The sequence below is a fragment of the Sphingopyxis sp. genome, from assembly GCF_965279755.1.
Lineage (GTDB): Bacteria > Pseudomonadota > Alphaproteobacteria > Sphingomonadales > Sphingomonadaceae > Sphingopyxis.
On sequence record NZ_OZ257261.1, the window covers coordinates 1,737,080 to 1,851,664 of the forward strand.

The following is a 114,585-nucleotide window of genomic DNA, read 5'->3' on the forward strand; positions in this document are numbered from 1 at the left end:
AACGCAAGTTCGGGCTGGTCGGCGGCGACATCATGCACGGCAATATGAGCCTCGATCAGCTCTGGTCGGCGCGCCCCGTGCTCGGCAACGGCGCCTATCGCGGGCCGGTCAAGGGCCTCTACATGTGCGGGGCGGGGACGCACCCTGGCGGCGGCGTGACCGGCGCGCCGGGGCACAATGCCGCGCAGGTAATCCTGCGCGACCGCGGCCTGTTCGCCCCGAAGTGGCGTTGAGGCCGGGCTTACCCGAAGCCGACCACCTGCGGCATCGCCGGGCGCGCCGCCCGTTCTTGCCGTAGCCGTTCGACAAGCGCGGCATCGTCGCCGGTGCCGAGGAAGCCGAGCTGGCGTGCGACGACGGCGAAGTCGCCGAGCGTCAACCCGGCGAGCCGGTCGAGCGTAGCCGGCGCGTCGCGACCGAAGAAATGCGTGAACGCTCTCCGTGCGCGCGTCGCGTCGAGCGGGCGCATTTCGACCTTGAAGACGAAGCGCCGCGCCGAGGCGGGATCGAGCTTCGCGGCATGGTTGGTCGCCGCGGCGAAGGGCAGCGGGTGCTCCTCCATCCAGGTCAGCAGCTCGTTGACCTGACTGACTTCCCAGCTCTGCGTCGCCCCCTGCCGGTCGGCGAGCAGCGAATCGACTTCGTCGAAAAAGAGCATAGCCCCCTGACGCCTTGCATCGGTGAAAGCGCGCGCGATCGCCTTTTCGGTCTCGCCAACCCACTTTGACATCAGGTCCGACGCGCGCCTGACGTGCAGCGGTCGCCCCAGCCGGCGCGCGAGTGCCTGCACCGCCTCGGTCTTGCCCGTTCCCGGGGGGCCGGTGAGCAGCAAAGAGAAATCGGCAGGGCTCTCTTCGTGCGTCAGGCTCGCGAATAGCGCCGGCAGATCGATATCGGCGGCGAGCAGCGTCTCATCGAAGGAACGCGGTGCGCGAGGCTGCACCGTCTCGCCCTTCATCGCGCCGAGGACCGAGCCGGCAAAGCGGCTTGCACTTTCGGGATCGCCCGCGAGCGCGGCCGCGCGTGCAGCGACGCGGAACAGCGATGCCGTTTCGGGTGCTCGCGCCGCGAGCGACTGCAAGGCCGGATCGACCGCGACCTTCTCTTCGGCGCTCACGCGTTCGAGCATCGCCGGACTGTATGCGACGCCCGGAAAATCCATGCGGATCGACAGGCTGAACCGGCGCAGGATCGCGGGATCGACATCGGCGATCGAGTTCGACGTCCAGATAACCGGCACGACATTTTCTTCGAGCAGCCGGTTGACGAACAGCTTCGATCCGGAGCGGTTGCGAATGCGGCCATCCTGTTCGACCTGCGCGCCGCCGAGAAGATCCTCCATCTCGTCGAACAGCAACAGGGCGCGTCCGCGCTTTTCGAGCGTGCGCAGCGCCAGCCGCAGCGCGGCGACGCGGTCGAAGCGGCTCGGCTCTTCGCCGTCGCTGTCGGCTTCGCCGACGGCGTGCAGCGGCTCGCCGAGCGCCCCGGCGAGCGTGCGCGCCAGTTCGGTCTTGCCCGTCCCCGGCGGGCCGTGGATCAGGATGTTGATCCCGCGCGCGCCGCCCTCGAGCGCGCCGCGCAACAGCGCGAGCGCCAGATCGGCATCGGCCCGCTGCGCCGGAAAATCGGCGAGTGCGTGGCGTGCCGTCTGCCTTCGGCCGAGCAGGCCGTCGATCAGATTTTCATGCTGCCCGGTCTTGGCGTCGAGCAGCCGTTCGAACGACCAGCAGAGGCCGAATTCGACCTTGCCTTCCTTGCTCGTCCAGCGCCCGACGAGATCGAGCCGGACGACTTCGGCGGTGCGAATGGCGTGCGGCGCAAACCCGGTGAGCGTCCCGACCAGCGTCTCCATATCGAGCGCCTCGGTTTCGACCAGCTTGGCAAGGCTGCGAGTCAGTGGGCCGCGGTCCATCGCGGTGGCGAGCAGCAGCAGCGCACGCTCTTCGGCGGCGAGCTCGAGCGCGTCGGCCAGCCGGCCGGCCTGAAGCAGGCACTCGTCTTCGCGCGCGCCGGGTGTCGGGGTCGGGACCCCGAGCAGATCTGCGCGCGCGATCATCTTCTCCGCGAACCCGAGCGCAGTAGTGCGCGTGCGGGCCCAGCCGAGCAGCGCCCGGCCGGTCCTGGTCTTGCCCGGATGATCCGTGGCGATGGCGCGCGCGAGTGCGCGCGCCCAATGGCTGTCGTGCAACATAAAGTCCTGCCTGCGGCCGGCGGACGCACGGCGCCCGACGGCAGAAGTGATGATAGGCGGGTTGGAAATTGCGGCAGCGCCCGGGCGCACCGCGTCAGGAAAAACGCGCTACGACAGCGGGCGGATGCCGCAGGGCTTCAAACCCTGGATGTTTCGGCGGTCCGACACGTCACGTCTCCAAAAAGGCCCGAATCCGGGCCAACGGGATTGCGCCAATAGGCGATTTCCTGTCCCGGGGCAAGGTTCAGGCGGTTGCGGGCGCCGCGCGCTTCATCGCGAAATAGATCGGCAGGCCGGCGGCGGTCATCGCGAGGCTCCACAGACTCGCTTCGACCCCCGCGCCGTAAAAGGCCCAGCAGCTGTAAAGGAAGCCGAGGATCGTTGCGGCGGCGAAGCCGGTCGAGACCTTGATCGTGCCCTGTCGTTCGAGCACCAGCGCCGACGCCGCGCCGACGATGTAGAGGATGATTGCGGTCGAGGTGGTGACCTTGACCATGAAGGCGAAGAGGTCGGCGAGACCGCGCGAATAATTGGCGTAGACGATCACGCTGGCGAGCCCGCTCGATACGATCTGGGTGATCCAGGGCGACGCGAATTTATTGTCGCGCGCGAAAGCTGAAGGTAGCAGGCGCCGGTGCGCAAGGTCGCGCGGAATATCGCCCTGCAGCAGGACAAAGCCGTTGAGTGCGCCGAGTGCTGCCACGGCGGCGAAGAGCGCGACGACGTCGCCTGCTTCCGGGCTCACCAAGCGTCCGAAGAAGGTTGCATAGGCCGCGTTCGAACCTTGCAACGTCTCTAGCGGTACCATCAGCGTTACCGTCGTGCACGACAGCAGATAGAGCAGCCCGACTGCCGCTGCCGCTATGACCGTCGCGCGCGGAATCGTGCGCTCGGGGTCCTTCACGCGGTCGCTGACGACGCACGCGCTTTCGAAACCGAGCAACGCGAACAAGGTCAGCGTGGCCGCAGAACTGACCCCCGACAGGCTGAGCGGCTCGGTCCCCGTCATGGTGGGAGGGGGCGCGGCGCCCGTGCCGAGCGCCCAGACGCCGACGAGCACCGCGCCGATCACGGGGATCAGCTTCAGGCCCAGCGTCAGTAATTGTGCCCCGCCCGCACGGCGGACGCCGAACAGGTTGACGAGGGTGAAGAACCAGATGCAGCCGATCGCGATCCACGCGGGCAGCGCGCCGGCATCGGCGAGCCATGGCATCAGGATCGACATGTTGCTGATCGCCGCCACCGCAAGCGTCGCAACGACGGTCCAGCAGCTGATCCAGTAGCTCCACGCGACGATGAAGCCGGTGCCGGGGCCAAAGGCGGCGGCGGCATAGGTGAAGGCAGCGCAGCCTTCAGGGAGGCGCCGGGCAAGGCGGGCGAACACGATCGCAAGGCAGAGGGTCCCCGCGATCGAGACGAGCCAGCCGACGATCGCGTTCCACCCGAGCGGCGCCAGGTCGCGCGGCAGCAGGAACACCCCCGACCCGATCATATTGCCCATGCCGAGCGCGATGCACATCAAAAGGCCGAGCTTTTGGCTCGGCCTTTCGCTGTTGGTTGCGGGAACGGTCACCCGGTCAGAATTCCTTGCTGACCTTGAGCCCGATCAGGCGTGGCCGAATCGGGGTGTCATAGAAAACGCCGCCGGTGCTGCTGATCCCGTCGGGGTCGCCGCACGTCGTTTCCAGACACTGGACCCCGGTGTTGATGATCCCGCGGCTGTCGAACAGGTTCGTCGCGAACAGTTCGGCTTTCCAGTCGTCGGCCTTCACCCCGACACTGAAATCGACCGTGGTGTAGGATTTGAGGGTGCCTTTGAGTGTATTTTCGAACGTGCGAAGATCGCTGCGGCGCTTGCCGGTATGGTTGACCGCGAACTGGACGTGTCCGCCGAGATCGCCGACCGGGAATTCGTAGCGCGTCACGACATTGCCCTTGAACTTCGGCGTGACCGGAAGCCCGGTGCCCGCAGGTGCGAGCAGCGAGTTGCCGGCGGTTGTGCAGTCGAAGTCGGCATTGGCGATGCGGCAGAAATCGCGGCGGATTTCGGCGTCGTTATAGCTCATCCCGGCATTGATCGAGAAGCCGTCCTGACGATAGCCGACGTCGAGCTCGACCCCGCGAATGCGCGCGATGCCGGCATTGCGGATTTCGCTGAGCCCGTTGAGGCCGAGGAAGGAGAGCTGGATATTCTTCCAGTCCTCCTGATAGATCGCGCCGTTGAAGCGGAGCGGCCCCCAGCTCGTCTTCCAGCCCACTTCATAGTTGTCGAGCGTGTCGGAGCCATAGGGCGGCAGGCTACCGCGGCGGTTGATGCCGCCGGGGCGATAGCCGCGCGACCAGGTCGCATAGATCAAAGCGTCCTCGGTGAACTTGTAGGTCAGGTTGAGCTTGTGGATGAAGTCGGTGTCCTTCGTCTTCTTGTCGAGGTTGGTGCAGGGCGACCCCGCGACCACCGCCGGTCCCTGACAGGCATAGACGGGGTTCGAGCTGAAGCCTGGATTGTTGTAGCCGAAGAATCCGACGAGGCTGTTGTCGAACTTGTAGATGCGGCCGCCGCCGGTCAGCGTCAGCTTGTCGGTGATGTCGAAGCTGAGTTCGCCGAACGCGGCATAGTCGCGGTCGACGCGCAGCTGTTTGGTCAGCCAGATATTGTCGACGGTACCCGGAACCTGAATCGAGTCCGCAATGTCGTCGACCACATAATGTTGTTCGATATTATGCGCCTGACGCTGCCAGAACAGGCCGCCGATGAACCGGATCGGTGCGTCGGCGGGCGAGGCGACGCGTGCCTCGACGAAGCTCTTCTTGTAGCGGTCGATGCCCAGAATATACTGGTTCGGACTGACGAGATCGCCATTATTGTCATAGAAGGACGCGCCCGAGCCATAGAGTGCGTCATAGAAATAGGCATAATCCGAATAGTCGCTTTGGACGTCGGTCTTGCGGCGGAGATGGCCGCCGGTGACGGTCAGATCCCAGCTGCCGAGCTTGCCCTCGATCGTCAGCGCCGCCTGCAGCCATTTGTCCTTCGACGATTCGGGATTGTACTGGACCGTCTGCAGGCTCTTGGTCACCGCACCCGACCGTTCCTGGGCATAGCTGCCATTGGTCTTCTGGATCTGGCCCATGATCGTCGGACGGATCGTCCAGTCGTCATCGAGCTCGATCCCGAGCGCGAGGCGTGCGCCATAGGTGTCGGCGTTGTTGTAGTTCTTTTCGACCAGCGCAGTGTTGTTCTGCGTGATGCCGCTCGTCGGATAGGTTCGGCTGCCGGCGATATTGTCGATATATCCGCCGTCCTTGCGGTACCAGGCGACAAGGCGCGCGGCGGCGCGGTCGCCGAGCTTCGCATTGAGGAAGCCTTCGGCGACGCCGCCGAAATCGCCATGGGCGACATTGTTGATCTCGACCCCGACCTCGCCATAGGTGCCGCTGGTGTCGGGGCGGTTGGTGACGAGCTTGATCGTGCCGGCCATCGAGCTGGCGCCATAAAGCGTGCCCTGCGGACCGGCGAGTGCCTCGACGCGGGCGAGGTCGTAGGTGTGAATGTCGAGCGCGCCCTGAATCGTCGTCACGGGCATTTCGTCGAGATAGGTGCCGACGGTCGGCAGCGAGGCCGAGTGGTTGGCGTTCTCGCCCGAGGCGACGCCGCGGAAATAGACCTGGGTAAAGCCCGGCGCCGCGGTCTGGATCGTCACCGACGGCAGGAATTTGACGACGTCCTGGAATTCCTTGACCTGCAGCTCGGCGAGCCGCTCGTTGCCGATCGCGCTGATCGCCATCGGCACGTCCTGCAGATTCTGCTCGCGCTTTGATGCCGTGACGACGATGTCGTCGTCATTCCCCGTATTGGCTTGCTGGGCAAGCGCCGTTCCCGATGTGCACAAGATGGTGCTGCCGAGCAGCACCGCGCCGCTTTTGGTCAACACGGCCGATAGTTTCCGCATGGAATCCCCCTCGCATGACAGTCCTGTGACGGAGCATGACGCGGTGCAGCGCAAGCGCAAGCACTGTTCGCGGGGCGTGGGGTGGCGGACAGAAAATGTCGCCTACTGTTGCTCAAAGGCAACGAATTTTCGGCTGCGTCGTCAGTCGAAGCTGGCCGGAACCTCCGGGTAAGCCGTCAGCACCGGGCCGAGCGCCGTCTTCAGCGGATCGAGCCACGCCTCATAGGGGCGCCATTGGTCGACCCCGTCACGATTGATCGGGCGGCGGACCTGTTCGCTCGACGCGGTGCGCACCGCGCGCGCGTTGCGATGGAAATCGAGGCAGCCTTCCTCGAAATCCAGTCCGAGCCAGCCAAGCAGCGCGCGCACTTCGGCCTCGGGATCGTCGAGAAGCGCTTCGTGGATGACGCGGTGGACGCGGCCCGGCTGGACCGCGTCGATATGCGCCATCAGCCGGACATAATCGCGGTAATAGGTGCCGATGTCGGCGAGACCGTAGCTGAAGGCCTGCCCCTTCGCGAAATGCTGGCGGAAATTGGAAAAGCAGCAATCGAGCGGGTGCCGCCGCGCATCGATGATCTTCGCATTCGGCAGCACTAGCCGGATGAAGGGAAGGTAAAGCCAGTTGTTCGGCAGCTTGTCGATGTAGAAGGGCTTCTCCGTCTTCCGCTGCACCGCGGTGCGGCGAAGATAATCGGCGCCAAGGTCTGCGAGCTGCTCCGCTGGCGCCTCGACGAGCGCCTCGACCCAGAGCCGCGCATCGCCCTTGGCCTCCCGGCCGAGCGTCAGCGCGAGCGAAGGAATGTCGGGGAGTTCCATCGTGCCCTCGACTGCCGAATGGCTCGCGAGAATCTGTTCGACGAGGGTCGATCCTGCACGCGGCAGGCCGAGAATGAAGACGGGGTCGGGCGAAGGGTCGCCGTAACCCGAGCGGGCCGCGAAGAGATCGGCGGAAAAGGCCGCGATGGCGCGGTCGGCGGTCGTGCTCGTTTCGGCGGCACTATAGTCGAGCTGGCCGGCACGGATCGCATTGCCCGCAGCATAGTGGCGAAAGGCGGGCTCGGCTTCGCCGGCGTCGTCATAGGCCTTGCCGAGCGCGAAGTGGAGGTGGAGCCGGTCTTCGTCGCGTGCGGGATCGCCGGCGGGGGTCGCTACCAGCGCCTCCTCCATAGCAGCCCGGTCGTTCGCCTCGAACCGTATCGTCTTCAGATTGGCGAGGCTCCACCAGATTTCCCCGAGCCCCGGATCGGCTTCGAGCCCGCGGCGATAGGCGGCGATGCTGTCGTCCTGCCGCCCGACGGTCTTGAGGATATGGCCGTAACTCATCCAGAGCTTCCCCTGCGCCGGAAAGCGCCGGGTCAGTTCCTCGTAGAGCGTGATCGCCTCGTCATAGCCGCCGATACGGCCGAGCGCGGCCGCTTTCAAATTGGCGTGCGCGGGATTGTCGGGGTCGTCGCCGAGCACCGCGTCGAGCGTTTCGGCCGCCTCGGCGAACCGGTTCTGCTTGTAATAGACCGTCGCAAGATTGGCCCGCGCCGCGCCGAAGCCGGGCGCGAGTTCGAGTGCGCGCGACAGCAGTTTCTCGGCATCGCCATAGCGGCCGATCCGTCCCGCGACCTCGGCGAGCATACGGATCGCCGCGACATCGGTCGCATCCTCGCGCAGCCGTCCGCGCAGTGCGGCCTCCGCATCGGGAAGGCGGTTTTCGGAAAGTGCCAGTGCGGCATCGACCATCGCGGGGTCATGGATCGCCGCGCCGACGGCCGCGAGCGAGGCGTCCTGCGCGTCGGTCTCGCGCCCGAGAGCGCGTAGTGCACGGGCAGCGAGCCGATGCGCCTCGGCCGAGGTCGGTACTGCCTCGAGGATCGCCTCGGCCTGCGCCAGCGCGGTGGCGGGTTGGCCGTTCAGGAGCTGGCGTGCGTTGGCGATCGCCGCGTCGAGCGTGACCGTCGCCTCCAAGACTCAGCTCTTTTTCCGGGCCTTGGCGATCGCCTGTTTGAGCGCGTCATAGCCGACCTGACCCTGAAACAGCTGGTCGCCGACGATCCAGGTCGGGGTCGCGTTGAGCTGAAGCTGCGTCGCGAGCGCGAGGTTGGAATCGATCTCGCGCTGGAACAGCGCCTCGTTCGCGGTCGCATCGGCGCTGCCGTCGGTCACGACACCCGCTTTCGCGGCGGCGGCGGCGATCGCCGACGGGTCGAGCGACGAGGCCGCGAACATCGCGTGGTGGAAGGCGTCATATTTACCCTGCCGCGCGGCGGCGAGCGCCATGATCGCGGCGTCGCGGCTTTGCGGTGCGATGATCGGCAGTTCGCGGAACACGACCTTCAGGCGTTTGTCCTCGCGGATCAGCCGGTCGACGTCAGGGACACTGGCGCGGCAGAAGCCGCACGCATAATCGGTGAAGACGACCAAAGTCACGTCGCCGTCGGCATTGCCCGCCCATGCCCCGGCATAAGGCTTTTCGAGCGCGGGGCGCACCGCATCAACGGCCTTCGCCATCTCCTTGCTGCGCTGCGCCTCGAAGGCTTCGGGAATCATTTCGGGATGCGCGCGGATATAGTCGGCGACGATCGTTTCGACCTCGCTCTTGCTCATCCCGCCGCCGAAGCGGCCGCCGAGCCAGAAGGTGGCGGCAAGCAACAGCAGCGCGCCGAGTGCGATTGCCCAAAGCGGGGCGGGCAGTGCCGCCCCCGAAACGGCAGCGCGCGGCGTCCGTGGCGGCTGATGTGGCATGCGATCGTCGGGTTCGGGACCCGAAAGCGAGGGCGGCGGCGTGGCGGCGGCCGCCTTGGCCTTCGCCGGCTTGGCTGCAGGCGGCGCGGCTGCAGCGGGTTCACCGGCAAACAGCGGCAGGTCGGTTGCGCCGGTCGAAGGCTCGGCAGCGCGCGCCTCGGCTTCCTCGCGCGCAAGCAATTGCTCGAGCCCCGAGGGGGGCGGCGGGGCGTCCTCACGCGGTGCGGGACGCAGCTTGGTCGCGGCGTCGCCGATCTGTTCGCGCAGGCTTTCGGTTCCGGCTTTGGCGACCTGACCGATCCCGGCCCTGGTCTTGCCCGCAACCTCGCCAAGCCCGCGCGCGGCGTCGCTCGACAGCTTCTGGGCCTTGTCGCCCAGCGCCATCTTGTCCCATGCCTCGCCGCTGGCCTTCGCGGCGGCGCGGCTCGCCTTGGCCGAACTTCGGCCGACGGCTTTCGCCGCGCGGGCGGTCAGGGCGCCACTCTTCGCCGCGAGCGCGCGCGAGCGACGCGGAATTTCCATCGCCTCGACGCGCGCGGGAATGTCGGCACGCTCGCCGACATCGATCGTCCAGTCGGCAAAGGCTTCGGCGCCGTTGCGGATACGATCCCAGACATTGGCGGCACCCGCCTTGATCGCCTCGGGCCGGACCAGCGGATCGCGCGGCTTCTCCGCCGCCTTGTAGCGCGCGAGGTCGATCCCGACCGGCGGTTGCTCTGTCGGTTTGGCCAGCCCACCGTGGTCGGCAGTGTCGTGCGCGGACGCCGACGCATCGGGCGTCGGGGCCGGGTCGCGCAGCCACGGCTGGTAATAATCGTCTTTCTTATCGGTCACTTGTCGCCCTTGAGCACCGGCGGCGGCGGTGCGTCCCCATCATATGTCGTTTGAATCTAGCGCTTTTTGCGTGTCTGTTCCACCTCGGCGCGCGACACCAGCGCTATATCCTGTGCACGAATCCAGTCGGGCGAGCCTTCGGGCAGGCCCTGCATCGCGGTTTCGGCATTACGCAGCGCGAGCCCCGCCTGTCCACCCTCCAGATTATAGCGTTCGGCCGAAGCGAGCGCGGCGCGCGCCTGATCGCCCTTGTTCGCATAGACGATACCGAGCTGATACCAGGCGAAGGGATTTTGATTGTCGAGCGCGACCGCGGTCTTGAGCACCTTTTCGGCCTCGGCAAAATTGGCGGGATCTTCGGTCGCGATCAGCGCATGACCGAGCGTTGCGGCGATCAGCGGCTGCGATCTGGAATTGGTCACTGCCTCGCGCAGCGGCGGGATCGCATCCTTGGGCCGCCCGGATTCGAGCATCACCTGACCCTCGAGCTCGAGAAAATAAGGGTCGTGCGGATCGGCCTTGAGCAGGCCCTCGACTTCGGCCAGCGCCTTGTCGGGATAGGCGCTCTTGTGCCAGGCATAGGCGCGGGCATAGCGCGCGGGGATGCTGGTGTTGCTCTCGGGAAATTTGCGCAGTGTGCGCTGCGGGTCGGCGATATAGCCTTCGAGCTTGGCCTTCACGCGCTGAAAGCGCGCCTCGATCTTCGGGTCGGCGGGTTTGGCCCATGCGGGGTCGACGATATAGACTTCGCGCAGCGCCTGAATGCGGTCGCCCGACATCGGATGCGTGCGGCCATAGGCCTGATCGTCGTCCTGCTTGATGCCATAGCGGAATTCGAGATTCTGGAGCTTTTTGAAGAAAGCCAGGCTGCCGCGACCGCTGATTCCCGCCTTCGAAAGATATTGGGCGCCGGCGGCGTCGGCGGTCGATTCCTGAACCCGGTTGAAGGCGAGGTATTTTCCGAGTGCCGCCTGCTGGCCCGCCATCAGAATGCCCATGCCGGCGTCGCCGCCGCCCGCCGCAATCGCCGCGGCGCCGAGCAGAAGGCTGAGGATCGAAATGCCGGTCGCCGCCTTTGCGCCTTCGCTGGCGCGGATCGCATGGCCGCCCATGACGTGACCGAGTTCGTGCGCGAGTACGCCTTGGACTTCTTCAGCGCTGTCCGCCGCCTCGATCAGCCCGCTGAAGACATAGATGTCCTGACTGCCGGCAACGAAGGCATTGATGCTGCGGTCGCCGAGCAGGTGAACGCGCACCTGTCCCGGCTGAAGCCCCGCCGCAACCAGAAGCGGGTCCATCATGTCCTGAAACAGCGCCTCGGTCTCGGCATCGCGCAGGATCGATTGCGCCGCCGCCGGGCGCACCGCGATGGCGATCATCGCGAGAAGGGTCAGCAGGACACGGAAAAACGCGGCCGATTGCTGCGCGCTGCGCGCGGGATGCTGCGGGAATGCGGTCATCGCCGCCTGTCTTGCGCCGCGCGCCTGAACCTCGACTGAAGCCATGCGTGCTTATTGGGGCTCATGGTGCGTGGGCGCAAGGTGCGGATGATAATTCCGCGATCAGTCGAGGGCCAATCGGGCGGCAACGGATATGTTGCCGCCCGATTGGCTTGTCCGATCAGTTGCCAAACGTGCGCTGCCACCAGCCGCGACGGGGTTCGCCGTCGGGCCCAATTTCGCCATCGTCGGCTTCGGCCGCAACAGGCTCGCCGTCTGTCGCGGCGGGCTCTGCCACCGTTTCAGGAGCGGGCTCGGCCACCTTCTTGGCGCGGCTGGCACGCTTTTTCGGCGCAGGCTTGGCGACTTCGGCTTCGGCCTCGACCGGCACAGCCTCTTCGACAGCAGGAGCCTCCGCTACCGGTGCCTCGACGGCTGCAGCAGCTTCGGCTTCCGCAGCGGCTGCGGCTTTGGTCTTGCGCGGCGCGCGCTTGCGCTTCGGCTTTTCCTCGGCAGCGGGTGCTTTCTCGGCCGCGGGTTCGGGAGCGGCTTCGGCCGGAGCGGACTCTTCGGCCTCGACGACCACGGCATCCTCGGCCTTCTTACGACCGCGACCGCCACGGCGGCGCGGTTTCTTCTCGGCGATCTCGGCTTCGGCCTCGACCGGCGCGGCCTCTTCGGCAGATGCTTCGGCGTCAGTGTCGCCGTTGGCTTCGCCTTCGACGTCTTCAGTGCCCTCGGCGCCTTCGTCGTCGCGGCGACCGCGGCGGCCACGGCGGCGGCGGCGGCGGCGCTTGCGGCCTTCGCCGTCCTCGCCTTCCTGGCTTTCGGGCCGTTCGCGGCGAGCGGGGCGCTCCTCGGCCTCTTCGGCTTCGGTTTCTTCTTCCTCGTCCTCATCGACGAAGTCGTCATCATCCTCATCCTCGATCGGCGCGATCGGGGCGAAGCTGCGGCGCGCGATCGGCGGCGGGCCGCTGACCTCGACCGCCATGCGTGCGCCTTCGGTCTCGCCGTCGGGCAGGATTTCGACGGTGACGCCGTAAAGCTCCTCGATCTCGCGCAGTTCGCGCCGCTTTTCGTTGAGGAGGTAGAAGGTCGCTTCCTGGCTCGCGCGCAGGGTGATCTTGTTTCCCTTGCCGCGCGCGGCCTCCTCTTCGATGAGGCGCAGCGCGCTGAGGCCCGCCGACGATGCGGTGCGGACGAGGCCGGTGCCTTCGCAATGCGGGCACGGGCGCGTCGAGGCTTCGAGCACGCCGGTGCGCAGACGCTGGCGGCTCATCTCCATCAGGCCGAAGCCCGAAATGCGGCCGACCTGGATGCGCGCGCGGTCGTTCTTCAGCGCATCCTTCATCGCGCGCTCGACCTTGCGGACGTTCGAGCCATGATCCATGTCGATGAAGTCGATCACGACCAGCCCGGCCATGTCGCGCAGGCGGAGCTGGCGGGCGATTTCGGCCGCGGCCTCCAGGTTGGTGCTGAGCGCGGTCTGTTCGATATTATGCTCGCGCGTGGAGCGGCCCGAGTTGATGTCGATCGATACCAAAGCCTCGGTCGGGTTGATCACCAGATAGCCGCCCGATTTCAGCTGGACGACGGGATTGAGCATCCCCGCGAGCTGATCCTCGACGCCGTAGCGCTGATAGAGCGACACCGGATCGGCATATTGCTTCACGCGCCGCGCGTGGCTCGGCATCAGCAGCTTCATGAACTGCTTCGCCGCCTTATAGCCCTCGTCGCCCTCGACGAGCACTTCCTCGATATCCTTGTGATAGATGTCGCGGATAGCGCGCTTGACGAGATCGCTGTCCGAATGGATCAGCGCGGGCGCGCTCGACCCCAGCGTATTCTCGCGAATTTCGTCCCACAGGCGGGCGAGATAGTCGAAGTCACGCTTGATCTCGACCTTGGTGCGGCTCATCCCCGCGGTGCGGACGATGCAGCCCATCGTCGGCGGCAGCGCCAGCTCGTCGATCATCGCCTTCAGCTTGCGGCGATCGGCCCCGTTCGAAATCTTGCGACTGATCCCGCCGCCATGCATCGTGTTCGGCATCAGCACGCAATAGCGGCCGGCGAGTGACAGATAGGTGGTGAGCGCAGCGCCCTTGTTGCCGCGCTCTTCCTTGACGACCTGCACCAGCATCACCTGACGGCGACGGATGACGTCCTGAATCTTGTAGCGGCGGCGCAGTGACATGCGGTTTTCGCTGTCTTCGTCGTCGTTGCGGCGGCTGCGTCCGCGGCCGCCCTTGCGGTTGTTGTTGCCGCGCCCGCGCCCGCGACCCTTGCGGTCGCCACGGTCGTCCCGAGCTCCCTCGCCGCCGTCTTCGGCCGCTTCGTCGCCATTTTCCTCGGCGTCGTCATGCTCTTCGCCCCGATCGTCACCATCGTCTTCGCCGATGGTTTCGGGGGCAGGGGCGTCGCCATTGTCGTCGTCATGATATTCGACGTCGGCGACATCGCCCTCGAGTTCGTCGAGGTCTTCCTCGGCGCGCTGCGCGGCGGCGGCAGCATGTTCGGCCTCTTCGCGCAGCAACGCGTCGCGGTCTTCCTTCGGAATCTGGTAATAGTCGGGGTGGATTTCGCTGAACGCGAGGAAGCCGTGACGATTGCCGCCATATTCGACGAACGCCGCCTGCAGCGACGGTTCGACACGGGTTACCTTGGCCAGATAGATGTTGCCTTTGAGCTGCTTGTGCTCGGCAGACTCGAAATCAAACTCCTCGATTCGGTTTCCCTTGGTGACGGCGACCCGGGTCTCTTCCCGGTGCCGCGCGTCGATCAACATGCGCGTGGTCATTATTATCACTCCAGGCGCGCCGCGGCGCGCCAAACAAAAAGGCCGCGCCCCTCCCGTGGGAAAGGCTGCGGTCGATAGGGTTCAAAGAAAAAATATCGTTATTGCCGTGCGTGGCCCGCGTCCGGTTGCGGACGCGCATGCGGTCTTCGGTCGCGGCGCATACAGGGGCAAAAGCACCTGCGTCGCGATCAGAAGAGGGCATGGCAAGCCTCATGCGGCATCAACCTGTTTCGGGATTGAGCGGAGCGGCGGTGCGTCTTTCGGAGAGAAAGCCGCTCGTGCCGCCCGGTCAACCGGTGGACTGGCGGCGCATGTCTTTCCCCGCGTGCCCGGCACCGGAGCGGCCCTGATCCGCGATTTGCACGGGCCAGGCCTTTCCCCTCAAAAGGCCGGACGGCGCCGGGAAGGACACCGCCAGTGGGGGGGTGCTAGCATCGGCATGCGCCGACGGCAACCTCCGCCACGGAACAAAGATGGGAAGTGTTCCCAGTGTTGCAATAATTCCCCGGCGGGAAATTCATGTTGAATCGCCTGTTAACCGTGCCGGTTGACCCCGATTTGACGCACTGTGGCTAACACATGGTTCATCTTGTTGTGCGGCCGGGGTGCTCATGTTTTCGAATAAGCGCTGGACCATTGATCGGCCGCGGCGGCATAGAAGCGCCATGGGCCTCCTCTTCGTCCTTCTCGCGATGGTCTTTCATCCGGCGACCGCGTTCGCCGGAACGATCCGCGCGGTCGAAATCGGCAACGACGAGGTGACGCTGCGCTTCGACGATCTCGTCGTCGGCGCCTCGACCTTCATCCTCGCCGGTCCGGACCGGATCGCGCTCGACATTTCGGGCGCCGAGGCGGGCGCCGCGCGTGAAGGATCGGGACTTGTTCGCGCGGTTCGCCAAGGGCAGCCGAACGCCGACACGGCACGCGTGGTGCTCGACCTTGTGCAGCCGGTGATCCTGTCCGACGCGCGCTTCGCCGCCGACGGCCGCAGCCTGAGCTTTCGCCTCCGCCCGGTCTCGGCGAGCGAGTTCGAACGCGCCGCGCGTGGTCCGCGCGCCGAATTGCAGCCGCCCGCCCAATTCCGCGCGAAACCGCCGGGCAAACGCTACAGCGTCACCGTGCCGATCGGCAAACCGAAGCCCGCGCTGCCGCTGCCCGCGATTCAGGGGCCGAACAATCCGCGCCTGCCGCTCGTCGTGATCGATGCCGGGCACGGCGGGCACGATCCCGGCGCGATCAGCCCGCACAGCGGCAAGCGCGAAAAGGATATCACACTGGCGCTTGCCCGCGCGATCCGGGACGATCTGGTCGCGAGCGGCCGGGTCCGCGTCGCCCTGACGCGCTCCGACGACCGCTTTCTGGTGCTCGAGGAGCGCTTCGGGATCGCACGGCGGATGAAGGCCGACCTCTTCATCTCGATCCACGCCGACGCGGCCGAGAATGAGCAGGCGAACGGTGCATCGGTCTATACGCTGTCCGAAGTCGCATCCGACCGCGAAGCGGCGCGGCTAGCGGCGCGCGAGAACAAGGCGAACATCATCAATGGCGTCGATCTTGGCGCGCACAGCAGCGAGGTGTCGTCGATCCTGCTCGACCTGACGCAGCGCGAGACGATGAACGTCGCGTCTGACTTTGCCCGCCTGCTCCAGCGCGAGGCCGCAAGCGCGGTCAAATTTCGCACCAGCGCGCACCGCTTCGCCTCGTTCGTGGTGCTGAAGGCGCCCGACACGCCGTCGATCCTGTTCGAGACGGGCTTCATTTCGAACAAGGACGATGCCGAATTTCTCGCGTCGGCGGCCGGGCAGAAGAAGGTCGCACGCGGCGTTCGCGACGCGGTGCAGATCCATTTCGCGCGTCAGATCGCGGCGGTCGCGCGCTAAATCGGCTTGACCAGCCCTTGCGTCGCCGACAGCGTGCCGGTGACGGGAGAGGCGCATGGCGTGGAGCAACTGGTCGGGCAGCGTCACCGCGCCCGCCGATATAGCGAGGCCGCAAAGCGAGGACGAACTCGCGGCGCTGATCCGGAGGGCCGCCAAGGTTCGCGCGACGGGCGCCGGGCACAGTTTCATGCCGCTTTGTCAGTCCGACGAACTGATTATGGGTCTCGACCGGCTGGCAGGCGAAATGGTGATCGCTGCCGATCGGAAGACGGCACGCATTCCTGCGGGCTGGAGCATCAAGAAGCTGACCGCCTCGCTGTGGGCCGAGGGGCTGGCGCTCGCCAATCAGGGCGATGTCAATCCGCAGTCCCTCGCTGGCGCGATGGCGACGGGGACGCATGGCACCGGCGTCGGCCTCGGCTCGCTGTCGACAATGGCGCGCGGTTTTCGGCTGATCGGCGCCGACGGCGACGCGCACTGGTGCAATGAAACGACCGAACCCGATCTTTATCAGGCGCAGCGGCTGTCGCTCGGGATGTTCGGCATTGCGACCGGGATCGAGGTTGCCGTCGTCCCGGCCTTTCACCTGACCGAACGGATCGAGAAGCGCCGCTGGGGCGAGGTGCGCGAAGGCTATGATGAATGGGCCGGGCAGCATCGCCACATCGAATTCTGGCTCTTTCCGCACGCTGATCATGTGATCCTCAAGACGCTCGAACCTTGCGATCCGTGCGACCCGCCGCCATCGACGACCGATATGGAGGAAACGAGTTTTCGCCGGGTTCTAGATGTCGCGGTGCGGCTGCCCTTCTTGACGCCCTGGCTGCAGCGCGCGATGATGAAGACGCGCTTCGACGGCCATCGCCGCGGGCCGGCGCACGCCGTCTTTCCGTCCGACCGCACGATCCGCTTCGAGGAAATGGAATATGAGCTGCCGCGCGCGGCCGGGCTGGACGCGCTTTCGGATGTCGTCGGCTGGATCCGCAAGAAGCGGCTGCCGGTTACTTTTCCGTTCGAATATCGAACCGTCGCCGCCGACGATATCTGGATGAGCCCGATGAACGCCGGTCCCGTCGCCGCGATTTCGATGCACCAATATGCGAGGATGCCGTGGGCCGGCCACTTCGCCGTCGCCGAGGCCATCTTCCGCAGCTTTGGGGGGCGGCCGCACTGGGCGAAGCGCCACACGCTCACCCGCGATGATGTCGATACGCTCTATCCGATGGCCGAGCGCTATCGTAGCGTGCGCCGCGCCGAGGACCCGCAGGGCAAATTTCTCAACCCCCATCTGGAGGCTCTCTTTTCATGAGCGACGATCTGACCCTGCACGCGCATCTGGTCGGCCGGCAGGGCTCGCGCGCCGACCTTAACACGCCGGTGCTGGTGCTCGATCTGGAGGCGCTCGACCGCAATATCGCGGCGATGGCGAATTTGGCTCGGGAGGCCGGCATCGGCCTTCGCCCGCATGCGAAGACCCACAAAAGTGTCGATATCGCCAAGCGCCAGATTGTTGCGGGTGCGCTCGGCGTCTGCTGCGCGAAGATCGGCGAGGCCGAAGCGCTGGCCGATGGCGGGGTCAACGGCATCCTCATCACCTCGCCGGTCGCGGCGCCGCGCGCGATTGAGCGGCTCGCGAGCCTCGCAAAGCGCGCGAAGGGGCTGATGGCGACGATCGATCACTCCGCGGTTGCCGAACGGATCAATGTCGCGCTGGCGGCCGAAGGCGCGACGCTCGACGTCATCATCGATATCGATCCGGGCATCGCGCGCACCGGGGTCGCCTCGGCCGAGGCCGCGGTTGCACTGGCGCAGGCGATTGCGGCGTTGCCCAATCTGACGCTGCGCGGCGTGCAATTCTATTGCGGGTCGCAGCAGCATATCGAGGCTTATGCCGAACGGCGCGCTGCGATCATCGAACGCACCGACTATCTGAAGAGCGTGATCGCGGCGTTGGCGGACACCGGATTCTCGCCCGAAATCGTCACCGGATCGGGCACCGGCACGCACCGGATCGACCTTGATCTCGGCGTTTTCACCGAGCTGCAGGCGGGCTCCTATGTCTTCATGGACAAGCAATATCTCGATTGCGACCTGACGGGCGAGGGCGATGGTCCGTTCGAAACCGCACTGGGTGTCGATGCGCGCGTCGTCAGCGCCAATCATTCGGGGCTGGTGACGATCGACGCGGGGTTCAAGTCGCTCTCGACCGACGGCGGGATTGCCGTCGTCCGGCGCGGTGCCCCCGAAACCGCCTTCTTTGCCTTCATGGGCGACGAGCATTCGGCGTTGATATCGCCCGACATCGGCAAGCAGCTCGCGCCGGGCGATCCGGTGACGCTGACGGTCCCGCACTGTGACCCGACGGTGAACCTCTACGACCATTATCATGTTGTCGAGGGCGATACGCTCGCCGCGATCTGGCCGGTCAGCGCGCGGGGCCGTGCAAGATAGCGCGACCCGCCGCAACCGCGCTTCCCTTTCCGATGCACAGGCTTTAGAGGCTCTTGGCATATGCCTTCCGAGACCATGTCCCACTTCCGCTACCGACTGCGCCGCGACAGCAATGCCGTCATCGCCTGGTTCCGGGAGATGTGGGTGCGGCGCTGGTTTCGCTGGCTCGGCTATCTGGCCGGCGCGGGGGTGCTGGCGCTGATCCTCGGCTGGGCGGTGTTCGCCCGCAATCTGCCGTCGGTCGACCAGCTTCGCGATTACGAGCCGCCGCTGCCGACGATGGTCCGCGATGCCGACGGCAAGCCCGTTCACAGCTATGCGCGCGAACGGCGCGTCCAGCTGGAATATAGCGAATATCCGCCGCTGCTCGTCCGCGCCTATCTGGCGGCGGAAGATCGCACCTTCTTCGAGCATGGCGGGATCGATTATCCGGGTATCGCCAGCGCGATCATCACCAACATGACGAACAGCGGCCGTCCGATCGGCGCCTCGACGATCACGCAGCAGGTCGCGAAGAACCTGCTGCTGACCAACGAGCTCAGCTATACCCGCAAGATTCGCGAGCTGATTCTGGCGAAGCGCATCGAGGGGGCGCTGACCAAGGAACAGATCCTCGAGCTGTATCTCAACGAAATCCCGCTGGGCCGCCGCAGCTTCGGCGTGCAGGCCGCGGCGCGCGCCTATTTCAACAAGGATGTCGATCAGCTCGCGCTCCACGAAATGGCCTTTCTTGCCATCCTGCCCAAGGCGCCCGAAACCTATGGTCGCGCGCGCAATGCTGAAAAGGCGATCGCGCGGCGCAATTTCGTGCTGTCCGAAATGTTCCGCAACGGCTGGATCAGCGCCGCGCAGCGCGACGCCGCGCAGGCGATGCCGCTCGGCCTGTCGGACACGGGGAACAAGGCGGTCGCGCAGGTCGGCGGCTATTATATGGAAGAGGTGCGCCGCCAGCTGATCGACCAGTTCGGCGAGACTCCCGAAGACGGCCCGCTGTCGGTCTATGGTGGGGGGCTGTGGGTCCGCACGTCGTACGACGGCAAGATGCAGGACGCGACGACGAGTGCTCTGCGCAAGGGGCTCCAGCGCTACGACGCCGGCAAGGGCTGGTCGGGCCCGATCGCGACGATCGAGGCCGACGACAAGTGGCAGAGCCGCCTCGCGTCGAGCTTCATCGGCATCGATTATGACAATTGGCGGGTCGCTGCGGTGATCTCGAAATCCGCCGCTGCGGCGCGGATCGGCTTTGCAAATGGCGACACCGGCACGCTTCCTGCGGGCGCGGCCGCGCTCGGCTATCGCAAGACCGGCGGCAGCGCTTTCTCGGCGATGCGCCCCGGCGACCTGATCGCGGTCAAGGCGACCGCACCGGGCACCTACCAGCTCAAAAACATTCCCGAAGTATCGGGCGGCATGGTCGTCCAGAGCCCGCATTCGGGCCGCATCTATGCGATGCAGGGCGGGTTCGACGTCAAGCTGTCGCCGTTCAACCGCGCGACGCAGGCCGAACGCCAGCCGGGTTCGACGATCAAGCCCTTCGTTTATGCGACCGCGCTCGACAACGGCATGACCCCCGCGACGATGATCGTCGACGGGCCTTTCTGCGTCTATCAGGGCGCGCGCTTCGGCAACAAATGCTTCCGCAACTTCGGCGGCGGCGGCGGGTCGGGCGAACATACGATGCGCTGGGGCCTCGAACAGTCGCGCAACCTGATGACGGTGCGTACCGCGAGCCAGATCGGCATGGAACCGATCGTCGACACGATCCAGACGATGGGCATCGGCAAGCACGAACCCTATCTGTCAACCGCGCTCGGCGCCGGATCGACGACGGTCGAGAAGATGACCAACGCCTTCGCAATGCTCGCCAATCATGGCCGCGAGTTGAAGCCGCGTCTGATCGACTATGCGCAGGATCGCCGCGGCAAGGTGATATTCCCCAAGAACTGGCGCGCGTGCGTTGGCTGCAACATGTCGGACTGGGACGGCAAGCCGATGCCGCGCTTCGCGCCCACCGGCAAACAGCTGATGGATCCGATGACCGCCTATCAGGTCGTCCATATGCTTGAGGGCGTGGTCCAGCGCGGCACCGCGGTGCGCCTGCGCGACCTTGGCGTGCCTTTGTTCGGCAAGACGGGGACGACGACCGGCCCGAACGACGTCTGGTTCGTCGGCGGATCGCCCGACGTCGTCGCGGGAGTCTATATCGGCTTCGACAAGCCGCGCAGCATGGGCGGCTATGCGCAGGGCGGCAGCTTTGCGGCACCGATCTTCAAGGATTTCTTCCTTGGTGCCCTGACCGACGCCCCGCCGGTGCCGTTCACCGCGCCGAAGGGCATCCGCATGGTTCGCATCGATCGTCAGTCGGGACGCCGCGTCTATGGCAGCTGGCCGGGCAGTGATCCGAAGGCCTCGATCATCTGGGAGGCCTTCAAGCCCGAAAGCGAACCGCGCCGGACGATTCGCGAAGAGGAAATCAAGCCGATCAAGGCGCCTAAGGCGGCGACCGGTCCGGCCCGGAAGGGTGCCACCGGTCGCAGCGACAGCGACTTCCTCGACGACCGCGGCGGCATCATCTGACGCTTGTCTATGGCGCATCAGTCTTTATGGCCGGTGCCCAACCGAATTTCAGGAGCAATACCATGCGCGCCGAAGCGCAGGATCATGTCGATACGATCAACGCCGCGCTGGCTCTGCTGCGCCGGTTCCTCGATTGGGACCGCGCTGTGCGCCGGCTCGACGAACTGAATGCGAAGGTCGAAGACCCGACGCTGTGGGAGAATCCCAGGGCGGCGCAGGAGGTCATGCGCGAACGCCGCCGCCTCGACGAGGCGATTACCGCGACGCGTTCGATCGAGCGCGAATGCGCCGACACGGCCGAGTTGATCGAACTCGCCGAAATGGAAGGCGACGAGGCGCTGGCCGACGAGGCGGTCGCCTCGCTTGCCACGCTCGCCGCGCGCGCCGAAGAGGACAAGATCAAGGCGCTGCTGGCCGGCGAAGCCGACGCCAACGACGCCTATATCGAAGTTCACGCGGGCGCGGGCGGCACCGAAAGCCAGGACTGGGCCGAAATGCTCCAGCGCATGTACAGCCGCTGGGCCGAAAAACGCGGCTTCAAGGTCGAGCTGGTCGAATATCAGGGCGGCGATCAGGCCGGCATCAAGTCGGCGACGATGCTGGTCAAGGGCGAGAATGCCTATGGTTATGCCAAGACCGAAAGCGGCGTTCACCGCCTCGTCCGCATCTCGCCCTACGACAGCTCGGCGCGGCGCCACACCAGCTTCTCGTCGGTATGGGTCTATCCGGTGATCGACGACAATATCGAGATCGAGATCAACGAGAGCGACCTGAAGATCGACACCTATCGCGCCTCGGGCGCGGGCGGGCAGCACGTCAACACCACCGACTCGGCGGTCCGCATCACGCACATCCCGACCGGGATCGTCGTCGCGAGCCAGAACGACCGGTCGCAGCACAAGAACCGCGCGACCGCGATGGGGATGCTGAAGGCGCGCATGTACGAGGCCGAGCTGCAGAAGCGCGAAGCCGCGGCGTCGGGCGAATATCAGGCCAAGACCGAGATCGGCTGGGGCCATCAGATCCGCTCCTACGTTCTCCAGCCCTATCAGCTGGTGAAGGATCTGCGCACCGGCGTAACCTCGACCGCGCCCGGCGATGTGCTCGACGGCGCGCTCGATCCCTTCATGGCGGCGGCGCTGTCGCAGAAGGTGACGGGCGAAAAGGTCGAGGTGGAGGACATCGATTGATGATGCGCGGCGTCCTTGTGGCGCTGGCCTTCATGCCGCTGCTTGGCGGCTGCGATAGCCCGTGGAGCGAGGACAGCGACCGGCCCGAGACCGCGCGCGAATTTCCGCCCGCCGACCGTCCCGTCGCGCCGATAACCTCGACCAAATGGTCGACCGAGGAAGCGCGCGATCGCGTCAACGAGGCCGAAGACATCATGGATTCGGCCGACGTCCACGCGGGCATGACGGTCGCCGACATCGGCGCGGGCGACGGCTATTACACTGTGCGTCTGGCTCCGCGCGTCGGCACGTCGGGCCGTGTGCTGGCACAGGACATCCAGCCCGAGGTGATCGAGCGGCTCGCCGACCGCGTCGCGCGCGAGCGGCTCGACAATGTTTCGCTGAAGCTTGGCGCGATCGACGATCCGCGGCTTCCCGCGAACAGCTTCGACCGCGTGTTCATGGTCCATATGTATCACGAGATCGGCGAGCCCTACGCCTTCCTGTGGCGGCTCCGTCCGGCGCTCCGCGCAGGCGGGCAGGTGATCGTCGTCGATGGCGACCGCCCGATCGCGCAGCATGGCACGCCCTTCCGTCTGCTCGTCTGCGAGTTCGAAGCGGTCGGCTACAAGCTCGTCTCCTATGACGACAAGGCGCACGCCGGCGGCTATCTCGCGCGCTTCGTGCCCGACGGCAAACGCCCGAAGCCCGAAGCCATTACGGTCTGCAAGAACCCCTAATAGGTGAGGAGTCGGTCGTCGGGGCCGACGTCGGCGAGGAAGCTGACCAGGCCCCCGGCGCGCACCTGCGGCACCAGTTCGTTCGCGGTCATGCCCACGAGCGCCATGCCGGTCTGGCAGACGATCAGTCGCACATCCATCGCCATCGCCTCGGCGATCAATGAGACGAGGTCGGGTTGCCCAGCGGCGCGGCGCGCGGGATCGCCGTCGAACGACACCGGCACGCGGAGCAGCGCCGCCGCTTCGCCTTGCAGGAACAGGCGCGCCGGATGGCTCAGCGCAGCGGCGGCGGCCGCCGCTTCGAGCGCGGCATAGAAGCGCGCGCCGTCGGCCGATGCGACGATGATGCTCAGCCCCGGCATATCGGACACTCCGGATCCTTGGCGACGGCAACCTCGCGCCAGCGGCGATCGAGCATGTCGACGATCGCGAGCTTGCCGGTGAGTGGCTGGCCCCAACCGGTCAGCGCGCGTGTCGCCTCGAGCGCCGCCATCGTACCGATCATCCCCGCGAGCGCGCCTATCACGCCCTGCTCGGCACAGTTGATACCGGGGCGGTCGGGATCGTCGCCGACGAGGCAGGCATAGCAGGGGGCACCCGCGCGCCATCCCTCGTAGAGCGCAACCTGTCCCTCGAACGCCCCGATCGCGGCGGAGAGCAGCGGGATTTTCAACGCGACGGCAGCGCGATTGACCGTAAGCCGCGTTTCGAAATTGTCGCAGCCGTCGAGGATCAGGCTCGCGCCCGCCAGCAGCGCTTCGGCATTGCCGGTGTCGATTCGCTGCGCGACCGTGATCGCCTCGACATGCGGATTGATACGACGCGCGGCGTCGGCGGCGACGCGTGCCTTTGGCGCCCCGATGTCGGCGTCGGTGAACAGCGGCTGGCGCTGCAGGTTCGACAGCTCGACGACATCACCGTCGATGATCGTCAGTCTGCCGACACCCGCAGCGGCGAGATAGGTGATCGCCGGGCACCCGATCCCGCCCGCGCCGATAATCGCGACATGCGCAGCCCTCAGCTTCGCTTGCCCCGCGCCGCCAAAGGCGGGCAGAATGATCTGGCGCGCGTAGCGGTCGAGTTCGGCGTCGCTGAGCAAGGGCTATTCGCCCGGCTGGCGGATCTTCATCGCCGACAGCGAGCCGACATTCTCGGGGATGTTGTCGTCTTCGATTTCCTCTTCGCTGCCGGCGCTTGCGATCCCGGTCGAACCGAAGCCGCCCGCGCCGCGCGCGGTTTCGTTGAGCGTCTCGACCTCGGCGAAGGTGGCGCGCTGGACGGGGGCGGGGACGATCTGGGCGATGCGGTCGCCGCGTGCGATCTCGAAATTATCCTCGGACAGGTTGGCGAGAATGACCTTCACCTCGCCGCGATAGTCGCTGTCGATCGTGCCGGGCGTGTTGAGGCAGGTGATGCCATGCTTCAGCGCGAGGCCCGAGCGCGGGCGGACCTGCACCTCATATCCAGGCGGGATCGCCATCGCGAAGCCGGTCGCGACGGCGTGCCGCGCGCCGGGCCGCAGGGTCAGCGTCTCGGCCGCGACGACGTCCATCCCCGCCGCGCCGTCGCTCGCATAGGCGGGCAGGGGCAGGCCGCCGCCGTTTGGCAGGCGCTGGATCGCGATTTCAATCGGGGTGCCGGGATCATTTTTGGACGGGTGCACGGATTTCGAGCTCATCGGCGATCTTTTCCATCAATTTGCGGGCAACGGCGCTTTTGGGTAGCCGGTCCCAGCTGTCTACGCCCGCTTTGCTAACGATATGCACGCGGTTCGTCTCGCCGCCCATCGGGTCGGCGGACACGTCGTTGGCGACGATCCAGTCGCATCCCTTTCGCGCAAGCTTCGCTTCGGCATGCGCGATGATGTCGTTGGTCTCGGCGGCGAAGCCGATCAGCAGCGGAGGACGCTGCGGGCTCTTCGCGACGCTGGCAAGGATGTCGGGGTTCTCGGCAAGCGCGAGCGGCGGGACCGCCCCGCTGCCGTCCTTCTTGATCTTCTGCGTCGCCGTATCGGCGGCACGCCAGTCGGCAACGGCGGCGACCATGATCGCGGCATCGACCGGCAGGCCGGCTTCGACCTCGGCCGCCATCTCGCGCGCGGTTTCGACATCGACCCGGATCACGCCCGGCGGCGTGGGCAGCGGTACGGGGCCGGCGACGAGCAGCACCTCGGCCCCCGCTTCGGCAGCGGCGGCGGCGATCGCAAAGCCCTGTTTGCCGCTCGACCGGTTGGCGATGTAGCGCACCGGATCGATCGGCTCGTGCGTCGGGCCCGCGGTGATCAGGATGCGGCGGCCGAAGAGCGGGCGGTGGTTTGCGGGTGCGAAATCTGGCTGGCCCGTCAGCGGGAGCGGCGCGGGCGCATTCGCGAGCGCCCTGTCGATTGCGTCCTTGATCGCCGCGGGTTCGGGCAGGCGGCCCGGACCATATTCGCCGCACGCCATCTCGCCTTCGTCGGGCTCCATTACGGTGACGCCGTCGCCGCGCAGCGTGGCGACGTTGCGCTGCGTCGCCGCGTGGAGCCACATGCGGACGTTCATCGCCGGCGCCGCGAGCACGGGCTTGTCGGTCGCGAGCAAAAGCGTCGTCGCCATGTCATCCGCGATGCCCGCCGCCATCTTCGCGAGCAGGTCAGCGGTCGCCGGCGCGACGACGACCAGGTCGGCCTCGCGGCTCAGCTGGATATGGCCCATTTCGACCTCGTCCTTCAGGTCGAAAAGATTTGTATATACTTTATTTTCGCTGAGCGCGGCGAGCGTCAGCGGGGTCACGAACTGCTCGCCCGAGCGCGTCAGGACACAACGCACGACATAGCCCGCCTTGCGGAGCAGGCGGACGAGCTCGATGCTCTTGTAGGCGGCAATTCCGCCGCCGATGATGAGCAGGATGCGGGGTGCGGTCATAGGGCTAACCTAGCCATTGCAAGACCGCGGCGCCAGCCGCTGCGCCAATCAGCGCCGTCAGGGCATAGCGCCACCAGATTCGCCTCTCGCCCTTTTCCCACATCAGCGAGATCTCTGGCAGCGGCGGTGCGGGCGGGGCGGCGCCTTTCTTCGGCAATTGCGCGTCGAGGCGGCGGATGATGTCGGGGACCAACGCGAGCGTCTTGCCCTGTTCGCGCAGACCATCGGCGAGCGCAGCCTCGGGGCCGAGTTCGTCGCGGATCCATTCGCTGACGAACGGGCCCGACACGTCCCACATATTGATCTTCGGATCGAGCATCGTCGCAACGCCCTCGACCATCACCATCGTTTTCTGGAGAAGGAGGAGGTGCGGCTGCGTCTGCATGTCGAAATCGCGCGTGATCGCGAACAGCCCGTCGAGCATCTGACCGACGCTGAGCTCGCTCACCGGCTTGCCGCGCATCGGCTCGCCGACCGCGCGGAGCGCCGTCGCGAATTCCTCGACACTGTGATAGTCGGGGACATATTGCGCCTCGAAATGAATTTCGGCGACGCGGCGGTAATTGCCGGTGGTCAGGCCGTAGAGGATCTCGGCGAGCCAGTAGCGCGCCTGCCGGTTGATGCGGCCCATGATCCCGAAATCGACCGCGGCGATCGTCCCGTCGGCCTTCACGAACAAATTGCCCTGATGCATGTCGGCGTGGAAGAATCCCTCGGCGATTGCCTGCCGCAGGAAGGCGTTGACGAGGTTCGCCGACAAGGTCTCCATGTCGTGCCCGGCGGCGATCAGCTGGTCGCGTCGCGAAATCTTGATCCCGTCGATCCAGTCGAGCGTCATCACGCGGTTCGCGGTGCGGTCCCAGTCGATCGCCGGGACTTCATAGGTCGGAACGCCGACCATCGCGTCGCGCAGTTCGGATGCCGAGGCCGCCTCGCGGCGAAGGTCGAGTTCGCGCAAGGTCCAGCGGCGGAAATTGGCAATGACTTCGCGCGGGCGCAACCGTGTCGCTTCGCCGCCGAATGCCTCGAGATGCGCCGCCGCCCACTCATAGGTGTCGATATCGCGCGCGAACTGCTTGTCGATGCCGGGGCGGCGGACTTTGACCGCGACCTGGCGGCCGTCGGTCGTGACCGCGCGGTGGACCTGCGCGATCGATGCCGAGCCGACGGGTTCGGGGTCGAATTCGCTGTAAAGGCTTTCGAGCGGAACCTCGAAGGTTGCCTCGATCTCTTGCCGGATCCGCTCGAACGGCACTGGTGCCAGCGCATCCTGCAACGTCAGCAGGTTGCGCGCGGCGTCCTCGCCGACAAGGTCGGGGCGCGTCGCGAGCGTCTGGCCGAGCTTCACCGCGGCTGGGCCGATAGCCTGAAAGGCGGCGGCATAGTCCGGCACCTTCGGCTGGATCGTGCCGAGCCGTGCGATGCGGCAAAGGCGCTTCACCCCCGGCGGCGTTTGCGGCGCCGTCTCGATCCCGCGCAGCGCCCCGTGGCGCGCGAGGATACGGCCCCATTTCAGCAGGCGGGCAATATGGGTGACGGGTCGGGTCAAGCTTTCCACCCGCTGTGGATCGCGACGAGGCCGCCCATGATCGGTTCGACCTTCACCGCGGTGAAGCCGGCCTCGCGGATCATCTGCGCGAATTTGGGCATCGGCGGGAAACGGCGGATCGATTCGATGAGGTAGCGATAGCTGTCCTCATCATCGGCGATCAGCTTGCCAAGCTTGGGGACGAGGCGGTGCGAATAGGCGTCATAGACCTGCGCGAAACCCGGCCATTCATTGGTCGAGAATTCGAGGCAGAAGAAACGCCCGCCATAGCGCAGCACGCGGTGCGCTTCCTTCAGCGCGGCGGGGATGTCGGTGACGTTGCGGATGCCGAAGGCGATCGTATAGGCATCGAAAAACTGGTCGGGAAAGCTCAGCGTCTCGGCATTCTGCTCGGACCAGACGAGGCTGTCGATCCCGCGTTCCGCCGCGCGTTCGACACCGACCCCCAGCATGTCGGGGTTGATGTCGGCGACGGTGATGCGCGCGCCGCTCTTCTCCATGCGAAAGGCTATGTCGCCGGTGCCGCCCGCCATGTCGAGGATCGCCTCGCCCTCGCGCGGCTTCACGCGGCGGACGAAGCGGTCTTTCCAGAGGCGGTGCATGCCGCCCGACATCGCGTCGTTCATGATGTCATATTTGCGCGCGACGCGGCTGAACACTTCGCCGACCATCGCGGTCTTCTCGCCAGTCGGAACCTGTTCGTAACCGAAGCTGACGGTGTCGGGAGTGGCCATGGAGCGCGCGCCTTTTGCGGGGGAGAAGGTGTGTTGCGTCGGCCTTTAGCCGGGCCTTGCCGTGCAGGCAAATGGCGCGTAGCCCGACAGGCGATATGCCCGAATTGCCCGAAGTCGAAACCACCGTTCGCGGCCTTGCCCCTTTCCTCGAAGGGCAAAGGCTGATGGCGGTCACCACATTTCGTCCCGATCTGCGGCGGCCCTTCCCGGCCGATCTTGCCCAGCGGCTGACCGGCGCGACGGTCATAGGTCTTTCGCGCCGTGCCAAATATGGTGTCATCTCGACCGACCGCGACGATCATATGATCTTTCACCTCGGGATGTCGGGGCGCTGGCGCACCGAGGGCGGCGAGGCGGGCAAGCACGACCATCTGCTTCTCGAAACCGGGGCGGGGCACCGGTTGTTCCTCCACGATCCGCGGCGATTCGGATCGGTCGATCTGGTGAGCGGCGATCCGCTGGCGCTGTTCCCGGCGTTCGTGACGCTTGGCCCGGAGCCGCTGTCGGACGAATTCGACGCCGCGTATCTGTCCAAGGCGCTCGCCGGGCGGCGCGCGCCGATCAAGGCCATGCTGCTCGACCAGACCGTCGTCGCGGGCCTCGGCAACATCTATGTCTGCGAGGCGCTCAACATGGCCAAGATCTCGCCGCTGAAGCCCGCTGCCGATGTATCCAGGGCGAAACTCGCGGCGCTCGTCCCGGCGATCAAGGAGGTCCTGATCGCGGCGATCGCGGTCGGAGGCTCGACCCTGCGCGATTTCCTGAGCCCCGAAGGCGACCTTGGCTATTTCGCGAAAGACTGGCGCGTCTATGGCCGCGAGGGCGAGCGTTGCGAATGCGGCGGGACGATCGTGCGCGTGGTACAGAGCGGCCGTTCGACCTTTTACTGCCCGAAATGCCAGCGTTAGGGGCGGTTTCCTGGTTGACCGGAGGCATCAATCTGGCTATGCGCGCACCCTTCGAGCAGGGTCCGGGCGTCCGGAACCGGCCACATCCGGACATTGATTCGCTGCTTTGAGCGCGATTCGGCTGCTCCGTTGAGGCTGTGCTCCGACCATGTAGACCGTTTGAAAGACTAGAGGAATTTATGGCCAATACGCCGCAGGCAAAGAAGCGCATCCGCCGCAACACCGCGCGCACCGTCGTGAACAAGAATCGCGTTTCGCGCATTCGCACGCTGGTGAAGAAGGTCGAGAACGCCGTCGCCGCTGGCGACAAGGACGCGGCCGCGACCGCGCTGAAGGCAGCGCAGCCCGAAATGGCACGCGGCGTTGCCAAGGGCGTGCTCCACAAGAACACCGTGGCCCGCAAATTCTCGCGCCTGACCAAGAGCGTGAACGCGATCGCCTGATCTGTCCTGAAAGGACACAAAAAAGACCCGCTGGCGCGCCGCCAGCGGGTCTTTTTTTGCGTCCTAGATTGTGACGAGCCGATGGCAATAGTGTTGCAGCGCGGTAAGTGACGGAATTAGCACGATTCGCTGCCGTCACAAATGACGTCACAAATAAGATATTGAAATATATAGGAAAATACCGGTTTTGACGCGATTCCGTCACGCTCTGCGAGTCAAGATTTTTATTTCAGTATTTTTACATGCGCCGGTCTTGATCGACTCGGCGCCCCCTGCCTAGACAGGGGTGTCGTCGGCCTTCGCCGTCGGCCGCCACATCGACATGATTCGCACTTTTTCGGACTGTTGTCCGGGACAGGATGCTTGTGCCTATGCGCAGGCTCGACGGGTCGGCGTGTGAGCTGGCTGCGCGAAGGATCCGGCGGTGGGGGCTTCAGGGGGCGACACGGCGTGATGCAAAGCGGGGATCGGCATGATTTGGATGCAAGGAACAGGGTTGTGAGTGGCGATGCCGCTGCGCTCTGGCCGCGCGTCGCCGAAGGGCTCCGTCGCGACCTTGGCGCGCGCACCTTCGACCATTGGCTGAAGCCCGTCCGCTTTGCCGATTATTGCGCGCTGTCGGGCGTCGTGACGCTCGAGACCGCGAGCCGTTTTTCTGCGAACTGGATCAACGAGCGCTTCGGTGATCGGCTCGAGCTCGCCTGGCGCCAGCATCTGCCCGCAATCCGCAGCGTGACCGTGCGTGGCGGTGCCGCGGCGACCGACCGCGCATCGGCACTGTCGGCGCAGCCGCTGCCGGTGTTCGAAGCGCCGGCGGCGCCCGCTGCCAATCCTGCGCTGCTCGGTTTCGATCCGCGTCTGTCGTTCGAGCGTTTCGTCGTCGCGCGCAGCAACATCCTTGCCGCCAACGCCGCGCGCCGCATGGCGATGGTCGAGGCGCCGCAGTTCAACCCGCTCTACCTCTGCTCGGGCACCGGGCAGGGCAAGACGCACCTGCTGCAGGCGATCGCGCAGGATTATGCAAAGGCGCACCCGACCGCGAATATCATCCTGATGTCGGCCGAAAAATTCATGCTCGAGTTCGTCGGCGCAATGCGCGGCGGCGACATGATGGCGTTCAAGGCGCGTCTGCGCGCTGCCGACCTGCTGCTGCTCGACGATCTGCAGTTCGTGATCGGCAAGAATTCGACGCAGGAAGAACTGCTCCACACGATCGACGACCTGATGACCGCGGGCAAGCGCCTCGTCGTCACCGCCGACCGTCCGCCGGCGATGCTCGACGGGGTCGAGGCACGGCTGCTGTCGCGCCTGTCAGGCGGGCTTGTCGCCGATATCGAGGCACCCGAGGATGATCTGCGCGAACGCATCATCCGCCAGCGGCTTGCCGCGATGCCGATGGTCGAGGTGCCCGACAATGTGGTCGCCTATCTGGTCAAGCATTTCACGCGCAACATCCGCGAGCTCGAAGGCGCGCTCAACAAGCTGCTCGCCTATGCCGCGCTCACCGGGACGACGGTCGACCTCGCGCTGGCCGAGGACCGGCTGGCCGAAAATGTCCGCAGTGCGCGTCCGCGGATCACGATCGACGAAATCCAGCGTGCGGTCTGTGCTCACTATCGCCTCGACAAGTCGGAGATGGCGTCGAAGCGCCGGGTTCGCGCAGTTGCCCGCCCGCGGCAGGTCGCGATGTATCTCGCCAAGGAACTGACACCGCGCTCCTATCCAGAGATCGGCCGCCGCTTTGGCGGGCGTGACCATTCGACGGTGATTCATGCGGTGAGGACGGTCGAGGCGCTGCGCGTCAACGACAGCGAACTCGACGCCGAAATCGCGGCGATCCGGCGGAGCCTCAACGGCTGATCCACAGGTTTTGCCGGGCTTGTCCCGGTTCTGTCCCCGGACTTGCCCACAGCGGGGCGCCGGACACAAAAAGGCCCGCCCTCCTTAGCCGGAGGGCGGGCCTTTTGTTTGCGTCTGCGAAACGGATCAGCTCTTTGGCGGCGGTGCCACCGTGATGCGGACGCGCTCGCCCGAGTTGCCGGGGAAGCCGGTGAACATCGCTTCGACCAGATTCGGCACGATCGCCTGCAGATTATTGTCGCGCGACTGCGCCTCGGCATGGCCTTCGAACAGGCGATAGCCGTCGGCGGCGCGATTGATCTGGAGGTTCAGGCCGCTGGTATAGACGGTGTAGCTCGACACGTCGTTATAACCCCAGCCCGGACCGAAGCCGCCCCACATGAAGGGATCACGATAGCCATAGACATAGCGGCGTCCGCTGCGGCCGGTGACGATCACCGGACGATAATAGGACGGACCGAAGCCGCCGAACCAGGGATCGCGGAAACCGGGGCTCGACTCGACGCGCTCGCGCCCCTTGTCGATGCCATAGTCCATGCGGACGACCAGATCGGGGCGCTCGCCGTTCGCGGCGGGACGATAGCCATATTGCGTGAGCTCGCCGGCGACGAGGTTCGCATATTGGCCGAATTCAATGCCGCCCTGCAGCGCGGGGTCGCTGGCCTCGATCGCAAAGCTCTGTCCCTGCGGTGCGGGAAGCTGCGTCTGGAAACGCGCGACATTCGCCTTGAACGGGGTCGCACAGCCGGCGAGTGCCAAGGCGGCGCCGGCGATTGCGGCGAGACCCAGGCGGCGGGAAATAATCTTGCTCATACCCATGCTCCGTGATTCGGACAGGCGCGCAGCGCGCACCTCCGATAACATGACTACGCCGCCGCGACTTAACCTTGGTTGAACTCGCTTCAACGCATGATGGCACCGACCCCCAATATGGGGGCTCCGCAACAGGAAACAAGAATTTTCCTTTGTCTGTCGCCGCCTAGCGGCAGAGCCCCAGCGCGGCATAGGCGGCGTCCAGCGTCGGCCGTGCCAGTTCCGAGGCTCGCGCCGCGCCGGCTTCGAGCGCGGCGTCGATCGCGGCCGGATCGGCCTTGAGCTCCGACAGCCGCGTCGCGATCGGACGCAACGTCTCGACGAGCAGTTCGCCGAGCGCCGGCTTGAACGCACCGAATCCCTGTCCGGCAAAGCGCGCAAGCACCGCGTCGACGCTCTCGTCGGCCATCGCGGCATAGATCGATACCAGATTCTTCGCCTCGGCGCGCCCTTCGAGAGCGGCGGCTTCCGACGGCAGCGGTTCGGCATCGGTCTTCGCCTTGCGGATCTTCGCCATGATCGTGTCGGGGTCGTCGACCAGATTGATGCGACTCATGTCGCTGGGGTCTGACTTCGACATTTTCGCGCTGCCGTCGCGCAGGCTCATGATGCGTGCGGCGGTCGGCGGGATCGTCGGCTCGGGCAGGGTGAAGGTCTCGGTCCCTGTGTCGAGGTTGAACTTGGTCGCGATGTCGCGCGCTAGCTCCAGATGCTGTTTCTGATCGTCCCCGACCGGGACGTGCGTCGTCTGATAGAGCAGCACGTCGGCCGCCTGCAGCACGGGATAGGCGTAAAGTCCGACGCTGGCGCCCTCGCGGTTCTTGCCCGACTTTTCCTTGAACTGCGTCATGCGGTTCAGCCAGCCGATGCGCGCTGTGCAGAACAGCAGCCAGGCAAGCTCGGCATGCGCGGGGACGCGCGCCTGATTGAACAGAACCGCCTTTGCGGGGTCGATCCCCGCCGCCATCAACGCCGCCGCCATCTCGCGCGTGTTCGCGGTGAGTTCGGCGGGGTCGTTGTGAACGGTGATCGCGTGAAGGTCGGCGAGGAAATAGAGCTTTTCGCCGGGCATGTCATCCTGCATGCGTACCCAGTTGCGGATCGCGCCCAGATAATTGCCGAGGTGCAAATTTCCGGTGGGCTGAATGCCCGATAGCGTCCGCATGTCTTACTCCTGAGTTTCGGCAGCTTTGCCGCGCCGCCGCGTGAGCATGCGAACCAGATCCTTGTCAAGCGCACCCACGACGAAGGCGGTGGTAAAGAAGACCGCACCGCCAGCGCTGCAGAGGATGGCGAGCGACCAGATCCGCTCGAACGCGCTGCCGCTGTAATAGGGCTCCATCAGCGGCATCATATACCAGAGCAGGGCCGCCATCGCGGCGACCGCGATCAGCTGGCGCGCGATCTTGCTCGCGAGCTTTGCGGTGAAATGGAACCAGCCACGGCGGTGCAGCACGATGTAGAGCAGCAGGCAGTTGATCGAGGCGGATACTGCGGTCGCCGCCGCCAGCCCGACGATCCCGTAGCGTTCGACGACATAGAGATTGATCGCGATGTTGACGGTCAGCGAGGCGAGCGCGGTCCACACCGGGGTCTTCGTATCCTCGCGCGCGAAGAAGCCCGGGTTCAGGATCTTGACGATGACATAAGCGGGCAGGCCGCAGATCAGCGCCACGACGATCTGCGCCATGATCACCCCATCGCCTTCGGTAAACTTGCCGCCGACGAAAAAGGCGGTGACGAAGGCGGGCGCGCATATCGCGAGCGCGGCTGCGGCGGGCAGGGTCAGCAGGGTCGCGATCTCGAAGGCATTGCCCTGCAGCCGCTGGGCCTCGGCGGCATCGCCGCTGTGGATATGGCGCGACAGCATCGGCAGGATCGCGGTGCCGAGCGCGATGCCGACGATACCGAGCGGGAGCTGGTTCAGCCGGTCGGCGAGCTTGAGCAGCGTCAGCGAGCCTTGCGGCAGCGAGGTGGCGAAGAAGGTGTCGACGAACTGACTGATCTGATAGATGCCGGCGCCGAAGGTCGCGGGCAGGATCAGCATGCCGAGCCTTTTCACCTCGGGGGTGACTTTCGGCAGATGCCAATGAAGCTTCAGCCCCGCGCGGCGCACCGCCCACCACATATAAACAAGCTGGAAGACGCCCGCGACGCTGACCGCGACGGCAAGTGCCTCGGCAACGATCCGGTCGTCGCCGCCGGGGCCGCGCAACCACCAGCCGGCGATAATGCCGCTGATCAGCACGATATTGAGCAGCACGGGCGCAAAGGCCCCCGGCGCAAAGCGCGACCGCGCGTTGAGCAGCCCCGACAGCATCGCGACGAGACTGACGAGCGCCAGATAGGGAAAGGTCACGCGGCTCAGGAAGACCGCGAAGTCGAACTTGCCCGGTACGGCTTGAAAGTCGCGCGCGAGGATCCAGACGATTCCCGGCATCGCGATCATCATCACGCCCGAAAAGGCGAGCAGCACCCAGAGGAAGACCGACAGCACGTCGTCGGCAAATTTCGCCGCGGCTTCCTCGCCGCCCCCAAGGTCATCGGCACCATGCAGCGCGCGGCTGTACATGGGGACGAAGGCCACCGAGAAGGCCCCTTCGGCGAACAGGCGGCGAAAGGTGTTGGGCAGGGTGAAGGCGAGCTGGAAGGCATCGGCCGCCAGCCCCGCACCGAGGACGCGCGCGAGCAGCATGTCGCGCGCGAAGCCGAAGATGCGGCTGACCATCGTCAGCCCGCCAATCGTCCCGACGCTCTTGACGAGGCTGGTCAAATCGCCGCCCCGCCGCCGGCTTTACGCGTTACCGAGGGGCGCGCCTTCGGCGGCCAGTTCGTCCTGCGCCTGCGCCTGCTGCATGAACAGGCCGTGGAAATCGATCGGTTCGAGCAGCAGCGGCGGGAAGCCGCCGTCGCGGACGACATCGGCAACGACGCGGCGCGCGAAGGGGAAGAGGATGCGCGGCGCTTCAGCGAGGAAGAAGGGCTGCAGCTGGTCGTCGGGGACGTTGCGGACGCCGAACAGGCCGGCATATTTCAGGTCGACGACGAACATCGTGCCTTCGTCGGCCTTCGAGCTGATGTCGATCTTCAGCGAGACCTCATAGAGATTCTCGCCGACATTGTCCGCGCCGATGTTGAACTGGACGTCGATCTGCGGAGCCGACTGCCACTGATAGGCGGCGGGCGCGTTCGGGTTTTCGAACGACAGATCCTTCACATATTGCGAAATCAGACCGATTGCGGGCGCCGTATCTTCGCCATTCGCCTGCGGGGCGGGGTTGAGGTCGATGCCGGTTTCATCAGCCATGATGTTAACGCTTTCACTGCAAGATAAAGGGAAGGTCCGTCGCGGGACGGACGGTTGCGGCGGCGCTTAGCAGCGGCGAAGGGCGAGCACAATGGCCCGCGCGCGGCGCGCGCGAGCCCCGAATCGTTGACCTGCCGCGTGGCCGGGGGCATGGTGATTTGAAACATGGCTGCGGATCGCCTATGTATCGACGACTGTTTTTCCTGTTCCAAGACGGATTTTGCCTGTGACCGCTTTCTCGATCGTCCTGCTCGCCATGATCGCTGCCTTCCTGGGCATGCGACTCTATTCGGTGCTCGGCAAACGGACCGGGCACGAGCAGGAACCCGTGCTGCCGCGCCGCGACGAGCGTCCGGCTCCCGCGGCGGCTCCGGTCCGCCTCGATGAAGGCGATGGCGCCTCGACCTTGCCGGCTGGTCTCCCTGGCGGTTCGGGCTTCGTCTATGAGCCTTCGGCCGAAGCGGGGCTGCGCCAGCTGCTCGCCGCCGACCGTAACTTCGACGCCGGCCGTTTCATGGAGGGCGCCGAGGCGGCGTATCGCATGATCCTGGAGGCGTTCTGGTCGGGCGACCGCGATACCCTTCGCGATCTGTGCGACGACGACAGCTATGAAGGCTTCGTCGCGGCGATCGAAGCACGCGATGCGCGCGGCGAAACGCTCGACAATCGTCTGATGGGTGTGGATTCGGCCAAGATCACTGCGGTCGAGGTCAATCGCCGCGAGGCGCGGATCACCGTACGCTATCAGGCCGACATCAGCGCCGTCACGCGCGACGCCGACGGCAAGATGATCGCCGGATCGATGAGCGACGCGTCGCAGACCGACGATCTCTGGACCTTCCGCCGTCAGATCGGCAGCAGCGATCCCAACTGGCTGCTCGACGAAGTCGAAGCCGCCTGATCGCATGCGGGGGGGCACGACGCGCCGCGCGGCGAGCGCGCGGGGTTTCGGATTCGCAGCCCTCGCTGCTCTTCCGTTGATTTCTGCCTGTTCGTCGGTCATCCCCGATACTGGCGGCCCGCGTCCCGGCACTACGCCGCCGGTGAGCAAGCCTTCGCCGACGCCCACGCCGACCCCTATCGGCACGCCGCGCCCCTATACGCCGCGTCCGTCCGAAAGCGGCAGCGTCGTCGCGGCGAAACCGATCCCCGCGACGCCCAATCCGCCGCTTGCCGCGCCCGCGCCGCCCGCCACCGCGACGACCGCAGCCGAAGCCGGGGTGATCGCCGGCCCCGAATATAACGAGCTCGGCGTCACCGCAGAGCAGGCTACCGCCGCGCTCAAGGCGTTCCGGCTGAGCTGTCCGTCGGTTGTTCGCCGCGCCGATGCCAGCGGGCTCACACAGAACGCCGAGTGGACCGAAAGCTGCAACGCGGCTAAGGGCTGGGCCGACCGCGACGCGAGCAATTTCTTCAGCCGCTATTTCGGGACGGTGCAGATCGGCGCGGGCACAGCCTTCGTCACCGGCTATTACGAACCCGAGATTGCGGCCTCGCGCGACAAGCGGCCGGGCTATGACGTGCCGATCTATCGCCGTCCCGGCGATTTGGTCGACGTCGATCTCGGCACCTTCTCGAAGGATCTCCAGGGCAAGAAGATTCGCGGCCGCGTCGAGGGCAGCAATTTCATCCCCTATTACGACCGCGCCGCGATCGAGAGCGGCGCGCTCGCGAACCGCGGCCTCGAAATCGCATGGGCGGCCGACGCGGCTGAATTCTTCTTCCTGCAGGTGCAGGGTTCGGGCCGCCTCCGCCTTCCCGACGGCAACATCATGCGCATCGGCTACGAGACGCAGAACGGCCGCGATTATGTCGGCATCGGCAAGCTGCTGCTCGATCGCGGCGAGCTCAAGACCGGCCAGGCGTCGATGCAGGGCATCCTCGACTATCTGCGCGCCGATCCGGTGCGCGGCGCGGCGGTGATGAACGAGAATCCGAGCTGGGTCTTTTTTCGCGAACTCACCGGTGCGGGGCCACTCGGCGCGCTCGGTGTCCCGGTGACCGGCCGCGCGAGCGTCGCTGCCGATCCCAAATATGTGCCGCTCGGCGCTCCTGTCTTCCTGTCGCTCGACCGCGCCGAGCCCAATGGTTTGTGGGTTGCGCAGGATACGGGCGGGGCGATCAAGGGCGCGAACCGGTTCGACAGCTTCTGGGGCGCGGGCGAACAGGCTCGCGCGATCGCCGGCGGCATGTCGGGGCGCGGATCGGCGCTGTTGCTGCTGCCGCGCGCGAGCGTCGCGCGGCTCACCATCCGCCGCTGATATCCGATGGCACGCCGGCTCGCCCCCGAGGAAACGGCGCTCTGGAAAAAGGTGGCGGCGACGGTCGCGCCCATCGCCAAGCGTCCGGCACCTGACCTCGAGCCCAAAAGCCAGCCCACGGTCAAGCCGCCGAGGGTGACGCCGCGTAGCAGCGCGGCTCCCGCCGCAACGCCGCGACCGCCCGCCGCGCTCCCGCCGCCGCGCCGCACTTGGGCCAGCTCGACGCTCGACGGCCATTGGGACCGGCGACTGCGCAAGGGGCTTGTCCGCCCCGACATGAGTATCGACCTGCATGGTCACAGCCTCGCCTCGGCGCAGGCGCTGCTCGACGATGCCATCGGACGCGCGCTGTTACGCGGTGCGCGGGTGCTGCTCGTCGTGGCGGGGCGCCTGCGTCCGGGCGCCGACCGGCTGCCGCTGATGCACGGGGATCCGCGTCCGCGCGGCGCTATCCGCGCGTCGCTTCCCGATTGGTTGTCGGTCTCGCCTTATGCCGACCAGATCGTTGCGCTACGCCCCGCGCATATCAGCCATGGAGGCGGCGGTGCAGTCTATGTGATCCTGCGTAGGGCGCGCGAGGACTAAAGAAACGCGCGCATCAATATGCCGCGATAGATGGCGGTGAGGGTGCGCAAATCCTCGACCGCGACCGCCTCATCCAGCTTGTGCATCGTAGCGTTGATCAGGCCGAATTCGACCACGGGACAGAGCGCGTGCAGGAAACGCGCGTCGGACGTGCCGCCCGTCGTCGACATTTCGGGCTGGAGATCTGTCTCGGCATGGATCGCCTCGGCGACCAGCCCCGACAACTCGCCGGGCGGGGTGAGGAACGCCTCGCCCGAAATCTTGCCGAGTATTTTCGCTTGCGGTTCGACGTCGTGCGCAAGCCGCTCGACCATCGCGACCAGATCGGCACCGCGATGCTGGTCGTTGAAGCGGATCGACAGCCGCGCGCGCGCCGACGCCGGGATAACGTTCGTCGCGCCGTTGCCGACCTCGATATCGGTGAATTCGATGTTCGACGGCTGGAACCAGTCGGTCCCGGCGTCGAGGCTGACCGCATCGATCGCAGCCATGATCCTGACCAGCTTGGGGATCGGATTGTCGGCGAGGTGCGGATAGGCGACATGGCCTTGCGTGCCGGGCACGTCGATCCAGATGTTGACCGAACCGCGCCGGCCGATCTTCACCATGTCGCCGAGCCGGTTCACCGAGGTGGGCTCGCCGACGAGGATCATGTCGGGGCGGACGCCCCGCCCCTCCATATGCTCCATCAGCGCGCGGGTACCGAAGATCGCGGGGCCTTCCTCGTCGCCGGTGATGATCAGGCTGATGGTGCCCGCCTCGACGGGGGTCGCCGCGGCGGCCGCGACGAAGGAGGCGATCGCCCCCTTCATGTCGACCGCACCGCGTCCATAGAGGAGGTCGCCGCGGACTTCGGGCGCGAAGGCATCGCTCGTCCAGCCGACACCCGGCGGCACGACGTCGAGATGGCCGGCAAAACCGAAATGCTTCGGCCCCTTGCCTTCGCGCACCGCGAGCAGATTCTCGACCGGCCCGTCGGGCTCGATCCCGTCGATGAAGCGCTCGACGGTGAAGCCGAGCGGGATCAGCGCCGCCTCGAGCACGTCGAACACCGAACCGGTGGCGGGAGAAATGCTCGGCGCAGCCATCAGCGCCTGCGCGAGGTCTACGGGGTCGATGCTGTGCGTCATGCCGTACCCTTACCCCTTCGCGCGGCGCGAAGTCGAGGCTTTGCATCGCGGCGACTTTGTGAGAAACAAAGGAAGAACAAATAGAAGGGACTGGCGATGCCGAAGCTTGATCTGGAGACGATCCCGCAAACCAACACGACCGGCTATCCCGCGCCCTATGACGCGCCGGTGCAGGGGCGCTGGTATCGCCGCCTTGCGCCACCGACCGGGATCAGCGATTTCGCTGCGAGCCACGTCGTGCTGAAGCCCGGCGCCTGGTCGTCGCAGCGCCACTGGCATGACGGCGAGGACGAAATGCTGGTGATGATATCGGGTGAGGCGGTGCTGATCGAGGACGACGGCCGCTGGCCGATGCGTCCCGGCGACATCGCGGTGTGGCCGAAAGGCAGCACCAACGGTCACCATCTTGTCAATGAATCGGACACCGACTGCATCTTCGTCGCGCTGGGCGGGGGCAAGAAATACGACATCGGTGGCGGCTATTCGGACATCGACATGCTGTTCGGGCCCGACGGCTATTTCCACAAGGACGGGACACCCTATCCGACGAAGCGGATCCCGTGAGGGAGAGGACGGGGTCAGCTTTGGGGTGGTTTCCCGACGGTCAGCTCTGCCGCGTACCGTTTGGAAAACGGCCGTTTTTCGCCTATCCAGTTAGCGCCTTCCCCTACCCGTTGGGCCAAGTGTAATAAGGCGGTGTGCTGGGGTGCCTTTCTGCCCACATTTTTAGGAGTTTCAGCACCGACACGCGGTTGTTGATGTCAAAATCTTCATCCCGAAAGGAACTGCTCCAACGTGTGTCGTGCTTCTGAATAAGCCGGAGAGCTATATTCCGAAAGTCATACAGTGGCTTGCATAAGTCCTGACGCCGCTCGGGATCGTTTGTCGTCGTCTTCACAATCTGAGAATATGTCGGCCATCCGTGCTCATACATTATCTGGAAGCCGATACGCTCAAATTCATGGAAAGATTCATAGGCAAGCTCGGAGCAAACTGACCTATCCGTGGGGGTGGCCAATTCACCGCGCCCCGCAACATCTTCGGCATCATACGTTGCCAGCGCACTTCGCGCTTCCGGGTTGTTCACATATTGATGCAGCATCTTGTAAAATTCATCAAATGCGAATCTTGGTGGTGTCAGCGTCGCTTCTTCGCTCATGCAATCAACCTTTCGCGGATGATCATTAGCGATCAATCGTTAAGGTTGCCCGTCCAAGAAACGCTGGTTTCCTCGACACATGCTACGAACAGGCCGTAAAACGGAGCGCTGCCCCACTCCAAGTCTCAAAACTCACCCCAAAGTCTATGTCTGGAAATGGGGTATCCATCCTGCAGATCCAATGGCGCGAACCGGTCGTTTCCGGTCATTTCTCCCGGACCGAATCCTACCAGCGAAACGGGGTGGAAGTCGGCAACAACTGGTGGCAACTTGATTTCTCAGAATGGAGATCGGTATGTGGTGGAAGCTCACAGGTGTGGTCGCCCTGACGGCGGCGCTCATCTTCAGCGTGATACCGATCCGAACGCATGCAGTTCTTCACGATCCGGTGAATGACCCGCCTCCCAGTTGGGCCTCCTTGGGTGACCTGCTTGGGAGCATGTACATCACCACCGGCACGGCAGTGCTCATAGCGGGCATTTTAGCCGTGGCAGGTTACGTCGCTTTCAAGGTCGCCCGCGGACACTGGTGAATGCCCGCAATCGGTCGGTAGCGGACGGTCGCCTAATCCTGTCCCGCCATCTCGAACTTCTCGATCACCCAGTCCTCGGCCTGCGCGCCGCCGATCCATTCCTGCATGTGCGGGTGGCGGATGACCGCCTGACAATAAGGAATGGCGAAGCGCGGTAGCGGGATCGAATAAGTGATCAAGCGCGTGACGACCGGTGCGAACATCATGTCGGCCGCCGACCAGTCGCCGAACAGATAATCCCCCTCGCCGCCGAACCGCGCGCGGGCCTCGGCCCAGATCTGCATGATCCGGATGACATCGGCCTGTACGTCGGGCTCGAGATCGGCCGCCGGATAGATGCGGCGGATGTTCATGCTGTGATTGCGGCGCAACGCGGCGAAGCTCGAGTGCATTTCAGCGGCCATCGACCGCGCCATCGCGCGCGCGGCCATATCCTCGGGCCAGTAGCCCTTCGTGCCGCCGGTCTTTTCGTTGAGATAATCGATGATCGCGAGGCTGTCCCAGACGACGATATCGTCGCCGTCCCACAGAATCGGAACCTTGCCGCCCGACGGCGCGAACTCGTCGCCCTCGCGCCGGTTCGACCAGTCCTCGTCATAGAGAGGGACGGTGACTTCCTCGAACGGCAGGCCGCTGTGTCTGGTCGCCAGCCAACCGCGGAGGCTCCAGCTGGAATAGGCCTTGTTACCGATGAACAGTTTCATGTTGTCTCCCTGACCCCGACTTTCGTGGGGCGGGCGGCAAAGGTCAACTCTCGACCGCCTCCAGCACCGCGGCGCGCAGTTCGGCGATGCCCATGCCCTTTTCGCTGCTCGTCGCGATCACCTCGGGGTGGGCGGCGGGGTGCTTGCGGGCCTCCGCCTCGGTCGCGGCCTGCACCGCGGCGAGGTCGGTCGCCTTGATCTTGTCGGTCTTGGTGAGAACGAGGCGGTAGCTGACCGCCGCGACGTCGAGCATCTCGAGCACCTCGCGGTCGACATCCTTGATGCCGTGGCGGCTGTCGATCAGCACCAGCGTGCGCTTCAGCACCTGCCGCCCGCGGAGGTAGTCGTTGACCAGGAAGCGCCACTTCCTGACGACATCCTTCGGCGCCTTGGCGAAACCATAGCCGGGCATGTCGACGAGGCGGAACACCAGCGGATTGCCGACGTCGAAATAGTTGAGTTCCTGCGTGCGTCCCGGGGTGACCGACGTGCGCGCGAGCCCATTGCGGTTCGTCAGTGCGTTGAGCAGCGACGATTTGCCGACGTTCGAGCGCCCCGCGAAGGCGATCTCGGGCGCGCTGGGCGGCGGGAGGTGCTGGAGGGCGGGCGCCGATTTCAGGAAGGCGATCGGGCCCGCAAACAGCTTGCGCGCCCGTTCGCTTCTGTCTTCCGCGCCCGGATCGATCTCGCTCACTTGACCGGCGCTGCCTTCAACTGCGGGAACTTGCGATACATGAACTGCTGCTGCGCGATCGACAGGCAGTTGTTCGTGATCCAGTAAAGCAGCAGACCCGCCGCGAACGGCGCCATGATGAACATGAACATCCACGGCATGATCTTGAACACCTGTTGCTGCACCGGATCGGTCGCCTGCGGGTTCAAACGGAACTGCAGGAACATGGTGATGCCGAGCACCAGCGCGAGCGGCCCGATCGCGAGCAGCGACGGCGGGGTGAAGGGCAGGGCGCCGAACAGGTTCAGGAAGTGCAGCGGATCGGGCGCCGAGAGATCCTTGATCCACAGCGCAAAGGGCTGGTGACGCATTTCGATCGTCAGCATCAGCACCTTGTAGAGGGCGTAGAAGATCGGGATCTGCAGCACGATCGGCAGACAGCCGGCGAGCGGATTGATCTTCTCGTCCTTATAGAGCTTCATCAATTCCTGTTGCTGGCGCTGCTTGTCGTCCTTGTAGCGTTCCTGGAGCGCCTTCATCTTCGGCTGGACGAGGCGCATCTGCGCCATCGAATGGAACTGGCGCTGCGCGACGGGGAACATCAGCGCGCGGATGATCACGGTCAGCAGCATGATAGCGACGCCGAAATTGCCGATCTGCTTGAACAGCCAGTCGAGCAGCTTGAAGATCGGCACTTCGAAGAATTCGAACCAGCCCCAGTCGATCGCGTTCGACAGGCGCGTGATGCCCTGGTCGTTCTCATAGCCCTGGAGCGTGTAGACCTCCTTGGCGCCGGCAAAGATGCGGCTGGAGGTGCTGACCTGCGTGCCAGGCGCGATCTGCGTGAAAGCGCGGGCGAAGAGGGCCTGATAATTGTCCGCGGCCGGCGTGGTGATCGAGGCAGTGACGCGCTCGCCCTTTGCCGGGATGATCGCCGCGAGCCAATATTTGTCGGTGAAGCCCAGCCAGCCGGCCGAGCCATACTTGAACGCCTCGCCCTTATCGAGATCCTTGTAGTCGACGTCGAATTCCGACTTGCCGTCGACATAGCCCGTCGGACCGATGTGGTTGGTCCAGCTGGTCTGCTCGTGCGGATCGGTCGGCTTGCCGAGACGGTTGATCAGCGCAAAGCTGCTGACGCTGACCGGCGCGGTGCCAGTGTTGGCGATCGTCTGCTTCGCGGTGATCAGATAATTGGCGTCGATGCTATATTCGATGCGGAAGGTCTGGCCGGTCGTATTCGCCCAGTTCAGCGTCACCGGCGTCGTCGGGGTCAGCTTGCTTCCCGATGCGGTCCAGACGGTGGCCGGACCGGGAACCTGAATGCCCTGCGCGCCCCAGCCGATGCTGGCGTAATAGGCCGCCTTGGTGTTGCCGGGTGCAAACAGGCGGACGGGCGGCGAATTCTTCTCGATTGTCTGGCGATATTTGTTGAGCGTGATGTCGTCGATGCGCGCGCCGACGAGGTTGATCGAGCCCGACAGCGCGGGGGTTTCGATCGGCACGCGGTTGCCCGAGCCGAGCGCGGCTTCAACCGGAACGATCGTTTGTGCGGCGGGGGCCGTCGCACCGGGCGCCGCAGGCGTACCGGGCTGCGCGGGTGCCGCCGGGGTCGCCGCATCTTTCGCGCCCGCGACGGTCTTGGTGACGTCGGGCTTCGGCGGGGTCGGAAAGAATTTCTGCGACACGAAGTTCCAGCCCAGCAGGATGGCTGCCGACAGCAAGATTGCGGTGATCCAGTTACGCTTGTCGTCCACGCTCTTCGGTCTCTCTTCGTCTCAAGATGTCGGGAAATGCCGCACTAGGGTACGGGATCGTAGCCATGTCCGCCCCAAGGATGGCAGCGCAATAGCCGCTTTGTCGCCAACCAGCCACCCTTGATCGCACCATGGCGTTTCAGCGCGACGATCGCATATTCGCTGCACGACGGGGCATAGCGGCAGGTCGGCGGCAGGACGCGCGACGGGCCGAGTTGCCAGCCGCGCGCGATCAGGATGAGCAGCTTCGCGATCATGGCGCTTTGGCCGCCAGCTTCTTCGCCGCGCGCTTCAGGGCCGAATCGAGATGTTCGCCAAGCTCCGCAAAGGCGATGTCGTTGCCGCCGGGGCGGCCGATCAGCACATGGTCGGCGCCGGCAATTCCCGATTCGGGGAGTGCGGCGCGTGCCAGTTCGCGCAGGCGGCGCTTCATCCGGTTGCGGGCAACCGAATTGCCGACCTTCTTGCTGACGGTATAGCCGATGCCCGATCCATCATCGTCGTCACCACGCGGGCGGACGAGCAAAACGAAGCCGGGCATGGGAAAGCGAAGGCCGCGGTTGGCGGCCAGAAATTCGCTACGTTTTGAAAGCGTTCGCACCAGCCCAGATCCTGCCAGGCTTGGCGGCGAAGCGTCGGCGATCAGGCCGACAGCTTCTTGCGGCCCTGGGCGCGGCGGTTGGCGAGAATCTTGCGGCCGCCAACCGTCGCCTTGCGGGCGCGGAAACCGTGGCGTCGGGCGCGCACGAGGTTGCTCGGTTGAAAGGTACGCTTCATCGCGGTTGTCCCTAAATCTCGTCAAATACTGTAACAGAAAAGGGCCGCCAAACGTGGGCGGCCACTGTTGGGGGCGCGGATAAGCAAGAGTCGGTGGAAAGTCAATCTCCATCGCGGCCTTTTCCGTGGCTATCGGCCGCCAGCGCCTCGCGCTCACGCTTTCGGGCGGCACTGACTCGTCGCATCAGGCGGTCCATCCAGCCAGCGTACCGCGGATGGCGACGCTTGAAGCGGACATAGACGCGTTTCGCCCAGGCGCTGTTCTGCAACGCCAGCATCAATCCGGCGGGAAACAGGATGATGAAACCGGGGCCGGGCAGCGGGCCCAGCAGAGGCGCGGCGACCATCAGCAGCAGACCGAGCAGGAACAGCGCGAGGCGGACCTGCGCGTTCGATCGCAATCGCTGGTAAAGGCTGCGCTTTGCCATGCGGCCCGATCTGGGTACGCGGCAAGCGTGTTACAAGGCTAAATCAGTGATTGCCTCAGTCGAGCGTGACGAAGCGCGCCATGTCGTCGCGCGTCAGATAGCGGACGTCGTCGAACGGCGTTGCGTTGGTCAGCGCATAAAAGGCGCGCGCCTTGGCGGCGTCCATGCCCATTTCGCGGTAATAGCTCAGATACTCGGCGTGGACGGGGTCGTTTGCCGGATAGTCGTTCGCCTCGCGGCCATATTCGTCGGCCCAGCTGTGGACGCCGAATTCGGCGTCGGGAGCGGCGCGGCGGGTGCTTCCGGCGAGCCAGAGCTCGACCGCACCCGACCGCACCGAGCCGCCGCTCGGGACGACGGTTTCCATGCCGGCCCGGCGGATCGCGCGGGCGAGGATCAGATTCGCTTCCTCGTCGAGGCTGCCGGGGCAATCGATCATTTCGAGGCGCCTCAGCGTCGGAAAGGCGGCGAGCATCGCGGCGAACTGGCGCGGGGCGTTCGATGTGACATCGCCCGCCATGCGGACGGTGTTCGCATCGACCACCGCGAAGGGACCGAAGCGCGCCTTCGCCTGCCCCAGCGTCGCGAGTGTGGCCGACGGGGCATAGCGGCGGGTGGCGCCGAGGTCGGCATCTTCGGCAAGACCTTCGTCGTCCAGAAGCGCGGCGTCTTCATCGACATAATTCGCGCCATCGTCCGCGACGGTCTCTTCGCCCGCATCCTCATAGGTCCAGGTCACCGTCGTGGTGACGGTCACGACCTGCTGCGCGTGCGCCGGCGCGAACGCAAGGATCGCCGCGAAAGCGGCGACGATGAGCGTGCGAACGAAAGCGGATGGCGAAACCATGTGGCCGCTTTCGCGCGTGCGCGATAACCAAATGGCAAAGCGGCAATGTCAGCAGGGCGTTAACCGCATTTCGGGACGGGTCAGCCGGCCTCGCAAAGCGCCTTCAACTGCTCGGCCACAGCACCCCAGCCGGGGGTGAATCCCATCTCTTCATGCTGCTTCAGCGCTTCGTCGGTCCAGTGGCGCGCCCAGGCGGTGTAGTGCGTGCCTTCACCCTCGGGCGCGATTTCCCAGCCGCCGATCATGAACGGACCCGTCGGCGTCATGCGTCCGTCGGGTCCGATCATCACCGCATCGGTCGACACGAAACGGACGCCGGGCACGACCTCGAGGAAAATGCCGTCGCTCGGATGTGCTTCGCCGTTGGGGCCGTGCATCGTCATCGCGGCGCGGCCGCCGCTGCGCCAGTCCTGTTCGATGATTTCGGTGGTCCAGGGCTTCGGGCACCACCATTCGGTGATCCGGTTCGTCATCACGTCCCACACCTTGTCGGGCGCGGCGTTGATATAGATGTCCACGGACAATTCGCGGGGGTCGGTCATCATGGTCTCCTGAGGGGAAAGGTCAGTCGCGGTCGGGGGCACCGAGCGGAAAATAGGCGCGATACGGCCGAGCTTCCTCGACGCAGCGCGCTACGCTCGGATGCGCGAGCAGGCGGGCGCGATAGGCGCGCAGATTCTCGTACGTCTCGGGAATCTGGTGGACCCAATCGGCATAGAAGAGCGACGGCGCCGCGGCGCAATCGGCGAGGGTGAAGCCATAGGGCGTCGCCCAGCCGCGGCCCGCGAGTTCCTTGTCGAGCCATGCGTAGATAGTATCCAGCCGCGCGTGCGTCTGTTCGATAATGACCGGCAGATGGTTCTCGGGGCCGCGGAGGGCGTCGTTCACCACCTCCTGCATCCGGTTCATCACATGATGGTCGAAGATGCGGTCGAACAGCCGGACCTTCAGCGCCGCGTCGAATTCCTGCGGGATCAGGCGCGGTTCGGGGACCAGATGGTCGAGATATTCGATGATGATCGACGATTCGAAATACGGCGTTCCGTCATGGACGAGCAGCGGGAATTGCCCGACCGGCCAGTAAGACTTGAGCTCGGGCATATGATCGGGAAACGCCGGATCGACCGAGCGATAGTCGAATTCGATTCCCTTCTCGTAGAGCGCGATCAGCGCCTTCCATGTGTAGGAGGAGAAAGGGTGGCCGTAGAAAATCAGCATCAAACGGAATCCTTGCGGGTCAGCCATGCCAGCGGCAGGCCGACGAAGAAGATGTGCGGGAACAACGCGACCGCGCCCTTGACGAGATCGCGCGGCGGGAAGGCTAATTCGAAGCGCAGCGGCAACACGACCCCGTTCATGATGACATAGAGCAGCAGCCCGTAAAGCGTGCCCGTCAGCCACCACGGCCATGCAGTCAGTGCGGTCCAGCGCCGCGCGACGAAGAACCATGTTGCGACCATTGCGCCCATGATCGCGTAGTGGGTCGCAAGCCCTGCGATATCGCCCGCAATACCCCACGTCCGGGCACCGTCGCCGAACGGCCCGCTTGCGACCGCGTGGAGCATTGACGAGACAGTATCGCCCTGCACCACGCTCGACACCGCCGCATAGACAATGTCGAGCGTGCCGCAGAGCGCCCATGCGAAGAGGAGCGGGCTACGCCGCGCCAACCGCTTCGCCCCGGATCGCGGCCTCGATCGCCGCGACGTCGATCTTCTTCATCGCCATCATCGCCTCGAACGCGCGTTTGGCTGCCGCCTGATCGCCGCTCGTCATCACGTCGGTCAGCGCGCGCGGGGTGATCTGCCACGATATGCCCCATTTATCCTTGCACCAGCCGCACATGCTTTCCTGTCCGCCATTGCCGACGATCGCGTTCCACAGACGGTCGGTCTCTTCCTGCGTGTCGGTGTGCACCTGGAAGGAAAAGGCCTCGCTATGCTTGAAGGTCGAGCCGCCGTTGAGGCCGATGCATGGATAGCCGAGCACGGTGAAGTCGACGGTCAGCACATCGCCTTCCTTGCCGCTGGGGTTGTCGCCGGGGGCGCGGTGGATGCCGCCCACCGCGCTGTCGGGGAACGTCGCGGCATAGAAGTTCGCGGCTTCCTCGGCGTCCTTGTCGTACCAGAGGCACAGGGTTGCTTTGTTCGACATCATTTCTCTCCTTTGATCGGCCCGCCGATCGACCAGAGATGGCCGAACGGATCTTTCACCTGGGCGTAACGGTCCCCCCAGAAAGCATCGTGCGGTTCGAGCGTCGACGACGCGCCCGCATCCATCGCGCGCTGGTACCAGCTGTCGGTGTCGTCGACGTAGAGGTGCAGCGTCACGCCGGTCGGCGCGGCCATCGCGTGGCCGGTATATTCGGGGAAATCGTCGTGCATCATCAGCGAGGTGCCGTTGACGGTCAGATGCGCGTGCATCAGCCGCACGCCATCCTCGGCGGGCATCCGCATATTCTCGGTCGCGCCGAACGCCTTGGCGTAGAAGTCGATCGCTTCGCTGCCGCGCTTGTCGGGAATCGCGATATGCGGGGTTAGGCCGGTGGCCGGCGTCTGGGCGGGGTTCGTCATTGCTCTTCTCCCTATTTCTTCGGCCCGACAAGGCCGAACGCGGCGCCCTGCGGGTCGATGCCGTTCATCGCATATTCGCCGCCGGGGATTTCCATTGGACCGTTGGTCACCGTGCCGCCGTTCGCGGTCACCGCGGCCTGCGCCCGGTCGATATCGTCGACGCCGATGTAGAAGGTCCACAGGCTAGCGGGCATGCCCGGCATCAGCGGCATCACCGCGCCGAGCCCCACGTCGCCGCGCTGGATGAACCGGTACGCGCCCATGTCGCCCATATCCATCGCGCCTTCCTGGCCCCAGCCGAAGTGGCGGGTGTAGAAGGCGATCGCGCCGTCGGGATCGCTCGTCGCGAGCTCGTTCCAGCGGATGCGCTGGGCTTCGGTAACCGAGAAGACGTCGCTTTCCTGTCCCTCGGCGCCCGGCGGCGGGGCGGGGTCCATGATATAGAAGGGCGCGCCCTGCGGGTCGGTGACCATCGCGATGCGGCCGACGGGGATGTCCATCGCGGGCATCTGGACGCTGCCGCCATCGGCCTTGATCGCCTCGATCTCGGCATCGACGTCGTTCGTGTGAATATAGCCGATCCACAAGGGCCGCGCGCCGCCCGCGATCATGTCGGCATTCAGCGCCAGAACGCCGCCGGCGTTGCCGCCGTTGCTACGCCCGATCATGCGATAGTCCATGTCGCCCGCAGCGGGGTCACGCTCCGACGCGATCGTCCAGCCGACGACCGCGCCATAGAAGCGCGCCGCGCCCGCCGGGTCGGGGGTCATCAGTTCGTACCAGATGAAATTGGACGCTTGGCTCATCTCTTTCCTCCTTCGACGGTCGGAAAATAATCCCCGCGACCTTCGGGGGTCATGTCGAGCAGGCCCCACAGCGAATCGACGAGATCGCCGGCGCGGTGGTGCTGGCCGGGGTCCGAGGGCGCGAACGCCATCTCGCTGCCCCAGTGGTGGCGGATACTATCACCGTCCTTGCGGAAGACGTTGAAGATCGTCTCGTCCCATTCCTCGCCGGGTTCGAGCTTGCGGTCCGCGCGCATCGCGGGCGGAAATTTGCGCGTGTCGCCGAAATAGTCGGCCGAATAGCGCGTGGTGACGTCGGACAGGAAGTTCATGTGCGGCCAGCCGCGCACCCGCGCCCATTCGGTGAGCCGCGCGATCGGCGACTTGGCGACGATATAAAGCGGTGCGCGGTCGTCGATGTAGCGCGCGCCGCCGTCGACCGAATCGAGCATATGCGTGCAGCCGGGGCAGGGCGTGTCGCGCTCGGCGTTCCACATGAAGCTGTAGAGGATGATCGTCGGCTTGCCCGCGAACAGCTCCGACAGCTTGACCGTCTCGGGCCGCTGATACGCGCCGATGCGTTCGAAGACATAGTCCTCGGCGATAGCGCCGCCGGGCGGCAGCGCGCGGCGTTTCGCGGCAACGAGCTCGATCTGGCGGCGGAGCGCGATCTCGTCGTCGAGCAGCGCATTGCGCGCGGCGCGATAGTCGGTGCTCTCGTTAGGGTAGGCGATGTGGTTCATGGGATTCTCCACTCGGCTGTGATTTCCGTTCCGTCATCCCGGCGAAGGCCGGGATCTCAACCTTGGGACATGGCGCACCGGTGAGATCCCGGCCTTCGCCGGGATGACGACAGGAAATTTACGCCATCACGATCGGTTCGAAACCGCCATAGATCATGCGCTTGCCGTCGAAGGTCTGGTCGTTCGGATCATGCTGCATCCGTTCGTCCTTCATGAACTGTTCCCATCCCTTGGTGCGCGTTTCCTTGTCGGGCCACTCGACCCAGCTGAAGACGACGGTTTCGCCGTCCTGCTTGTGCGCGGCGCGGTTGAAATCGGTGACCTTGCCGTCGGACACATCGTCGCCCCACGCCTCGACGACGCGCGTCGCGCCATGGTCGCGGAACACTTCGGACGCCTTGATCGCCATTGCGCGATAAGCCTCCTTGTTGCCGTCGGGGACCGGCACGATATAGCCGTCGGCATAGCCGAAACCGCCATCCGCGCTGTCGTCGACGATCGAGTCGAAGCCGCCGATGATCATCCGCTTGCCGTCGAACGGCATCTCGCCGCCCATCGCCGCCATGCGCGGATCGTTCATCATCTTTGTCGTCGCGGCGTCGCGCGTCGCCTTGTCGGGATATTCGAACCAGCTGAACACGACGGTCTCGTCGGGCGTGGCCTGCACCGCGCCCTTGAAGTCGTTGACCTTGCCGTCGGGGACGTCATCGCCCCAGCATTCGACCATGCGCGCGACGCCGAATTCCTTGAACAGCGGCGCGGCATCGGCCGCGTGCTTGCGATAGGCTTCCTTGTTGGCGGTCGGCACCGCGACCACAAATCCTTCTACATAGGTCATCTTGTCTCTCCTGAGGGGGTGGGGAGGGGGATTAGGCGGCGGGTGGACCCGCTTCTTCGCTGAAGGCGGCAAGCTGCGCGTCCATCGCGCGCTGGAAGGCGGGGCGGGCGAGGCAGCGATCGAGATAAGCCTGCAGCCGTGGCTGTTCGGCGATCAGCCCCGCTTCGACTGCTTCGCGCAGCACGGTCGCCATTGCGATGTCGGCAACGGTGAAGTCGCCGGTCAGATACGGCTTGTCGCCGATCGCGTCGTTCAGGCGGCCGAGGCGACCCTGGATGAACTCGATCAGGCTCGGGCGGCGGAGCTTCGCCCATTCCTCTTCCTTCGCGAACAGGTCGACATTGCCGAGTTCGAACAGCATCGGCTCGACGCTGTTATAGGCGGCGAACAGCCAGGCGAGCGTGTTGGCGCGCTGCTGCGGATCGCGGGGCATCAGCCGTGCATCCTTTTCGGCGAGGTGGAGCAGGATCGCGCCGCTTTCGAACAGGCGGATGCCGCCGTCGTTGAGCACCGGCACCTGTCCCCATGGCTGGAACAGGAAATGGTCGGCGGGGCGGTTGATCGCGCTGATCAGATGCTCGGCATAGTCGAGGCCGATTTCCTCGCATGCCCAGCGCGGGCGCAGATCGCGGACAAAGCCGCGCGCAAAGTCGGGTACCCAGTCGAAGGCGGTGACTTCCAGCTTGCTGTCGGGATTCACGGGCATGGCTGTATCTCCTGTTCAGGCCGGCAGCGGGGCGGCGACCGCGCAGTCGGCGAGGTGCGCCGCCATGGCGCTTTGAAAGGCCGGACGCGCTGTGCCGCGCGCGACATAGGCGGCGAGATTGGGATGCGGCGCCAGCAACTGCGGGCTGGCGTTGCGCAGCACATCGATCATCACGATGTCGCCGATCGAGAAATGCTCTTCGAGCCAGTCGCGGTTACCGAGCGCCTGCGACAATCGGGCGAGCCGCTGCTCGGCAAAGGGTTTCGCGGCGTCCATTGCGCCGGCGAGCCAGTCGGTGCCCTGTCCCTTGACGGTCAGCGCGACCAAAGTCTGGATCATCGGCTCGACGCTGTTTAGCGCGGCGATCATCCAGCTGATCGCGCGTCCGCGGCCCATTGCGTCGCTCGGCAGCAGGCGCGCGTCGGTATCGCCGATGTGGATCAGGATCGACCCGCTTTCGAACAGGATCAGGTCACCCTGCCTGTATACCGGAACCTGTCCGAAGGGCTGGTCGGCCAGATAGGCCGGCGCCTTGTCCTCGAAGATGCCGCCGATCAGCCGCGTGCGATAGGGTTGGCCGATTTCTTCGAGCGCCCAGCGGATGCGGATGTCCTTGATACGGCCGTAGGCGAACTCGGGAACCGAGCGGTAGGCGGTGATTTCGGGCAGGGCATGGGATTTGGTGGCCATGATCAGCTCCTCTTCCCTTTGATCCAGGCGACGATCGACATCGCGTGGCCGTGGCCAAGGTCGAAGTCGCTCTTCAGCCAGTCGACGATCGCGGTGGCCTTGACCCCGGGGGCGAGGCCGTTGGCGTCGGCCAGCCCCTTTCCGATGGCGATCGCTTGTAGATCTTCGGCCGATTTGCCGGTCTTTGCCTCGACATTGTCGAGATAGGCCTGGAAGCTCATGCTGCCGATCCTTTCACAAACGGGATCAGCGCGCGGACGCGCGGATCGCGCAGCCACAGCCCGCCCCACAGCATCACGCCGAGGTAGACGCCGAACAATATGTGGCTGAACAGCGGGCTGTGGATGCGGACATGGGTGGCGACCGCGCCGCCGAGGTAGGCGGTGATCAGGATCGCGCCGAGGATCGCCGTGCGCGGCCAAATAGTGAGCAGAGTCGGGATCAGCAGCAGGATGCCCAACATCGTCATTGTCGGGACGTTGAGCGGCCAGCCGAGGCCCGGCGGGCTATATTTGATCGCGGTTTCGGGCGATACCAGCTTGAGCCCGGCGTCGAAGAGGAGGAAGAGGATCACGAGGCCGCTCAATATGTGACCCGCGATCCGTTGACCCTTTCCGGGGACTGCATCGGTCATGTCTCTTCCTCCTCCCTTTGGCTTTTTTATGCGGCGGCTTCGGCAGGTTCGCCGGCCGGGATCGCGGTCGGATCCATCCACATCACTTCCCAGATATGGCCGTCGGGATCCTCGAAGCTGCGGCCGTACATGAAGCCGAAGTCCTGCGTCGGAGTAGGGTCGGCCTTGCCGCCCGCGGCGACCGCCTTGTCGACCTGTCCGTCGACCGCGTCGCGACTGTCGGCCGAGACGCAGAGCAGCACTTGCGCGGTCGTATGCGCGTCGGGGATCGCCTTCGACGTGAAGGTCGCCCATTTTTCATGCGTCAGCAGCATGACGTGGATCGATCCTTCCTCGACCACCATGCAGGCGGCGGTGTCGTCGGTGAAAGCGGGATTGTTCGACGCACCGACGGCTTCGTAGAAAGCCTTCGATTTGGACAAATCGGCAACCGGCAGGTTGATGAAGATCATTTGGGGCATTTCTCTCTCCTTGGGGATTGTTGCTGGTATCAGGCAGCGACTTCGGGGACCGGCGCCTCGCCATTGGCGACCGCGGGGTCCATCCAGAAGGGGCCCCAGACATGACCGTCGGGGTCGAGGATATCGCGGCCGTACATGAAGCCATGATCCTGCACCGGGTTGATGTCGGCGGTGCCGCCGGCATTGGCCGCGGCCTCCGCCATCGCATCGACAGCTTCCTTGCTGCCGAGTGCGAGTGCGAGCGACACCTCGCTCGACCCGCGGTCGGCGATCGGGCGGTCGGTGAAGCCCTTCCACTTCTCATGCGTCAGGATCATCACGAAGATCGTGTCCGACCACACCATCGCAGCAGCGGTCTCGTCGCTGAAGCGCGGTTCGTTCGTAAAGCCGAGTGCTTCGTAAAAGGCTTTCGACGTCGCAAGGTCGGCGACCGGCAGGTTCACGAAGATCATCCGGGGGGTATCGGTCGTGTCGGACATGGGGGCACTCCTCTCGTTGAAATCGCTATCAAATTTGTCTGAACAGCATCCGGACATAACGCTTCAGATGCATGACGGTCCCGCGCGCAATCGCCGGGTCGTTCGTGGTTTTCGCCAAGACGAAGGCGCCCTGCAGCACCGACTGGACATGCTGGGCGAGACCGATCGCGGTGACGTCGTCGGGCGCGCCATAGGCGTCCATCGCGGCCTGAATATCGGGGGCCAGCGCCTCGCAATAGGCGTTGATGCTCGCTTCACATGCCGCGCGGATGCGGTCGCTCGTCGCATAGGCCTCCTGCACCATCGTGCCGACGAAACAGGTATAATCCTCGGTCGGCCCGTCGAGCATCGACAGGCGGAAATCGATATGCCCGAGAAGGCGGTCTAGCGGATCATCCAGCCGGTTGTGCGGCGCGAGTTCGAACATCGGCCGCGCGCGTTCGGTCCAGCCCTCGGCCGCGGCAACGCCCAGCGCTTCCTTCGATTCGAAGTGATGGAAGAAGGCGCCCTTGGTCACGCCCGCGACCGCGCAAATCTCGTCGACGCTGGTCGCGGCATAGCCCTGCTTGCGGACAGTCGCATGCGCGGCGGCGATCAGGGCGGCGCGGGCGCTGCCACGCGGGGCGCGGGTCTTTGGGGCGGAGGCAGGGCGAGTCGTGTTCATGCGACTCGACATACCGACCAGTTGGTATGTTGTCAAACACCGTCCGGTGAACCGCGCCAGAGCGGCGGTAAAAAGACTCGACGTTGCCGGAGCTTGCCCTAAGAAGGGGTGGGAACAAAGGGGGATCATGGTCGCGATTGTGTCAACCGTCGCCTATCTCGGGCTCGAAGCGCGCGGGGTGGAAGTGCAGTGCCAGATCGCGGCCGGGATGCCGGCTTTCGCGGTCGTCGGCCTGCCCGACAAGGCGGTTGCCGAAAGCCGCGAGCGGGTGCGCGCCGCGCTGTCGGCGATCGGCCTCGCGCTGCCGCCCAAGCGCATCACGGTGAATCTGTCGCCTGCCGACCTGCCGAAGGAGGGGTCGCATTACGATCTCCCGATCGCACTGGCACTGCTGGGTGCGATGGGGGTGATCGATCCCGAAACGCTCGGGGCCTATGTTGTCGTCGGCGAACTCGGGCTCGACGGGCGCGTCGCGCCGTCTCCCGGCGTCCTGCTCGCGGCGCTGCATGCGGGGAGTGTCGAGCGCGGTCTCGTCTGCCCCGCGAGCCAGGGCCCCGAAGCGGCATGGGCGGGTAATGTCGAGGTTCTCGGCGCGCCCGACCTTTTGTCGCTGCTAGGCCATTTCAAGGGCAGCGCGCTGCTCGCGCCGCCGGTTCCGGGCGAAGTCGTCGCGCCTGTCCGCACCGCCGACCTCGCGCAGGTGAAGGGGCAGGAAACCGCCAAACGCGCGCTCGAGATCGCGGCGGCAGGTGGGCATAATCTGCTGATGTCGGGTCCCCCGGGTTCGGGCAAGTCGCTGATGGCGGCGTGCCTGCCCGGCATATTGCCCGAACTGACACCCGCCGAAGCGCTCGAGGTATCGATGATCGCTTCGGTCGCGGGCAATCTGGAGGGCGGACGGCTCGTCCGCGCGCGGCCGTTCCGCAGCCCGCATCATTCGGCGTCGATGCCCGCGCTCGTCGGTGGCGGGCTGCGGGTACGTCCGGGCGAGGTCAGCCTCGCGCACCTCGGTATATTGTTCCTCGACGAGCTGCCCGAGTTCCAGCGTGGGGTTCTCGACAGCCTCCGCCAGCCGCTCGAAACGGGCGAGGTCAGCGTCGCGCGTGCCAATGCGCATGTGACCTTTCCGGCGCGCGTGCAGTTAGTGGCGGCGATGAACCCCTGTCGCTGCGGCCATCTCGGCGATCCCGCGCTCGCGTGCAGCCGCGCGCCGCGCTGTGCCGCCGATTATCAGGCGAAGCTGTCGGGGCCGCTGCTCGACCGTATCGACCTGCATGTTGAGGTCGAGGCGGTGAGTGCCGCCGACCTTGTCCTGCCGCCGCCGGCCGAGGGCAGCGCCGAGGTCGCGGCGCGCGTTGCGGGCGCGCGGGCGATCCAGACCGAACGCTATGCGGCGCACAAGGCGCGCACCAATGCCGAAATCGACGGCGAACTGCTCGAAGCGGTCGCGACCCCCGATGAACCCGGCCGACAATTGCTCGCGCAGGCGGCCGAGGCGATGCGGTTATCGGCGCGCGGCTATACGCGGATGCTCCGTGTTGCGCGGACGATTGCCGACCTTGCGGGTGCCGATACGATCGGCCGTATCCATATCGCCGAGGCGCTGAGCTATCGGCGGCAGGCGCCGCGGAACTGACGATGGACGAGATCGCTTTCGAAGCCGAGGTGATCGAATGGCGCGGTCCAGCGCCCTTTCTGTTTGCGGTCGTGCCGGATGAGTATGTCGCCGACATTCGCTACGCCGCCTTGTCCGAAAGCTATGGCTGGGGCGTCGTGCCGGTGATGGTGAGCGTGGGGTCGAGCGATTTCACGACATCGCTCTTCCCGCGCGACGGCGGTTATCTGCTACCCGTCAAGGTCGCGGTGCAGCGCGCCGAAGGGGTCGGCCGCGGCGACCGCATCGGCGTGACGATGCGGGTCGGGCGGCCGCGCGGGGAGACGCGGTAAAGATTTTCGAAGATGTTGGTGCAATAGGGGGCGGATGACTGCGGGGGGCAATCTGTTGGCGATGCTGCGCGGCCGGTTGATGCGGGGCCTGATCCTGCTCGCCTGCGCGCTGGCGGCGGCGCCCGCGCGCGCCGAAACGCTGAAGCTCGACCGCACGCTCTGCCATGCGGAAAGCGCCCTTGGCGTTCCTGATACCAGCCTCTCGACCCTTCGCTTTTCGTGCAGCGGAAAACCCGCCGGCTATCACAAGGGCAGCCTATGGCTGCACACCGATGCCACGCGGCTGAAGGATTGGCGAGGCGATGTCGCGCTGATGGTACACCAGTCGCGGTTCGACCGGCTGGCGGTCGCCTTCATCTATGCCGACGGGGAGGTTCGCTGGCAGCAAGTGCGGCAGGGCGATTACGGATCGCACTGGCGCGCCGGTGGGCAGGTGATGTTCGAGGCGCCCGAGCGGTCGGTGCCGCTGGCGGCGGTGACGATGCGGTTCGATCGTCTCGCGAGCGTCGACCTGCTCCGGGCGCGCCTGATTCCGAAGGCCGATGCCGTCGTCCAGTCGACCGGGATGGCGGTGGCGATCGGCGCCGCGCTGACCCTGCTGCTCGTCAGCGGTATCTACAGCCTGTCGCTCGCGGTCGCAGTGCGGCGGCAATATCTGGCGTGGCAGGCGGGCTGGTCGGCGACGATGCTGCTGTGGGGCGCGATCTGGTCGCAGGCGCATCTCGGCCTCGTGCCGGGGCTCGCGGGAACGGCGTCGGCGCAAATCGCGACCTTCCTTTCGTGCCTTGCGATCGCGATCGCTACCGCGAGTGCGGTGCTGGCGATCGACGCGCGGCTCGTGTCGCGCCATCTGCGCATCGCCGCGCTGGTGCTCGGCGGTATCGTCGGCGTCGTAGGCGTGCCGCTGGCGCTGATCCGCAGCGAGAATCTGGCGCAGTGGGGCGACCTGCTCGGGCTTGTCGTGCTGGCCGATCTGGTCGCCGTCGCCGCCTATCTGGGCCTTGCATGGCGGCGTGGATCGGTCGAGGCGCGCGATTTCCTCGCAGCCTGGTGCCTGCCGATGGCGGTGCTCGCTTTCATCCACATCGTCGACGTTGACGACAGCCTGTGGGGCGGCGGGTCGAAGATCATGGTGCTGCTCGCCGCGACCTGGCAGGCGTTATGGCTGTCGGCCTCGGCAACCCGGCGGCTCGCCCAGCTGCGCATCGAGCGCGACAGCGCACGCGCGGCGGAGGCTTTTGCCCAGCAACTGGCGCGCAGCGATCCGCTCACCGGCCTGCCGAACCGGCGCGGCTTTGTCGAAAGCGTGACGCCGCTTCTCGACCGGGCACATGCGGGCGACCTGACCGCGGCCTTGCTGCTCGTCGATATCGACCGCTTCAAATCGATCAACGACGTTCACGGCCATGATGCGGGCGACGCGGTGCTGTGCGAAGTCGCGCGCCGCATCGAACGGTGGGAGGGCCCGATGTGCTCGGTCTCGCGGCTCGGCGGCGAGGAATTCGGCCTGCTGACGATCGGCATGGAGGGCATGGCCCTCGCGCGCTTTGCCGAAAGCGTTCGCCGCGGCATCGCCGCCTGCGACCATAGTGTGGTGATCGGCGAGGGCAGCGTCACCGCGAGCGTCGGCGTCGCCGAGGTGCGGCCGGCGAGCGATTTCCAGCAGCTCTACCGGCTGGCCGACGAGGCGCTTTACGACGCCAAGCGCGCCGGGCGCGATTGCGTCGTCGTCCAGCGCTGCTTCAACGGACCGTCGGACGATGCCGCGGGGCGCGAGGCCGCACTGTCCCGCTGAGGTTCAGAGGCCGACCGACTTGTTCTCGACGACTTCGAGCGGCGGCGGTGCCTTGGCCGCGCCGGCACGGCGGTGGCTGAGCTTGCCTTCGACCTTGCCGCCATTTTCGATCGTGATGTTTTCATAGACCACATCGCCGGTGATCCGCGCGGTGGCGTGGACGATCAGCGTCTTCGCCTCGATCGACCCGTCAAGCAGGCCGGCGATCTTGGCGGTGTCGGCGACAACCGCACCCTTGATCTCGCTCGCTTCGCCCTGGACCAGGTTCGCGCATTTCAGGTCGCCGTCGATCTTGCCGTCGACATGCAGATCGACGGTCGCCGCGACATTGCCGGTGATGACGACATCCGAGCCGAGGATCGAAAAGGTCGTGTGACGTGCGCCGGTCGCCATCTTAGCGGGCACCGCGGTTGGCAGCGAGGGCGCCGACTCGCTGTCGGGCGTCGTCTTTGACTTCGAGAACATCGGCTTTGGCCTCCAGGAAACGGCGCGGATTGACCGCGACACCGTTCAAACGAACTTCGAAATGCAGATGGCTGCCGGTCGAACGGCCGGTCGAGCCCATCTTGGCGATCTGTTGGCCGGCGGTGACTTGCGTGCCGACCTGCGTGGTGAAACCCGACAAATGTGCATAGCGGGTCAGGATGCCCTGACCATGATCGACCTCGACGACATTGCCATAGCCCGACTTCTGCCCGACGAAGACGACGCGGCCGGGGGCGGCTGCGAGGATCGGGGTGCCGAGCGGCCCGGGGAAATCGAGCCCCGCGTGCATCGCGCCGGCGCCGGTGAAGGGATCGCTGCGATAGCCATAGCTCGACGAGAGCATCAGGACATGCGCGGGCTGGCCCGACGGAATAGCGACGAGCGTGCGTTCGAGCACCTCCATGCGAAACAGGGCGCCTTCGAGCGCGGCGAAGCTCTTGCCGAGCGCACCGGCCTGACCCTTGCGGCCGCGGAAGGGAATGAAGGGACCGCCGCGGCCGGTGGCAGCATTGCGAACCAGCGACGAGGGATCGAGCCCGAGCTGGGCGACGGCCGTTTCCGCTTTGGCGGCGCGCGCGGTGACGGCAGCGAGCAGGCGCGCCGAAAAGGCTTCCTGCCGCGCTTCGAGTCGTGCGAGCGTCTGCGCTTCGGGGGGAAGGCGCGGATCGATCGCGCTGGTTTCGAGCGGCTTGGCGGCAGGCTTGGCGCCCGCTTCAGCGTTGGCGTCTGACGGTGCGGCAGCCGGCAGGGCTTCCTTGCCGAAATAGTCCTTCTGCCATTCCTCGAGCTGCGCCTGTCGCTCGTCGAGGTCGGCGGCGATTTCGCCGACGCGATCGCGATAGTGTGCGATGCGCGCCTCGGCGGCCGCGGCGGCCGCCTGCTTGGCGGCGACTTCGGCGCGCTCGCCCGAGGTCAGCAGTTGGTTGACGAAGACCGCCAGCGTGATCCCTGCCCAGACGAGCAGGACGCTGCCGGCGATCAACGCGACGCGCTTTTGCCAGACCGCGCTGATGCGAAGGAAACGCACATGACCGTGCGTGCGAATAAAGATTTCATGGTCCTGAAACAGCGCCGAAAAGCGCTGGCGCCAATGGCGCAGACCCGATGATTGCGAAGACAAGCTACGACCCCGTCTTGTTGTTTTTGTGGAGCCCTTCGCCCCGACTTGGTGGCGCCTGTAACAGGGTGCATGGGCAGGCGCGAATCTTTGGAAGGCGACTCGCGCCGAGTCGAAAGTGACTCGCGGTGAACGGTGTCAGCGGACCGGAATAGTGCCAAAACGGGAGGGATTTGCACCGCGACTCGGTCCATAATATTGACGGCTTGCTTACCATTTTTCCTTAAAGACGCGCTGTGACCGACATGCCGAAAATTACCAGATCCGCAGTCGCGCCGGCGGCCGAAACCATAAGCCCGACCTCTGCTTCGAGGCCGCGCTCGGCGGTGAGTGCGGGCGTCGGCATCGTCGGCCTTATCGGCCTGATGACCTATCTTCTCCTCGCGCGCCACGCGCCCGAAATTGCGGTCTGGCTCGGTATCGACTGGGGACAGCGCGGACGGATGGACGGCCCGAACTCGGCGATCGCCAGCGTCCTTGCCTGCGGTATTCCGATGGTGCTGTGGTCGGTCTTCGTCGACAAGGTACATCGCAGTCCCTCGACCGGGATCGACTGGACGCAGCGCCGGCCGTGGCGCGAAACGCTCGATATCAGCCTGACCAAGCTGGCCGGTCTGTGGGCGACCTGGGCGTTGATCGCGGGCTTCTATGTCACGATGCGCTATTATTGGGAGGGCAACTACGCCTTTTCGATGGATCTGCTCGAACGCGTTGCGCCGTGGCTGCTGCTGATTTCGGTGCCGTATATGCTGTGGCTCGACCGGCGGATGATCGAACCGCGCGACGGCTGTTACCAGTTCGGGCGCTGGATGATATCGCCCGGCCAGCCCGTCGACGGCCGCGCGATCGCGCATCATTTCCGGGCGTGGGCGGTGAAGGGCTTTTTCACCGCCTTCATGTTGTCGATCGTACCGGGGAATTTCGCCTCGCTGGTGACGGTCGAGATGAGCGAGATACGCGCCAATCCCTATATGACCGGCATCTGGACGCTCAACCTGCTCTATCTGGTCGACGTCCATATCGCGACCGTCGGCTATATCCTGACGATGAAGCCGCTCGATTCGCACATCCGGACGGCGAACCCCTATTTTATGGGCTGGGTCGCGGCGCTCGCCTGCTACCCGCCCTTCATCCTCATGAACGGCGGACCGCTCGACTATCAGGTGAACAGTGCCGACTGGGGCTATTGGCTGCAGGGCCACGACACGCTGATGGCGATCTGGGCGGTCGTGCTGGTCGGGCTGGTCGCCATCTATGCATGGGCGACGATGGCCTTCGGAATCCGCTTTTCGAATCTGACGCATCGCGGCGTCATCACGCACGGCCCGTATAAATTCACCCGCCACCCCGCCTATGTGTCGAAGAATTTGAGCTGGTGGGTCGCGGGTCTGCCGTTTCTGGTGACCGCCGGCGGCCCGATCGAGGCGGTGCGCAACACGCTGCTGATCGCGGCGGTCAGCGGCATCTATTACTGGCGCGCGAAGACCGAGGAGAAGCATCTCCTCGCCGACCCCGCCTATGTCGCTTACTGGAACTGGGCGCAGGAGCATGCGCTGGTGCCGCGGCTGTTCGCGAAGCTGTCGGGACGCACACGCCCGCTGATCCGCCTCGAACCCGATCCGCGCGTCGGGCCGGTCGCCTGATCCGCGCGGGGAGATCCCCGCGCGGATGGCTTTATCCTAGAATTTGAAGCCGGCCTCGACACCCCAGATGCGGGGTTCGTTGACGTAGCTGGTCAGGTTGTTGAAATCGATGCCGCCGGTCGGCGACGCGTCGTTCGTGATGTTGCGGACGAAGCCTGCGACATCGAAGCGGTCGGTACGATAGCCGACACGCAGGCCGCCCTCGATCATCTTGTCGTCCGAGAATTCGACCGAGCGATAGAGGAAGAACTGGATCTTCGAGCGATAATACCAGTCGGTGAAGGCATAGACGGCGCCATTGCCGACGGGGATTTCATAGCCCGCGGTCCAGTTCAGCGTCCACTTCGGCGACTGCGGCAGCTGGTTGCCGTCGATCGAATAAATGCCGGGGCTGCCCGGACGAACCGGGTCGAGTACGGTGCACGGCGTTGCCGAGCCGCAGCCTGCGACGAACGCGTTGGCATCGTCGATCTTCGCCACGTTCCACGCACCGCCGACCGAGAAGGTCAGGCCCTTGGCGGGGGCCGCCTGCAATTCAGCCTCGATCCCGTGGCCCTTGGCATCGACGTTGAGCAGGCTGGCGACGTTCGAGGTGCCGCCGACCGCAGTGAGCTGCAGATCCTTGGTGTCGAAGAAATAGCCCGTCAGGTTGAAGCGGACGCGGTTATCGAGGAAGCTCGTCTTGATGCCGGCTTCATACGACATCGTCTCTTCCTGATCGGCGGTCGAAATCGCGCGCGAGAAGGTCAGGCGGCCCTGCACCGAGGGCGCGCGATAGCCGCGCGCGACACGGGCGTAGATATTGAAGCCATCGGTCGCTTCCCAGGTCGCGCTGGCGTCCCAGGTCAGCAGCTTGCCCTTCACCTTGGCTGCCTGCGGCGGCACCGGGGTGTTCGGATTGACGACGAAGATCGGCCGCGTTTCGACCGGACGCGAGGCGACGAAATCGCGCGTGTCATGGTTGTAGCGCGCGCCGGCCTGCAGCTTCAGGCCGTTGTCGAAGGCGTAGTTGACCGAGCCGAAGATGCCATAGGCCTCGCTGTCCTGCCGCTGGATCGCGATCGCCGACGGGGTCGCATCGGTCGGGGCGCCGAATTCGAAGCTCGAGATGTCGAGCTTTTCGTCGAAGTAGAAGGCACCGAACTGATAGCCGAGCCCGCCGCTGTTGTTCGACGCGATGCGGATTTCCTGCGTGAACTGGTCGAGGCTGGGGACATTGTCCTGGCTCTGCGCCTGGAAGGGGATCAGGCCCGGACCCGACACCGGCAGGAAGGAGGCGCCGAAGCCGCCGTCGATGTCGCCGCGGCTGCGGAAATTGCCGTTCCAGTACGAGCTGATCGAATAGAGCGTCACCGCGCCGAGATCATATTCGAGGTTCAGCCCGACATTATAGGTGTTGAGCTTCTGGAAGTTCAGCCCGTCCTGATAGACCTTGTCGCGCTCGAACTCGGTGCCCGCGCCGCCGAGACCGACGAGGTGGTTGCTGCCCGGAACCTGCGTGTTGGCGCGGAAGATGATCGCCGAGCCGTCATAGACGCGGACCTGGCCGATCAGGCGGCCGGTGAACGGACCGCTTTCATACTGGAGCTGCAGGCGCGCGGCGATGTCGTCATAGCCGCCGAGGTCCTTGCCCTTGGTCGTCGCGACATTGTCGATCCAGTCGTCGCGGTGCTGGAACAGCGTCGAGAGGCGGACCGAGAAGCCGTTGTCGTCGGCCGCGCCTGCCGCGACCTCGACCTGGCTGGTGCCATAGCGGCCATAGCTGACGCGGGCATAGCCGCCGGTCTTGCCGGGCTTGACGGTGTCGAACTTGACGATGCCCGCGGGCGTGTTGCGGCCGAACAGCGTGCCCTGCGGCCCGCGGAGGACTTCGACGCGGTCGAGGTCGAAGATCGGGAAGCCCTTCAGGATCGGGTTTTCGAGGACGACGTCGTCATAGACGAGGCTGACCGGCTGCGAGGCGTTGAGGTCGAAGTCGGTGTTGCCGAGGCCGCGGATGTAGAAGCGCGGAAAGGTGCGGCCGAACGAGCTTTCGATATTCAGGCTGGGAACGCGGCCGGCGAGCGCGCGGACGTCGGAACCGGTCGAGGTGATCGCGCCGAGTGCATCGCCCGACAGGACGCTGACCGAGACCGGCACGTCCTGCAGGCTTTCCTCGCGGCGTTGCGCGGTGACGACGATATCGCCAAGGCCGCCGGTTTCGGCGGCGGGGGCTTCAGCGGCATCCTGTGCGGCGGCGGGGGCGGCCCAGGCGGCAGCGGCGAGAACAAAAGCTATAGCGGTAGCGGAAGGAAAGTGGCGCATGGCAAGCTTCCTGAAACAGAGTGACGATGGGAGAACGGAAAAACCGATCGTCCTTTGGCGCTCCGCCCGCGCGCGATCAATCGCGGAAGCGTTTCGCGCGCGCGTTCATGTCAGCACTGTTGCGAAATAGCTTCACTTTTGCGGCGCGCGGCGCCTCAGAAGCTCAATTCCCTGTAGATCTGGGACAGGTCGTGGTTCCACGGCCCTTCGTAGCGGTCCATCAGATCATGCGCCGGCGATTTGCCGCTCGCGGCGATGCGGCGCAGCGGTTCGAGGAAGCCGACCTCGTTGTCGCCCATCGAATTGACCTCGCCGCGCGCGGCAAGTCCCGCCGCCGCGATGTCGAGGACGCGGTGCGCGAGTTCGCCGACGGTGCCGCCGCCGGGCGCCGGCGCATCGAGGCCTTCGCTGGGGACCGCATCGCGCAGCGTCTGCTGTTCCTCGATGCTCCAGCCCTTGACCAGATCCCAGGCGGCGTCGAGTGCGCCCTGATCATAGAGCAACCCGACCCAGAGCGCGGGGAGCGCGCAGATGCGGTTCCACGGGCCGCCGTCGGCACCGCGCATCTCGAGGAAGCTTTTCAGGCGCACTTCGGGGAAGGCGGTCGAGAGATGATCGTTCCAGTCGGAGAGGCGCGGCAGTTCGCCCGGCAGGACCGACAGCTCGCCCTTCATGAAATCGCGGAAGCTGAGGCCCGCGGCATCGATATATTTGCCGTCGCGGAAGACGAAATACATCGGCACGTCGAGCATATAGTCGACATAGCGTTCGTAGCCGAAGCCCTGCTCGAACACGAAGGGCAGCATGCCGGTGCGTGCAGGATCTGTGTCGGTCCAGATATGGCTGCGATACGACATGAAGCCGTTGGGCTTGCCCTCGGTAAAGGGCGACGAAGCGAAGAGCGCGGTCGCGAGCGGCTGGAGCGCGAGCGAAACACGGAACTTCTGCACCATGTCGGCCTCGCTCGAATAGTCGAGGTTGGTCTGGATCGTGCAGGTGCGCAGCATCATGTCGAGGCCCATCGTGCCGACGCGCGGCATATGGTCGAGCATGATCTTGTAGCGGCCCTTGGGCATGACGGGCAGTTCGGCGCGGGTCTTGTCGGGCCACATGCCGACCCCGAGGAAGCCGAGGCCGAGCTCGGCGCCGACTTCCTTCACCTGCTTCAGGTGCCGACCGGTCTCGGCACAAGTCTGGTGGAGATTTTCGAGCGGCGCGCCCGACAGCTCGAGCTGGCCTGCGGGTTCGAGGCTGACGGTGCCGTCGCTGCCCGCGAGCGCGATCACATTCCCGCCCTCGATCACCGGCTCCCAGCCGAAGCGGGTCAGCGCCATCAAAAGGTCGCGGATGCCGCCGGGTTCGTCATAGGAGGGCGCACGGTGGTCGGCCGTGCGATAAACGAATTTCTCGTGCTCGGTGCCGATGCGCCAGCGGTCCTTGGGCTTTTCGCCCTTGATCATGGGGGCCGCGAGCTGGTCGCGGTTTTCGACGATGGGATCGTTGCTGTCCGAGGCGGTGCGCGTGCTCATTTCGCGCCATCTAGACTATTCGGTATAGAATGCAATCGGGGCCGTGCAGGGCCTATTTGACTTGCGCGCGCAGGTTGATCGTGAAGCTTGAACTCGGTGCCATGCTGCCTTTCGGGTTGATCCGGATATGCGTGACATTGGTGTCGACGCCGTTGGCATCGGGGGTCGGGACATAGGTCCAGGTCGTGCCGCCGTTGTTCGAGAAAGAGAGGTCGTCGCTGGTGCTCGCGAGGCTGGTAAAGCTGTAGGTCAGGCCGCTGGATCCGGCACCGAAGGCGACCGGGCCCGGGCCCGGCGAATAGGTGCCGACGAACAGCGCCAGATTGGACGGAAGGATGTCGGTGACGATCACGCTGTTGCTGGTCGGCGCGGTGCCCGCAGGCGCGCTGACCGTGAGCGTATAGGTCGCGAAGCCGCCGGGGATCAGCTTGGGATTCGTGGTGCCGTTCACGGGGTCGCTGTACGCGGCCGACGTTTTGGCAATCGCCAGCGGCAGCACATAGGCATTGGTATAGGTGCAGGTCGTTGCGGTCGCGCTGCCCTGAACCGTCAGCGTCCGGCCGGTGGCGCCGCTGGCGAGCGGACTGCCGCCGGTGCATTCGACGGTCGCATTGTAGAGCGCCGCCGCCGCCCCGCCGCCCCAGGTTTCGGCGGGCAGGGCCAGGACGTCGCCCGCGCGGACTGTGACATAGGTTCCGGTAGTCGCGGTCGGCGCGGTCGAACTGAAGGCCGGGTTGGCGGTGCCGCCCGTCGTCGTCGCGCTGGCCGTATGGCCGCTCGTTGCACCGCTCCACACCTTGGCGAGGCGGATCTGCTGCGCGATGCGGCTGTTGGTGAAGGTGCAGACGATCGCCGTATCGGCGGCGTTCACGGTCAGCACATTGCCCGCCAATGCAGTTGTGTTGCCGGTGCAGGCAAGCGCCGGGGTGTAGTTGGCGGCGCTGCCGACCGAGAAGCTTTCGGCCAGCGTCGCGGCCTCGGCGGCATAGACGGTGACCGCGGCGTTGGTATCGGTCTCCGTCACCGAATTGGCGACCGACAGCAGGCTGGCGTTGTTGGCGAGGCCCGTCGTCGCCACCGTCACCGCATCGGCGACGAGGGCGTTGACCCAGCTCTTGCGGACGACGAGCGTCGCCGACTTGCGACTGTTGGTCCAGGTGCAAGTGAGCGCGCTGCCCGATGGCATGGTCACCGTGCGGCTGAGCCCTGTCCCCGACGTCGTAACGACCGCATTGTCGCTGTTGCGGCGGCATTCGAGACTGGCGTTGTAATTGGCGGCGCTGCCCGTGGAGAAATTTTCGGTCAGCGTCAGCGTCGTGCCAGCGGTCGCGATGCTCGTTGCGTTGGTCGCACTGCCGCCGACGGTCGAGCTGCCCGCGACCGGCAGCAACCCGCCCGAGATCGACAGACCGACCGCATCGCCGGCGATGCCGTTCGTCCAGGTCTTGGCGAGCACGACTGGCGAATCATTGTCGGTGATCGTGTAGGTCGAGGTAGTCACCGGCGTGCCGCCGCAACCCGACGTGCTCGACACGGTGTAGCCGGTGCCGGTGTTCAGCGCGATCTGGATCGTCTCGCTGCTTTCGGTCGCGGTGTCGTCGACGACCGTGATGCCGAGCGGGACAAGGCTGTTATTATAGGTGCCCGCCGGCAGCGTGACGGTGAAATTCGCGGTGCCCGTCGGCGTCGTATAGTCGCTGCCGAGGGTTGCGGTGCCGCCTGTGATACGCACGTTGACGGTGCGCGCGGCGAACAGCGTGCCGTTGACGCGCAGTTGCGGCAGGTTCGCGGTCGCGATCGATTCAACCCCCGAGGCCGAGGCGGTCGACAGCTCGACGAAGGGGTTCAGCGTGATGCGGATATCGTCGAGGAAATTGCCGATGCTGCCCGCGTCGGTGGTGATGAACTGGACGCGCTGGACGCCCGATGCGCCGGCATAGGTCGCGGTGCCGCTGTTGACGTTCCACACCTGGTTCGCGGTGGTGGATGTCTGCGTCGCGAGCGCCTGGATTGCGGTGCCCGAACTGTTCGCGATCTGGAACCGCGCCGTCTGCGTCGCGGGGCCACCCGAACGCGCGCGATGCGCGAAGGTCCAGCCGATCGTCTCGCCATTGACCATGCAGATATTCTGGTAGAGCGCCCCCGGAACGTTCGCGTTCATTTCGGCGAACACATTGCCGTCATAGGCGGGGACGCCCTGAAAGCCGGTGTCCCAGAGCTCGATCTCGCCCGAAGCCGAATCCCAGCCGACGACCGAACCGTTCGAATAGATTTCGTAATTGGCGGCGCCCGGACCCTGCGGATCGTTCGATTCGAACGAGGGATTGACGATCACGCGCTGCGCCAGTGCGGGCGTGACAGCGCCGATCGCTGCAAGGGTAGCAACGGCGGGAACGAGCGCGCTCCGGACAAGCGTGGTCATCGCTCGCCAAGGCTGCGTCCACTGGCCCCCACGCCAGCGAAATCGGCTCTGGTCCCGCCGTTGCATGCCAGCCCTCTGCAGGCGACATCCCTAATTTGGGGTTAATAACTTCCAGATTGGCAGTAATTTTGTCCCAATTAGGGACAGTTAGCGCCAGTCGCCATGGAGGCCCATCCACAGGCCGATTGACGTGATCGCCGCGGTTTCGGCGCGCAGGATGCGCGGGCCGAGGGCGACGCGGCGGACGGCCGCATGCGCCAGGAGAAGCGCGCGCTCATTCGGCGTGAAGCCGCCTTCGGGCCCTGTCAGGATCGCTGCGGGCGGTGCGGCGGCGATCGTTGCGAAGGGCGCCCCTCCATCCTCGTCGGCGAAGAGCAGCGCACGGTCGGCGGGCCAAGCCTTGAGCAGGTGCGGCAATTTTACGGGTTCGGCGAGCTCGGGCAGCGCGGTGCGGCCGCATTGTTCGCACGCTTCGATGATCTGCGCCTCGAGCCGTTCGCCCTTCACCCGGTCGACGATCGTGCGCTCGGTGATGACGGGCTGTAGCCGCGCGACGCCGAGTTCGGTTGCCTTTTCGATGATCCAGTCGAGCCGCGCCTTCTTCACCGGCGCGAAACACAGCCACAGGTCGGGCACAGCTTCTCGCGCGCGAGTCTGCTTCTCGATGCGGACGGTCAGCGAGCGTTTGCCGGCGTCGGCGATCGTGCCCAGCCATTCGCCGCTGCGGTTGTCGAACAGCAAGAGCGGAGCGCCGACGCGCTGGCGCATGACGTTTAGCAGATAATGGGCGGCCGGGCCGTCGATGACCGGTGCGGCATCGGGGCCCAGAAGCTGGTCGACGAACAGGCGGGGCGTGCTGGCGGGCGGCCAGGCGGGAGTTGCGGGCATGGCGCCGCGATAGCAGACCGCTGCGTCTTGCGCACGGTTTCCCTAGCCGCAGCCCGTCCAGATCCGATGGCGACATGTATCGCCATCGGATCCTGGAGCGACATGACTTCCTCAGCCGATCCTTATTGGACCAGTCGAGCGGTCTGCAGCGCTGTAGAGAAAAGCTGCTGAAGCGCCGTGGTTATATTGTCGTTGGCCGTCACGGTCTGCACAAGCGGCGAGCCGTTGGTGCCAAGGGACGCGCAACTTTGCAGCTTCTCCAGAACCTTGTCGGAACTTCCCGCATTGCCATTCGGATAAGGAGAGGGCGGAGCGGGCAGGAACGGAGCGATGTTCGTCTGGGACCAGGAGTCCCCGACAAGCGATTCCGGCAGATATTGCGTATAGAGGATCGCGATCTTGATCCCCTTGGCCTTGATGGCCGTGCATTTCGCGATCTCGGAATTGGTGCCGGTCCGCATCGGTCCGAAATAGCGGCCGCTCCCGTTCGGTTGATCGAGCATGCCATCGGTGATGATGAACAGAATCTTCTGGGGCGTCGCGCCTGGCGCACCCGATCCCGCGGCGGGAATGGTGTTTTGCATCACCGTGAGCATTCCGCCCACATCCGTCGCCTTGTCATCGTTGCTATTGCCCTTGGTCGGCTCCGAATTCTTCCACCAGTAATCATCGGCCGGGAATATGGAGGCCGCCGAAAAACCGCCGCCGTAAGAGCTGACGTTCGTCAGGCTATTGAGCTGCCTGACGGGCGACGTGCCGCCGGGTCGCGTCCAGTCGAACGAAAACATCTGCGCTTGATAGGTGACATGATATTGCGCCGCCTGATTCGAAGCGAAGGGAATCAACTGCGTCGCCGCCGAAACCACATCGTCCTTGCGGAGGACGATTTTCGAAGGGCTGCCATAGATCAGGCCATAATTGTGGGTCAACCAATAGCCATCGGCCCAATATCCGGTGTCGTGGGTGGTGGTGTCTGTCACGACAGTGCCCTGGGAGGTCGTCGTTTTATTTACGGACCCGTTGGACTTGTAAGTGGTCGTGTAGGTGGTCGGCGTTGTGGTTACGACCTTGTTGATCGTGACCGGACCATTATTGTTATCGTTCGTGATCGTGTATTTGGTGGCCGTCACGGTGTCGGTGCGCGTGTCGACTCGTTTGTCTCCGGTCTTTCCGTTCGTCGTCGTTGTCCCGGTCGCCGTCGATGACGAGTTCATGGTCGTTCCGGTGCTATCGAAAAGCTCGACCGGCGATGAGGTCTTGTAACGGTACCAGACATTCTGCTTGCCCGAGCCGGCGGTATAATATCCGGTCGAGAGCAAAATATCGCGAGCGCTTGTATCCCTGACGTAAATACCGTCGCTTTTGGGCACCATCGCATGACAGGCAAAGGCGCAGCCGCTAGGCTTCGAGGTCGATTTGGTCGCCGCGATGATCTTGGCGATGCCGTCCGAAGTCGAGGGCAGCAGCATCGAGGGCGAATTGTCCATCGCCAGGTAGAAATCGACATTTGGTGGCTGCGCTGCACTGGCCGTAGAGGTTCCGCGAACGGTCAGCGTGTCGGCCCCCAGAATGCCGCCGAACATGTTTATCGACTTGGCCGAATAGCTCACAGTGGCCTTGCGCAAAAATCCCAACGCGCCGTTGCTTCCAGGCGTGCCGTCCGTAACGACGGGCGTCACTTTCAAATCGCGATATCCGGTCTCCAGCGAGGCCTGGGCATTGAACATGTTGGTGGCGGCGGATTTGGATTGGCCGTTCGACTGCAGAATCATCTGTGGCGCGACGGCGGCCAACGCCGCAGCATCGGCCGCGGCGTTCAGCTTTGTCTGCAGGCTCATGGCGCGCGCGTAGTCGATCCCGAAACCGAGAATGAAGGTCAACGGAATGATCGCAAACCCCAGGATTATGTAGACGCCACCCTTTTGATCGGATTTCAGCCGCGTCATAAACCGGGCGGCTGCAGCCGCAGGCCTGAACTTAGGGAATATCTTGGTCATAATATTTCCACCTAGTAGAGCCGGGGAACCATGTAGATCGTATCGCTCAAGGTTCTGTCAGCGAGCGGGAGGTAGCTGATAAACGGCGAGTATTTATAAGTGATCGTGCCCATGAACAGCCAGCCGCCGGCCGTACCGACCTGAGTCTTGGTGCTCGTTCCCGGCGCCAGATTTCCGCACACGTTCGAGCCGTCCGGCGAAACCGGAATCATCTCGGCGGTGACCATATTGCTTGGGATCGTCACGACGTTGTTGACCGATTGCGCCACGTTCGCAGGGAGTGTGCCTGCCGTATGCGTTGAGGTCTTGACGGTTACGGTGCTGCCATTGGCATTTTGTGTCTGCGCCTTGGTCCAGACAACATAGGCTCGGGTCGCGTCGCAGACTCGGACGAGCGAAATCTGCTCGGTCGCCTTGTCGAGCTTATAAGGTGACAAGACAACCGCGCTGGCGCTGAGATGTGATGTCGCGTCGGCACTTGCCGGGTCGTTGTAAATGATGGTCGGAGACATCGTCCGGCTGACGAGATCGACCAGCGATCGCGTCGCAACGGTAACCTTGCGGCTGCAGCCGACGAGATCCGACAGAAAAACACCGCCAGAATACATGAGTACAAGGATCGGCAAGCAGAACGCGAATTCCACTATCACCGCCCCGCGCGTGTTCTGTCTGAAGCGTCTCAGCATGAAGACTGCGATGCGTCGCATGTATAGTCCTCCGTAGTGAACACAGACGTTGCCACGAGTTTGCGATTGGCGTTGGGTTCGTCGATCAGGTTCAGGCCGAGCGGACCTTTTCCGGTCGGCCACAGGTAGATCAGCTGCAGGACGATGATGCGGTTTTTACCGCTGCCGCCCGATTGGTAATTATAGCCCGTGCCGGTCGAGACCAGGACACCCTTGCTGTCATAGACGAATGTCGGGGAAGCGCCGCTGGCCACATTGTAACTGGTCGCGGTGGTCACATTCACCGTGAGCCGAGAGCAGGAGAGCAGCGGTGGCAAAAGCGCGGGCGTGCTAACAGCTTCGCCGTTGGGATTGGTGCCGGAAAGGCCATTGCAAATGGCATTCTTGAAGTCGCTGGCCGACAGGCCGACGGTCCCGTTGGGTGCTTTTGTTGTTTGCACGAAGCCGGTCAGGACCAGACGTCCCGCACCCTCTGCTGCCGTCTCCAGCATCTGCTGTGCAAGGTAGATGAGCATCGTGTACATGATCGCGAGCAGGAGCGCGATGAAGGCTGGGCCGACAATCGCGAACTCCATCACGGCGGTGCCCGCACGGTTTTTCCACAGATTCCTACCCAGCGGGCCAATTGCCTTGCGGGCACGAATGATACTGCGCAAAATCGCCATGTGGGGCCCTCCTCATAGCTATTTTCCACAATCAGCGTTCATATTTGGTAAATGCTCCGATTTGGGACTCGCGCGGTCGGCCCAATTTGGGGCGAACGGCCCAATCAACCATTTATCGCGCGCGCGGCGCCTGCTAACTGCTGCACATTGATGACTGCCAGCCCTCTCCCCGATAGCCAGCTTCGCGGTTTCGTTGCCCTGCTACCGTCCGCAGTGCGCCCCTATGCGTTGCTGGCGCGCTTCGACCGGCCGATCGGCTGGTGGCTGCTTTACTGGCCGTGCGCCTTCGGGCTCGCGCTCGGCGGCGGTGCGGTCAGCCACTGGCCGCTATTCTTGTGGATGCTGCTCGGCGCGATCGCGATGCGTGGGGCGGGCTGCGTCTATAACGATATCGTCGACCGCAACCTTGACGCCAAGGTTGCCCGCACTGCGTCGCGGCCGGTCGCGAGCGGCGCCGTGTCGGTGCGTAATGCCCTGCTCTGGACCCTGCTGCTGTCGCTCGTCGGGCTGGCGGTGCTGCTGCAACTGCCGCGTGCGGCGCAGATCGTCGCGCTCGGCAGCCTCGCCTTGGTGGCCGCCTATCCCTTCATGAAGCGGATCACCTGGTGGCCGCAGGCGTGGCTGGGGCTGGTGTTCAGCTGGGGGGCGCTGGTCGGCTGGATCGCGGTCGGTGGCGGCGATGGCCTCGGCCTGCCCCTGCTCTATGCGGGCTGCATCGCGTGGGTGATCGGTTATGACACCATTTATGCGCTGCAGGATATCGAGGATGATGCGCTCGTCGGCGTGAAGTCGAGCGCGCGCGCGATGGGCGACCATGTCCGCGGCGGGGTCGCGGTCTGTTATGCGATGGCGCTTGCCTGCTGGGGCGGGGCCTTGTGGGCGGTGCGGCCCGATCCGCTTGTGCTCGTCGCGCTCGTTCCCGCGGCGCTGCATCTGACCGGGCAGGTCGTGACGCTCGACCCCGCGAATGGCGCCGACGCGCTCGCCAAATTCCGCAGCAACCGCTTTGCGGGCCTGCTGATCTTTGCCGCGATGCTGGTGGTCGGCAGCGCGCCCTAGGGCTGCGCTCTATTCGGCGGCGAGCAACTCCTCGGCGCCGCCGAGGTCGACCGAGACGAGACGGCTGACGCCCTTTTCGATCATCGTCACCCCGAACAGACGGTGCATGCGCGCCATCGTCACCGCATTGTGGGTGACGATCAGATAGCGGGTGCTGGTCTCGCGCGTCATACGGTCGAGAAGGTCGCAGAAGCGCTCGATATTTGCATCGTCGAGTGGCGCATCGACTTCGTCGAGAACGCAGATCGGCGCGGGATTGGTGAGGAACAGGCCAAAGATCAGCGCGACTGCGGTCAGCGCCTGCTCGCCGCCCGAGAGCAAGGTGAGCGTCCCGAGCCGTTTGCCCGGCGGCTGCGCCATGATTTCGAGCCCGGCTTCGAGTGGATCGTCCGAGTCGACGAGTTCGAGATGCGCCTGCCCGCCGTTGAACAAGGTGGTGAACAGCCGCTGGAAATGCTCGTTCACCGTCTCGAACGCTGCGAGCAGACGGACGCGACCTTCGCGATTGAGATTGCCGATCGAACCGCGGAGGCGGTTCACCGCCTGCGTCAGCTCCTCGATTTCGGCGGCGCTCTTCTCGCGTTCGATGTCGAGTTCGGCGAGTTCGTCGGCGGCGACCAGATTGACCGGGCCGAGCCGCTCGCGCTCGGCAATCAGCCGGTCGTGATCGGCCGATTCGCGCGCTGCATCGCCGACGCTCCCTTCCTCGAAGCCAGCCTTTTTGGGCAGCAGCGGGGGCGGGCATTCGAAGCGTTCGCCCGACAGGCGGCCCATTTCGATGCGGCGGAGTTCGGCATTTTCGGAACGGGCGACCGCCCCGGCGCGGGTTTCGCGCGCGCCCGCGACGCGTTCGCGGATCGCGGTGAGCGCGGTTTCGGCCTCGCGAAGCGCCGCTTCGGCTTCGCGCTCGCGCGTTTCGGCAGCAGCGACCTGTTCGCGAAGGGTCGCTTGCTGCGCCTCGGCAGCGCTGCGTTCGGCGGCGAGCCTTTCGGGGACGTCGGCAAGCTTGGCGGTTTCGGCGGCGAGCGCGTCGGCGCGCTTGTCCATTTCGGTGACGCGGCGCGCAGCCTCGCCGGCGCGGGCTTTCCAGCTCTTGATCTCGGCGGTGACGACCGCCTGACGCTCGCTGAGCGATGCCAGCGCCCGGTCATGCGCGGCGAGCGCGTCGCGCGCTTCGCCGGCGTCGGTGCGGGCGCGGTCGGTGGCGGCTTCTTCGGCATCGAGCGCGGCGCGGGCGATACTGTCGTCGGGGAGCGCGGCCAGTGCGGCCTCGTGCGCGGCCAGCGCCTCGGCGGCCTCCTTGGCCGCGTCGGCGATTTCGGCGAGGCGGCGGTCGAAAAGCGCGGCGGCGTCGCGGTGACGGTCGAGCGCCGCCTGCGCCTGATCGGCGGCGCGGAGTGCGGTGCGGCGGGCTTCGTCGGCCGCAGAGAGAGCCTTGCGCGCGGCAGCGGCGGCTTGAGTCAGTTCGCCGGCCCTCGCGGCGGCGGCGTCCCGGCGGTCGCGCAGCTCCTGCACCCCCAGCTCGACCTGCGGGCGCTGTGCGGCAAGCTCTTCGAGGCGATTCTGGCGTTGCAGTCGCTCGGTCGCGGTTGCGCCGTCGCCGCGGGTGACGAAGCCGTCCCAGCGCCGCATCACGCCGTCGGTGGTGACGAGCCGCTGGCCGACCGCTAGCCGCTGACCCGTGTCGGTTTCGGCGACCGCGACCTGCGCGAGGCGCCGCGCAAGCGATGCGGGAGCGGTCACGAAGTTGGCAAGCGGCCGGGTTCCCGCCGGAATCGCGGGGTCGGCCGTGCCCTTGTCGGCGCCGCCCCAACTGCGTGCAGCGGCTTTGTCGGTCCCAGCGTCGAGGTCATCGCCGAGCGCGGCGGCGAGCGCGGCTTCGTGGCCGGGGGTGACGCGAAGCTGGTCGAGTATGCGGTCATCGCCGCTCTTCGCTGCGGCCAGCGCGCGTTCGAGTGTCGCCGCCTCGCCATCGAGCGCGGCCAATGCGGCGCGCGCTTCGGCCAAGCCGGCTTCGATGCCCGCAAGATCGGCGGCGGTAGCTTCGCGGTCGGCTTCGGCGTCCTGCAACGCGGTTTCGGCCGTCGCAATCGCAGCTTCGGCGTCAACGGCGGCTTTGGCGCTTTCCGTCTGCGTTGCCGCGAGCGCGGCGCTGTCGCCGAGCGCGGCAACCTCGGCCTCGACGCGCGTCTTGTCGTGGGCAACACGGCGCACGGCGGCTTCGGCGGTATCGCGCGCCGAGACGGCGATGCGGCGGTCGGCGGCTTCGCTTGCAGCCTTGGCGCGTGCCTGTGCGAGCGCGACCTCGGTATCGCGCAGACGGGCTTGCGCGGCCTGAGTGGCTTCGACGAGCGCCGCCTTGTTCGCCTCGTGCGACGCAATGTCCCGGGCCAGCGTCTTGCTTTCGGTATCGAGCCCGGTCAGCGCCGCATGCGCCTCGCGCGCGAACTCGCCCTCGCGGGCCCGGTCATCGGCAAGGCGGGCCTGCTGCGCCGCCAGATCCTCGAGCCGCTGGCGCGCTGCGCGTTCTTCGCCCTGCAGGCGGACGAGCGTCGCGGTAGCCTCGGCGAGCGAATCGCGCCGCGCCTGCGCTTCGGCGCGCGCGGCGCCGACGCGGGTCGCAACCTCGACCTGCGCCTCCGAGACGGTTTCGAGCTCGGCCTGCGCGGTCTTCACCGCAGCCTCGGCGGCATCGGCATCGCGTCGTGCCTGATCGGCGGCGGCTGCGGCATCGCGCCAGCGCGCGTAGATCAGCCGTCCCTCGGCGATGCGGATGTCGTCGCTCAGCTTCTTGTATTTCTCCGCCGCGCGGGCCTGCCGGCGGAGCGCGTTGGCGCGCACCTCCATGTCGGCGACGATTTCGGAGAGGCGCGTGAGATTGGTTTCGGTCGCCCGCAGCTTTTGCTCGGCGTCCTTGCGGCGGACGTGAAGCCCGGCGATGCCCGCGGCTTCCTCCAACATCGCGCGGCGGTCGGTCGGCTTGGCGGCTATGACGTTGGCGATCTTGCCCTGGCTGACCAGCGCGGGGCTGTGCGCGCCGGTCGCGGCGTCGGCGAAGATCAGTGCGACGTCTTTCGCGCGCACATCGCGGCCGTTGGCGCGATAGGCACTCCCCGCGCCGCGCTCGATCCGGCGGATGATTTCGAGGTCGCGGCCCTCGCTCGCGTCGGACAGGCCCGCCACCACGCCGCCCTCGGTGTCGCAGTGGATCGCGACTTCGGCGAAATCGCGCGGTGGGCGCTGCGAGGTGCCCGCAAAGATGACATCCTCCATCCCGCCGCCGCGCATCGACTTGGGGCTGGATTCGCCCATGACCCAGCGGATCGCCTCAAGCAGGTTCGATTTGCCGCAGCCATTGGGGCCGACGACGCCGGTCAGCCCGGGTTCGATTCTGAGTTCGGTGGGTTCGACGAAGGATTTGAAACCGGTAAGGCGCAGCCGCTTTATCTGCACGAAGCTACCTCATGCAGTCTGGCGAATCGGAGCTGGTGCAACCTTGGTGTCACATATCCCCCTGGCACCGTCATGACGCGCCGCAGGGGGAGTCGCAAGGGGGTAGGGCGGACCTACCCCCAAGCGTGCAAAGGCGTCAGCGCGCGCCCATGGTGCGCAGGTGATCGCGCAGCGGACCCCAGGCAGCGATCCCCTCGGCGACCTGGCCGTTGATGACGAAGGTCGGAGTGCCCTGGATCTTGAACTTCTCGACCGCGGCGTTGGTGCCCTGCTCCAGCTTCGTGATGTTATCGACGTTGCTGAGGCAGGCGTTGATCTGGTCGCCGGTGACGCCGCGCGACTGGAAGAACTGGTCGAGCTTCAGCGCCTTGGCGAGCGCCGGGAAGCGCTGGGCCGGGGGCAGCTTCATCGCAGCTTCGCCGGCGGCTTCGTTGCCCTTCACGTTCGCGAACAGCTCTTCCTGCGACGCGAAGACATTTTCCTGCAGCGGGAAATAGCGGTCGACGGGCGCGCAGCGAATGATCGCGGCAGCGGTGGCGTCTAGCGGGTCGCGGATGAAGTTGCGCACTTCCAGGCTCACGCGGCCGGTGTCGATGAAGTCGCGCTTGATCTCGTCATGGCTCTCGGTCGAAAAAGCCGCGCAGTGCGAACAGGTGATCGACGCGAATTCGACGATCTTGATCGGCGCGTCGGGGTTGCCCATCACATAGCCGCCGTCGGGCGTCTGGGCGACGGTCTGCGACCAGGTCTTGCCGGCAGGAGCCGCGACCTTGGCGATGACATCCTGTTCCTTGGACTGGTCGGTCTTGGTTTCTCCGCAACCGGCAAGCGCAACGGCGCCGAGCGAGGCGAGAAGGAGGATGCGCAGGGGGGACTTCGTCATGGTCGGGTCTTCTCCAGAAAAATGGGTAGAGAAATCGTATCGAATGATTGCATGACCGGGCTTTTACGAGCCCTTCAGCGCGGCGTCGAGTTTCGTTTTGAGCGCCGCCCACACGGTGACCTGAACGTCACGGCCGTTGAGGAAGAAGGTCGGCGTGCCGCGCACGCGGTCGGCGGCGAGGCCGATGTTCGTCATGCCGGTAACCTCGGCCTGCGCGACCTCGCTGTCGAGGCAGGCGTTCACCTGCGCGAGTGAATAGCCGCGCTTCTGCATCAGCGCGGCAAGGCCGGTATCGGCCGCGATCTTGCGCGCGCGCGTGCCGGTGTCGCCCTGATACCAGCTGGTCTTCTGGGCATCGGTCGCTTTGACGACCTTGGTCAGCCAGACCGGCTGCGCCAGAAAGATCGCCTGATGATTGCCCTCGAACGCGCTCACCGGGCCGCAGCGCGCGAGGAGCGCGGCGGTCATGTCGACCGGATCGCGGACGAGATTGCGATATTCGAAGAGGACGAGGCCCTTGGCGATATATTGGCTCTTGAGCGGCGCCGAGCCGAGCTTGGCGAAATCGGCACAATGGCTGCAGGTATAGCTGAAATATTCGACCAGCTTCACCTTCGCGTCGGGATTGCCGACGAGGTGCGCCCCGACCGGCGTGATGCTGATGTTCGACGCCCAGGGCGTCACCGGCTTTGCGGGCGTTGCAGCGACAAACAGCGCGAGCGCGCTGCCTGCAAGCGCGGCGACCGCGAGGCGGCGGAACGGGAATGCAGCGCGAACGGGCATGGGACCGTCTTTCTCCTAACGTATCTTGGGAATGTTCGGCGCCGACCCGAGTCCTGCCGCCATGCGCTCTAGCACGGTGCGAAGTTCCGGGTCGCCGATGTCGCGCAGGCTATCCCCCAGTTCGGTCGGTACGGGCTTCAGCATTGCCGGCTGCTGAACGGGGGCGGCCGGGGTCACCTGACCGTGCGTCATGCGTACGGTCGCGATGGCTGCATAGCCAAAGAAGCGATTGACCGACGCGATGATGTCGGGCGCGACATGCTGCAGCATCGGGGCGTGCGCGCCGCTGATCGTCAGGTGCAGGGTGCCGCCGGCTTTTTGCCCGGCGGGAAAGCGGATCATCGCGGGCTGGGTCACGTCGGCGAGCCGGTCGCCGACGATTTCGCGCCAGCGGCTCACGACCGATGACTGAACGAAGCCGAATTTGCGAAAGGCGGTGCGGCCAATTTCGGGCACCAGATCGGCGATCGTGCGTGCTTCGCCGCCGCGCGGCCGCTCATAGCTGCGCACTTCGGGCTTTTTCGCCGCTTTCTTCTTGGGCTTTTCGCCCTCGGGAGTGTCCGCTTTCGCCATTGCCGCCGCCATGCCATAGGCAGGGGGTGAGCGTCCAGAGTCCCCCGAATTTCGCCGCACGCCTGCTCGGCTGGTACGACCGGTCGGCGCGCGATCTGCCATGGCGTTATCCGCCGGGCAGGGAGGCGATACCCGACCCCTATCGCGTGTGGATGGCCGAGATCATGCTGCAGCAGACGACCGTCGCGGCGGTCGCAGGCTATTTTCGGCGCTTTCTGGAACGCTGGCCGACGGTTGCGGATCTGGCTGCGGCCGATGATGCCGACGTCATGGCAGCATGGGCGGGGCTGGGGTATTATGCGCGGGCGCGCAATCTTCTGGCCTGCGCGCGCACGGTCGTGGCCGAGCATGGCGGCGTCTTTCCCGATACCGAGGCGGAGCTTCACGCCTTGCCGGGGGTCGGCGACTATACCGCCGCCGCGGTCGCGGCGATTGCCTTCGGCCGCCCGTCGATCGTCGTCGACGCCAATATCGAACGGGTGATCGCGCGGCACCGCCTCATCGAAACCCCGCTTCCCGCTGCGAAGCGCGAGATCAAGACCGCGCTCGCGCCTTTGGTGCCGCAGGATCGCCCCGGCGATTTCGCGCAGGCGCTGATGGACCTCGGTGCCACCATCTGCACGCCGCGGTCGCCGGCTTGCAGTATCTGTCCCGTCATGGCCGATTGCGCCGCGCGCGGTCGTGCCGATATCGAGCGCCTGCCGGTCAAGCCGCCGAAAAAGGCGAAACCGCAGCGCTATGGTATCGCCTGGTGGATCGAGCGCGACGATGCGATCTGGCTCGTCCGACGTCCCGACAAGGGTATGCTCGGCGGAATGCGCGCGCTGCCGGGCGATGCGTGGAGCGATGAGGCGCCGTCCGAGTCCGGGATCGTCCATGTCGACCATGGCTTCACGCATTTCGACCTCCGCCTGACATTGGTTGCCCGCGAAAGCGAGCATGCCGCAGGGGAAGGCGAATGGTGGCCGCTTTCGGCGCTTGACGCGGCCGGATTGCCGACGCTCTATCGAAAACTGACCGACAAGATGCGGGAGAGGATTGCATGAACATGATGGTTTCGCGCCGGACGCTGCTGGGCGGCATGGCGCTTGGCGGCGCGGGCGCGCTGCTTCCGGGCGCGGCCTTTGCGTTGAAGGCCGACGGCGCCGCGCTCTATCCCTCGACCGCCGCTTTCATCAAAGGCTTCGTCGACCGGCGCGAGCTCGCCGGCACCCTCGCCGCGATCGGCAAGGGACAGGATCTGCCCGACATCTTCGGCGCCGGTACACAGGCGATGGATTCGACGAAGGCGGTCGACGGCGACACGATCTGGCGTCTCTATTCGATGACCAAGCCGGTCACCGGTATCGCCGCGATGATCCTGATCGAGGAAGGCAAGCTGAAGCTCGACCAGCCGATTGCCGACATCCTGCCTGCCTTTGCCAGGATGAAGGTGCAGAACACTCCCGACGGATCGCTCAGCGACGTGCGTGACGCGAAGACGCCGATCACCGTGCGCCACCTGCTCACGCATACCGCGGGTCTCGGTTACGGTATCGTCCAGAAGGGGCCGCTGCGCGACGCCTATAACGAGCAGGGGATTCTCGGTGGGCAGGTCAGCCGGCTGCCGATCCCCGGTTTCCCGCCCGCGACGCCCGCACCCAGCCTCGCCGCCTTCGCCGACCGCCTCGCGAAACTGCCGCTCGTCTACGAGCCGGGCACGCGATGGAGCTATTCGGTCGGGCTCGACCTGCTCGGCCGGGTGATCGAGGTCGTGTCGGGTCAACCGTTCGATCTGTTCCTGAAGGCGCGCATCTTCGATCCGCTCGGCATGAAGAGCACGGGGTTTCAGGTCGCTGCGGCCGATGTCGGCCGCTTCTCGACCAACTATGCGCCGTTCAGCGGGGCGCTGCTGCCGATCGATCCCGCGACCAGCTCGATCTATCTCGACAAGCCCCCGATTCCCTACGGCGGCGGCGGCCTTGTCTCGAGCGCGCGCGATTACGACCGCTTCCTCGCGATGCTGCTCGGTGAGGGTGAGACCGGCGGTGTCCGCATCCTGAAGCCCGAGACCGCGAAGCTCGCGATGTCGAACCTGCTTCCGGCGGGAACCGACACCAGGGGCACGTTCGTCGATGGCGAAGGTTTTGGCGCGGGCGGGCGCGTCTCGCTGCCGACCTCGATCACCGGCGAGGGGATTTACGGCTGGGGCGGTGCGGCGGGAACGATCGCTTTCGTCGATCGCAAGCGCGGCTACCGCGTCGGAGGCTATGCCCAATATATGCCGTCCGAAGCGCTCCCCTTCCAGAGCGGTTTCGGTAAGGCCTTCTTCGCCGACGCCATGGCGCGCTGATGCCCTTGCCACTCGGGTTCACGGGCGCGCGGCTCGACCGCGCCGACCAGCTTCGCACCGATCCGGACGCCTTCGCGGCGACGATGGCCGATCCGCGCGCGACCTGCCTTGCAATGGACGGGATCGATTTCGTACCGGGCGAGCGTGGCGGTCTGCTCTGGGAGCCGCTCGATCCGGCCGACGAGCGGCCGCTGCTGCTGCTCGGGATCGACGATGCGGGCGCGCCGCGGTTCGTTCGCGGTCCGGCGCCGGGCGCGCGGATCGACGCGCGCTCGCGCACCGTGATGCGGCTGCTGCCGCTGCTGTCGCCCGAGGAGGCGGCGCTTTATGGCGGCGCGCGCAGCCTTGTCGACTGGCACGCGCGGCATGGCTTTTGCGCCGTCTGCTCGGCGCCGACCGCCGTATTCCGTGGCGGCTGGGGCCGGAAATGCGGTCAGTGCGGCTCGGAACATTTCCCGCGCGTCGATCCCGTTGTCATCATGCTCGCCGAATATGAAGGCCGTGTGCTCGTCGGCCGCCAGCCGGGCTTTCCGCCCGGATTCTTCTCGGCGCTTGCAGGCTTCGTCGAGCCGGGCGAATCGCTCGAGGAAGCGGTGGCGCGCGAATTGTTCGAAGAAGCGGGCATTCAGGTCGCCGACGTCAGCTATGTGGCGAGCCAGCCTTGGCCCTTCCCATCATCGCTGATGATCGGTTGCCGCGCCCGCGCGCTCGATCCCGCGCTGACGCTCGACACGACCGAACTCGAAGCGGCGATGTGGGTCGACCGCGCCGAAGTGCTGGCCGCGCTCGGCGGCGATATGGGGGCAAGCTTCATGGCACCGCCGCCGCTGGCGATCGCGCGCTATCTGCTGGAAGATTGGGTAAAATAATTCCTCCCTGTGGCGAAGCCATGGGGAGGTGGCAGCGCGGAGCGCTGACGGAGGGGCTTTAACATCGCCCCTCCACCACCCGCTTCGCGGGCGGTTCCCCTCCCCATCGCTGCGCGACAGGAAGGATCATCAGGCTCAGAACTTCTTGCCGGTGATCCGGCCGATTTCCTTGGCCACCATCGCCTCGACCATGCCGGGCAGGTTGGTGTCGAGCCAGTCCTTGAGCATCGGGCGCAGCGCGTCGAGCACGACCTCTTCCATCGTCCGCGTTCCGGTAGCCGCGGGTGCCGGTGCGGGCGCGGGATTTACTGCGGCGGTGAGCGCTTCGAGCGACTGGCGCGCGGCGTCGGCGCTTGCGGCCGAGACCAGCTCTTCCTCGGTCGGAATTACCGGCGCGGGGACGGCATCGTCTTCTTCGTCGTGAAGGTCGAGGACATCCTCATTCGCGGCGGGCGCACGCTGGGTGCGGGCGCTGGGGGCCTCGTCACGTGCAATAACGCGCCGAATCGACGACAATATATCTTCCATCGACGGCTCTCGCGACAAATCGCCCATTACTGCCCCCTTATGCCCCACGAACGGAGGGTCGCCCCGATCGGGCGGTTAACCATCATCCTACCGGGGGGAGGCGGGCTTTGCCAAGCCCTATTGTCGCCAGCCCTATTGTGGCAGGGCGGTGTCGACCGATGCGGGGACGTTCGCGGTTGCCGCGGGGACGCCCTTGGTGTCGGTCGCGACCTGCTGCGGCTTCGGATCGTCGGCCCAGTCCCAGATCTGGCCCTTCACGCGGCGATAATTGACCTCGGGGTCATAGAGCGTGCCGCCCGAATCGATGCCAAGGTCGCGGGCTTCGGCCTTGCCCATCGCGGCGAGGACCGAGAAAGCGGCGACATAGGAGTTGCGGCGGGCCGAGACGAGCTGGACCTGCGTATTCAAATATTCCTGCTCGGCATTGAGGATGTCGAGGATGGAGCGGGTGCCGACGCTGTTTTCGGCGCGGACGCCCTCCAGGGACAGGCCGTTCGCGCTCACCGCCTGCTCGGTCGCGGCGATGATTCGCTCGTTCGCCTGCCACGCGGCATAGGCGCCGCGTGTCTGGGCGATCACGTCGCGTTCGACCCCGACATAATTTTCGATCGCCTGGCTGGTACGCGATTGGGCCTGACGGACCTGGGCCGAGGGGCGTCCGCCCTGAAAGATCGGCAGCGTCAATGTGACGCCCGCGGTGGAGCTTTTGGTCGTCTGCGCGAAGCGATTGCCGTTCTGGTCGACACCGCGGAGCGACCCCAGATAATCGCTATAGCCGCCGCCGAGAGTCGCCGACACTTTTGGCATGCGAGCAGCGCGCGCGACGCCAATGTCGGCGCGGCCCGCGTTGATGAGTTCATTCGCCGACGCGATATCGGGATTGTTGTCGAGCGCGATCGCAACCGCCTCCTCGGCGGTCGTCGGCAGATTCGGAAGCGCCGGGGGCGCCTGCAGATCGACCGGCGCATCGCCGACCAGCTTGATATAGGATTCGCGGCTGCGGATCAGATTCGCCTCGGCGGTGCGCAGGTCGCCCTCGGCCAGCGAAAGCCGCGCCTGCGACTGGGCGACGTCGGTGCGGGTCAGGTCGCCGATCTCGAACCGGTCGCTCGTCGCCTGCAAATTGGTCTTGAGAACCGAGACATTCTTCTGGTTGAGCTGGACGATCGCGATGTCGCGGATCACATCCATATAGGCGCCGACGACCTGCGAGAAGATGCTCGCTTCGGTCGCACGAAGGTCGGCCTGCCCCGCCTCGACGCGATATTTGGCGGCCTTCACCGCATTGCGTACTGCGCCGCCTTGATAGATGGGCACCGACAGCTGGGCGTTGACGCCCAGGATGCGGCTCGGCGAAGTGAAACTGTTGCCCGGAATGACCAGATATTCCTGATATTCGGCCTGCGTTCCGACATTGGGCAGTCCCGACGCCTTCTGGATAGGGACATTCTCGTCGTTCGCGCGCTGGCCGGCGCGGGCGCCGGTGAGCGTCGGGTTGTTCTCATAGGCTTTGGCGAGTGCGCCCTGCAGCGTTTCGGCCTGCACCGGCGATGCCACGGCGAGCGCGCCGATCGCCAATCCGGCGAGCCAGCGCGTGCGGCGACCGGTCTTGATAATATCTCTGTCGTGCATCGTGATGTTCAGCCTGAAACGGGGAGGGAGACGCCAGCTCAGAATTGGAAGCCCTTGGGCGTATCGAAGCCGGGCAGCGGTGCGACGTCCATATCGGCGAAGGCGCGGATTGCGATCGTGCCGCCGGTCTTCACGCCCTGGACAAGGCGCGTGACATTACCCTCGCGCCGGGCCGCGACCAGACGGCCGCCCTCGGCGAGCTGTGCGGCGAGGGCATCGGGCAGCGTTTCGATTGCGCCGTCGATGATGATGCGGTCGAACGGACCGGACTTCGGTGCGCCCTTGGCCAGCGGGCCATCGATCCAGTGGATGGTATCGCCGGTCGTCGCGGCCTGCGCAGCGGCGAGCAGGTCGGCCTGTTCCTCGACCGCGTGGACTTCGGCGCCCAGCCTTGCGAGCAGCGTCGCCGTATAGCCGGTTCCCGCGCCGATCAGCAGCACGCGGGCGCCGGGACGGATGTCGGCGGCGACCAGCAGGCGGCCGGTGACGAGCGGCGCGTTGAGCATGCGGCCGCCGCCAAGGTCGATCGCACGGTCCATATAGGCAACGCTCGAAAGCGCGGCGGGCACATGCGCCTCACGCGCGACGACGCCCATCGCGGCGATCACCGCAGGATCGATGACATCGCTCGTCCGCAGCTGGCTGTCGATCATCGCCGCGCGCATCTCGGCGGCCCCAATCTCGCTCAATTTCGTGGCCATTCTTCTGTTTCCGCTTCCCTGGGATTCAAAGCCTTGTGGACACTCCTAGCCTAAGCTGGGCTGTGTTGCAATGATAATACAGCAATGCTGCGTCTCGCGCCGCGCATAGCCGGTGGCGGCTGGGCCGCCAAGTATGCTTCGCGCGCGCCGGGATGCGATCGCACAAAATTGCCGAACAAGCGCATTGCCAGTGCGGGGCGAAATCGCTAGGGGCGCTCTCTCCACGCAATCTGCATCTGAGGCCCGATGGCGGAGTGGTGACGCAGAGGACTGCAAATCCTTGCACGCCGGTTCGATTCCGGCTCGGGCCTCCACTCCTTTCAGCAAGCGAAAAACGCCTGTGCGGATGCATTGCATTCGTAATCGATGCGCGCCATGCAGGGCATGCTCTGGCCAATATGGCCGGCGCGCGTGTTCCAATAAAATATCGTGTTTTCAGTATTTTGATGGAGTATTCTCCTTCTCCCGGCGCGCGCCTGTCGTGGGGATGCAACGATAATTCGGTCGCCTCGGCCCGCATGCGGGCGCGTTGACAAAGAGAACGTTATCATTTAGGTGAACGTTCACATTGAAATGCCGTCAACAGAGCGGCGTAAATTGGGAGGGTTACGGGATGCAGGCTCCGCAGAAGCTTTGGCTCGCCAGATTGCTGGTCAGTACGTCGGCATTGTCGCTGATGGGCGCCGCACAGACGGCAATGGCGCAGGAGGCGCCCGCCGATGGCGTGAGCAGCGGCGACGAGATCGTCGTCACCGGCATCCGGGCCAGCCTTGAGTCGGCAACCGCGATCAAGCGCGACGCGATCGGCGTCGTCGATGCGATTTCGTCCGAAGATATCGGCAAATTCCCCGACACCAACCTCGCCGAATCGCTGCAGCGCATAACCGGCGTTTCGATCGACCGCTCGAACGGCGAAGGTTCGACCGTCACCGTCCGCGGCTTCGGCCCCGAATTCAACCTCGTCACGCTCAACGGTCGTCAGATGCCGACTGCGATCATCGGCGATGGCGGCAGCGCGCCGTCGTCGCGCTCGTTCGACTTCGCGAACCTCGCGTCCGAAGGCATTGCGGCGGTAGAGGTCTATAAGAGCGGCCGCGCGACCATTGAGTCCGGTGGCATCGGCTCAACGATCAACATCCGCACCCCGCGCCCGCTCGACAAGCCGGGCATGTACGGCAGCCTGTCGGTCAAGGGCGTCTATGACAGCTCGCGCAACGAAGGCCATCCGGTCACCCCGGAAATCTCCGGCATCTTCAGCACAACCTTTGCCGACGACACGATCGGTATCCTGATCACGGGCTCGTACCAGAAGCGCAAGTCGAGCGAGAACAAGGCCAATGTTGGCTGGCGCGACGGCTATCTGGGCAGCGAAAACAATTGGGGGTCGCTGGCGCAGCCAGGCGATCCGCGCTTCCCCAACATCACCAACCGTCCCGATGCGACCGATGTCTATCAGGTGCCGCAGAACGCGTCCTATGACCTCAACGATATCAACCGCGAGCGCATCAACGGCCAGGCGGTGCTGCAGTTCCGCCCGACCGACCAGCTGACCGCGACGCTCGACTACACCTATTCGCGCAACACGGTGCAGACGCGCAACAGCAACGTCGGCATCTGGTTCAACCATGAGGATACGTCGAGCGCGTGGACCGACGGTCCGGTCGCCGGCCCGATCTTCTACACCGAACGTTTCGGTGCGCCGCCGGCGCCGCCGAGCCAGACCGCGCTCAACGGCGGCAAGGATCTGTCGTACAGCGGCGGCCTCTCGGACAATCGCGCCGAGAACCGGTCGATCGGCTTCAATCTCGCCTGGAAGGGCGACGACGGCATCTCGATCAACCTCGACGCGCATCATTCGACCGCGACGGTCAAGCCGGTAAACCGCTTCGGGTCGAGCATGTCGGTCGGTAATGCGATCTTCGGCGTCCAGAACCAGACGATCAATTTCGAGAACGACCTGCCGGTCATTTCCTATCAGATGTATCCGGGGATCGACCCGCTCAACGCGTCGCTGATCCAGCCGACGGGCAACGCCTTTCGTGCTGCCTATTTCCGCGACGCCATCAATCAGGTGCAATTGAGTGGCCGCTACGATCATGAGGGCGGTTTCCTCGACAGCATCGATTTCGGTGTCTCCTATGTCGAGAACAAGGTCCGCTCGGCCTTCGGTACGATCCAGAACGACACCTGGGGCGGTGCGGGCCCGGCGTCGGACATTCCCGACGACATCTTCACCCTGCAGACGCTGCCCGACAAATTCCCGGGCCTTGCGCAGCCGGGGATGATCCAGAGCTTCTATAAGTTCGATTTCGAGCGAATGGCCGACCTGATCGAAGATCTTTACGGAACGTGCAGCAATCCGCAGACGGGATCGCAGGCGATCCCGGGAACCTGTATCGCGACCTACAACACCGACCGGCGGATCAGCGAGAAGACGCTGGCACCCTATCTGCAGGTGGCGACCAAATTCGACCTGTTCAGAAATCCCGCGCATTTCGTCGCCGGGGTCCGGTACGAGACGACCGACATTTCGTCAGCGGCGCTGGTCCCGGTGCCGACGGGAACGCGCTGGGTCGGCGACAATGAATTCAACATCATCTTCTCCGGCGACAGCGACTTCACGCGCTTCAAGGGATCGTACGAGAACTGGCTGCCCGCGTTCGACCTCGACGTCTCACCGATGGAGAACATCAAACTGCGGGCATCGTACAGCCATACGATCACCCGCGCCGACTATGCCAATATGCAAGGCGGGCGGACGCTCGACACGCTGTTCCGCGTCGGCGGCGGCACCGGGGCGCAGGGCAATCCGGGCCTGATCCCCTACAAGTCGAAGAATATCGATCTGTCGGCCGAATGGTATTATGCGCCCGGCAGCTATCTGTCGGTCGGCTATTTCCACAAGGATGTCAGCAACTTCATATCGACCACCCGCGTCGATACCGAAGCGTTCGGGCTCAAGACCCCGGTCGGCGGCCCGCGCTGGAACGCGGCGCTGGCAGCGCTTGGGCAGAACGCGACGGTTACGCAAATCCGGCAGTATATCTTTGCCAATTATCCGGGTTCGGTGAACATCACCGGGGGCGGGCCCGGCACCTATGTCGGAACGATCAATACGCTTCCCGAGGATCCGGCGCTCAATTTCCAGATCACGCAGCCGATCAACAGCGACCAGACCGCATCGCTGAACGGCTGGGAATTCGCGCTCCAGCACAGCTTCTGGGACACGGGTTTCGGTGTCCTGCTGAACTATACGATCGTCAATGGCGACGCCGTCTATGACAACAGCCAGCCGGCATCGGTGCCGCAGTTCGCGCTCACCGGTCTCAGCGACAGCGCCAACGCCGTTGCCTATTATGACAAGGGTGGTCTGCAGGCGCGCGTTGCGTGGAACTGGCGCGACAAGTTCCTGCAGGCGACCGGGCCGAACCCGACCTATGTCGAGGCCTATTGGCAGATCGACGCGAGCGCGAGCTACGAGTTCATCCCGGGCTTCACCGCCTTTGTCGAGGCGATCAACCTGACCGGCGAAGGGCGGCGCGCGCATATGCGCGACAAGAATAATGTGACCTTCGTGTCGCCCGGCTTCGCCCGCTACGCCGCGGGTGTCCGGTTCAGCTTCTAAACGCGGCGTCCCCCGTCCGCCGTTGGCGAGAGAGCCGCGCCTCCGTTCGAGGTGCGGCTCTTTTGCGTGACGGACGGCAACGAGGGGTTTAGGAACGTTCCCAATGACGAAAATGGTCGAGAGGGTGGTCATCGTAGGCGGCGGCACCGCGGGCTGGCTCGCGGCGTCGCTGATCGCCTGTTCGCGCCGGGCCAAGGCCGCGCCGCTGTCGATCACGCTGGTCGAGGCGCCCGACGTTCCGATCGTCGGGGTCGGCGAGGGAACCTGGCCCACGATGCGGACGACGCTGGCGACGATCGGGCTCGACGAGGGCGATTTCCTTGCCGCCTGCGACGGCGCGTTCAAACAGGCCTCGCGCTTCGACGGCTGGGTCGATGGCTCGGCGGGCGACTCCTATCTCCACCCCTTCACGACGCCGCCGGCGGTGCCGACCGGTGAGTTGCTCGCCGCGTGGCAGCAGGCGTCGCCCGATCAACCTTTCGCTGCGGCGATGAGCGCGCAGGCCGCGGTCTGCGACCTCCACCTCGCGCCGCGCCAGCGCACAATGCCCGGCTATCAGGGCGCGACCAACTATGCCTATCATTTCGCGACCGAGAAATTCGGCGCGATGCTGGCCGCGCATTCGAAATCGAACCCGCTGATCACTCATATCCTCGACCATGTGACCGGCGTCCGGCACGCGGGCAATGGCGATATCGAGGCGCTGACCACGCGCAGCGGCCGCGAGATCGAGGGCGACCTCTTCATCGACTGCAGCGGCTTCAGGGGCCTGCTGATCGACGGCGCGCTCGGCGTCGAGTGGATCGACCGCAGCGCTCATGCCTTCAACGACCGCGCGATCGCCTCGCAGGTGCCGGTGCCGCCGGGCAGCCCGATCGCATCGCAGACGATCGCGACGGCGCACGAAGCGGGGTGGATCTGGGACATCGGCCTGCCGTCGCGGCGCGGCATCGGCTGCGTCTATTCCAGCCGCTTCATGGATGCCGAACGCGCCGAGCAAATCCTGCGCGACTATATCGCGCGCGAACTTCCCGGCGTCGAGCCCGAGAGCAAGGTGTTCGGCGTGCCGTTCCGGCATATCAGCTTCAAGACCGGTCACCGCGCACGCTTCTGGGAGAGAAACTGTCTGTCGATCGGGCTCGCGGCGGGCTTCGTCGAGCCGCTCGAGGCATCGGCGATCGTACTGATCGAGCTGTCGCTGCGCGCGCTCACCGACAATTTTCCCGCCGATCGCGCCGCGATGGACATCCACGCCGACCGCTTCAACGCGCTGTTCCGCTATCGCTGGGATCGCATCATCGAGTTTCTGAAGCTCCATTATGTGCTCAGCCGTCGCGATGAACCCTATTGGTGCGCGCACCGCGATCCCGATCATATCCCCCCGCACCTCGCCGAGATGCTCGAACTGTGGCGGAGCCAGCCGCCGTCTTCTTGGGACTTTCCCTATGTCGACGAGATTTTCTCGGCCGAGAGCCACCAATATATCCTCTATGGCATGGGCTTTCCCCCGGCGGTCGGCTGGCCCGCGAGCGATCGTGCGCTGGCTGCGCTTGCCGAAATGAAGCAGCGCGTGCGCACGCTTGCCGCGGGCCTGCCGACCAACCGTGTCTATCTCGACGCGCTCGCCGCCGATCGCCTCGCTGCCGCCGAATAGGAAGACGAACTGAATGACCAGCCACGCCATCCTCGACAGCAATACCCACCGCGAACTGCGCGTGCGCGCCGAGATGGGCGCGGATCTGGGCGACGGGGTGATGGCGACGCTGACCGTGCCGTCCGAATTCCGCCGCGTGCAGGGCCATTTCCCGATCCTGTTCCGGCGCGAGGCGGGACAGGAGCACTATTTCGCGGTCGCGCTGCTCGGTTTCCAAAGCGGCGAGAATCTGTTTCTCGACGGAGCGCGCTGGGACGCGGGGTATCGCCCGCTGTCGCTTGCGATCCAGCCCTTCCTCGTCGGCCGCGCCGCCGACAGCGATGCGCCGGCGCAGGTGCATGTCGACCTTGCGCACCCGCGCCTAGCCGAGGGCGGCGAGGGCGTGCGGCTGTTCGATGCGGGCGGCCTGCCGACGCCGTTTCTGGAGGATATCGCCGACAAGCTCGGCGATCTCGACGAGGGTTACCGGCAAAGCGCGGCTTTCTTCGCGGCGCTCGCCGAGCATGACCTGCTCGAACCCTTCACGCTCGAGGTGACGCTCGACGACGGGTCGCTCAATTCGCTCGTCGGCTTCCACATCATCGACGAGGCTCGGCTGCGCGCGCTCGACGCTGCCGCGCTCGGCGCGCTGCATGCAGCCGGGCACCTGATGCCGATTTTCATGGCGGTGGCGTCGTTGGCGCAGGTGAAGGCGCTCGTCGATCGCAAGAACCGCGGGCTCCGCGATGGCTGAGCGCGACAGCCCGATCTACGACCGTCTGGCGCGCGTGCCCGAACGCGACTGGCGCGGTGCAGGCGGGATCGATGCGGTGTCGGACGGCGCGCATGAGCCGTTCGTTCTGCGCGGGCTGGTCGAGGACTGGCCGCTCGTGGCGGCAGGCCGGCGGTCGGCGCAAGCAGCCCGCCGCTATCTGCTCGATCATGCACGCGACCGCGCCTTCACGGTGTCGATCGGTCCGCCGGGGCACGACGGCCGGCTCTTCTACGACGCCGACATGGCAATGAATTTCCGCAGCGGTACGGGCAAGCTCGGCGATATCTTTGCGGGGATCGACAAGGGCGAGGAGCTTGGCGACATCCGCACCGTCTATCTCGCCTCGATCGACATTCCGGCGCATTTCGAGGGTCTCGATGAGGCGAACCCGGTGGACCTCGGCACCCGAGATCCCTTGAAGAGTATCTGGATCGGGACACGGACACGGATCGCAGCGCATAATGATTATCCCGACAATCTTGCCTGCTGTGCCGTCGGGCGTCGCCGCTTCACGCTGTTTCCGCCCGACCAGTTCCGCAACCTCTATCTGGGGCCGATCGACAATACGCCGGCGGGTCGCGCGGTGAGCATGGTCGATTTTGCCGCGCCCGACCTTGCGGCGTATCCGCGTTTCGTCGATGCGATGGCCCACGCGCAGACGGTGGAACTCGACCCTGGCGATGCGATCTTCATCCCGTCGATGTGGTGGCACCATGTCGAGGGGCTCGCGGACTTCAACATATTGGTCAATTACTGGTGGCGGCGTACGCCGGCCTGGCTCGGCCAGCCGCAGGAGGCGCTCAATCACGCGATCCTCGCGATCCGCGACCTGCCGGAGGAAGATCGCGCGATCTGGCGCGACCTGTTCGAGCATTATGTCTTCGGCGCCGACGAGAGCGTCACCGATCATATTCCCGAGGCCGCGCGCAGCATCCTTGCCCCACTTACCCCCGAAAGCGCGGGGCGACTGCGCGCCTTTCTGTTGAGGACATTGAGCCGATGAGTGAAACCAGACCAAAGCGCCGGGTCGTGATCGCGGGCGGCGGTACCGCGGGCTGGATGATGGCGGCCGCGATCGCACGCACGATGGGATCGACGGTCGACCTGACGCTGGTGGAATCGGAGGCGATCGGGACGATCGGCGTCGGCGAGTCGACCATCCCGCCGCTCGTCAATTTCAACCGCATCCTCGGCATTCCCGAACCCGACTTCATGCGCGCCGCGCAGGCGACCTTCAAACTCGGCATCCTGTTCGACAACTGGAAATATGACGGGCACAGCTATTTCCACAGCTTCGGCCTGTCGGGGAAGGATCACTGGTCGGCGGGCTTTCAGCATTTCTGGCTCGCCGCGCGCGCCAAGGGCCATCCGCATAGCTATGACGATTATTGCCTCGAGCTGGTCGCGGGGCTGCAGGGCAAGTTCGCGCATCTGCCCGAAGACCGGATGAACTACGCCTATCATGTCGACGCGACGCTTTATGGCCGCTTTCTCCGCAAGCTCGCCGAGGCCGACGGCGCCAAACGCGTCGAGGGCAGGATCCAGAAGGTCGAGCTCGATGGCGAGAGCGGCAACATCGCCGCGCTGCTGCTCGACGGGGATCGTCGCATCGAGGGCGACATGTTCGTCGACTGCACCGGCTTTCGCGGGCTGCTGATCGACGGCGCGCTGCATGCGGGGTTTGAGGACTGGTCGCACTGGCTGCCCAACGACAGTGCGATCGCGGTGCAGTCGGACCACCTCGGGCCGCCGATGCCCTATACGCAGGCGATCGCGCACGATGCCGGCTGGCAATGGCGCATTCCGCTCCAGCACCGCATGGGCGCGGGAATCGTCTATTCGAGCGGCTATCTGTCGCGCGACGCGGCCTATGAGCGGCTGATGTCGAGCGTCGGCACGCCGCGGATCGAGCCGTTCGACATCAAGTTCAAGGGCGGCGTGCGGCGCAAGCAATGGTTCCGCAATTGCGTGGCGGTCGGGCTTGCCGGCGGTTTCGTCGAGCCGCTCGAGGCGACGACGGTGCATCTGATCCAGCGCGCGGTGCTGCGCTTCATACGCCTGATGCCCAACGGCCGCGTCAGCGAACGCGACGCGATCGAGTTCAACGAGCAGCAGCGGCAGGATATCGAGCAGATCCGCGACTTCGTGATCCTGCACTATAAGGCGACCGAACGCCGCGACAGCCCCTTCTGGCGCCATGTCGCGGCCATGCCCGTGCCCGACAGCCTGCAGCAGAAGATCGAACTGTTCCGCGAGACCGGCCGCACCTTCCGCAAGAATGAGGAATTGTTCGCCGAGAATAGCTGGGTGCAGGTGATGATGGGGCAGGGGGTCGATCCGCAGAGCTGGCACCCGATCGCCGAGAAATTGTCCGACGAGGAACTCGACCGCTTCATGGCGGGTCTTCGCGAAACGGTCGCACGCACGGCGGCGACCCTTCCCGAGCATCAGGCCTATGTCGCGCGCTATTGCGGCGCGCAGGAACCGCAGGCGGCGTGACGATGCGGAAAAAGATGGAAATTGATCGGGTTCGCGGCTGGCAATCGCGCCGTGACACCGCTAGCAGAGCCGGGCGTAAGCTTGTGGGGAACGGAGCGGACTGATGGGGCGCCGGCGGCAATCGGTGACGATCAAGCATGTGGCGGCCGACGCGGGGGTTTCGCTGCAGACGGTGAGCCGCGTCATCAACAATGAGCCCAATGTTCGCCCCGAAATGAAGGAGCGCGTCCAGGCGTCGATCGACAAGCTGGGCTATGTCCCTTCGATCGCCGCGCAGCGGATGAGCGGATCGCGCTCCTATCTGATTCTCGCGATCAACGACCGTGAACGCACGATCGCCGATTGGAAAGCGCGGCAAGGCACCGACTGGGTCGACCAGATGTTGTTCGGCGGCATGCTGAAATGCGCCGAATTCGGTTACCGGATGATCTTCGAGCTGGTCGATACGCACAGCGACCATGTCGAGCGCGAGCTGCGCGCGACGATCGCGGCGCTCCAGCCCGACGGGGTGATCCTGACCCCGCCGCATTCGGACAATCCACTGATCGTCAATCTGCTACACCAGCAGAAAATTCCGTTCGCGCGTATCGGTTCGCACGGCGGCGAGGCGGGAATCGCGCTGACGATGGACGACGAAGGGTCGGCAGCGCTTGCGACGCGGCACCTGATCGGACTGGGCCACCGGCGCATCGGCTTCATCTCGGGCTCAGTCGAATATGACCTCAGCCATTGGCGCATCGACGGCTGGAAAGCCGGGATGGTGGCGGCCGGGCTGCCGGTCGACGGACTGCTCGCCGAGGGCGATTTCAGCTATGCCTCGGGCGAGGCGGCCGCGCGCGCGCTGCTTGGCGGGGCAAACCCGCCGACCGCGATAATCGCGAGCAACGATCAGATGTCGCTCGCCACGCTGGAGGTCGCGCGCGAACTGGGGCTCGACGTGCCGCGCCAATTGTCGCTCGTCTGTTTCGACAACACGCCGGTCGTGCGTTTCAGCCAGCCGCCGCTCACCGCGGTCGATCAGCCGGTTGCCGAAACCGCCTCGCGCGCGGTCGAACTGATCATCGCAGCACAGCGCGGGGCGCCGCGTCCGACCGAGCCGGCCGTGGTCAGCGGCACTCTGGTCGAACGAGGCTCGACGGCGCCGCCGGGTGGCTGAGGGCGGCGCGCTGCATCGCCAGTCGATGCGGTTCCTGCTGCTCTATGCGCTCGCTGCGGCGGGAGGCGCCATCGCCTATGTTCCATTCCTGACCTTGCTGCTTCCTGCGCGCGTGGCCGAGCTTGGCGGTGCGAGAGATATCGAGTGGCTCGGCTATCTGACCTTTTGCGGCGCGGTTGCCGCAAGCATGGGCGGCGTTGTCTTCGGCTGGCTTAGCGACCGGACGCAAAGCCGGCGGGCGTGGGTCTTTGCCGGGCTGGTGTCGAGCAGCGCGCTGCTGCTTGTCATGCCAAGCGCCCACAATATTTCGGCGCTGATCCTGATCGTCATTGGCTGGCAGCTCTCGCTCAACATGATGTTGGGTCCCTTGGCGGCATGGGCGGGCGATGTCGTGCCCGATGCGCAAAAGGGGCTGCTCGGGGGGCTGCTCGCCTTCTCGCCCGCGCTCGGGGCCTGGTCGGGGGCGCTAGTCACGATGCCGGGCCTCGTTGCCTTCGACGAGCGGTTGATGGCGATCGTGATGCTTGTCGCGGCGGCGGTCCTGCCCGCGCTGTTGTTTGCCCGGCCGCGCATCTTTCCGGAACTCGCAGATATAAGTCCTGCCGAGCCATCGGCCGCGACGCGCCCGGGGCAACCTGCGATCCGCATGTGGCTGGCGCGCCTGCTCGTTCAGATCGCCGAGGCGGCGCTCTTTGCCTATCTCTATTTCTGGTTCCGCTCGATCGATCCCGCGATGGGCGACCGTGAGAAGGCAGGGCTGTTCAGCCTTGCCCTGACCGTAGCGGTACCGGTGGCGCTGCTCGCCGGTCGCTGGGCCGATCGCAACGATCGCCCGTTCGTACCACTTGCCATTGCCGCAACGATCACGACCGTCGGCCTGCTCGGCATGGCGCTGGCCACCGGCCCGGGATCGGCGAAGGCAGCCTATCTGGTCTTCGGCGTCGCGACGACCGCATTCCTGTCGCTGCACGCCGGCCAGACGCTTCGCGTCCTGCCGCGCGCCGATCATCGCGGCCGCGACTTGGGCATCTTCAATCTCACCAATACGATCCCGTCGCTCGTGATGCCTTGGCTCACCATTTCGCTCGTCCCGGGGTTCGGTTTCGACGCCCTTTTCCTGTTGCTCGCGGCGCTTGCCGCGGGCGCGGTGCTGCTTCTCGCCACGATGCCGGACGCTCCGCGCTCTTCCTGAATCCTGGCGTCCAACAGGGTGCTTGATTTCGCATCGACGCTGTGCGAGAGAGAAATTGATAACGTTCACATATGTGGCGACAGATATTCGAGGATGGGAGAGACGATGCGGAAGGCGATGGCCATGGCGACGGCGCTGCTGCTGGCGGGAACCGCCGGCGCGGCGATGGCGGATAGCCCTGCAACGGCTCCTGCATCGGCGGAGGTCCACCCCGCGCTCTGGCCTGCCGCAAAAAGCCCGGCGGCGATCACTGACGCCGCGACGGAGGCGCGCATCGCCGCGCTGATCGCGAAGATGACGATCGAGCAGAAGGTCGGACAGCTCGTGCAGGCCGACATCAGCACGATCACCCCCAAGGATCTCGAAACCTATCCGCTCGGCTCGATCCTCGCGGGCGGCAACAGCGGCCCCAACGGCAATGAGCGGTCGAGCGCGGCAGACTGGGCGAAGCTGGTCGGCGAATTCCGCGCGGTGTCGCTGCGCCCGCAGGCCAATGGCTTGGCGATCCCGATCATCTTCGGCGTCGATGCCGTCCACGGCCACAATAATATCCCGGGCGCGACGCTGTTTCCGCACAATATCGGGCTCGGCGCCGCCCGCGAACCCGAGCTGATCCAGCGTATCGGACAGGTGACCGCAGCGGAGATCGCCGGCAGCGGGATCGAATGGACCTTCGCGCCGACCTTGGCGGTGCCGCAGGATCTGCGCTGGGGCCGCAGCTATGAAGGCTATGCCGCCGATCCGAAGCTGGTCGCCGACTATGCGAAGGCAATGGTGCTGGGGCTGCAGGGGCCGCTCGTTGCGGGCCGTTCGGTCGATGGCACCCATGTTGCAGCAACCGCCAAACATTTCCTTGCCGACGGCGGCACCTTCGAGGGCCGCGATCAGGGCGATGCAAAGATCGGCGAGGACGAGCTGGTCGCAAAACATGCGCAGGGTTATCCTGCGGCGATCGACGCCGGCTCGCTGACTGTAATGGCCAGCTTCTCGAGCTGGAACGGAATCAAGAACCACGGCAACAAGGGGCTGCTGACCGACGCGCTCAAGGGCAAGATGGGCTTTGAGGGGTTTGTTGTCGGTGACTGGAACGGCCACGGTCAGGTCGCGGGGTGCAGCGTCACCGATTGCGCGCAGTCGATCAATGCCGGGCTCGACATGTTCATGGCGCCTGACAGCTGGAAGGGGCTGTACGAAACCACGGTCAAACAAGCGAAGGACGGGACGATTTCCGCCGCGCGCCTCGACGATGCGGTGCGGCGTATCCTGCGCGTCAAATACAAGCTCGGCCTGTTTGACGTCGAGCATGTCGACCGCGGAGATTTTGCCGCTATCGGTGCGCCCGGGCATCTGGCGATTGCGCGCGAAGCGGTCGCGAAATCGCTTGTCCTGCTCAAGAACAATGGCGGCGTCCTCCCGATCAAGGCCGGCGCGCGCGTGCTGGTCACCGGACCCGGTGCGAACAGCATGGCGATGCAGTCGGGCGGCTGGACGATCAGTTGGCAGGGCACCGACGTGACGCACGCCGATTTCCCGAACGGTCAGACGATCTGGGAAGCGATGGAAACGGCGGTGCGCGACGCCGGCGGCATTGCAACGCTGTCTGACGATGGCGTCTATAAGGAAAAGCCCGATGTCGCAGTCGTCGTGTTCGGCGAGCATCCCTATGCCGAATTTCAGGGCGACGTCCCGACGCTCGACTATCAGCCGGCCGATGCGAAGGATCTGGCCACGCTGAAGGCGCTGAAAGCGGCGGGCATTCCGGTCGTCGCGGTCTTCCTCTCGGGCCGGCCGATGTTCACCAATCCCGAGATCAACGCCGCCGACGCCTTTGTCGCGGCATGGCTACCAGGGTCGCAGGGCAATGGCGTCGCCGACGTGCTCGTCGCGGGCAAGGACGGCAGGACCGCGCGCGGCTTCACCGGCAAGCTGCCCTTCGCGTGGCCGGCCGATGCGCGCTCGCCGGTCGAAAAGCCGCAGTTCGAGGCCGGCTACGGCCTGACCTATGCCGACCGCAGCAAGGTGCCGCTGCTGTCCGAAAAGCCCGGCATCGACGTCGCGAGCATGCTGAATGTCGAGAATTTCTTCTCGGGCGGCCGCGCGCGCGCGCCGTGGACGCTGTCGATCATCGACGCAGGCGGATCGCGTCAGGTCGAATCGGGGCCGCTCGACAGCAGCTATGGTCTCTTGAAGACGCGTTCGGTCGACGTCGCGGCGCAGGAGGATGGCAAGAGCTTCGTCTGGACCGGCCCGGCTTCGTTCCGCCTGTCGGGACCGAACGCCGATCTGACGCGGCAGCTCAACAACAGCTTCGCGCTGCGGATCGACTGGCGCGTCGATAGTGCGGTGCCCGCAACGCTGACGTTCGGCGGTGCGAACATCGACCTCGGCGCGCTGATTGCGGCAGCGCCCGCAGGCAAGGTCGCGACGATCAAGATCCCGCTACGCTGTTTCGCGACCGCTGGCGCCGACCTGACGCGCGTCGATGCGCCGGTAACGATCAGCGGCGACAAGGGACTGGCGCTGACGCTGGTGAATACGAATGTCGAAGCGGTCGGCGAAAATCTCGCTTGTCCGCCAGCGGCAAAATGACCAGACCCGTAAACGGGCTGGCATAGAACAGAAAAAGGGGAGAGATACGATGGCCTTGGCGCCGAATATCGTGACGAGCGCGGAGCCGGACCAAGGGCCGGGCCGGGGCGGCGGCAGCACGCGCGTGGTGTTGATCCTCGCCTTTGCCGTGTTCTTTCTGCTCGGCGGCGTGACGAACATCAACGACTTGCTGGTCGGCAAGTTCAAGCCGATGTTCCATCTGACGCATGCCGAGGCGAATCTGGTGCAGATGGCGTTTTTCATCGCCTATGGCGCTTTTTCGATCCCCGCCGGCATCATCATGTCGAAGCTCGGTTATATCCGCACCTTCGTGCTCGGATTCATCATCGTGGCTGCGGCCGCCTTTCTGTTCATTCCGGCCTCGGCGGCGGCATCCTATCCGGGTTTCCTCGCCGCGCTCTTCTGTATCGGAGCAGGGATTACGGTCCTTCAGGTTGCGATGAACCCCGTGATCACGACCTTGGGGCCGATCGAAACCTCGCACAGCCGATTGACCTTCGCGCAATCGTTCAATTCGATCGGCGTGACGCTGATGGTTTACGGCGGTGCATCTTTCCTGCTCGGCGATTCAAAGCCGATCGATCCCGAGACCGCGACAGAAGCGCAGATCCAGGCCTATCGCGTCGCCGAGGGAGCGTCGATCGGCACCGCTTATATGTGGCTGGGCGTGCTGATGCTGGCGATCGCGGCGGTGTTCTGGATGTACCGGTCTACGCTCGACCATGCCAAGGCCGAGGATGTGAAGCTTGAGGGGACCTGGGATCTCCTGACCCATAATCGCCGCGTTCAGCTCGGGGCGCTTTGTCTCTTCCTCTATGTTGGGGCCGAGGTAGCGATCGGCTCGAACCTGATTGCCTATCTCGGCGACAAGAGCGTGATGGGGTTGGGGCTTCAGGCCGCTGGCAAGCTGGTCGCGATCTATTGGCTGGGATCGCTGGTCGGCCGGTTGCTCGGGGCTTTCATCCTGCGACTGGCCAAGCCGGGGCGCGTGCTCGCGGGTTTTGCGGCGGGTGCGATTTCATTGATCATTCTGTCGGCGGTGACGACGGGGGCGCTGTCGGGCTGGGCCCTGATTTTTGTCGGCTTTTGCAATTCGCTCATGTTCCCGACGATTTTCAGCCTCGGCACCGAGGGATTGGGCGAACGGACGCCGCAGGGATCGGGCATTCTGTGTACCGCGATTATCGGTGGGGCGATCGTCCCTTATCTGTTCGGATTGATGACCGACATGAGCGGCGACATCCGGGTTGCGCTGGCGGTTCCGTTGGTCTGCTACGCGACCATTGCTGGTTTCGGCCTGTGGGCGTCGCGGCGCGCGACCGCCTGATCGAGCCATATTGACCGGATAAGGGGGCCGTCCGTCGCACCAAGCGGCGGGCGGTTTTTTTCCACTTGAGCGCTGCCGTACTTCTGTCACGTTCGGCCGGGCAAGGAGATCATCGATGGCGCATGGCACCGCCCGCATCGGCCGGGATAAATATCGCACCGAAATCAGTGTTGGCGGGCGCGACCTTGTCGCCGACGAGCCGCCGGCACTCGGCGGGCAGGGCGCGGGCTTTGCGCCCTATGACCTGCTGCTCGCCAGCCTGGGTGCCTGTACCGCGATCACCCTGCGCATGTATGCCGACCGCAAGGACTGGCCGCTGGAGTCGCTCGAGGTCGGCTTGCGGCTGCACGGGGCCGAGGAGCGTCGGATCGACCGCACGCTGACGATCACCGGGCTCGACGACGAGCAGAGGGCGCGGCTCGCCGATATTGCCGAACGCACGCCGGTGACGCTGACGCTGAAGAACGGCCTGCCGATCGATACGCGACTGACATAAGCCGCGATCGGCGGGCGTGGCTCGTTCGAGGCGTCGTTAATAGGCCGAGACGGAAACGGTAAGCGTGTCCGAATAGATCCCCGCCCGCTTTCCTTCGGTGCCGTTGACGAAGAAGGACAGCGGCAGCCGGTCGAGCGTCGATTTCGGACGCGACGCGGTGTAGGAATAGGGCTGGGATAACGGAATCGACTGGCCATCGATCGCCATGCCATAATCGACCGTCCAGTCGGTCCCTTCGAGGCGCAATTTCCCTTGGTTCCGCGACTCGAAGTCGAGCTTGTATCCGCGTGTGCTCTGCACCTGCAGTTGCAGCGGCAGCGACACCGGGCCGTCGCGCAGGACACCCAGGTCAACGAGCGCGCGCCCGTTGCTGCGGCGGAACGCGCCGGCCAGCGACATGCGCGCCGCCGGCAGGATGTCGAGGCCCAGCGTCAACTGCCGCGCGCCGATCACCATGTCGGTTGGGCTCCACGCTTCCAGATGGACATTCTGCGAAAACAGGCCATCGCCGACGATGCTGTTGTCGGTGACACTGAGCAGGAAGCGATTGAGAATCTGACTGCGCGGCGGAACCGCGATCTGGCCGCGCGAGCCGCGCTGCAGCGATTGTCCCGAAATCGGCGTGACGTTCACGTCGCGCGAAATGTCGAGCAGCGTATAGGGAATGCGCGGTGCCGTACTGTTCGACAGGCCAAAGCTCTCGCCGTCGAGGACGAAATTGGGCTGAAAGACGCAAGCGCGGTCGCCGTCGTTGCGGAACGTAACCTCGAAGGTCGCCGCGGGCAGCGTCTGGCCGAACGGGTCGAAGCCGCGGATGATCCAGCTCGGCGACGAGGTTTCCATCCGTAGCACGCATTCGGGCTGCCGCTGCGGCTGCGCGGACGCCGCGCTGCTCCAGCACATCGCCAGCAGGGCTGGCACGATCAGAAGCTGCCTTGGCATCATGGTTTCCCTATCGACTCTGGCGCAATCGACCTCGACCCGAGATCGACCAGCCCTGTTGTATCAGGCGGAACATCGAATTCGAAAGTCCCCGCCCCGAGATTGAGTTCCACGCGATAACGCACGCCGGGACGAAGATTCATCACCGCAAAGCGCCCGGCCGAGTTGGTGAAGAAGGGCACCGGCTCCTTGTCGAGACCATCGAGGGCGATGGCTCGCCCGGCGACCAGCGTCGATGGCGCGCCGTCGGGTTTCAGCAGCGTTCCGGTGGCGCTGGCGAAGGCATCGGTGCCGACGCGAATCTTGTATCCGCTGCGATAGGGCGGCGTAACCCGTACCGTCCCCGGTCCGATGTCGTAGCCGAGCGGCGGATTCTCGATATCATACTGGATCGTCTGATTGACGTAGGAGCTCAGGAAGCCGTTGACGGCCCCGCCCAGCGGGCCGCTCTTCCCGAGATAATCATTCTGCGCCAACGACTGGCCCGCCACGACGCGACGTCCTTTCAAATTCTTGTGCGGGTAAAGCACAGCAAAGCTGTCGTTGATCCGGCGCCCTATACCGAGTGCACCGTCGGCAAAGGCGATCGTCGTGCCGATACGGGCGGTCGTAACCTGCGTATCGGTGATCGAGTTGAAGCCGTCACCGGCGGTGGTGTGCGAGACCGAAACGTCGAAACGGTTCGCGGTATAGTCGGCGAAGCCCTGTGCGATCGTCGTGCCCGATTGCTCGCCCACGATTGCGCCATAGCCGAGGCTGCCGATCCGCCCGTCGGTCGACCGCGTATAGGACACGGTCGACGTATCTGTGCTGCTGTCGTGCCGCGCCTCGGCGCGGGAGCGATAATTGGGCTGGTACACCAGCGACACGCTGAAACCGAACCCGCCGTTGCGCAGCGGGCTGCCGCCCAGGACAGGGCCGCCAAATTTCGAATAGTCGACACCGGCGCGCACGCTCCACTTCGGGTCGAAGCGATAGGACGCAAGCGCGCTGATCCGGTAGCGGTCCGAATCGTTCCGGCGGCTTTTGAAGTAATTGGCGTCGAGCAGCATCGTCAGCTTTTGGCTGAGCGCCCGCGTATAGGCGGCGCCGAAGCTGTACGAGCCCTGGTTGTCGGGGAGATCGGTGCCCAGTGGTGCGAACCGGCGCGACGTATAGTCGGCGCGCAGTGTCAGCGAGTCGATCAGGCCGGCGCGGTCGAAAATCTGTTCGTAGGTCGTCGCCGCGATATAGCCTGTTCCGCCAACCTTCGCGTTGCTGATCCCGGCATCAAATTGCAGACGGCCGCCATTCCACAGCACGAACTGCGTCTGCCCGGTGAGCGTCTGCGTTTTCTGGCTGAGCTGCAGCCCGACGCCGATTGCCGGCTTGTCGAGGAAGGCCTTGCGAAAGAAACCCGAGAAGGCGATGTCGTTGCCGTATTTCGGGGTGCCGCCAAAGCGTTTGCTGAGCGCGCCGATATAGGCCGAATATTCATAGTCGCCGGGGGCAAGGTCGATCGGGTCAAGATAGGCGCGATAGGCGATATTCTCGACGCGGCCGCTGTCGTCGCGAATCTGGATCTCGACGTCGTTGCTGCCGGTCAGCAAGGGCAGGGAGCTGACGTCGTAAGATCCGGGTTCAAGGCGGAATTCGCGGATCGGAATGCCGTTGCGCAGCACAGCCACCGTCGCGTCGCGCTGAAGCACGAATTGGCGGTTTCCTTGCAGAACTGATGAGCGGTAGGGGTCGAAGCGGCGGCGCTGGCGCGTTACGCCGATGCCGCCCATCTGGGCATAGCCCTGTTGGCCGCGCACCTCGGGGTTGAGGTCGCCAAGCTGCCAGCGCCGGTATTTTTCAGGCTCGTCATAGACAAGGCGGGCGAAGTTGCGGCGGAATTCATAGTCGCTCGACCCCGTGAAACCCTGCTCCGAAAATTCGACATCGGCTTCCGCTACGATCTGCCCCCAACGCGCCGCGCCGCTGAGAAAAACCGACGGCGCCCGGGTGCTTTCGCCCCACACTTTGGTCTGGGCGAGATTGAGGTTCAGATAGGCCGAAAAATCAGCGGGCTGGATGTCCGGCGTATCATCGTCGTCGCGGGCCGTGTCGAAAAGCGATTCGAGCGCGCGGTTCGAGGGATCGATGCTGAGCACCACGACCGACAGAGTGCCGGGGTCATATTCCAGTTTGATGCCGATCTCGCCAAGGTCGGGCGAGGTAAAGCTGTCGCGCCCGGCGAGCTGTGTCTTGATTTGTTCCTGAGCCGCAGCATTCAGCAACGGCAGCACGAGATCGAGAAAACCCTTGGTATCGACGATGAAGCGGTCATCGCGTGTCAAAATGATCGGCACATCGCCCAGCGGCCGGTTGCGATAGGTCAACGGGACGGTGAGTTCGATGTCGCGGTCATAGGGATTTATGTCCACGCGAACATCGGGAAGCCGCGTCGGCGTCGAAACCGTTGCCGGCGTCGAGTCCAATATCGTCGGCGTAGGCGGCGGCGCGGGAGTGGGCCGGGGCCGCGGCAACGGCACGGTCACCTGCGCATGTGCAACGCCGCCAAGCACGGCAAACAGCATCGCTCCAGTAATGAAGCGAGCGCCCCTCATTTGCTGAACCGTACCTTGATAGGCGCGTTGGCAAAGGCTTTTCCGGTCGGCACCTTGAAGGTGCGGTCACCCTTTAGCGCGGCCAGATAGCCGACACCGATGTCACGGTTGAGATCGTCCTTCGACACCTCGACGACCTGCGGCTTGCCGTCGAGGCCGGTGCCCTGGATCGTCCAGTTCGGACCCGCCATGAAGGCATGGCGCGTGCCGGTATTCCGCACACGTATTTCGACCCCGGGAACGGTATCGCCGCCGGTGCCGTCAGCCGCTTTCGGCGTCTCTAGAGTGGTCGGCACTGCCGATACCACCTCGACCTTCGGTTCGGCGCCTTGCGGCGCGACCGCGATCAGCGCCTTCATATTATAGACGATCTGCACCTGGGCGCCCGTTTCGGAGCCGGCGAGCGGATCGAGTTGCACGGGCAATTGCTTGACGGTTAGATAATAGCCCTGCGACGCCTGAAGCGGCGAGCCCACCCATTGCACGCGGATGACCTGCCGCGCCTTCGGTGGCAGATTGCCTTGCGGCGGAAAAACCAGAAAATCGGCATCGGCCGGGACTTCGACCAGATTGCCTGCATCGTCATAATCGAGTCGCGTGATTCGCGTTTCGAATGGCAGATTGGCGGTGTTGATATTCTCGACCTCCACCCGGGCCACTGCGCCCGAACCGCGGTCCAGTATTTCGACGACCATCGGCGATACGCGCATCGCATGGGCGGCGGAAAGCGGAACGGCGATCAATGCTGCGGCAGCAACCCACGACAGGGCGCGTCCGCGCGATATGGAGCCAATCATCCCAAAAAGCCTCTCGATTCGTCCGGAAGTTGAAAAAGGGGGGAAGGAGCCAATGGTCCTACCCCCCCAATTCTTTAGGCTTCCCTATCAGAAGGCAGCCAGGGTCACCGTCAGCGTGTCGCTGTAGGTGCCGGCCACCAGGCCGAGGTTCGGCGTGCCGATGGTCACCAGCATGTTGAACGACGAGCGCCATGCACCGCCGTCACGATCGTCCGAGGCTTCGTTGTCGCCAACCGTAAGCGACTTGCCCGTGCCCGGGCCGACTTGGCCGACATTGACGCCGGTCCAGTTGGCGTTGACGGTGTAGGGCAGGTTGTCGGTGAACTGGTTGCTGTCGAACCCAGCCGCGGCAGCGGCGGTGTTCGTCATGCCGTCGACACCGTTCAGCTTGGTGATCGTCACCTTGTTGCGGGTGTTGCAGCCGGCGGTGCCCGAGTTGATGTTCACGACGGCCGGAGCGCGCATTTCGAACGCGTCGCCAACGTTTTCACCGCTGCCGGTGCGGACACCGATGGTGCCGAAGTTGATGTTGCGCGCAGCCGCATTGTTGCCGGCATAGAACGAGCAATCCGGGTTGACGTTGCCGGTCAGCGTGAACGCGGTCGGCAGCGACGGGGTTGCGGTTTCGGTGTCACCGAGCGAGAGGCCGGTCACGTTGTACGAGGTGCCGACGCCGAAGAGGCCGCCAAGGCCGGTGATCTGCGTGGTGCTGATCGGATCGGCGTGTGCAACGCCGGGCATCGCAACCATGGCAGCAGCCATAAGGGCCAGATTAAGCTTTTTCATCATTCGCTCCTCAGATTTGCCTACCCCGACGGAGTGCCGGGATTCAGGCGATTAAAGTCGCACCGAACGGGGTGCGGAGTTGGTGCGACCCAACTTCTTGATTTTTTTGTTATTTCAGATGGGAGAGATCGTAATCTCGATAACCTCCCGATAGCGCCCGGCAAGCAGGCCTGCGTCGGACGACGGCTGCCCCAGCGCTACATCGACCGCGATGCCGTCGGACGCGATGCCGCCAGCGCTCGAAAATTGCTGTCCGCCCCGCAGGTCTGCGCTCTGGTAGGTGCGCGACACCACACCCGACTGCGGCCGACGCACGGCAACCTGCAAACCGATCGAATAGGGAAGCACGCCGGCATAGGGGCCTTCGCCCTGCGGCTGCTCGACATGTGCCAGCCCGCCGAAACGCGACTGCACCTTTACCTCGAACGGTACATTGCAATTGAACGGGATGCGCGCCGATGCACGCTTGCCCCGTTTGGTGAGATCACCGAAATCCATGCCTTCGATGCGGCCGATCGAGCATTGTTCGGCAACCCGGCCCTGGACCTGCATGGCCAGCGACCGGACATTCTCAATCTCTTCCGCCGATGCCGGAGCGGTCGTTGCGCATAGCGCCAACGCCACTGCTCCCTTGCGGAAATGTCCGCTTAGCATCCTACCCATTTTCTTCTGCCCCCCGCAGGCTTTCGAGAAACTTTCGTAATTTATTAACAAGGTATAAGCCCTGCTAAACAGATTGTAAACTAAGGGGGGTGGTTAATGGGGTTGTTATAAACTATTGAAAATAATCAGTTTTATAGAAAAAATCGACTTTGGATCTGTGCCAAAAAGGGAGCTTCTCGCTTTGGCGGCCTTTGTTAACTAACAAAATGTTAAGTGATTCGACTCGCTGGGGCCGTGCTCGTTTACGAAGGTTTTTGCGCTGTTAACCACGGCTGCGTACCGCGGCTTCATCTCTTGCTGCCAGAACATGCCCATCAACAAGCATGTAGGCGTAACGACGATGAAAGCGAAACTTGCTGTACTCTCCGCCGCCTGTGGCCTCGCACTGACTGCGGGCGGAGCAAATGCCGAATCGATCGGCTATAATCTTCAGGCGATCGTGCCGGTGGCATGTTCGCTCCGGTTCGAATCCTCGCCGAGCATCTTTGCCGACGGCAGTGCGCGCCTGGGGATGCTGCGCGAATATTGCAACGCGCCGAACGGGTATCAGATCGTTCTCAACTACAGCACGGGAAGCTTGCGCGGCGCGGTGGTCAACGTTGGCGCGGCAAGTGTGGTGCTCGACGGGTCGGGCCAGGCAATCGTTCCGGGGGCCTTTGGTCCCAAAATCCAGACGCGCGATCTGGCAATCACGCCCGGCGCCAATGGATTCGATGCCGATAGCTTTAATCTGGCGGTTCAGGTCAGCTGATCCGGCGTCCCGGCGACACGTCGCGCGGGTCCAATTATATCGCTCCGGCGGGAGGGGAAACTCTCCCGCCTTTTCTCGTTCCGTGCACGAGCGCGCATCGCGGAGGCCTTTGGCCCTCTGGCGATGCACCCGGCGGCTCCTTCCTCCGCCCACGGCGGCCCGCCATCGTTTACGCCGCCTTTACCACTCCTGGTGCATGACATCGGCCAATGCTTGCGACTGGGGACATGTGATGGACAGCTTGCGCGGACTGCTTTCGGGCAGCCACGACCAGGACGACGGCGCGATCGACGCGCCCCCGGCGGTCGGCGTCGACGAACGGCGGATGCAGGTCCGGGCCTATAATTACTGGGCCTCGCTGCTGGCCGATCGCGCCTATCCCTCGGTCGAGGATCTCGACCTTGAGCGTGCCGACTTCGGGGCTTATTCGGTCCTGCTCGACTTTACCGCCGGGATCGAGAATCCGGGCCTTTCGTATATCGGCGACCGGCTGCGCGAGGAATCGCAGGTCGACGACGATGTCCACTATATCAATCAGATTCCGGGCCGTTCGCTGCTATCGCGCCTGACCGACCATTATCTCCAGATCATCGCCAACCGCGCGCCGATCGGCTTCGAGGCCGAGTTCGTGAACGATCGCGGCGTGACGATCATGTACCGCGGCATCCTGCTGCCCTTTTCGTCCGACGACGACACGATCGATTTTATCATGGGTGTCATCAACTGGAAAGAAGCGGCCCCCGCCGACGAGGCCGAAGAGCTTCAGCTTTCGGTGGAACAGGCGCTGCGCAGCGCCGCGCCGTTGACCGCGCCGGTGCCGGTGTGGGCCGACGGCCCCGATTCGGAGCATATCGACGAGGAAGCCGTTCCAGGCTTCGCCGCGTTCGACGCGGGCGAGGTTGCGGGGGAGGCACCGTTCGATGCGGCCGCCGACGAGGCTGCGCCGCTCTCGGACTACCCTGGCGCCGATGCCGAACTGGCCGACTGGCTCGCCCTCGCGCGTGAAACCGCCGACCGGGCGCTTGCTGCCGACACCCGCAGCCGCACTGCACTCTATCAGGCTGTCGGCAAGGCGTGGGATTTTGCACTCGCTGCCGAAGCGCAGCCCGAAGCCTTTGCGGAACTTCTCGCGGACGCCGGGCTGCAGGCGCAGGATCGCGCGCCGATGACTCCCGTCGTCAAGCTCGTTTTCGGGGCCGGTTATGACAAGACGCGCCTTGCCGAATATGCCTGTGTGCTGGGTCATGCCCGGGAAGAGGGTGTCGGGCGCGGCGACCTTGCGGCCTATCTCGACCGCTATCCGGGCGGCCTCAAGGGTGTCGTCAAGGACGCGCGCGCGCGTCGCAAGCCCGATGGGGCCGTTGCGGACGCAGGGGACGACAAGCTCGACGCGCTGCGCCGCGCTCACCCCGCGTTGATCCTCGAACATGACGCTGGCGATGCCGAGTTCGTCGTGCTGATCGCGCGCGCGATGCCCGGCGGGCATATCGGTATCGTCGCGAAGGCCGCAGACGATGCGGCGCTGGTCGCGAAGCTTGCGAAAAAAGCGGTTCCGATTACCGGCGTCTGAGACGGCCACGTAACAGACAAACCCAAAATTGAAATTATTTTGCGTGAAGCGTGCGCGGGGGTTGAGCCGCGCGCGCGGCAGGCGCATAGAAGCGGTTAGCGAAAGGGTCACGGCCTCCCCCGGCAGCGACCCGCCTCTTTTCGTCGGGATGCTGCAACCCTATGCCTTCAAATCTTACCGATACCGTTGACGCCGAAACCGCTTCGGCGCCGCAAGCCCCTGTTAAAATCGCCAAGGCCTTCGCGGCCGCGTTGCACGGCAGCGCGCTGCCGGGTGAAGGCGACGATCTCGACGCCAAGGCGCTCGCCGCGGCGGGTGATTTCGCCGGGCGCGCCGCGCTCGATCGTTTGCCAGGCAAGCCCTCGCTGCTGCTCGAGCCGATTGCCGCTGACGGCACCGACCGCCGGATGCGCCTTGCGGTCGTCAACGACGACATGCCCTTCCTCGTCGATTCGGTCTCGCAGATCGTCGGCGCGCAGGGTCTTGTCATCCACCGCATCTTGCACCCCGTCGTCTCGGCCGATCGCGATACGAAGGGCAAGCTGACCGGCGTTGACGCCGGCAAGGCTGGCGGCGCACGCGAATCGGTCATCTATATGGAGCTCGAACGCGGCGACGCGCGGGCCCGCCGCCGTCTGCTCGACGCGCTTGAAGCCGCACTTGCCGACGTACGCTCGGCCGTCGCCGACTGGAAGGCGATGCGCGCCGCGATGCTCGCCGACGCCGCGATGCGTGCCGACGGCGAAGCCGCCGAACTGCTGCGCTGGTTCGAAGGCGGCGCGATGACGCAGCTTGGCCACGAATGGCGCTCGCGCGACGGTGCGGTGCACGATCCGCTCGGCATTTCGGCGAGCGGCACCGGGCAGCTCCTGTCGCCCGCGGCGCTCGAAGCGGCGTTTGATTATTTCGACAAGGGCGGCGCATCTCCGCTGCTGATCAAGTCCAACCGGCTGTCGTCGGTGCATCGCCGCGTGCTGCTCGATCTGGTGATCGTCCCCGAGCTCAAGGGCAAGGGCGTCGAACGGCTGTCGATCCATGCGGGCCTGTGGACGAGCGCCGCGCTGTCGGCGCCGCCCGCGAAGGTGCCGGTGTTGCGCGCGCAGCTCGAGGCGCTGATGGCGAAATTCGGGTTCGACCCTGCCGGACATGCCGGCAAGGCGCTGGCGCACGCGCTCACCGCGCTGCCGCATGACCTGCTGATCGCGTTCGACACCGCCTCGCTCGAAGAGCTGGTGCTTACCTCGATGTCGATCACCGACCGGCCACGGCCGAAGATCGTGATGGTGCAGAGCGCGCTCGGCCGGCATCTGTTTGCTTTTGCTTGGCTGCCGCGCGACGAGGTGTCGACGGGTCGTCGTCAGGCGGTCGAGACCATGCTCGTGCGTGCGGCGAAGGCCGGCGTCATCAACTGGACGATGGCGCTGGAAGACGGCGGCGCGGCGCTGCTGCGCTTTACGCTCGACCTGCGTGACGGGGGCGTCGTGCCCGACGCCGCTGCGCTCAACGGGCAGCTCGAGCAGATGGTGCGCGGCTGGCAGCCGCAGATCGAGACCGCGCTCGCGCGGCACGGCGATGCGGGCCGCGCGGCCGCGCTCGCGGCGCGCTTTGCGCCTCTGTTTCCGGCGAATTATCGCAACAGCTATAGCGCCGACGAAGCGGCGGTCGACATCTTGCAGCTGCGCGAACTCGACGCCGAGCGCCCGCGCGGCGTCCATCTGGTTCGCCAGACCCTCGACGGTGACAACGAGCTGCGGCTGAAGGTTTACAGCGCGGCCGGCCCGCTGGCGCTGTCTGACGTCGTCCCCGCGCTCGAACATTTCGGATTCGAGGTTCTCGAGGAAATTCCGACCGAAGTCGCGCGCGCGCATGGCGAAGGCGAGGAGGGGCAATCGGCCTTTATCCACGATTTCTCGCTGCGCCTGCCGTCGTCGGTCGACGAACTTGGGCTGATTCCCTATGCCGGGACGATCGAGGGCGCGATCGCTGCCGTGCTTGACGGCCGTGCAGAAAATGACGCGTTCAACCAGCTCGTTCTGATCAGCCAGACCGATCCGCAGGCGATCGTCTGGCTGCGTGCATGGTTCCGCTATATGCGGCAGGGCGGCTCGGCCTATGGCATGGACACGGTGGTTGCGGCGCTGCGCAACGCGCCGACGTTGACTGCCGCGCTCGTCGATCGCTTCCGCGCCTTGCACGATCCCAAGACGAAAGACGCGGCGCGCGCCGAGGCGCTCGACGCACAGATTCTTGCGGGCTTTGCCGATATCGCGTCGATCGACGACGATCGCATCCTGCGCCTTTTCCACGCGGTGATCGGCGCAACGCTGCGCACCAACGCCTTCGCGCCGGCCGCGGCCGAGGCGCTGGCGTTCAAGATCGACAGCGCGCTCGTTCCCGGCCTGCCCAAGCCGCTCCCGTGGCGCGAAATCTGGGTCTACAGCCCACGCGTCGAGGGCGTCCATCTGCGCGCCGGCCCGGTGGCGCGCGGCGGCCTTCGCTGGTCCGATCGCCGCGACGACTTCCGCACCGAAATCCTCGGGCTGATGAAAGCGCAGCGCGTGAAGAACGCCGTCATCGTGCCGACCGGTGCGAAGGGCGGCTTCTATCCGAAGGCCCTGCCCAATCCGGCCGAAGACCGCGATGCCTGGTTCGCCGAAGGCACCGAATGCTATCGCATCTTCATCCGCACGCTTCTGTCGGTCACCGACAACCTCGTCGGCGGCAAGGTTGTGCACCCGAAGGGCGTCGTGATCCACGACGGCGACGATCCCTATTTCGTGGTCGCCGCCGACAAGGGCACTGCGACCTTCTCCGACGTCGCGAACGCGCTCGCGATGGAGCGCGACTTCTGGCTGGGCGACGCGTTCGCCAGCGGCGGGTCGAAGGGCTATGACCACAAGGCGATGGGCATCACCGCCAAGGGCGCATGGGTTTCGGTCCAGCGCCACTTCGCCGAAATGGGCATCGACGTGCAAACCGACCCGATCCAGGTCGTCGGCTGCGGCGACATGTCGGGCGACGTGTTCGGCAACGGCATGCTGCTGTCGAAATCGATCCAGCTCGTCGCGGCCTTCGACCATCGTCATATCTTCCTCGATCCCGATCCCGATCCGGCGAAAAGCTGGAACGAGCGCGCGCGCATGTTCGCGCTGCCGCGGTCGAGCTGGGCGGATTATGACGCAAAGCTGATCTCGAAGGGCGGCGGCATCTTCCCGCGCAGCCAGAAGAGCATTCCGCTGACGCCCGAGGTGCAGGCCGTGCTCGGTCTGTCGCAGGCGGAGATCGAACCCGGCGCGCTGATCTCGGCGATTCTGAAAGCACCCGCCGACCTGCTGTGGTTCGGCGGTATCGGCACCTATGTGAAGGCCGCGAGCCAGAACAATGCCGAGGTCGGCGATCCCGCGAACGACGCGCTGCGCGTTGATGCCGAGGATCTGCGCGTCCGCGCGGTGGGCGAAGGCGCGAATCTGGGCGTCACGCAGGCCGCGCGCATCGCCTTTTCGGCAAAGGGCGGGCGGATCAACGCCGACTTCGTCGACAACAGCGCCGGGGTCGATTGCTCGGATAACGAGGTCAATATCAAGATCGCGCTCAACCGCGAGATGGCCGAAGGGCGATTGTCGCAGGACGAGCGCGATGCGCTGCTCGTGCGGATGACCGACGATGTCGCCGCGCTGGTGCTCGAAGACAACCGGCTTCAGGCGCTCGCGCTGTCGATCGCCGAGAAGGGCGGATCGGCCGCGGTGCCGTCGCTGGTGCGGATCATGGAGACGTTCGAGGCGTCGGGGCGGCTCGACCGCAAGGTCGAAGGACTCGCCGCGAACGACGAATTGCTCCGCCGTGCGCAGGAGGGCCGCGGGCTCACGCGCCCCGAGCTTGCGGTGCTGTTGTCGACCGCAAAGCTCGCGCTGCAGGATGCGATCGAGGACAGCGAGCTGCCCAACGATCCGGCGCTGGCAAGCGACCTTGCTGCCGCCTTCCCGACCGAGATGCAGCGCGATTTCGCATCGGCGATCGCCGATCATCAGCTGCGCCGCGAGATCATCGCGACGAAGCTTGCGAACCGCATCATCAACCGCATGGGCGTCGTCCATCCCTTCGAACTCGTCGAAGAGGAAGGCTGTTCGCTCGGTGAGGTCGCCGCGGCGTTCGTCGCGGTCGAGCGGCTGCTCGACATGAAGGATACCTGGTCGGCGCTCGACACGGCGAAGATCGACGAGAGCATTCGCCTGTCGCTGTTCGGTCAGGCCGCTTCGGCGATGACGTCGCAGATGGCGGACCTGCTCCGCGTCAGCCCCGCCCTGTCGCAGCCGGGGCCGATCGTCGCGCGGCTCGAGCCGGGGGTCGATCGTCTGACGGCGACCGTCGACCAGCTGCTAAGCACATCGGTGCGGCACCAGTGGGACATGCTCGCGCAGCAATTGCTCGACGCGGGTGCCCCCGACGGGCTGACCTCTGCCGTGGTGCGGCTGTTCAAGACCGACGGCGCGATCGGGATCGTCGATCTGGCGGCGCGGCGCGGCGATGACGAGGTCGCGGTGACCAACGCCTTCACCCATCTCGGCGAAGCGCTCGGGCTCGATTGGGCGCAGACGCTGGCGGCGCATATGAGCCCGGCCGATCCGTGGGAGCGCCTGCTGGTCAACAGCCTTGCACGCGATTTCCAGCAGATGCGCCTGACCTTCCTCGCTGGCCTGCCGAAGGGCGACCTCGACACGGCGGTGACGAAGTGGCTCGCGGACAATGCCCCGCGTGTCGCGCAGTTCCGCACGACGGTCGATCGTGCGCGGACGATCCCGAATCCGAACGGTGCGATGCTGTCGCACCTCGCGGGGCAAGCACGCGGACTGCTGGGGCGTTGATTTAGAACAGCACCGGCCCGCTCCCCCGCCCAGCCTCCCGATCCAGGATTCCTGTAGGGAGGGGCAGGGCAGGGGGGAGCGGGCTGGTGCCGTATCGGAGATGAAAATGCCATTTCAGCCCCGCGTCGCGATTCTGGTCCCGGCGCCCGACTATTATGAGAAATGGCAGCCCGCCTTTGCCCGCAAGGCGGCGGCGCTGACGGCGGCCGGGCTGATCGTCGAGCAGCGGGTATGGACCGACCCCGGCGACCTGTCGGGCTATGATCTGATCCTGCCGCTCTTCGCGTGGGGCTATCAGCGCGACGTTTCGGCCTGGTACGGCTTGCTCGACCGGTTGGAAGCCGAAGGCCTGCCGGTGGTCAATCCGGTGCCGGTGCTGCGCTGGAACAGCGACAAGGCCTATCTGGCCGAGCTCGCGGTCAAGGGCGTCGCGGTGGTGCCGACGGTCGAAGTCGCCGCGCTCGATGACGTTGCGCTGGCCGCCGCACGGAAGGCGCTCGGCGCCGAAGAAGTGGTGATCAAGCCAGCGATCTCGGGCGGCGCCGACGGCACCCATCGTATCGCGCCCGGCGCGGCGATCCCCGCCGATGCGCTCGACCAGCGTCGGCTGGTCCAGCCGATGATGCCGGGTATCCTGACCGACGGCGAATTTTCGCTCTTCTTTTTCGCCGGAAAATTCAGCCATGCGATCGTCAAACGGCCCGCGTCGGGCGATTTTCGCGTGCAGGAGCAGTTTGGCGGTCGCGAGAGCGACTGGGACGCGAGCGCCGAGGCGCAGGCGCTCGCGGCGGGGGCGCTGGCCGCAGCGCCCGCAGCGCCGGTGTACGCCCGCATAGACATGGTGGGCGATGCGACGGGCAAGCTGCACATCATGGAACTGGAACTGATCGAGCCATCCTTGTTCCTGCATCATGCACCCGACAGGGGCGCGGCGTTCGGATGGGCCATCGCGGGATGCGCTTCGGCATAGCTACGCTTGCCGGGATAGCGAAACTCATCCATGAATCGGCCATGCTCCGCTGGATGGCCTTATTGATCGCCTTGTTCGCCGGCCAGCCCGGACTGGCTCAGATCGACAACCAGCCGCCACCGCCGCCCGTCATACGGGATCCGGTGCCGGGTCCGTTTTTCGTCTATTTCCAAGGTGATTCGACGGAGCTCGATCCGCCATCGCTTGCATTTCTGGCCACGATCAAAAGCGCGTGGAATGACCGTGACGGCGCGCTGGTCGCCTGCACCCTGTCGTCTTTTTACGATCCCCAGGACCCGCGTCGCAGCGCCGCGCGATGGGAGCAATTCAAGCGGCTCAAG

The 114,585-nt window shown here is 65.3% G+C and carries 100 protein-coding genes, 1 tRNA gene and 1 pseudogene (2 of these 102 only partly in view); 39 read left to right on the forward strand and 63 right to left on the reverse strand.

The window, feature by feature from the left end; all coding sequences use genetic code 11:
* Nucleotides 1-233, forward strand: partial view of a phytoene desaturase family protein gene (locus tag ACQY80_RS08535; protein ID WP_428685541.1) — the 3' portion only. 1,372 nt of this gene lie to the left of the window's left edge; only the last 233 of its 1,605 coding nucleotides appear in the window; the start codon falls outside the window, past its left edge; its stop codon occupies nt 231-233.
* Nucleotides 234-241: 8 nt separating this feature from the next.
* On the opposite strand, the gene ACQY80_RS08540 is transcribed toward ACQY80_RS08535, so the two are convergent.
* The 7 genes from ACQY80_RS08540 to ACQY80_RS08570 all read right to left on the reverse strand — a co-directional run bounded on the left by ACQY80_RS08540 (nt 242) and on the right by ACQY80_RS08570 (nt 13,947).
* Nucleotides 242-2,191 (reverse strand): AAA family ATPase, encoded by a 1,950-nt coding sequence (locus ACQY80_RS08540; protein WP_428685543.1) that lies wholly within the window; start codon nt 2,189-2,191, stop codon nt 242-244.
* A gap of 244 nt (nt 2,192-2,435) precedes the next feature.
* Entirely contained in the window at nt 2,436-3,764 is a 1,329-nt protein-coding gene (locus ACQY80_RS08545) for an APC family permease (RefSeq protein ID WP_428685545.1), read from the reverse strand.
* Nucleotides 3,765-3,768: 4 nt separating this feature from the next.
* Nucleotides 3,769-6,141 carry a TonB-dependent receptor gene (locus tag ACQY80_RS08550; protein WP_428685547.1) on the reverse strand — a complete coding sequence of 791 codons (2,373 nt, stop codon included), beginning with the start codon at nt 6,139-6,141 and terminating at the stop codon, nt 3,769-3,771.
* Between the two features lie 141 nt (nt 6,142-6,282).
* Nucleotides 6,283-7,875 carry a tetratricopeptide repeat-containing sulfotransferase family protein gene (locus tag ACQY80_RS08555; RefSeq protein WP_428685796.1) on the reverse strand — a complete coding sequence of 531 codons (1,593 nt, stop codon included), beginning with the start codon at nt 7,873-7,875 and terminating at the stop codon, nt 6,283-6,285.
* Between the two features lie 228 nt (nt 7,876-8,103).
* Nucleotides 8,104-9,711: a thioredoxin domain-containing protein gene (locus ACQY80_RS08560; RefSeq protein WP_428685549.1), complete on the reverse strand. Its 1,608-nt coding sequence runs from the start codon at nt 9,709-9,711 to the stop codon at nt 8,104-8,106.
* Nucleotides 9,712-9,767: 56 nt separating this feature from the next.
* Nucleotides 9,768-11,171 carry a M48 family metalloprotease gene (locus ACQY80_RS08565; RefSeq protein WP_428685798.1) on the reverse strand — a complete coding sequence of 468 codons (1,404 nt, stop codon included), beginning with the start codon at nt 11,169-11,171 and terminating at the stop codon, nt 9,768-9,770.
* 160 nt (nt 11,172-11,331) lie between these two features.
* Nucleotides 11,332-13,947 carry an Rne/Rng family ribonuclease gene (locus ACQY80_RS08570; RefSeq protein ID WP_428685551.1) on the reverse strand — a complete coding sequence of 872 codons (2,616 nt, stop codon included), beginning with the start codon at nt 13,945-13,947 and terminating at the stop codon, nt 11,332-11,334.
* A 665-nt stretch (nt 13,948-14,612) separates the two neighbouring features.
* Here ACQY80_RS08570 and ACQY80_RS08575 point away from each other — a divergent pair.
* The 6 genes from ACQY80_RS08575 (at nt 14,613) to ACQY80_RS08600 (ending at nt 22,764) form a co-directional block, all read left to right on the forward strand.
* Nucleotides 14,613-15,827 carry an N-acetylmuramoyl-L-alanine amidase gene (locus ACQY80_RS08575; protein WP_428685553.1) on the forward strand — a complete coding sequence of 405 codons (1,215 nt, stop codon included), beginning with the start codon at nt 14,613-14,615 and terminating at the stop codon, nt 15,825-15,827.
* A gap of 55 nt (nt 15,828-15,882) precedes the next feature.
* Entirely contained in the window at nt 15,883-17,136 is a 1,254-nt protein-coding gene (locus tag ACQY80_RS08580) for a D-arabinono-1,4-lactone oxidase (protein WP_428685555.1), read from the forward strand.
* Nucleotides 17,133-18,278, forward strand: a complete 1,146-nt coding sequence (locus ACQY80_RS08585) for a DSD1 family PLP-dependent enzyme (RefSeq protein ID WP_428685557.1) — start codon at nt 17,133-17,135, stop codon at nt 18,276-18,278. Before ACQY80_RS08580 ends, ACQY80_RS08585 begins: the two co-directional genes overlap by 4 nt.
* Before the next feature lie 60 nt (nt 18,279-18,338).
* The gene (locus ACQY80_RS08590) at nt 18,339-20,855 is read left to right on the forward strand and encodes a penicillin-binding protein 1A (protein WP_428685559.1); all 2,517 of its coding nucleotides are present in this window, start codon (nt 18,339-18,341) and stop codon (nt 20,853-20,855) included.
* A 62-nt stretch (nt 20,856-20,917) separates the two neighbouring features.
* Nucleotides 20,918-22,045 carry a peptide chain release factor 2 gene (prfB, locus tag ACQY80_RS08595; protein ID WP_428685561.1) on the forward strand — a complete coding sequence of 376 codons (1,128 nt, stop codon included), beginning with the start codon at nt 20,918-20,920 and terminating at the stop codon, nt 22,043-22,045.
* Nucleotides 22,046-22,047: 2 nt separating this feature from the next.
* Nucleotides 22,048-22,764 carry a class I SAM-dependent methyltransferase gene (locus ACQY80_RS08600; RefSeq protein ID WP_428685800.1) on the forward strand — a complete coding sequence of 239 codons (717 nt, stop codon included), beginning with the start codon at nt 22,048-22,050 and terminating at the stop codon, nt 22,762-22,764.
* Here ACQY80_RS08600 and ACQY80_RS08605 read toward each other — a convergent pair.
* From ACQY80_RS08605 to ACQY80_RS08630, 6 genes and pseudogenes are all read right to left on the reverse strand, one after another.
* Entirely contained in the window at nt 22,761-23,126 is a 366-nt protein-coding gene (locus ACQY80_RS08605; protein WP_428685802.1) for a DsrE family protein, read from the reverse strand. The genes ACQY80_RS08600 and ACQY80_RS08605 overlap by 4 nt on opposite strands.
* Nucleotides 23,114-23,863 carry a HesA/MoeB/ThiF family protein gene (locus ACQY80_RS08610; protein WP_428685563.1) on the reverse strand — a complete coding sequence of 250 codons (750 nt, stop codon included), beginning with the start codon at nt 23,861-23,863 and terminating at the stop codon, nt 23,114-23,116. Before ACQY80_RS08610 ends, ACQY80_RS08605 begins: the two co-directional genes overlap by 13 nt.
* Before the next feature lie 102 nt (nt 23,864-23,965).
* Nucleotides 23,966-24,442 (reverse strand): annotated as a pseudogene (gene dut / locus ACQY80_RS08615) (dUTP diphosphatase); the annotation flags it as partial.
* A complete protein-coding gene (gene coaBC / locus ACQY80_RS08620) occupies nt 24,408-25,667 on the reverse strand; it encodes a bifunctional phosphopantothenoylcysteine decarboxylase/phosphopantothenate--cysteine ligase CoaBC (RefSeq protein WP_428685565.1) in 1,260 nt (419 codons plus the stop codon). The gene coaBC and the pseudogene dut, both read right to left, overlap by 35 nt.
* Nucleotides 25,668-25,671: 4 nt before the next feature.
* Nucleotides 25,672-27,216 (reverse strand): 2-polyprenylphenol 6-hydroxylase, encoded by a 1,545-nt coding sequence (ubiB, locus tag ACQY80_RS08625; RefSeq protein WP_428685567.1) that lies wholly within the window; start codon nt 27,214-27,216, stop codon nt 25,672-25,674.
* Entirely contained in the window at nt 27,213-27,950 is a 738-nt protein-coding gene (locus ACQY80_RS08630; RefSeq protein ID WP_428685569.1) for a class I SAM-dependent methyltransferase, read from the reverse strand. Before ACQY80_RS08630 ends, ubiB begins: the two co-directional genes overlap by 4 nt.
* Nucleotides 27,951-28,045: 95 nt before the next feature.
* On the opposite strand from ACQY80_RS08630, the gene mutM reads away from it, so the two are divergent.
* The 3 genes from mutM to dnaA all read left to right on the forward strand — a co-directional run bounded on the left by mutM (nt 28,046) and on the right by dnaA (nt 31,161).
* Nucleotides 28,046-28,858: a bifunctional DNA-formamidopyrimidine glycosylase/DNA-(apurinic or apyrimidinic site) lyase gene (mutM, locus tag ACQY80_RS08635; protein WP_428685804.1), complete on the forward strand. Its 813-nt coding sequence runs from the start codon at nt 28,046-28,048 to the stop codon at nt 28,856-28,858.
* Nucleotides 28,859-29,037: 179 nt separating this feature from the next.
* Nucleotides 29,038-29,301: a 30S ribosomal protein S20 gene (rpsT, locus tag ACQY80_RS08640; protein ID WP_037514171.1), complete on the forward strand. Its 264-nt coding sequence runs from the start codon at nt 29,038-29,040 to the stop codon at nt 29,299-29,301.
* 498 nt (nt 29,302-29,799) lie between these two features.
* On the forward strand, nt 29,800-31,161 hold the full coding sequence (gene dnaA, locus ACQY80_RS08645; RefSeq protein ID WP_428685572.1) for a chromosomal replication initiator protein DnaA: 1,362 nt from the start codon (nt 29,800-29,802) through the stop codon (nt 31,159-31,161).
* A gap of 126 nt (nt 31,162-31,287) precedes the next feature.
* Here the strand turns inward: dnaA and ACQY80_RS08650 are convergent, their stop codons facing one another.
* The 4 genes from ACQY80_RS08650 to secB form a co-directional block, all read right to left on the reverse strand.
* On the reverse strand, nt 31,288-31,974 hold the full coding sequence (locus ACQY80_RS08650; protein ID WP_428685574.1) for a DUF4136 domain-containing protein: 687 nt from the start codon (nt 31,972-31,974) through the stop codon (nt 31,288-31,290).
* Between the two features lie 166 nt (nt 31,975-32,140).
* Nucleotides 32,141-33,139, reverse strand: coding sequence for a tryptophan--tRNA ligase (gene trpS, locus ACQY80_RS08655; protein ID WP_428685576.1), 999 nt, complete (start codon nt 33,137-33,139; stop codon nt 32,141-32,143).
* A gap of 3 nt (nt 33,140-33,142) precedes the next feature.
* Nucleotides 33,143-34,702 (reverse strand): murein biosynthesis integral membrane protein MurJ, encoded by a 1,560-nt coding sequence (gene murJ, locus ACQY80_RS08660; RefSeq protein ID WP_428685806.1) that lies wholly within the window; start codon nt 34,700-34,702, stop codon nt 33,143-33,145.
* 66 nt (nt 34,703-34,768) lie between these two features.
* A complete protein-coding gene (gene secB / locus ACQY80_RS08665) occupies nt 34,769-35,281 on the reverse strand; it encodes a protein-export chaperone SecB (protein WP_428685578.1) in 513 nt (170 codons plus the stop codon).
* Between the two features lie 256 nt (nt 35,282-35,537).
* Between secB and ACQY80_RS08670 the strand changes: the two genes are divergently transcribed.
* Genes ACQY80_RS08670 through ACQY80_RS08680 form a run of 3 tightly spaced genes read left to right on the forward strand, consistent with a single transcriptional unit; the run spans nt 35,538 to nt 38,127 of the window.
* On the forward strand, nt 35,538-36,182 hold the full coding sequence (locus ACQY80_RS08670) for a Tim44/TimA family putative adaptor protein (protein WP_428685808.1): 645 nt from the start codon (nt 35,538-35,540) through the stop codon (nt 36,180-36,182).
* A 4-nt stretch (nt 36,183-36,186) separates the two neighbouring features.
* Nucleotides 36,187-37,542 (forward strand): murein transglycosylase A, encoded by a 1,356-nt coding sequence (gene mltA / locus ACQY80_RS08675; RefSeq protein WP_428685580.1) that lies wholly within the window; start codon nt 36,187-36,189, stop codon nt 37,540-37,542.
* A 6-nt stretch (nt 37,543-37,548) separates the two neighbouring features.
* Complete coding sequence (locus tag ACQY80_RS08680) at nt 37,549-38,127, forward strand: Smr/MutS family protein (RefSeq protein WP_428685582.1); 579 nt, start codon at nt 37,549-37,551, stop codon at nt 38,125-38,127.
* On the opposite strand, the gene dapE is transcribed toward ACQY80_RS08680, so the two are convergent.
* Nucleotides 38,124-39,257: a succinyl-diaminopimelate desuccinylase gene (gene dapE, locus ACQY80_RS08685; RefSeq protein WP_428685584.1), complete on the reverse strand. Its 1,134-nt coding sequence runs from the start codon at nt 39,255-39,257 to the stop codon at nt 38,124-38,126. The two genes, ACQY80_RS08680 and dapE, sit on opposite strands and share 4 nt — an antisense overlap.
* Nucleotides 39,258-39,353: 96 nt before the next feature.
* Here dapE and ACQY80_RS08690 point away from each other — a divergent pair, with 96 nt between their 5' ends.
* Nucleotides 39,354-39,821, forward strand: coding sequence for a cupin domain-containing protein (locus tag ACQY80_RS08690; protein ID WP_428685586.1), 468 nt, complete (start codon nt 39,354-39,356; stop codon nt 39,819-39,821).
* A 103-nt stretch (nt 39,822-39,924) separates the two neighbouring features.
* Here ACQY80_RS08690 and ACQY80_RS08695 read toward each other — a convergent pair whose 3' ends face one another.
* Entirely contained in the window at nt 39,925-40,416 is a 492-nt protein-coding gene (locus ACQY80_RS08695; protein ID WP_428685588.1) for a hypothetical protein, read from the reverse strand.
* Nucleotides 40,417-40,711: 295 nt separating this feature from the next.
* Between ACQY80_RS08695 and ACQY80_RS08700 the strand changes: the two genes are divergently transcribed.
* Entirely contained in the window at nt 40,712-40,948 is a 237-nt protein-coding gene (locus tag ACQY80_RS08700) for a hypothetical protein (RefSeq protein WP_428685590.1), read from the forward strand.
* Between the two features lie 32 nt (nt 40,949-40,980).
* On the opposite strand, the gene ACQY80_RS08705 is transcribed toward ACQY80_RS08700, so the two are convergent.
* The 23 genes from ACQY80_RS08705 to ACQY80_RS08815 form a co-directional block, all read right to left on the reverse strand.
* On the reverse strand, nt 40,981-41,652 hold the full coding sequence (locus tag ACQY80_RS08705; RefSeq protein ID WP_428685592.1) for a glutathione S-transferase family protein: 672 nt from the start codon (nt 41,650-41,652) through the stop codon (nt 40,981-40,983).
* Between the two features lie 43 nt (nt 41,653-41,695).
* Nucleotides 41,696-42,346 carry a ribosome biogenesis GTP-binding protein YihA/YsxC gene (gene yihA, locus ACQY80_RS08710; protein WP_428685594.1) on the reverse strand — a complete coding sequence of 217 codons (651 nt, stop codon included), beginning with the start codon at nt 42,344-42,346 and terminating at the stop codon, nt 41,696-41,698.
* Entirely contained in the window at nt 42,343-44,082 is a 1,740-nt protein-coding gene (gene yidC, locus ACQY80_RS08715) for a membrane protein insertase YidC (RefSeq protein WP_428685596.1), read from the reverse strand. Before yidC ends, yihA begins: the two co-directional genes overlap by 4 nt.
* A gap of 44 nt (nt 44,083-44,126) precedes the next feature.
* Nucleotides 44,127-44,339: a membrane protein insertion efficiency factor YidD gene (yidD, locus tag ACQY80_RS08720; protein ID WP_428685598.1), complete on the reverse strand. Its 213-nt coding sequence runs from the start codon at nt 44,337-44,339 to the stop codon at nt 44,127-44,129.
* Nucleotides 44,336-44,683 (reverse strand): ribonuclease P protein component, encoded by a 348-nt coding sequence (gene rnpA, locus ACQY80_RS08725; RefSeq protein ID WP_428685600.1) that lies wholly within the window; start codon nt 44,681-44,683, stop codon nt 44,336-44,338. The genes yidD and rnpA overlap by 4 nt, the downstream gene beginning before the upstream one ends.
* A gap of 41 nt (nt 44,684-44,724) precedes the next feature.
* Entirely contained in the window at nt 44,725-44,859 is a 135-nt protein-coding gene (gene rpmH, locus ACQY80_RS08730) for a 50S ribosomal protein L34 (RefSeq protein ID WP_039570342.1), read from the reverse strand.
* 101 nt (nt 44,860-44,960) lie between these two features.
* Nucleotides 44,961-45,287, reverse strand: a complete 327-nt coding sequence (locus ACQY80_RS08735; RefSeq protein WP_428685602.1) for a hypothetical protein — start codon at nt 45,285-45,287, stop codon at nt 44,961-44,963.
* Nucleotides 45,288-45,342: 55 nt separating this feature from the next.
* The gene (locus ACQY80_RS08740; protein ID WP_428685604.1) at nt 45,343-46,134 is read right to left on the reverse strand and encodes an alpha/beta hydrolase; all 792 of its coding nucleotides are present in this window, start codon (nt 46,132-46,134) and stop codon (nt 45,343-45,345) included.
* Nucleotides 46,135-46,214: 80 nt separating this feature from the next.
* Nucleotides 46,215-46,676 (reverse strand): SRPBCC domain-containing protein, encoded by a 462-nt coding sequence (locus ACQY80_RS08745; protein ID WP_428685606.1) that lies wholly within the window; start codon nt 46,674-46,676, stop codon nt 46,215-46,217.
* A gap of 22 nt (nt 46,677-46,698) precedes the next feature.
* Entirely contained in the window at nt 46,699-47,352 is a 654-nt protein-coding gene (locus tag ACQY80_RS08750; RefSeq protein ID WP_428685608.1) for a glutathione S-transferase family protein, read from the reverse strand.
* Nucleotides 47,352-47,804, reverse strand: a complete 453-nt coding sequence (locus tag ACQY80_RS08755) for a hypothetical protein (protein WP_428685610.1) — start codon at nt 47,802-47,804, stop codon at nt 47,352-47,354. The genes ACQY80_RS08750 and ACQY80_RS08755 overlap by 1 nt, the downstream gene beginning before the upstream one ends.
* Nucleotides 47,791-48,291 (reverse strand): VOC family protein, encoded by a 501-nt coding sequence (locus ACQY80_RS08760; protein ID WP_428685612.1) that lies wholly within the window; start codon nt 48,289-48,291, stop codon nt 47,791-47,793. Before ACQY80_RS08760 ends, ACQY80_RS08755 begins: the two co-directional genes overlap by 14 nt.
* Entirely contained in the window at nt 48,288-48,707 is a 420-nt protein-coding gene (locus ACQY80_RS08765; RefSeq protein WP_428685614.1) for a VOC family protein, read from the reverse strand. Before ACQY80_RS08765 ends, ACQY80_RS08760 begins: the two co-directional genes overlap by 4 nt.
* Before the next feature lie 11 nt (nt 48,708-48,718).
* Entirely contained in the window at nt 48,719-49,513 is a 795-nt protein-coding gene (locus ACQY80_RS08770) for a VOC family protein (protein ID WP_428685616.1), read from the reverse strand.
* Nucleotides 49,510-50,235 carry a DUF899 family protein gene (locus ACQY80_RS08775; protein ID WP_428685618.1) on the reverse strand — a complete coding sequence of 242 codons (726 nt, stop codon included), beginning with the start codon at nt 50,233-50,235 and terminating at the stop codon, nt 49,510-49,512. Before ACQY80_RS08775 ends, ACQY80_RS08770 begins: the two co-directional genes overlap by 4 nt.
* Nucleotides 50,236-50,353: 118 nt before the next feature.
* Nucleotides 50,354-51,073: a DUF1428 domain-containing protein gene (locus ACQY80_RS08780; protein ID WP_428685620.1), complete on the reverse strand. Its 720-nt coding sequence runs from the start codon at nt 51,071-51,073 to the stop codon at nt 50,354-50,356.
* A gap of 31 nt (nt 51,074-51,104) precedes the next feature.
* Nucleotides 51,105-51,779, reverse strand: a complete 675-nt coding sequence (locus tag ACQY80_RS08785) for a glutathione S-transferase family protein (RefSeq protein ID WP_428685622.1) — start codon at nt 51,777-51,779, stop codon at nt 51,105-51,107.
* 15 nt (nt 51,780-51,794) lie between these two features.
* A complete protein-coding gene (locus ACQY80_RS08790) occupies nt 51,795-52,469 on the reverse strand; it encodes a glutathione S-transferase family protein (protein ID WP_428685624.1) in 675 nt (224 codons plus the stop codon).
* 2 nt (nt 52,470-52,471) lie between these two features.
* On the reverse strand, nt 52,472-52,690 hold the full coding sequence (locus tag ACQY80_RS08795) for a DUF4287 domain-containing protein (RefSeq protein ID WP_428685626.1): 219 nt from the start codon (nt 52,688-52,690) through the stop codon (nt 52,472-52,474).
* The gene (locus ACQY80_RS08800; protein ID WP_428685628.1) at nt 52,687-53,103 is read right to left on the reverse strand and encodes a DoxX family protein; all 417 of its coding nucleotides are present in this window, start codon (nt 53,101-53,103) and stop codon (nt 52,687-52,689) included. Before ACQY80_RS08800 ends, ACQY80_RS08795 begins: the two co-directional genes overlap by 4 nt.
* A gap of 26 nt (nt 53,104-53,129) precedes the next feature.
* Nucleotides 53,130-53,564 carry a VOC family protein gene (locus tag ACQY80_RS08805; protein ID WP_428685630.1) on the reverse strand — a complete coding sequence of 145 codons (435 nt, stop codon included), beginning with the start codon at nt 53,562-53,564 and terminating at the stop codon, nt 53,130-53,132.
* Nucleotides 53,565-53,593: 29 nt separating this feature from the next.
* Nucleotides 53,594-54,043: a VOC family protein gene (locus tag ACQY80_RS08810; protein ID WP_428685632.1), complete on the reverse strand. Its 450-nt coding sequence runs from the start codon at nt 54,041-54,043 to the stop codon at nt 53,594-53,596.
* Between the two features lie 28 nt (nt 54,044-54,071).
* Entirely contained in the window at nt 54,072-54,707 is a 636-nt protein-coding gene (locus tag ACQY80_RS08815; protein WP_428685634.1) for a TetR/AcrR family transcriptional regulator, read from the reverse strand.
* A 127-nt stretch (nt 54,708-54,834) separates the two neighbouring features.
* Here ACQY80_RS08815 and ACQY80_RS08820 point away from each other — a divergent pair, with 127 nt between their 5' ends.
* The 3 genes from ACQY80_RS08820 to ACQY80_RS08830 are packed head-to-tail and all read left to right on the forward strand — an operon-like array spanning nt 54,835 to nt 58,449.
* Nucleotides 54,835-56,343, forward strand: coding sequence for a YifB family Mg chelatase-like AAA ATPase (locus tag ACQY80_RS08820; RefSeq protein ID WP_428685636.1), 1,509 nt, complete (start codon nt 54,835-54,837; stop codon nt 56,341-56,343).
* A 2-nt stretch (nt 56,344-56,345) separates the two neighbouring features.
* A complete protein-coding gene (locus tag ACQY80_RS08825; protein WP_428685638.1) occupies nt 56,346-56,654 on the forward strand; it encodes a DUF1905 domain-containing protein in 309 nt (102 codons plus the stop codon).
* A gap of 34 nt (nt 56,655-56,688) precedes the next feature.
* Nucleotides 56,689-58,449 carry a GGDEF domain-containing protein gene (locus tag ACQY80_RS08830; protein ID WP_428685640.1) on the forward strand — a complete coding sequence of 587 codons (1,761 nt, stop codon included), beginning with the start codon at nt 56,689-56,691 and terminating at the stop codon, nt 58,447-58,449.
* Nucleotides 58,450-58,452: 3 nt separating this feature from the next.
* Here the strand turns inward: ACQY80_RS08830 and ACQY80_RS08835 are convergent, their stop codons facing one another.
* Complete coding sequence (locus ACQY80_RS08835; RefSeq protein WP_428685642.1) at nt 58,453-58,914, reverse strand: bactofilin family protein; 462 nt, start codon at nt 58,912-58,914, stop codon at nt 58,453-58,455.
* Complete coding sequence (locus ACQY80_RS08840; RefSeq protein ID WP_428685644.1) at nt 58,844-60,055, reverse strand: M23 family metallopeptidase; 1,212 nt, start codon at nt 60,053-60,055, stop codon at nt 58,844-58,846. The genes ACQY80_RS08835 and ACQY80_RS08840 overlap by 71 nt, the downstream gene beginning before the upstream one ends.
* Nucleotides 60,056-60,297: 242 nt before the next feature.
* Here ACQY80_RS08840 and ACQY80_RS08845 point away from each other — a divergent pair, with 242 nt between their 5' ends.
* On the forward strand, nt 60,298-61,695 hold the full coding sequence (locus tag ACQY80_RS08845) for a methyltransferase family protein (protein ID WP_428685810.1): 1,398 nt from the start codon (nt 60,298-60,300) through the stop codon (nt 61,693-61,695).
* Between the two features lie 36 nt (nt 61,696-61,731).
* On the opposite strand, the gene ACQY80_RS08850 is transcribed toward ACQY80_RS08845, so the two are convergent.
* The 7 genes from ACQY80_RS08850 to ACQY80_RS08880 all read right to left on the reverse strand — a co-directional run bounded on the left by ACQY80_RS08850 (nt 61,732) and on the right by ACQY80_RS08880 (nt 72,186).
* Nucleotides 61,732-63,999, reverse strand: a complete 2,268-nt coding sequence (locus ACQY80_RS08850; protein WP_428685646.1) for a TonB-dependent receptor — start codon at nt 63,997-63,999, stop codon at nt 61,732-61,734.
* Nucleotides 64,000-64,154: 155 nt separating this feature from the next.
* Nucleotides 64,155-65,528 (reverse strand): glutamate--cysteine ligase, encoded by a 1,374-nt coding sequence (locus ACQY80_RS08855; protein ID WP_428685648.1) that lies wholly within the window; start codon nt 65,526-65,528, stop codon nt 64,155-64,157.
* A 52-nt stretch (nt 65,529-65,580) separates the two neighbouring features.
* A complete protein-coding gene (locus ACQY80_RS08860; protein WP_428685650.1) occupies nt 65,581-67,950 on the reverse strand; it encodes a hypothetical protein in 2,370 nt (789 codons plus the stop codon).
* A 147-nt stretch (nt 67,951-68,097) separates the two neighbouring features.
* Entirely contained in the window at nt 68,098-68,838 is a 741-nt protein-coding gene (locus ACQY80_RS08865) for a 16S rRNA (uracil(1498)-N(3))-methyltransferase (RefSeq protein WP_428685652.1), read from the reverse strand.
* A gap of 122 nt (nt 68,839-68,960) precedes the next feature.
* Nucleotides 68,961-70,835 carry a pilus assembly protein TadG-related protein gene (locus ACQY80_RS08870; RefSeq protein WP_428685654.1) on the reverse strand — a complete coding sequence of 625 codons (1,875 nt, stop codon included), beginning with the start codon at nt 70,833-70,835 and terminating at the stop codon, nt 68,961-68,963.
* 11 nt (nt 70,836-70,846) lie between these two features.
* Nucleotides 70,847-71,542, reverse strand: a complete 696-nt coding sequence (locus ACQY80_RS08875; RefSeq protein ID WP_428685656.1) for a TadE/TadG family type IV pilus assembly protein — start codon at nt 71,540-71,542, stop codon at nt 70,847-70,849.
* The gene (locus tag ACQY80_RS08880) at nt 71,515-72,186 is read right to left on the reverse strand and encodes a TadE/TadG family type IV pilus assembly protein (protein WP_428685658.1); all 672 of its coding nucleotides are present in this window, start codon (nt 72,184-72,186) and stop codon (nt 71,515-71,517) included. The genes ACQY80_RS08875 and ACQY80_RS08880 overlap by 28 nt, the downstream gene beginning before the upstream one ends.
* A 150-nt stretch (nt 72,187-72,336) precedes the next feature.
* Here ACQY80_RS08880 and ubiA point away from each other — a divergent pair, with 150 nt between their 5' ends.
* The gene (ubiA, locus tag ACQY80_RS08885; RefSeq protein WP_428685659.1) at nt 72,337-73,245 is read left to right on the forward strand and encodes a 4-hydroxybenzoate octaprenyltransferase; all 909 of its coding nucleotides are present in this window, start codon (nt 72,337-72,339) and stop codon (nt 73,243-73,245) included.
* Between the two features lie 9 nt (nt 73,246-73,254).
* On the opposite strand, the gene smc is transcribed toward ubiA, so the two are convergent.
* From smc to ACQY80_RS08905, 4 genes are all read right to left on the reverse strand, one after another.
* Nucleotides 73,255-76,698 (reverse strand): chromosome segregation protein SMC, encoded by a 3,444-nt coding sequence (gene smc, locus ACQY80_RS08890; protein WP_428685661.1) that lies wholly within the window; start codon nt 76,696-76,698, stop codon nt 73,255-73,257.
* 136 nt (nt 76,699-76,834) lie between these two features.
* The gene (locus ACQY80_RS08895) at nt 76,835-77,581 is read right to left on the reverse strand and encodes a thioredoxin domain-containing protein (protein WP_428685663.1); all 747 of its coding nucleotides are present in this window, start codon (nt 77,579-77,581) and stop codon (nt 76,835-76,837) included.
* A 63-nt stretch (nt 77,582-77,644) separates the two neighbouring features.
* Nucleotides 77,645-78,364 (reverse strand): thioredoxin domain-containing protein, encoded by a 720-nt coding sequence (locus tag ACQY80_RS08900; protein ID WP_428685665.1) that lies wholly within the window; start codon nt 78,362-78,364, stop codon nt 77,645-77,647.
* 15 nt (nt 78,365-78,379) lie between these two features.
* Entirely contained in the window at nt 78,380-78,937 is a 558-nt protein-coding gene (locus ACQY80_RS08905; RefSeq protein ID WP_428685667.1) for a DUF721 domain-containing protein, read from the reverse strand.
* Between the two features lie 26 nt (nt 78,938-78,963).
* Between ACQY80_RS08905 and mutY the strand changes: the two genes are divergently transcribed.
* The 3 genes from mutY to nudC are packed head-to-tail and all read left to right on the forward strand — an operon-like array spanning nt 78,964 to nt 82,138.
* Nucleotides 78,964-79,983, forward strand: a complete 1,020-nt coding sequence (gene mutY / locus ACQY80_RS08910; RefSeq protein ID WP_428685669.1) for an A/G-specific adenine glycosylase — start codon at nt 78,964-78,966, stop codon at nt 79,981-79,983.
* The gene (locus tag ACQY80_RS08915; protein WP_428685671.1) at nt 79,980-81,269 is read left to right on the forward strand and encodes a serine hydrolase domain-containing protein; all 1,290 of its coding nucleotides are present in this window, start codon (nt 79,980-79,982) and stop codon (nt 81,267-81,269) included. Before mutY ends, ACQY80_RS08915 begins: the two co-directional genes overlap by 4 nt.
* A complete protein-coding gene (gene nudC / locus ACQY80_RS08920) occupies nt 81,269-82,138 on the forward strand; it encodes an NAD(+) diphosphatase (protein ID WP_428685673.1) in 870 nt (289 codons plus the stop codon). Before ACQY80_RS08915 ends, nudC begins: the two co-directional genes overlap by 1 nt.
* 135 nt (nt 82,139-82,273) lie before the next feature.
* Here the strand turns inward: nudC and ACQY80_RS08925 are convergent, their stop codons facing one another.
* From ACQY80_RS08925 to ACQY80_RS08935, 3 genes are all read right to left on the reverse strand, one after another.
* Nucleotides 82,274-82,693 carry a DUF2497 domain-containing protein gene (locus ACQY80_RS08925; protein ID WP_428685675.1) on the reverse strand — a complete coding sequence of 140 codons (420 nt, stop codon included), beginning with the start codon at nt 82,691-82,693 and terminating at the stop codon, nt 82,274-82,276.
* 105 nt (nt 82,694-82,798) lie between these two features.
* The gene (locus tag ACQY80_RS08930; RefSeq protein WP_428685677.1) at nt 82,799-84,298 is read right to left on the reverse strand and encodes a TolC family outer membrane protein; all 1,500 of its coding nucleotides are present in this window, start codon (nt 84,296-84,298) and stop codon (nt 82,799-82,801) included.
* Nucleotides 84,299-84,336: 38 nt separating this feature from the next.
* Nucleotides 84,337-84,987 carry a protein-L-isoaspartate O-methyltransferase family protein gene (locus ACQY80_RS08935; protein ID WP_428685679.1) on the reverse strand — a complete coding sequence of 217 codons (651 nt, stop codon included), beginning with the start codon at nt 84,985-84,987 and terminating at the stop codon, nt 84,337-84,339.
* Nucleotides 84,988-85,239: 252 nt separating this feature from the next.
* On the opposite strand from ACQY80_RS08935, the gene ACQY80_RS08940 reads away from it, so the two are divergent.
* The 11 genes from ACQY80_RS08940 (at nt 85,240) to ACQY80_RS08990 (ending at nt 100,312) form a co-directional block, all read left to right on the forward strand.
* Nucleotides 85,240-85,313 (forward strand) — tRNA-Cys (locus ACQY80_RS08940).
* 299 nt (nt 85,314-85,612) lie between these two features.
* Nucleotides 85,613-88,624 (forward strand): TonB-dependent receptor, encoded by a 3,012-nt coding sequence (locus ACQY80_RS08945; RefSeq protein WP_428685681.1) that lies wholly within the window; start codon nt 85,613-85,615, stop codon nt 88,622-88,624.
* A gap of 103 nt (nt 88,625-88,727) precedes the next feature.
* Nucleotides 88,728-90,278, forward strand: a complete 1,551-nt coding sequence (locus ACQY80_RS08950) for a tryptophan halogenase family protein (RefSeq protein WP_428685683.1) — start codon at nt 88,728-88,730, stop codon at nt 90,276-90,278.
* Between the two features lie 13 nt (nt 90,279-90,291).
* On the forward strand, nt 90,292-91,011 hold the full coding sequence (locus tag ACQY80_RS08955) for a SapC family protein (protein WP_428685685.1): 720 nt from the start codon (nt 90,292-90,294) through the stop codon (nt 91,009-91,011).
* Complete coding sequence (locus tag ACQY80_RS08960) at nt 91,004-92,035, forward strand: cupin-like domain-containing protein (RefSeq protein WP_428685687.1); 1,032 nt, start codon at nt 91,004-91,006, stop codon at nt 92,033-92,035. Before ACQY80_RS08955 ends, ACQY80_RS08960 begins: the two co-directional genes overlap by 8 nt.
* A complete protein-coding gene (locus ACQY80_RS08965; RefSeq protein WP_428685689.1) occupies nt 92,032-93,531 on the forward strand; it encodes a tryptophan halogenase family protein in 1,500 nt (499 codons plus the stop codon). The genes ACQY80_RS08960 and ACQY80_RS08965 overlap by 4 nt, the downstream gene beginning before the upstream one ends.
* Before the next feature lie 103 nt (nt 93,532-93,634).
* Complete coding sequence (locus ACQY80_RS08970; protein WP_428685691.1) at nt 93,635-94,687, forward strand: LacI family DNA-binding transcriptional regulator; 1,053 nt, start codon at nt 93,635-93,637, stop codon at nt 94,685-94,687.
* Entirely contained in the window at nt 94,680-95,879 is a 1,200-nt protein-coding gene (locus ACQY80_RS08975) for an MFS transporter (RefSeq protein WP_428685693.1), read from the forward strand. Before ACQY80_RS08970 ends, ACQY80_RS08975 begins: the two co-directional genes overlap by 8 nt.
* A 123-nt stretch (nt 95,880-96,002) precedes the next feature.
* On the forward strand, nt 96,003-98,468 hold the full coding sequence (locus ACQY80_RS08980; protein WP_428685695.1) for a glycoside hydrolase family 3 N-terminal domain-containing protein: 2,466 nt from the start codon (nt 96,003-96,005) through the stop codon (nt 98,466-98,468).
* Nucleotides 98,469-98,517: 49 nt separating this feature from the next.
* Nucleotides 98,518-99,816 carry a sugar MFS transporter gene (locus tag ACQY80_RS08985; RefSeq protein ID WP_428685697.1) on the forward strand — a complete coding sequence of 433 codons (1,299 nt, stop codon included), beginning with the start codon at nt 98,518-98,520 and terminating at the stop codon, nt 99,814-99,816.
* A gap of 115 nt (nt 99,817-99,931) precedes the next feature.
* The gene (locus ACQY80_RS08990) at nt 99,932-100,312 is read left to right on the forward strand and encodes an OsmC family protein (RefSeq protein ID WP_428678315.1); all 381 of its coding nucleotides are present in this window, start codon (nt 99,932-99,934) and stop codon (nt 100,310-100,312) included.
* Nucleotides 100,313-100,348: 36 nt separating this feature from the next.
* Here the strand turns inward: ACQY80_RS08990 and ACQY80_RS08995 are convergent, their stop codons facing one another.
* The 5 genes from ACQY80_RS08995 to ACQY80_RS09015 all read right to left on the reverse strand — a co-directional run bounded on the left by ACQY80_RS08995 (nt 100,349) and on the right by ACQY80_RS09015 (nt 106,091).
* A complete protein-coding gene (locus ACQY80_RS08995; RefSeq protein WP_428678317.1) occupies nt 100,349-101,254 on the reverse strand; it encodes a hypothetical protein in 906 nt (301 codons plus the stop codon).
* Nucleotides 101,254-103,845 carry a fimbria/pilus outer membrane usher protein gene (locus ACQY80_RS09000; RefSeq protein WP_428678320.1) on the reverse strand — a complete coding sequence of 864 codons (2,592 nt, stop codon included), beginning with the start codon at nt 103,843-103,845 and terminating at the stop codon, nt 101,254-101,256. Before ACQY80_RS09000 ends, ACQY80_RS08995 begins: the two co-directional genes overlap by 1 nt.
* On the reverse strand, nt 103,842-104,642 hold the full coding sequence (locus ACQY80_RS09005) for a fimbrial biogenesis chaperone (RefSeq protein ID WP_428678322.1): 801 nt from the start codon (nt 104,640-104,642) through the stop codon (nt 103,842-103,844). The genes ACQY80_RS09000 and ACQY80_RS09005 overlap by 4 nt, the downstream gene beginning before the upstream one ends.
* An 87-nt stretch (nt 104,643-104,729) precedes the next feature.
* A complete protein-coding gene (locus tag ACQY80_RS09010) occupies nt 104,730-105,428 on the reverse strand; it encodes a hypothetical protein (protein WP_428678325.1) in 699 nt (232 codons plus the stop codon).
* A 114-nt stretch (nt 105,429-105,542) separates the two neighbouring features.
* On the reverse strand, nt 105,543-106,091 hold the full coding sequence (locus ACQY80_RS09015) for a hypothetical protein (RefSeq protein ID WP_428678327.1): 549 nt from the start codon (nt 106,089-106,091) through the stop codon (nt 105,543-105,545).
* 340 nt (nt 106,092-106,431) lie between these two features.
* Here ACQY80_RS09015 and ACQY80_RS09020 point away from each other — a divergent pair, with 340 nt between their 5' ends.
* The 5 genes from ACQY80_RS09020 to ACQY80_RS09040 all read left to right on the forward strand — a co-directional run.
* Nucleotides 106,432-106,842 carry a hypothetical protein gene (locus tag ACQY80_RS09020; RefSeq protein ID WP_428678330.1) on the forward strand — a complete coding sequence of 137 codons (411 nt, stop codon included), beginning with the start codon at nt 106,432-106,434 and terminating at the stop codon, nt 106,840-106,842.
* Nucleotides 106,843-107,074: 232 nt separating this feature from the next.
* Nucleotides 107,075-108,412, forward strand: a complete 1,338-nt coding sequence (locus ACQY80_RS09025) for a PAS domain-containing protein (RefSeq protein WP_428678333.1) — start codon at nt 107,075-107,077, stop codon at nt 108,410-108,412.
* A gap of 161 nt (nt 108,413-108,573) precedes the next feature.
* A complete protein-coding gene (locus ACQY80_RS09030; RefSeq protein WP_428678335.1) occupies nt 108,574-113,274 on the forward strand; it encodes an NAD-glutamate dehydrogenase in 4,701 nt (1,566 codons plus the stop codon).
* Nucleotides 113,275-113,380: 106 nt separating this feature from the next.
* A complete protein-coding gene (locus ACQY80_RS09035) occupies nt 113,381-114,244 on the forward strand; it encodes an ATP-grasp domain-containing protein (RefSeq protein ID WP_428678338.1) in 864 nt (287 codons plus the stop codon).
* A protein-coding gene (locus ACQY80_RS09040) for a hypothetical protein (RefSeq protein WP_428678340.1) crosses the window boundary here: on the forward strand, nt 114,229-114,585 show its 5' portion. It continues 123 nt past the right edge of the window; 357 of the gene's 480 nt are visible here — the first part of the coding sequence; it begins with the start codon at nt 114,229-114,231; the stop codon falls past the right edge of the window. Before ACQY80_RS09035 ends, ACQY80_RS09040 begins: the two co-directional genes overlap by 16 nt.

Coding starts and splice junctions, on each gene's coding strand:
- ACQY80_RS08540 (WP_428685543.1), bottom strand. CDS start 2,191: ATGTTGCACGACAGCCATTGGGCGCGCGCACTCGCGCGCGCCATCGCC.
- ACQY80_RS08930 (WP_428685677.1), bottom strand. CDS start 84,298: ATGCACGACAGAGATATTATCAAGACCGGTCGCCGCACGCGCTGGCTC.
- ACQY80_RS08845 (WP_428685810.1), top strand. CDS start 60,298: ATGCCGAAAATTACCAGATCCGCAGTCGCGCCGGCGGCCGAAACCATA.
- ACQY80_RS08980 (WP_428685695.1), top strand. CDS start 96,003: ATGGCGACGGCGCTGCTGCTGGCGGGAACCGCCGGCGCGGCGATGGCG.
- ACQY80_RS08705 (WP_428685592.1), bottom strand. CDS start 41,652: ATGAAACTGTTCATCGGTAACAAGGCCTATTCCAGCTGGAGCCTCCGC.
- ACQY80_RS08630 (WP_428685569.1), bottom strand. CDS start 27,950: ATGGCCACTCCCGACACCGTCAGCTTCGGTTACGAACAGGTTCCGACT.
- ACQY80_RS08955 (WP_428685685.1), top strand. CDS start 90,292: ATGACCAGCCACGCCATCCTCGACAGCAATACCCACCGCGAACTGCGC.
- mltA (WP_428685580.1), top strand. CDS start 36,187: ATGCGGGGGGGCACGACGCGCCGCGCGGCGAGCGCGCGGGGTTTCGGA.
- ACQY80_RS08965 (WP_428685689.1), top strand. CDS start 92,032: ATGAGTGAAACCAGACCAAAGCGCCGGGTCGTGATCGCGGGCGGCGGT.
- murJ (WP_428685806.1), bottom strand. CDS start 34,702: ATGGTCAGCCGCATCTTCGGCTTCGCGCGCGACATGCTGCTCGCGCGC.
- ACQY80_RS08765 (WP_428685614.1), bottom strand. CDS start 48,707: ATGACGAACCCCGCCCAGACGCCGGCCACCGGCCTAACCCCGCATATC.
- secB (WP_428685578.1), bottom strand. CDS start 35,281: ATGGCTGATGAAACCGGCATCGACCTCAACCCCGCCCCGCAGGCGAAT.
- ACQY80_RS08575 (WP_428685553.1), top strand. CDS start 14,613: ATGGGCCTCCTCTTCGTCCTTCTCGCGATGGTCTTTCATCCGGCGACC.
- ACQY80_RS08600 (WP_428685800.1), top strand. CDS start 22,048: ATGCGCGGCGTCCTTGTGGCGCTGGCCTTCATGCCGCTGCTTGGCGGC.
- ACQY80_RS08915 (WP_428685671.1), top strand. CDS start 79,980: ATGAACATGATGGTTTCGCGCCGGACGCTGCTGGGCGGCATGGCGCTT.
- ACQY80_RS08950 (WP_428685683.1), top strand. CDS start 88,728: ATGACGAAAATGGTCGAGAGGGTGGTCATCGTAGGCGGCGGCACCGCG.
- ACQY80_RS08990 (WP_428678315.1), top strand. CDS start 99,932: ATGGCGCATGGCACCGCCCGCATCGGCCGGGATAAATATCGCACCGAA.
- ACQY80_RS08870 (WP_428685654.1), bottom strand. CDS start 70,835: ATGACCAAGATATTCCCTAAGTTCAGGCCTGCGGCTGCAGCCGCCCGG.
- ACQY80_RS08695 (WP_428685588.1), bottom strand. CDS start 40,416: ATGAGCGAAGAAGCGACGCTGACACCACCAAGATTCGCATTTGATGAA.
- ACQY80_RS08865 (WP_428685652.1), bottom strand. CDS start 68,838: ATGCCCGCAACTCCCGCCTGGCCGCCCGCCAGCACGCCCCGCCTGTTC.
- ACQY80_RS08995 (WP_428678317.1), bottom strand. CDS start 101,254: ATGCCAAGGCAGCTTCTGATCGTGCCAGCCCTGCTGGCGATGTGCTGG.
- ACQY80_RS08605 (WP_428685802.1), bottom strand. CDS start 23,126: ATGCCGGGGCTGAGCATCATCGTCGCATCGGCCGACGGCGCGCGCTTC.
- ACQY80_RS08825 (WP_428685638.1), top strand. CDS start 56,346: ATGGACGAGATCGCTTTCGAAGCCGAGGTGATCGAATGGCGCGGTCCA.
- ACQY80_RS08550 (WP_428685547.1), bottom strand. CDS start 6,141: ATGCGGAAACTATCGGCCGTGTTGACCAAAAGCGGCGCGGTGCTGCTC.
- ubiA (WP_428685659.1), top strand. CDS start 72,337: ATGACTGCCAGCCCTCTCCCCGATAGCCAGCTTCGCGGTTTCGTTGCC.
- ACQY80_RS08800 (WP_428685628.1), bottom strand. CDS start 53,103: ATGACCGATGCAGTCCCCGGAAAGGGTCAACGGATCGCGGGTCACATA.
- ACQY80_RS08960 (WP_428685687.1), top strand. CDS start 91,004: ATGGCTGAGCGCGACAGCCCGATCTACGACCGTCTGGCGCGCGTGCCC.
- coaBC (WP_428685565.1), bottom strand. CDS start 25,667: ATGACCGCACCCCGCATCCTGCTCATCATCGGCGGCGGAATTGCCGCC.
- ACQY80_RS08850 (WP_428685646.1), bottom strand. CDS start 63,999: ATGCGCCACTTTCCTTCCGCTACCGCTATAGCTTTTGTTCTCGCCGCT.
- ACQY80_RS08830 (WP_428685640.1), top strand. CDS start 56,689: ATGACTGCGGGGGGCAATCTGTTGGCGATGCTGCGCGGCCGGTTGATG.
- ACQY80_RS09010 (WP_428678325.1), bottom strand. CDS start 105,428: ATGAAAAAGCTTAATCTGGCCCTTATGGCTGCTGCCATGGTTGCGATG.
- ACQY80_RS08795 (WP_428685626.1), bottom strand. CDS start 52,690: ATGAGCTTCCAGGCCTATCTCGACAATGTCGAGGCAAAGACCGGCAAA.
- ACQY80_RS08780 (WP_428685620.1), bottom strand. CDS start 51,073: ATGACCTATGTAGAAGGATTTGTGGTCGCGGTGCCGACCGCCAACAAG.
- ACQY80_RS08700 (WP_428685590.1), top strand. CDS start 40,712: ATGTGGTGGAAGCTCACAGGTGTGGTCGCCCTGACGGCGGCGCTCATC.
- ACQY80_RS08585 (WP_428685557.1), top strand. CDS start 17,133: ATGAGCGACGATCTGACCCTGCACGCGCATCTGGTCGGCCGGCAGGGC.
- ACQY80_RS08760 (WP_428685612.1), bottom strand. CDS start 48,291: ATGATGTCGAACAAAGCAACCCTGTGCCTCTGGTACGACAAGGACGCC.
- mutM (WP_428685804.1), top strand. CDS start 28,046: ATGCCCGAATTGCCCGAAGTCGAAACCACCGTTCGCGGCCTTGCCCCT.
- ACQY80_RS08570 (WP_428685551.1), bottom strand. CDS start 13,947: ATGACCACGCGCATGTTGATCGACGCGCGGCACCGGGAAGAGACCCGG.
- ACQY80_RS08970 (WP_428685691.1), top strand. CDS start 93,635: ATGGGGCGCCGGCGGCAATCGGTGACGATCAAGCATGTGGCGGCCGAC.
- ACQY80_RS08770 (WP_428685616.1), bottom strand. CDS start 49,513: ATGAGCCAAGCGTCCAATTTCATCTGGTACGAACTGATGACCCCCGAC.
- ACQY80_RS09025 (WP_428678333.1), top strand. CDS start 107,075: ATGGACAGCTTGCGCGGACTGCTTTCGGGCAGCCACGACCAGGACGAC.
- ACQY80_RS08875 (WP_428685656.1), bottom strand. CDS start 71,542: ATGCGACGCATCGCAGTCTTCATGCTGAGACGCTTCAGACAGAACACG.
- ACQY80_RS09035 (WP_428678338.1), top strand. CDS start 113,381: ATGCCATTTCAGCCCCGCGTCGCGATTCTGGTCCCGGCGCCCGACTAT.
- prfB (WP_428685561.1), top strand. CDS start 20,918: ATGCGCGCCGAAGCGCAGGATCATGTCGATACGATCAACGCCGCGCTG.
- trpS (WP_428685576.1), bottom strand. CDS start 33,139: ATGCGGACGCTATCGGGCATTCAGCCCACCGGAAATTTGCACCTCGGC.
- nudC (WP_428685673.1), top strand. CDS start 81,269: ATGCCCTTGCCACTCGGGTTCACGGGCGCGCGGCTCGACCGCGCCGAC.
- ACQY80_RS08565 (WP_428685798.1), bottom strand. CDS start 11,171: ATGACCGCATTCCCGCAGCATCCCGCGCGCAGCGCGCAGCAATCGGCC.
- ACQY80_RS08555 (WP_428685796.1), bottom strand. CDS start 7,875: ATGGTCGATGCCGCACTGGCACTTTCCGAAAACCGCCTTCCCGATGCG.
- ACQY80_RS08820 (WP_428685636.1), top strand. CDS start 54,835: ATGGTCGCGATTGTGTCAACCGTCGCCTATCTCGGGCTCGAAGCGCGC.
- ACQY80_RS08790 (WP_428685624.1), bottom strand. CDS start 52,469: ATGGCCACCAAATCCCATGCCCTGCCCGAAATCACCGCCTACCGCTCG.
- ACQY80_RS08925 (WP_428685675.1), bottom strand. CDS start 82,693: ATGGGCGATTTGTCGCGAGAGCCGTCGATGGAAGATATATTGTCGTCG.
- ACQY80_RS09015 (WP_428678327.1), bottom strand. CDS start 106,091: ATGGGTAGGATGCTAAGCGGACATTTCCGCAAGGGAGCAGTGGCGTTG.
- ACQY80_RS08860 (WP_428685650.1), bottom strand. CDS start 67,950: ATGACCACGCTTGTCCGGAGCGCGCTCGTTCCCGCCGTTGCTACCCTT.
- ACQY80_RS08740 (WP_428685604.1), bottom strand. CDS start 46,134: ATGGTTTCGCCATCCGCTTTCGTTCGCACGCTCATCGTCGCCGCTTTC.
- dapE (WP_428685584.1), bottom strand. CDS start 39,257: ATGACGCACAGCATCGACCCCGTAGACCTCGCGCAGGCGCTGATGGCT.
- ACQY80_RS08895 (WP_428685663.1), bottom strand. CDS start 77,581: ATGACGAAGTCCCCCCTGCGCATCCTCCTTCTCGCCTCGCTCGGCGCC.
- ACQY80_RS08680 (WP_428685582.1), top strand. CDS start 37,549: ATGGCACGCCGGCTCGCCCCCGAGGAAACGGCGCTCTGGAAAAAGGTG.
- ACQY80_RS08580 (WP_428685555.1), top strand. CDS start 15,883: ATGGCGTGGAGCAACTGGTCGGGCAGCGTCACCGCGCCCGCCGATATA.
- rpmH (WP_039570342.1), bottom strand. CDS start 44,859: ATGAAGCGTACCTTTCAACCGAGCAACCTCGTGCGCGCCCGACGCCAC.
- ACQY80_RS08815 (WP_428685634.1), bottom strand. CDS start 54,707: ATGAACACGACTCGCCCTGCCTCCGCCCCAAAGACCCGCGCCCCGCGT.
- ACQY80_RS08590 (WP_428685559.1), top strand. CDS start 18,339: ATGCCTTCCGAGACCATGTCCCACTTCCGCTACCGACTGCGCCGCGAC.
- ACQY80_RS08985 (WP_428685697.1), top strand. CDS start 98,518: ATGGCCTTGGCGCCGAATATCGTGACGAGCGCGGAGCCGGACCAAGGG.
- ACQY80_RS09000 (WP_428678320.1), bottom strand. CDS start 103,845: ATGAGGGGCGCTCGCTTCATTACTGGAGCGATGCTGTTTGCCGTGCTT.
- ACQY80_RS08905 (WP_428685667.1), bottom strand. CDS start 78,937: ATGGCGAAAGCGGACACTCCCGAGGGCGAAAAGCCCAAGAAGAAAGCG.
- ACQY80_RS08810 (WP_428685632.1), bottom strand. CDS start 54,043: ATGTCCGACACGACCGATACCCCCCGGATGATCTTCGTGAACCTGCCG.
- ACQY80_RS08855 (WP_428685648.1), bottom strand. CDS start 65,528: ATGAGCACGCGCACCGCCTCGGACAGCAACGATCCCATCGTCGAAAAC.
- ACQY80_RS08750 (WP_428685608.1), bottom strand. CDS start 47,352: ATGCTGATTTTCTACGGCCACCCTTTCTCCTCCTACACATGGAAGGCG.
- ACQY80_RS08900 (WP_428685665.1), bottom strand. CDS start 78,364: ATGCCCGTTCGCGCTGCATTCCCGTTCCGCCGCCTCGCGGTCGCCGCG.
- ACQY80_RS08670 (WP_428685808.1), top strand. CDS start 35,538: ATGATCGCTGCCTTCCTGGGCATGCGACTCTATTCGGTGCTCGGCAAA.
- ACQY80_RS08650 (WP_428685574.1), bottom strand. CDS start 31,974: ATGAGCAAGATTATTTCCCGCCGCCTGGGTCTCGCCGCAATCGCCGGC.
- ACQY80_RS08745 (WP_428685606.1), bottom strand. CDS start 46,676: ATGACCGACCCCCGCGAATTGTCCGTGGACATCTATATCAACGCCGCG.
- ACQY80_RS08835 (WP_428685642.1), bottom strand. CDS start 58,914: ATGTTCTCGAAGTCAAAGACGACGCCCGACAGCGAGTCGGCGCCCTCG.
- ACQY80_RS08775 (WP_428685618.1), bottom strand. CDS start 50,235: ATGAACCACATCGCCTACCCTAACGAGAGCACCGACTATCGCGCCGCG.
- ACQY80_RS08690 (WP_428685586.1), top strand. CDS start 39,354: ATGCCGAAGCTTGATCTGGAGACGATCCCGCAAACCAACACGACCGGC.
- ACQY80_RS09030 (WP_428678335.1), top strand. CDS start 108,574: ATGCCTTCAAATCTTACCGATACCGTTGACGCCGAAACCGCTTCGGCG.
- ACQY80_RS08805 (WP_428685630.1), bottom strand. CDS start 53,564: ATGCCCCAAATGATCTTCATCAACCTGCCGGTTGCCGATTTGTCCAAA.
- ACQY80_RS09005 (WP_428678322.1), bottom strand. CDS start 104,642: ATGATTGGCTCCATATCGCGCGGACGCGCCCTGTCGTGGGTTGCTGCC.
- rpsT (WP_037514171.1), top strand. CDS start 29,038: ATGGCCAATACGCCGCAGGCAAAGAAGCGCATCCGCCGCAACACCGCG.
- ACQY80_RS08785 (WP_428685622.1), bottom strand. CDS start 51,779: ATGCCCGTGAATCCCGACAGCAAGCTGGAAGTCACCGCCTTCGACTGG.
- ACQY80_RS08880 (WP_428685658.1), bottom strand. CDS start 72,186: ATGGCGATTTTGCGCAGTATCATTCGTGCCCGCAAGGCAATTGGCCCG.
- yidD (WP_428685598.1), bottom strand. CDS start 44,339: ATGATCGCGAAGCTGCTCATCCTGATCGCGCGCGGCTGGCAACTCGGC.
- ACQY80_RS08945 (WP_428685681.1), top strand. CDS start 85,613: ATGCAGGCTCCGCAGAAGCTTTGGCTCGCCAGATTGCTGGTCAGTACG.
- ACQY80_RS09020 (WP_428678330.1), top strand. CDS start 106,432: ATGAAAGCGAAACTTGCTGTACTCTCCGCCGCCTGTGGCCTCGCACTG.
- ACQY80_RS08735 (WP_428685602.1), bottom strand. CDS start 45,287: ATGGCAAAGCGCAGCCTTTACCAGCGATTGCGATCGAACGCGCAGGTC.